Annotated in this window: 104 protein-coding genes, 5 tRNA genes, 2 rRNA genes and 3 pseudogenes (2 of these 114 running past the window's edge); 62 read left to right on the forward strand and 52 right to left on the reverse strand. The window is 63.8% G+C overall.

Annotated features, from left to right (window positions below):
- The 5 genes from AAHK21_RS17810 to AAHK21_RS17830 form a co-directional block, all read left to right on the forward strand.
- Nucleotides 1-2,125: ribosomal RNA gene (locus AAHK21_RS17810) — 23S ribosomal RNA — on the forward strand; it begins 769 nt to the left of the window's first position.
- 137 nt (nucleotides 2,126-2,262) lie between these two features.
- Nucleotides 2,263-2,378, forward strand: a 5S ribosomal RNA gene (gene rrf, locus AAHK21_RS17815).
- Between the two features lie 206 nt (nucleotides 2,379-2,584).
- Nucleotides 2,585-3,244, forward strand: coding sequence for a paraquat-inducible protein A (locus AAHK21_RS17820; protein ID WP_046854155.1), 660 nt, complete (start codon nucleotides 2,585-2,587; stop codon nucleotides 3,242-3,244).
- Nucleotides 3,231-3,854 (forward strand): paraquat-inducible protein A, encoded by a 624-nt coding sequence (locus AAHK21_RS17825; RefSeq protein WP_217867264.1) that lies wholly within the window; start codon nucleotides 3,231-3,233, stop codon nucleotides 3,852-3,854. The genes AAHK21_RS17820 and AAHK21_RS17825 overlap by 14 nt, the downstream gene beginning before the upstream one ends.
- On the forward strand, nucleotides 3,847-6,147 hold the full coding sequence (locus AAHK21_RS17830; RefSeq protein WP_367857920.1) for an MlaD family protein: 2,301 nt from the start codon (nucleotides 3,847-3,849) through the stop codon (nucleotides 6,145-6,147). Before AAHK21_RS17825 ends, AAHK21_RS17830 begins: the two co-directional genes overlap by 8 nt.
- Before the next feature lie 161 nt (nucleotides 6,148-6,308).
- Here the strand turns inward: AAHK21_RS17830 and rpsT are convergent, their stop codons facing one another.
- A complete protein-coding gene (gene rpsT, locus AAHK21_RS17835; protein ID WP_023533220.1) occupies nucleotides 6,309-6,587 on the reverse strand; it encodes a 30S ribosomal protein S20 in 279 nt (92 codons plus the stop codon).
- Nucleotides 6,588-6,836: 249 nt separating this feature from the next.
- Here rpsT and murJ point away from each other — a divergent pair, with 249 nt between their 5' ends.
- The 6 genes from murJ (at nucleotide 6,837) to ispH (ending at nucleotide 14,172) form a co-directional block, all read left to right on the forward strand.
- Nucleotides 6,837-8,375 (forward strand): murein biosynthesis integral membrane protein MurJ, encoded by a 1,539-nt coding sequence (gene murJ / locus AAHK21_RS17840; protein WP_367857921.1) that lies wholly within the window; start codon nucleotides 6,837-6,839, stop codon nucleotides 8,373-8,375.
- Nucleotides 8,376-8,493: 118 nt separating this feature from the next.
- The gene (gene ribF, locus AAHK21_RS17845) at nucleotides 8,494-9,444 is read left to right on the forward strand and encodes a bifunctional riboflavin kinase/FAD synthetase (RefSeq protein WP_367857922.1); all 951 of its coding nucleotides are present in this window, start codon (nucleotides 8,494-8,496) and stop codon (nucleotides 9,442-9,444) included.
- A complete protein-coding gene (gene ileS / locus AAHK21_RS17850) occupies nucleotides 9,441-12,272 on the forward strand; it encodes an isoleucine--tRNA ligase (RefSeq protein WP_367857923.1) in 2,832 nt (943 codons plus the stop codon). Before ribF ends, ileS begins: the two co-directional genes overlap by 4 nt.
- Entirely contained in the window at nucleotides 12,265-12,780 is a 516-nt protein-coding gene (gene lspA / locus AAHK21_RS17855) for a signal peptidase II (RefSeq protein WP_367857924.1), read from the forward strand. The genes ileS and lspA overlap by 8 nt, the downstream gene beginning before the upstream one ends.
- Nucleotides 12,773-13,210 carry a peptidylprolyl isomerase gene (locus AAHK21_RS17860; protein ID WP_023629753.1) on the forward strand — a complete coding sequence of 146 codons (438 nt, stop codon included), beginning with the start codon at nucleotides 12,773-12,775 and terminating at the stop codon, nucleotides 13,208-13,210. Before lspA ends, AAHK21_RS17860 begins: the two co-directional genes overlap by 8 nt.
- Nucleotides 13,211-13,224: 14 nt before the next feature.
- Nucleotides 13,225-14,172: a 4-hydroxy-3-methylbut-2-enyl diphosphate reductase gene (gene ispH, locus AAHK21_RS17865; RefSeq protein ID WP_038706818.1), complete on the forward strand. Its 948-nt coding sequence runs from the start codon at nucleotides 13,225-13,227 to the stop codon at nucleotides 14,170-14,172.
- 1 nt (nucleotide 14,173) lies between these two features.
- On the opposite strand, the gene AAHK21_RS17870 is transcribed toward ispH, so the two are convergent.
- Entirely contained in the window at nucleotides 14,174-14,653 is a 480-nt protein-coding gene (locus tag AAHK21_RS17870; protein WP_367857925.1) for a GspH/FimT family pseudopilin, read from the reverse strand.
- Between the two features lie 108 nt (nucleotides 14,654-14,761).
- Between AAHK21_RS17870 and pilV the strand changes: the two genes are divergently transcribed.
- From pilV to thiO, 5 genes are read left to right on the forward strand one after another with little or no spacing between them, the layout of a single operon-like run.
- Entirely contained in the window at nucleotides 14,762-15,121 is a 360-nt protein-coding gene (gene pilV / locus AAHK21_RS17875) for a type IV pilus modification protein PilV (RefSeq protein ID WP_367857926.1), read from the forward strand.
- Nucleotides 15,118-15,753, forward strand: a complete 636-nt coding sequence (locus AAHK21_RS17880) for a PilW family protein (RefSeq protein ID WP_110604842.1) — start codon at nucleotides 15,118-15,120, stop codon at nucleotides 15,751-15,753. Before pilV ends, AAHK21_RS17880 begins: the two co-directional genes overlap by 4 nt.
- Nucleotides 15,750-16,220, forward strand: a complete 471-nt coding sequence (locus tag AAHK21_RS17885) for a hypothetical protein (protein ID WP_046854163.1) — start codon at nucleotides 15,750-15,752, stop codon at nucleotides 16,218-16,220. Before AAHK21_RS17880 ends, AAHK21_RS17885 begins: the two co-directional genes overlap by 4 nt.
- Nucleotide 16,221: 1 nt before the next feature.
- A complete protein-coding gene (locus AAHK21_RS17890; protein WP_046854164.1) occupies nucleotides 16,222-16,620 on the forward strand; it encodes a type IV pilin protein in 399 nt (132 codons plus the stop codon).
- Nucleotides 16,621-16,673: 53 nt separating this feature from the next.
- The gene (gene thiO, locus AAHK21_RS17895) at nucleotides 16,674-17,771 is read left to right on the forward strand and encodes a glycine oxidase ThiO (protein ID WP_367857927.1); all 1,098 of its coding nucleotides are present in this window, start codon (nucleotides 16,674-16,676) and stop codon (nucleotides 17,769-17,771) included.
- 107 nt (nucleotides 17,772-17,878) lie between these two features.
- Here thiO and AAHK21_RS17900 read toward each other — a convergent pair whose 3' ends face one another.
- A complete protein-coding gene (locus tag AAHK21_RS17900) occupies nucleotides 17,879-18,109 on the reverse strand; it encodes a PP0621 family protein (RefSeq protein ID WP_023632576.1) in 231 nt (76 codons plus the stop codon).
- Nucleotides 18,110-18,203: 94 nt separating this feature from the next.
- On the reverse strand, nucleotides 18,204-19,223 hold the full coding sequence (locus AAHK21_RS17905) for an outer membrane protein assembly factor BamD (RefSeq protein ID WP_046854166.1): 1,020 nt from the start codon (nucleotides 19,221-19,223) through the stop codon (nucleotides 18,204-18,206).
- Nucleotides 19,224-19,372: 149 nt separating this feature from the next.
- Between AAHK21_RS17905 and rluD the strand changes: the two genes are divergently transcribed.
- From rluD to AAHK21_RS17940, 7 genes are all read left to right on the forward strand, one after another.
- Nucleotides 19,373-20,335 (forward strand): 23S rRNA pseudouridine(1911/1915/1917) synthase RluD, encoded by a 963-nt coding sequence (gene rluD / locus AAHK21_RS17910; RefSeq protein WP_038706814.1) that lies wholly within the window; start codon nucleotides 19,373-19,375, stop codon nucleotides 20,333-20,335.
- Nucleotides 20,332-21,072, forward strand: coding sequence for a peptidoglycan editing factor PgeF (gene pgeF / locus AAHK21_RS17915; protein WP_367857928.1), 741 nt, complete (start codon nucleotides 20,332-20,334; stop codon nucleotides 21,070-21,072). The genes rluD and pgeF overlap by 4 nt, the downstream gene beginning before the upstream one ends.
- Before the next feature lie 267 nt (nucleotides 21,073-21,339).
- Complete coding sequence (gene clpB, locus AAHK21_RS17920) at nucleotides 21,340-23,904, forward strand: ATP-dependent chaperone ClpB (RefSeq protein WP_023631670.1); 2,565 nt, start codon at nucleotides 21,340-21,342, stop codon at nucleotides 23,902-23,904.
- 456 nt (nucleotides 23,905-24,360) lie between these two features.
- A tRNA-Asn gene (locus tag AAHK21_RS17925) sits at nucleotides 24,361-24,436 on the forward strand.
- A gap of 4 nt (nucleotides 24,437-24,440) precedes the next feature.
- Nucleotides 24,441-24,517 (forward strand) — tRNA-Pro (locus AAHK21_RS17930).
- A gap of 6 nt (nucleotides 24,518-24,523) precedes the next feature.
- Nucleotides 24,524-24,599, forward strand: a tRNA-Lys gene (locus AAHK21_RS17935).
- Nucleotides 24,600-24,702: 103 nt separating this feature from the next.
- A complete protein-coding gene (locus AAHK21_RS17940) occupies nucleotides 24,703-25,239 on the forward strand; it encodes a dihydrofolate reductase family protein (protein ID WP_367857929.1) in 537 nt (178 codons plus the stop codon).
- A 115-nt stretch (nucleotides 25,240-25,354) separates the two neighbouring features.
- On the opposite strand, the gene AAHK21_RS17945 is transcribed toward AAHK21_RS17940, so the two are convergent.
- The 4 genes from AAHK21_RS17945 to AAHK21_RS17960 form a co-directional block, all read right to left on the reverse strand.
- Nucleotides 25,355-26,650: an NAD(P)/FAD-dependent oxidoreductase gene (locus tag AAHK21_RS17945; RefSeq protein WP_046854169.1), complete on the reverse strand. Its 1,296-nt coding sequence runs from the start codon at nucleotides 26,648-26,650 to the stop codon at nucleotides 25,355-25,357.
- 84 nt (nucleotides 26,651-26,734) lie between these two features.
- Nucleotides 26,735-26,908 carry a DUF3094 family protein gene (locus AAHK21_RS17950; protein WP_023631877.1) on the reverse strand — a complete coding sequence of 58 codons (174 nt, stop codon included), beginning with the start codon at nucleotides 26,906-26,908 and terminating at the stop codon, nucleotides 26,735-26,737.
- A 132-nt stretch (nucleotides 26,909-27,040) separates the two neighbouring features.
- Nucleotides 27,041-27,670, reverse strand: a complete 630-nt coding sequence (locus AAHK21_RS17955; protein ID WP_038706811.1) for a DUF1780 domain-containing protein — start codon at nucleotides 27,668-27,670, stop codon at nucleotides 27,041-27,043.
- A gap of 55 nt (nucleotides 27,671-27,725) precedes the next feature.
- Nucleotides 27,726-28,157, reverse strand: a complete 432-nt coding sequence (locus AAHK21_RS17960) for a hypothetical protein (protein WP_367857930.1) — start codon at nucleotides 28,155-28,157, stop codon at nucleotides 27,726-27,728.
- 86 nt (nucleotides 28,158-28,243) lie between these two features.
- On the opposite strand from AAHK21_RS17960, the gene AAHK21_RS17965 reads away from it, so the two are divergent.
- Nucleotides 28,244-28,951 (forward strand): energy-coupling factor ABC transporter permease, encoded by a 708-nt coding sequence (locus AAHK21_RS17965; RefSeq protein WP_217867249.1) that lies wholly within the window; start codon nucleotides 28,244-28,246, stop codon nucleotides 28,949-28,951.
- Between the two features lie 169 nt (nucleotides 28,952-29,120).
- Here the strand turns inward: AAHK21_RS17965 and yacG are convergent, their stop codons facing one another.
- From yacG to AAHK21_RS17985, 4 genes are read right to left on the reverse strand one after another with little or no spacing between them, the layout of a single operon-like run.
- On the reverse strand, nucleotides 29,121-29,321 hold the full coding sequence (gene yacG, locus AAHK21_RS17970; RefSeq protein WP_046854173.1) for a DNA gyrase inhibitor YacG: 201 nt from the start codon (nucleotides 29,319-29,321) through the stop codon (nucleotides 29,121-29,123).
- Nucleotides 29,318-29,941, reverse strand: a complete 624-nt coding sequence (gene coaE / locus AAHK21_RS17975; protein ID WP_038706809.1) for a dephospho-CoA kinase — start codon at nucleotides 29,939-29,941, stop codon at nucleotides 29,318-29,320. Before coaE ends, yacG begins: the two co-directional genes overlap by 4 nt.
- Nucleotides 29,941-30,807 (reverse strand): A24 family peptidase, encoded by an 867-nt coding sequence (locus tag AAHK21_RS17980; protein WP_367857931.1) that lies wholly within the window; start codon nucleotides 30,805-30,807, stop codon nucleotides 29,941-29,943. The genes coaE and AAHK21_RS17980 overlap by 1 nt, the downstream gene beginning before the upstream one ends.
- 2 nt (nucleotides 30,808-30,809) lie before the next feature.
- Nucleotides 30,810-32,018, reverse strand: a complete 1,209-nt coding sequence (locus tag AAHK21_RS17985) for a type II secretion system F family protein (protein WP_367857932.1) — start codon at nucleotides 32,016-32,018, stop codon at nucleotides 30,810-30,812.
- A 226-nt stretch (nucleotides 32,019-32,244) separates the two neighbouring features.
- Between AAHK21_RS17985 and AAHK21_RS17990 the strand changes: the two genes are divergently transcribed.
- Together AAHK21_RS17990 and AAHK21_RS17995 are read left to right on the forward strand one after the other, a co-directional pair.
- Nucleotides 32,245-32,655 carry a pilin gene (locus tag AAHK21_RS17990; RefSeq protein WP_110700043.1) on the forward strand — a complete coding sequence of 137 codons (411 nt, stop codon included), beginning with the start codon at nucleotides 32,245-32,247 and terminating at the stop codon, nucleotides 32,653-32,655.
- A gap of 58 nt (nucleotides 32,656-32,713) precedes the next feature.
- Nucleotides 32,714-32,789 (forward strand) — tRNA-Thr (locus tag AAHK21_RS17995).
- A gap of 153 nt (nucleotides 32,790-32,942) precedes the next feature.
- On the opposite strand, the pseudogene AAHK21_RS18000 reads toward AAHK21_RS17995, so the two are convergent.
- A pseudogene (locus tag AAHK21_RS18000) lies at nucleotides 32,943-33,538 on the reverse strand (recombinase family protein).
- 308 nt (nucleotides 33,539-33,846) lie between these two features.
- Here AAHK21_RS18000 and AAHK21_RS18005 point away from each other — a divergent pair.
- The 5 genes from AAHK21_RS18005 to AAHK21_RS18025 all read left to right on the forward strand — a co-directional run bounded on the left by AAHK21_RS18005 (nucleotide 33,847) and on the right by AAHK21_RS18025 (nucleotide 38,318).
- Nucleotides 33,847-34,749, forward strand: coding sequence for a DNA adenine methylase (locus tag AAHK21_RS18005; RefSeq protein ID WP_367857933.1), 903 nt, complete (start codon nucleotides 33,847-33,849; stop codon nucleotides 34,747-34,749).
- Nucleotides 34,746-35,852, forward strand: coding sequence for a ParB N-terminal domain-containing protein (locus tag AAHK21_RS18010; protein WP_367857934.1), 1,107 nt, complete (start codon nucleotides 34,746-34,748; stop codon nucleotides 35,850-35,852). The genes AAHK21_RS18005 and AAHK21_RS18010 overlap by 4 nt, the downstream gene beginning before the upstream one ends.
- A 1-nt stretch (nucleotide 35,853) precedes the next feature.
- Nucleotides 35,854-36,780, forward strand: a complete 927-nt coding sequence (locus AAHK21_RS18015; RefSeq protein ID WP_367857935.1) for a hypothetical protein — start codon at nucleotides 35,854-35,856, stop codon at nucleotides 36,778-36,780.
- A gap of 1,174 nt (nucleotides 36,781-37,954) precedes the next feature.
- Entirely contained in the window at nucleotides 37,955-38,095 is a 141-nt protein-coding gene (locus AAHK21_RS18020; RefSeq protein WP_367857936.1) for a hypothetical protein, read from the forward strand.
- Nucleotides 38,088-38,318: a hypothetical protein gene (locus AAHK21_RS18025; RefSeq protein ID WP_046854186.1), complete on the forward strand. Its 231-nt coding sequence runs from the start codon at nucleotides 38,088-38,090 to the stop codon at nucleotides 38,316-38,318. The genes AAHK21_RS18020 and AAHK21_RS18025 overlap by 8 nt, the downstream gene beginning before the upstream one ends.
- A 144-nt stretch (nucleotides 38,319-38,462) precedes the next feature.
- Here AAHK21_RS18025 and AAHK21_RS18030 read toward each other — a convergent pair whose 3' ends face one another.
- Both AAHK21_RS18030 and AAHK21_RS18035 read right to left on the reverse strand, forming a co-directional pair.
- Nucleotides 38,463-39,059: a lipoprotein gene (locus AAHK21_RS18030; RefSeq protein ID WP_046854187.1), complete on the reverse strand. Its 597-nt coding sequence runs from the start codon at nucleotides 39,057-39,059 to the stop codon at nucleotides 38,463-38,465.
- Nucleotides 39,060-39,179: 120 nt separating this feature from the next.
- Nucleotides 39,180-39,737, reverse strand: coding sequence for a serine/threonine protein phosphatase (locus AAHK21_RS18035; RefSeq protein WP_367857937.1), 558 nt, complete (start codon nucleotides 39,735-39,737; stop codon nucleotides 39,180-39,182).
- Between the two features lie 691 nt (nucleotides 39,738-40,428).
- On the opposite strand from AAHK21_RS18035, the gene AAHK21_RS18040 reads away from it, so the two are divergent.
- Together AAHK21_RS18040 and AAHK21_RS18045 are read left to right on the forward strand one after the other, a co-directional pair.
- Complete coding sequence (locus AAHK21_RS18040; RefSeq protein ID WP_367857938.1) at nucleotides 40,429-41,241, forward strand: alpha/beta fold hydrolase; 813 nt, start codon at nucleotides 40,429-40,431, stop codon at nucleotides 41,239-41,241.
- Nucleotides 41,234-42,442, forward strand: coding sequence for an ATP-binding protein (locus AAHK21_RS18045; protein ID WP_367857939.1), 1,209 nt, complete (start codon nucleotides 41,234-41,236; stop codon nucleotides 42,440-42,442). Before AAHK21_RS18040 ends, AAHK21_RS18045 begins: the two co-directional genes overlap by 8 nt.
- A gap of 30 nt (nucleotides 42,443-42,472) precedes the next feature.
- Here the strand turns inward: AAHK21_RS18045 and AAHK21_RS18050 are convergent, their stop codons facing one another.
- The 5 genes from AAHK21_RS18050 to AAHK21_RS18070 form a co-directional block, all read right to left on the reverse strand.
- Nucleotides 42,473-42,757 (reverse strand): type II toxin-antitoxin system RelE/ParE family toxin, encoded by a 285-nt coding sequence (locus tag AAHK21_RS18050; protein WP_367857940.1) that lies wholly within the window; start codon nucleotides 42,755-42,757, stop codon nucleotides 42,473-42,475.
- 6 nt (nucleotides 42,758-42,763) lie between these two features.
- Nucleotides 42,764-42,997 (reverse strand): type II toxin-antitoxin system Phd/YefM family antitoxin, encoded by a 234-nt coding sequence (locus AAHK21_RS18055; protein WP_367859002.1) that lies wholly within the window; start codon nucleotides 42,995-42,997, stop codon nucleotides 42,764-42,766.
- A 283-nt stretch (nucleotides 42,998-43,280) separates the two neighbouring features.
- Nucleotides 43,281-43,571, reverse strand: coding sequence for a type II toxin-antitoxin system RelE/ParE family toxin (locus AAHK21_RS18060; protein WP_023629498.1), 291 nt, complete (start codon nucleotides 43,569-43,571; stop codon nucleotides 43,281-43,283).
- On the reverse strand, nucleotides 43,561-43,800 hold the full coding sequence (locus AAHK21_RS18065) for a type II toxin-antitoxin system RelB/DinJ family antitoxin (protein WP_023629499.1): 240 nt from the start codon (nucleotides 43,798-43,800) through the stop codon (nucleotides 43,561-43,563). The genes AAHK21_RS18060 and AAHK21_RS18065 overlap by 11 nt, the downstream gene beginning before the upstream one ends.
- 91 nt (nucleotides 43,801-43,891) lie before the next feature.
- Nucleotides 43,892-45,379, reverse strand: coding sequence for a methylenetetrahydrofolate reductase C-terminal domain-containing protein (locus AAHK21_RS18070; protein WP_367857941.1), 1,488 nt, complete (start codon nucleotides 45,377-45,379; stop codon nucleotides 43,892-43,894).
- Between the two features lie 237 nt (nucleotides 45,380-45,616).
- Here AAHK21_RS18070 and metE point away from each other — a divergent pair, with 237 nt between their 5' ends.
- Both metE and AAHK21_RS18080 read left to right on the forward strand, forming a co-directional pair.
- Nucleotides 45,617-47,920 (forward strand): 5-methyltetrahydropteroyltriglutamate--homocysteine S-methyltransferase, encoded by a 2,304-nt coding sequence (metE, locus tag AAHK21_RS18075; RefSeq protein WP_367857942.1) that lies wholly within the window; start codon nucleotides 45,617-45,619, stop codon nucleotides 47,918-47,920.
- 77 nt (nucleotides 47,921-47,997) lie between these two features.
- A pseudogene (locus AAHK21_RS18080) lies at nucleotides 47,998-48,513 on the forward strand (histidine phosphatase family protein); the annotation flags it as partial.
- Here AAHK21_RS18080 and AAHK21_RS18085 read toward each other — a convergent pair.
- A complete protein-coding gene (locus tag AAHK21_RS18085) occupies nucleotides 48,513-49,469 on the reverse strand; it encodes an arsenic resistance protein (RefSeq protein WP_367857943.1) in 957 nt (318 codons plus the stop codon). The pseudogene AAHK21_RS18080 and the gene AAHK21_RS18085 overlap by 1 nt on opposite strands.
- A 76-nt stretch (nucleotides 49,470-49,545) precedes the next feature.
- Here AAHK21_RS18085 and AAHK21_RS18090 point away from each other — a divergent pair, with 76 nt between their 5' ends.
- The gene (locus AAHK21_RS18090) at nucleotides 49,546-50,253 is read left to right on the forward strand and encodes an SDR family oxidoreductase (protein ID WP_367857944.1); all 708 of its coding nucleotides are present in this window, start codon (nucleotides 49,546-49,548) and stop codon (nucleotides 50,251-50,253) included.
- Nucleotides 50,254-50,322: 69 nt separating this feature from the next.
- Here AAHK21_RS18090 and AAHK21_RS18095 read toward each other — a convergent pair whose 3' ends face one another.
- Nucleotides 50,323-51,501, reverse strand: a complete 1,179-nt coding sequence (locus tag AAHK21_RS18095) for an acetyl-CoA C-acetyltransferase (RefSeq protein WP_367857945.1) — start codon at nucleotides 51,499-51,501, stop codon at nucleotides 50,323-50,325.
- A gap of 193 nt (nucleotides 51,502-51,694) precedes the next feature.
- On the opposite strand from AAHK21_RS18095, the gene AAHK21_RS18100 reads away from it, so the two are divergent.
- Nucleotides 51,695-51,964, forward strand: a complete 270-nt coding sequence (locus AAHK21_RS18100; protein WP_046854198.1) for a PepSY domain-containing protein — start codon at nucleotides 51,695-51,697, stop codon at nucleotides 51,962-51,964.
- The gene (locus AAHK21_RS18105; RefSeq protein ID WP_367857946.1) at nucleotides 51,961-52,491 is read left to right on the forward strand and encodes a cytochrome b/b6 domain-containing protein; all 531 of its coding nucleotides are present in this window, start codon (nucleotides 51,961-51,963) and stop codon (nucleotides 52,489-52,491) included. The genes AAHK21_RS18100 and AAHK21_RS18105 overlap by 4 nt, the downstream gene beginning before the upstream one ends.
- A 33-nt stretch (nucleotides 52,492-52,524) precedes the next feature.
- Here AAHK21_RS18105 and pta read toward each other — a convergent pair whose 3' ends face one another.
- The gene (gene pta / locus AAHK21_RS18110; protein WP_367857947.1) at nucleotides 52,525-54,615 is read right to left on the reverse strand and encodes a phosphate acetyltransferase; all 2,091 of its coding nucleotides are present in this window, start codon (nucleotides 54,613-54,615) and stop codon (nucleotides 52,525-52,527) included.
- A gap of 32 nt (nucleotides 54,616-54,647) precedes the next feature.
- Nucleotides 54,648-54,950: a DUF3565 domain-containing protein gene (locus AAHK21_RS18115; protein ID WP_094011780.1), complete on the reverse strand. Its 303-nt coding sequence runs from the start codon at nucleotides 54,948-54,950 to the stop codon at nucleotides 54,648-54,650.
- Here AAHK21_RS18115 and AAHK21_RS18120 point away from each other — a divergent pair.
- Both AAHK21_RS18120 and AAHK21_RS18125 read left to right on the forward strand, forming a co-directional pair.
- Entirely contained in the window at nucleotides 54,949-55,434 is a 486-nt protein-coding gene (locus tag AAHK21_RS18120; RefSeq protein ID WP_046854201.1) for a peptidylprolyl isomerase, read from the forward strand. The genes AAHK21_RS18115 and AAHK21_RS18120 overlap by 2 nt on opposite strands.
- Nucleotides 55,435-55,579: 145 nt before the next feature.
- A complete protein-coding gene (locus AAHK21_RS18125; RefSeq protein WP_046854202.1) occupies nucleotides 55,580-56,062 on the forward strand; it encodes a glutathione peroxidase in 483 nt (160 codons plus the stop codon).
- Between the two features lie 55 nt (nucleotides 56,063-56,117).
- Here the strand turns inward: AAHK21_RS18125 and fecA are convergent.
- The 3 genes and pseudogenes from fecA to AAHK21_RS18140 form a co-directional block, all read right to left on the reverse strand.
- Nucleotides 56,118-58,371: pseudogene (fecA, locus tag AAHK21_RS18130) on the reverse strand (TonB-dependent Fe(3+) dicitrate receptor FecA); the annotation flags it as partial.
- A gap of 210 nt (nucleotides 58,372-58,581) precedes the next feature.
- Nucleotides 58,582-59,508 carry a FecR domain-containing protein gene (locus AAHK21_RS18135; RefSeq protein WP_367857948.1) on the reverse strand — a complete coding sequence of 309 codons (927 nt, stop codon included), beginning with the start codon at nucleotides 59,506-59,508 and terminating at the stop codon, nucleotides 58,582-58,584.
- Nucleotides 59,505-59,999 (reverse strand): sigma-70 family RNA polymerase sigma factor, encoded by a 495-nt coding sequence (locus AAHK21_RS18140; protein WP_367857949.1) that lies wholly within the window; start codon nucleotides 59,997-59,999, stop codon nucleotides 59,505-59,507. The genes AAHK21_RS18135 and AAHK21_RS18140 overlap by 4 nt, the downstream gene beginning before the upstream one ends.
- A 178-nt stretch (nucleotides 60,000-60,177) precedes the next feature.
- On the opposite strand from AAHK21_RS18140, the gene AAHK21_RS18145 reads away from it, so the two are divergent.
- The 6 genes from AAHK21_RS18145 to AAHK21_RS18170 all read left to right on the forward strand — a co-directional run bounded on the left by AAHK21_RS18145 (nucleotide 60,178) and on the right by AAHK21_RS18170 (nucleotide 66,426).
- Entirely contained in the window at nucleotides 60,178-60,483 is a 306-nt protein-coding gene (locus AAHK21_RS18145; RefSeq protein ID WP_094011745.1) for a DUF3649 domain-containing protein, read from the forward strand.
- Entirely contained in the window at nucleotides 60,480-62,042 is a 1,563-nt protein-coding gene (locus tag AAHK21_RS18150) for a PepSY-associated TM helix domain-containing protein (RefSeq protein WP_367857950.1), read from the forward strand. Before AAHK21_RS18145 ends, AAHK21_RS18150 begins: the two co-directional genes overlap by 4 nt.
- Nucleotides 62,042-62,368: a DUF3325 domain-containing protein gene (locus AAHK21_RS18155; RefSeq protein ID WP_046854208.1), complete on the forward strand. Its 327-nt coding sequence runs from the start codon at nucleotides 62,042-62,044 to the stop codon at nucleotides 62,366-62,368. Before AAHK21_RS18150 ends, AAHK21_RS18155 begins: the two co-directional genes overlap by 1 nt.
- 4 nt (nucleotides 62,369-62,372) lie before the next feature.
- Nucleotides 62,373-62,924, forward strand: a complete 552-nt coding sequence (locus AAHK21_RS18160; RefSeq protein WP_367857951.1) for an RNA polymerase sigma factor — start codon at nucleotides 62,373-62,375, stop codon at nucleotides 62,922-62,924.
- Nucleotides 62,921-63,892 (forward strand): FecR domain-containing protein, encoded by a 972-nt coding sequence (locus AAHK21_RS18165; protein WP_367857952.1) that lies wholly within the window; start codon nucleotides 62,921-62,923, stop codon nucleotides 63,890-63,892. The genes AAHK21_RS18160 and AAHK21_RS18165 overlap by 4 nt, the downstream gene beginning before the upstream one ends.
- 131 nt (nucleotides 63,893-64,023) lie before the next feature.
- A complete protein-coding gene (locus tag AAHK21_RS18170) occupies nucleotides 64,024-66,426 on the forward strand; it encodes a TonB-dependent siderophore receptor (protein WP_367857953.1) in 2,403 nt (800 codons plus the stop codon).
- Nucleotides 66,427-66,550: 124 nt separating this feature from the next.
- On the opposite strand, the gene AAHK21_RS18175 is transcribed toward AAHK21_RS18170, so the two are convergent.
- Entirely contained in the window at nucleotides 66,551-67,426 is an 876-nt protein-coding gene (locus AAHK21_RS18175) for a helix-turn-helix domain-containing protein (RefSeq protein ID WP_367857954.1), read from the reverse strand.
- Between the two features lie 251 nt (nucleotides 67,427-67,677).
- Here AAHK21_RS18175 and AAHK21_RS18180 point away from each other — a divergent pair, with 251 nt between their 5' ends.
- The 4 genes from AAHK21_RS18180 (at nucleotide 67,678) to AAHK21_RS18195 (ending at nucleotide 71,465) form a co-directional block, all read left to right on the forward strand.
- A complete protein-coding gene (locus AAHK21_RS18180) occupies nucleotides 67,678-68,574 on the forward strand; it encodes a DMT family transporter (protein WP_367857955.1) in 897 nt (298 codons plus the stop codon).
- Nucleotides 68,575-68,662: 88 nt separating this feature from the next.
- On the forward strand, nucleotides 68,663-70,162 hold the full coding sequence (locus AAHK21_RS18185; RefSeq protein WP_367857956.1) for a glucosyltransferase domain-containing protein: 1,500 nt from the start codon (nucleotides 68,663-68,665) through the stop codon (nucleotides 70,160-70,162).
- Nucleotides 70,159-70,530 (forward strand): GtrA family protein, encoded by a 372-nt coding sequence (locus AAHK21_RS18190; RefSeq protein WP_367857957.1) that lies wholly within the window; start codon nucleotides 70,159-70,161, stop codon nucleotides 70,528-70,530. The genes AAHK21_RS18185 and AAHK21_RS18190 overlap by 4 nt, the downstream gene beginning before the upstream one ends.
- Complete coding sequence (locus AAHK21_RS18195) at nucleotides 70,527-71,465, forward strand: glycosyltransferase family 2 protein (RefSeq protein ID WP_367857958.1); 939 nt, start codon at nucleotides 70,527-70,529, stop codon at nucleotides 71,463-71,465. The genes AAHK21_RS18190 and AAHK21_RS18195 overlap by 4 nt, the downstream gene beginning before the upstream one ends.
- A 48-nt stretch (nucleotides 71,466-71,513) precedes the next feature.
- Here the strand turns inward: AAHK21_RS18195 and AAHK21_RS18200 are convergent, their stop codons facing one another.
- The gene (locus AAHK21_RS18200; protein ID WP_367857959.1) at nucleotides 71,514-72,488 is read right to left on the reverse strand and encodes a 2-hydroxyacid dehydrogenase; all 975 of its coding nucleotides are present in this window, start codon (nucleotides 72,486-72,488) and stop codon (nucleotides 71,514-71,516) included.
- Nucleotides 72,489-72,573: 85 nt separating this feature from the next.
- The gene (locus AAHK21_RS18205; protein WP_046854215.1) at nucleotides 72,574-73,521 is read right to left on the reverse strand and encodes a LysR family transcriptional regulator; all 948 of its coding nucleotides are present in this window, start codon (nucleotides 73,519-73,521) and stop codon (nucleotides 72,574-72,576) included.
- 180 nt (nucleotides 73,522-73,701) lie between these two features.
- On the opposite strand from AAHK21_RS18205, the gene AAHK21_RS18210 reads away from it, so the two are divergent.
- From AAHK21_RS18210 to AAHK21_RS18225, 4 genes are read left to right on the forward strand one after another with little or no spacing between them, the layout of a single operon-like run.
- Nucleotides 73,702-75,228 carry an efflux transporter outer membrane subunit gene (locus tag AAHK21_RS18210; RefSeq protein ID WP_367857960.1) on the forward strand — a complete coding sequence of 509 codons (1,527 nt, stop codon included), beginning with the start codon at nucleotides 73,702-73,704 and terminating at the stop codon, nucleotides 75,226-75,228.
- Nucleotides 75,225-77,402: an FUSC family protein gene (locus AAHK21_RS18215; protein WP_367857961.1), complete on the forward strand. Its 2,178-nt coding sequence runs from the start codon at nucleotides 75,225-75,227 to the stop codon at nucleotides 77,400-77,402. Before AAHK21_RS18210 ends, AAHK21_RS18215 begins: the two co-directional genes overlap by 4 nt.
- Nucleotides 77,403-77,406: 4 nt before the next feature.
- Entirely contained in the window at nucleotides 77,407-77,607 is a 201-nt protein-coding gene (locus AAHK21_RS18220; RefSeq protein WP_008097766.1) for a DUF1656 domain-containing protein, read from the forward strand.
- 10 nt (nucleotides 77,608-77,617) lie between these two features.
- Complete coding sequence (locus AAHK21_RS18225; RefSeq protein ID WP_367857962.1) at nucleotides 77,618-78,478, forward strand: efflux RND transporter periplasmic adaptor subunit; 861 nt, start codon at nucleotides 77,618-77,620, stop codon at nucleotides 78,476-78,478.
- A gap of 44 nt (nucleotides 78,479-78,522) precedes the next feature.
- On the opposite strand, the gene AAHK21_RS18230 is transcribed toward AAHK21_RS18225, so the two are convergent.
- From AAHK21_RS18230 to AAHK21_RS18240, 3 genes are all read right to left on the reverse strand, one after another.
- On the reverse strand, nucleotides 78,523-79,020 hold the full coding sequence (locus AAHK21_RS18230) for a type II toxin-antitoxin system YhaV family toxin (RefSeq protein ID WP_367857963.1): 498 nt from the start codon (nucleotides 79,018-79,020) through the stop codon (nucleotides 78,523-78,525).
- Nucleotides 79,017-79,343 carry a type II toxin-antitoxin system PrlF family antitoxin gene (locus AAHK21_RS18235; RefSeq protein WP_102682108.1) on the reverse strand — a complete coding sequence of 109 codons (327 nt, stop codon included), beginning with the start codon at nucleotides 79,341-79,343 and terminating at the stop codon, nucleotides 79,017-79,019. Before AAHK21_RS18235 ends, AAHK21_RS18230 begins: the two co-directional genes overlap by 4 nt.
- A gap of 109 nt (nucleotides 79,344-79,452) precedes the next feature.
- Nucleotides 79,453-79,899, reverse strand: coding sequence for a universal stress protein (locus AAHK21_RS18240; RefSeq protein ID WP_367857964.1), 447 nt, complete (start codon nucleotides 79,897-79,899; stop codon nucleotides 79,453-79,455).
- 260 nt (nucleotides 79,900-80,159) lie between these two features.
- Here AAHK21_RS18240 and AAHK21_RS18245 point away from each other — a divergent pair, with 260 nt between their 5' ends.
- The 4 genes from AAHK21_RS18245 (at nucleotide 80,160) to AAHK21_RS18260 (ending at nucleotide 85,398) form a co-directional block, all read left to right on the forward strand.
- Nucleotides 80,160-81,065, forward strand: coding sequence for a LysR family transcriptional regulator (locus AAHK21_RS18245; protein WP_102682106.1), 906 nt, complete (start codon nucleotides 80,160-80,162; stop codon nucleotides 81,063-81,065).
- Between the two features lie 278 nt (nucleotides 81,066-81,343).
- A complete protein-coding gene (locus tag AAHK21_RS18250; protein WP_367857965.1) occupies nucleotides 81,344-82,885 on the forward strand; it encodes an MFS transporter in 1,542 nt (513 codons plus the stop codon).
- A 27-nt stretch (nucleotides 82,886-82,912) separates the two neighbouring features.
- Nucleotides 82,913-83,974, forward strand: a complete 1,062-nt coding sequence (locus AAHK21_RS18255; RefSeq protein ID WP_102682104.1) for an HlyD family secretion protein — start codon at nucleotides 82,913-82,915, stop codon at nucleotides 83,972-83,974.
- Nucleotides 83,971-85,398, forward strand: a complete 1,428-nt coding sequence (locus tag AAHK21_RS18260) for an efflux transporter outer membrane subunit (protein WP_367857966.1) — start codon at nucleotides 83,971-83,973, stop codon at nucleotides 85,396-85,398. The genes AAHK21_RS18255 and AAHK21_RS18260 overlap by 4 nt, the downstream gene beginning before the upstream one ends.
- A gap of 43 nt (nucleotides 85,399-85,441) precedes the next feature.
- Here AAHK21_RS18260 and AAHK21_RS18265 read toward each other — a convergent pair whose 3' ends face one another.
- The 15 genes from AAHK21_RS18265 to yaaA all read right to left on the reverse strand — a co-directional run bounded on the left by AAHK21_RS18265 (nucleotide 85,442) and on the right by yaaA (nucleotide 104,738).
- A complete protein-coding gene (locus AAHK21_RS18265) occupies nucleotides 85,442-86,266 on the reverse strand; it encodes an SDR family oxidoreductase (protein ID WP_046854226.1) in 825 nt (274 codons plus the stop codon).
- Between the two features lie 133 nt (nucleotides 86,267-86,399).
- A complete protein-coding gene (locus AAHK21_RS18270) occupies nucleotides 86,400-86,864 on the reverse strand; it encodes a multidrug transporter (protein ID WP_367857967.1) in 465 nt (154 codons plus the stop codon).
- 184 nt (nucleotides 86,865-87,048) lie between these two features.
- Nucleotides 87,049-88,503, reverse strand: coding sequence for a mannose-1-phosphate guanylyltransferase/mannose-6-phosphate isomerase (locus AAHK21_RS18275; RefSeq protein ID WP_367859003.1), 1,455 nt, complete (start codon nucleotides 88,501-88,503; stop codon nucleotides 87,049-87,051).
- A 35-nt stretch (nucleotides 88,504-88,538) separates the two neighbouring features.
- On the reverse strand, nucleotides 88,539-89,186 hold the full coding sequence (locus tag AAHK21_RS18280) for an alginate O-acetyltransferase AlgF (protein WP_367857968.1): 648 nt from the start codon (nucleotides 89,184-89,186) through the stop codon (nucleotides 88,539-88,541).
- Between the two features lie 20 nt (nucleotides 89,187-89,206).
- A complete protein-coding gene (locus AAHK21_RS18285; RefSeq protein ID WP_367857969.1) occupies nucleotides 89,207-90,367 on the reverse strand; it encodes an alginate O-acetyltransferase in 1,161 nt (386 codons plus the stop codon).
- Between the two features lie 10 nt (nucleotides 90,368-90,377).
- Nucleotides 90,378-91,835, reverse strand: a complete 1,458-nt coding sequence (locus AAHK21_RS18290) for an MBOAT family protein (protein ID WP_102682099.1) — start codon at nucleotides 91,833-91,835, stop codon at nucleotides 90,378-90,380.
- Between the two features lie 189 nt (nucleotides 91,836-92,024).
- The gene (locus AAHK21_RS18295) at nucleotides 92,025-93,128 is read right to left on the reverse strand and encodes a mannuronate-specific alginate lyase (protein WP_367857970.1); all 1,104 of its coding nucleotides are present in this window, start codon (nucleotides 93,126-93,128) and stop codon (nucleotides 92,025-92,027) included.
- A 7-nt stretch (nucleotides 93,129-93,135) separates the two neighbouring features.
- Entirely contained in the window at nucleotides 93,136-94,578 is a 1,443-nt protein-coding gene (locus tag AAHK21_RS18300; protein ID WP_367857971.1) for an alginate O-acetyltransferase, read from the reverse strand.
- A 13-nt stretch (nucleotides 94,579-94,591) separates the two neighbouring features.
- Nucleotides 94,592-96,148 carry a mannuronan 5-epimerase AlgG gene (gene algG / locus AAHK21_RS18305; RefSeq protein WP_367857972.1) on the reverse strand — a complete coding sequence of 519 codons (1,557 nt, stop codon included), beginning with the start codon at nucleotides 96,146-96,148 and terminating at the stop codon, nucleotides 94,592-94,594.
- 18 nt (nucleotides 96,149-96,166) lie between these two features.
- Nucleotides 96,167-97,645: an alginate export family protein gene (locus tag AAHK21_RS18310; protein ID WP_198743594.1), complete on the reverse strand. Its 1,479-nt coding sequence runs from the start codon at nucleotides 97,643-97,645 to the stop codon at nucleotides 96,167-96,169.
- On the reverse strand, nucleotides 97,642-99,084 hold the full coding sequence (algK, locus tag AAHK21_RS18315) for an alginate biosynthesis TPR repeat lipoprotein AlgK (RefSeq protein ID WP_367857973.1): 1,443 nt from the start codon (nucleotides 99,082-99,084) through the stop codon (nucleotides 97,642-97,644). The genes AAHK21_RS18310 and algK overlap by 4 nt, the downstream gene beginning before the upstream one ends.
- Before the next feature lie 13 nt (nucleotides 99,085-99,097).
- Complete coding sequence (locus AAHK21_RS18320) at nucleotides 99,098-100,264, reverse strand: alginate biosynthesis protein Alg44 (protein WP_046854236.1); 1,167 nt, start codon at nucleotides 100,262-100,264, stop codon at nucleotides 99,098-99,100.
- Between the two features lie 34 nt (nucleotides 100,265-100,298).
- Nucleotides 100,299-101,780 carry a glycosyltransferase family 2 protein gene (locus AAHK21_RS18325; protein WP_172670871.1) on the reverse strand — a complete coding sequence of 494 codons (1,482 nt, stop codon included), beginning with the start codon at nucleotides 101,778-101,780 and terminating at the stop codon, nucleotides 100,299-100,301.
- Nucleotides 101,781-101,851: 71 nt separating this feature from the next.
- Nucleotides 101,852-103,168, reverse strand: a complete 1,317-nt coding sequence (locus tag AAHK21_RS18330) for a nucleotide sugar dehydrogenase (protein WP_046854238.1) — start codon at nucleotides 103,166-103,168, stop codon at nucleotides 101,852-101,854.
- A 790-nt stretch (nucleotides 103,169-103,958) separates the two neighbouring features.
- Entirely contained in the window at nucleotides 103,959-104,738 is a 780-nt protein-coding gene (gene yaaA / locus AAHK21_RS18335) for a peroxide stress protein YaaA (RefSeq protein ID WP_367857974.1), read from the reverse strand.
- A gap of 149 nt (nucleotides 104,739-104,887) precedes the next feature.
- Between yaaA and AAHK21_RS18340 the strand changes: the two genes are divergently transcribed.
- On the forward strand, nucleotides 104,888-106,006 hold the full coding sequence (locus tag AAHK21_RS18340) for a polysaccharide deacetylase family protein (RefSeq protein WP_367857975.1): 1,119 nt from the start codon (nucleotides 104,888-104,890) through the stop codon (nucleotides 106,004-106,006).
- Nucleotides 106,007-106,022: 16 nt separating this feature from the next.
- Here AAHK21_RS18340 and AAHK21_RS18345 read toward each other — a convergent pair whose 3' ends face one another.
- The gene (locus AAHK21_RS18345; RefSeq protein WP_367857976.1) at nucleotides 106,023-106,913 is read right to left on the reverse strand and encodes a bestrophin family protein; all 891 of its coding nucleotides are present in this window, start codon (nucleotides 106,911-106,913) and stop codon (nucleotides 106,023-106,025) included.
- Between the two features lie 233 nt (nucleotides 106,914-107,146).
- Between AAHK21_RS18345 and AAHK21_RS18350 the strand changes: the two genes are divergently transcribed.
- Nucleotides 107,147-107,443, forward strand: a complete 297-nt coding sequence (locus AAHK21_RS18350) for a type II toxin-antitoxin system RelE/ParE family toxin (protein WP_367857977.1) — start codon at nucleotides 107,147-107,149, stop codon at nucleotides 107,441-107,443.
- Nucleotides 107,440-107,736 (forward strand): addiction module antidote protein, encoded by a 297-nt coding sequence (locus tag AAHK21_RS18355; RefSeq protein WP_367857978.1) that lies wholly within the window; start codon nucleotides 107,440-107,442, stop codon nucleotides 107,734-107,736. Before AAHK21_RS18350 ends, AAHK21_RS18355 begins: the two co-directional genes overlap by 4 nt.
- Nucleotides 107,737-107,751: 15 nt before the next feature.
- Here the strand turns inward: AAHK21_RS18355 and AAHK21_RS18360 are convergent, their stop codons facing one another.
- From AAHK21_RS18360 to AAHK21_RS18370, 3 genes are all read right to left on the reverse strand, one after another.
- Nucleotides 107,752-108,231, reverse strand: coding sequence for an N-acetyltransferase family protein (locus AAHK21_RS18360; RefSeq protein ID WP_367857979.1), 480 nt, complete (start codon nucleotides 108,229-108,231; stop codon nucleotides 107,752-107,754).
- Between the two features lie 72 nt (nucleotides 108,232-108,303).
- Nucleotides 108,304-108,762: a hypothetical protein gene (locus tag AAHK21_RS18365; protein ID WP_367857980.1), complete on the reverse strand. Its 459-nt coding sequence runs from the start codon at nucleotides 108,760-108,762 to the stop codon at nucleotides 108,304-108,306.
- A 114-nt stretch (nucleotides 108,763-108,876) separates the two neighbouring features.
- Nucleotides 108,877-108,961 (reverse strand) — tRNA-Leu (locus AAHK21_RS18370).
- A gap of 109 nt (nucleotides 108,962-109,070) precedes the next feature.
- Between AAHK21_RS18370 and queA the strand changes: the two genes are divergently transcribed.
- Nucleotides 109,071-110,085, forward strand: the 5' portion of a protein-coding gene (queA, locus tag AAHK21_RS18375; protein WP_046854244.1) for a tRNA preQ1(34) S-adenosylmethionine ribosyltransferase-isomerase QueA. The gene runs 35 nt beyond the window's last position; the window shows 1,015 of its 1,050 coding nt (coding positions 1-1,015); its start codon is at nucleotides 109,071-109,073; the stop codon falls past the right edge of the window.

Genomic DNA, 110,085 nt, shown 5'->3' on the forward strand with positions numbered 1-110,085 from the left:
GTGAAAGGCTAATCAAGCTCGGAGATAGCTGGTTCTCCTCGAAAGCTATTTAGGTAGCGCCTCATGTATCACTGTAGGGGGTAGAGCACTGTTTCGGCTAGGGGGTCATCCCGACTTACCAAACCGATGCAAACTCCGAATACCTACAAGTGCCGAGCATGGGAGACACACGGCGGGTGCTAACGTCCGTCGTGAAAAGGGAAACAACCCAGACCGTCAGCTAAGGTCCCAAAGTCATGGTTAAGTGGGAAACGATGTGGGAAGGCTTAGACAGCTAGGAGGTTGGCTTAGAAGCAGCCACCCTTTAAAGAAAGCGTAATAGCTCACTAGTCGAGTCGGCCTGCGCGGAAGATGTAACGGGGCTCAAACCATGCACCGAAGCTACGGGTATCATCTTATGATGATGCGGTAGAGGAGCGTTCTGTAAGCCTGTGAAGGTGAGTTGAGAAGCTTGCTGGAGGTATCAGAAGTGCGAATGCTGACATGAGTAACGACAATGCGAGTGAAAAACTCGCACGCCGAAAGACCAAGGTTTCCTGCGCAACGTTAATCGACGCAGGGTTAGTCGGTCCCTAAGGCGAGGCTGAAAAGCGTAGTCGATGGAAAACAGGTTAATATTCCTGTACTTCCAGTTATTGCGATGGAGGGACGGAGAAGGCTAGGCCAGCTTGGCGTTGGTTGTCCAAGTTTAAGGTGGTAGGCTGAGATCTTAGGCAAATCCGGGATCTTAAGGCCGAGAGCTGATGACGAGTGCTCACTAGAGCGCGAAGTGGTTGATGCCATGCTTCCAAGAAAAGCTCCTAAGCTTCAGATAACTGGGAACCGTACCCCAAACCGACACAGGTGGTTAGGTAGAGAATACCAAGGCGCTTGAGAGAACTCGGGTGAAGGAACTAGGCAAAATGGCACCGTAACTTCGGGAGAAGGTGCGCCGGTGAGGGTGAAGCACTTGCTGCGTAAGCCCACGCCGGTCGAAGATACCAGGCCGCTGCGACTGTTTATTAAAAACACAGCACTCTGCAAACACGAAAGTGGACGTATAGGGTGTGACGCCTGCCCGGTGCCGGAAGGTTAATTGATGGGGTTAGCGCAAGCGAAGCTCTTGATCGAAGCCCCGGTAAACGGCGGCCGTAACTATAACGGTCCTAAGGTAGCGAAATTCCTTGTCGGGTAAGTTCCGACCTGCACGAATGGCGTAACGATGGCGGCGCTGTCTCCACCCGAGACTCAGTGAAATTGAAATCGCTGTGAAGATGCAGTGTATCCGCGGCTAGACGGAAAGACCCCGTGAACCTTTACTATAGCTTTGCACTGGACTTTGAGCTTGCTTGTGTAGGATAGGTGGGAGGCTTTGAAGTGGGGACGCCAGTTCTCATGGAGCCATCCTTGAAATACCACCCTGGCAACCTTGAGGTTCTAACTCAGGTCCGTTATCCGGATCGAGGACAGTGTATGGTGGGTAGTTTGACTGGGGCGGTCTCCTCCCAAAGAGTAACGGAGGAGTACGAAGGTGCGCTCAGACCGGTCGGAAATCGGTCGTAGAGTATAAAGGCAAAAGCGCGCTTGACTGCGAGACACACACGTCGAGCAGGTACGAAAGTAGGTCTTAGTGATCCGGTGGTTCTGTATGGAAGGGCCATCGCTCAACGGATAAAAGGTACTCCGGGGATAACAGGCTGATACCGCCCAAGAGTTCATATCGACGGCGGTGTTTGGCACCTCGATGTCGGCTCATCACATCCTGGGGCTGAAGCCGGTCCCAAGGGTATGGCTGTTCGCCATTTAAAGTGGTACGCGAGCTGGGTTTAGAACGTCGTGAGACAGTTCGGTCCCTATCTGCCGTGGACGTTTGAGATTTGAGAGGGGCTGCTCCTAGTACGAGAGGACCGGAGTGGACGAACCTCTGGTGTTCCGGTTGTCACGCCAGTGGCATTGCCGGGTAGCTATGTTCGGAAGAGATAACCGCTGAAAGCATCTAAGCGGGAAACTTGCCTCAAGATGAGATCTCACTGGAGCCTTGAGCTCCCTGAAGGGCCGTCGAAGACTACGACGTTGATAGGTTGGGTGTGTAAGCGCTGTGAGGCGTTGAGCTAACCAATACTAATTGCCCGTGAGGCTTGACCATATAACACCCAAGCAATTTGCGCCGAGGCCAAATTGTGGTGGTGAAGACGAAACGAACCGAAAGTTCGCGACGAACCACAAATATCGCATATCCGAATTGGCTGGCATGTCTGCAAGGACGTACTGGCAACCGAATTTCTTGACGACCATAGAGCATTGGAACCACCTGATCCCATCCCGAACTCAGCAGTGAAACGATGCATCGCCGATGGTAGTGTGGGGTTTCCCCATGTGAGAGTAGGTCATCGTCAAGATTCATTTCGCAAAACCCCTATCTGCGCGAGCAGGTAGGGGTTTTGTCTTTGTGCCTGGAAAAAGCTGTAGGGCTGGCTTGCCGGCGATGTGCCGTGCTCACGGAAAATGTGACTCGAACACCGATACAGTTCCTCATACTGGCCATCTCCCACAATTCGAGTCGGAACACTAGAATAGAGCCGACGCATCCATTCAGAACCCCTTTATGCCTAACCCTGTCGAACCCGAAGCGCTCGCGCAGCTGCCGCTGGATGAACTGGTGGCCTGCCACGAGTGCGACCTGCTGATGCGCAAAGTCTCGCTACAGACTGACGAAAAGGCGCAATGCCCACGTTGTGGCTACGAGCTGTATGCCCACCGCCACAACCTGGTCAACCGCAGCCTCGCCCTGGTGCTGACGGCCCTGCTGCTGTACGTGCCGGCCAACTTCCTGCCGATCATGCAGTTGCACCTGCTCGGCCAGACTTCCGACGACACGGTCTGGAGCGGTGTGCTCGGCCTGTACAATTCAGGGATGCGCGGCATCGCCGTGGTCGTGTTCCTGTGCAGCATGGCCATTCCCCTGCTCAAGCTGCTGTGCCAGCTGGCGGTGTTGCTGAGCATCCGTCTCGACTTCGGCCGCAGCTATGGCCTGCTGATCTATCGTATCTACCACCACCTGCGTGAGTGGGGGATGCTCGAGGTCTACTTCATGGGCGTGCTGGTGGCCATCGTCAAGCTGGTCGACCTGGCCGAGCTGAGCATCGGCCTGGGCCTGTTCTGCTTCATCAGCCTGCTGCTGGTACAGGTCTGGCTCGAGGTGGTCATGTCGCCGCACCAGATCTGGGTGGCCTTGTCGGGGGAGGACGTCCATGCGGGCGATTGATGCAGGCATCCTGGTCTGCAATGAATGTCATGAGCTGAACCGCCATGAGCCTGGCAGCACCTCGCAGACCTGCACCCGCTGCGGGGCGGTGGTGCACGCTCGGCGGCCCAACAGCATCGTGCGCACCTGGGCGCTGCTGATCACGTCGATGATCCTCTATATCCCGGCCAACGTGCTGCCGATCATGACCGTCAGCGCCTTGGGGCAGGGCAGCCCGGACACCATCATGTCTGGCGTCATCACCCTGATGAAGCACGGCATGTTGCCGATCGCTGCTGTGGTGTTCATCGCCAGCATCCTGGTGCCCACCTTCAAGCTGGTGGGTATCGCCCTGCTGCTCTATTCGGTGCAACGCCACCAGCCGCTGTCGGCGCGGCAGCGCATCCTGATGTACCGCTTCATCGAGTTCATCGGCCGCTGGTCGATGCTGGACATCTTCGTCATCGCCATCCTCGTGGCCGTGGTGAATTTCGGCCGCATCGCCAGTGTCGAAGCCAACCTGGGCGCCGTCGCCTTCGCCTCCGTGGTGATCCTGACGATGCTCGCTGCTTTAACTTTCGATCCCCGACTGATCTGGGACAACACGGAGTCGGATGACGACCATGAGTGACTTGCCTACGGCTAAAACCCGCCCAGCTTCGAACTGGTCGGCCATCTGGATCCTGCCGCTGATTGCCTTGGCGATCGGGGGCTGGCTGGCCTGGCAAGCCTACAAGGATGCCGGCATCGAGGTACAGGTGCGCTTCGAGAGTGGTGAAGGCATCGTCGCCAACAAGACCGAGGTCATCTACAAAGGCATGTCGGTGGGCAAGGTGGTTGCCCTGGTGCTGGATGACAAAGGGGACAACCGTGGCGTCGTCGCCACCATCGAGATGCGCAAGGAAGCAGGCCCGCACCTGACCAAGGGCACGCGCTTCTGGCTGGTCAAGCCGAGCGTCAGTCTGGCAGGTATCTCGGGCCTGGAGACGCTGGTTTCGGGTAACTACATCGCCGTCGACCCCGGGGAGGGTGAGCCGACCAAGCGCTTTACCGCGCTCAAGGAAGCGCCACCACTGTCCGATGCCGAGCCCGGCTTGCACCTGACACTCAAGGCCGAGCGACTGGGCTCGCTCAACCGCGACAGCCCGATCTTCTACAAGCAGATCCAGGTCGGTCGGGTGAAGAGCTATCGCCTGTCCGAGGATCAGGGCACGGTGGAGATCAAGGTGTTCATCGCGCCGGCCTATGCCAGCCTGGTGCGCAAGCACACGCGTTTCTGGAACGCCAGCGGCGTCAGCATCGATGCCGACCTGTCCGGGGTGAAGGTGCGCACTGAATCGCTGTCGAGCATCGTGGCCGGGGGCATCGCCTTTGCAACGCCGGAGAACCGCAAGGACAGCCCGCCCACCGATCCAAGCCTGCCGTTCCGCTTGTACGAGGACTTCGACGCGGCCCAGGCCGGCATTCGCGTCAAGGTCAAGCTCAGTGACTTCGAAGGCTTGCAGAAGGGCCGTACGCCGGTGCTGTACAAGGGCATCCAGGTGGGCACGCTCAAGGACCTCAAGGTCGAAGGTGACCTTACCAGCGCAACGGCCGAGCTGACCCTGGACCCACTGGCCGAGGACTACCTGGTCGAAGGCACGCAGTTCTGGGTGGTCAAGCCATCGATCTCGCTTGCCGGGATCACCGGCCTCGAGGCATTGGTGAAGGGTAACTACATTGCGGTGCGCCCGGGCGAGCCGGGCGCCAAGCCCCTGCGCGAGTTCGAGGCGCGCCCGAAGGCGCCGCCACTGGACCTGAAGGCGCCCGGCCTGCACATGGTGCTGTTCGCCGACACCCTGGGCTCGCTGGAAGTGGGCAGCCCGGTGATGTACCGCCAGGTGCGCGTGGGCAGCGTGCAGAGCTACCAGTTCGCCCGCAACAGCAAGCGCATCCTGATCGGTGTGCACATCGAGAAGGAATACGCCAACCTGGTCAACGGTTCCACGCGCTTCTGGAATGCCAGTGGCATCACCCTGACCGGTGGCCTGTCGGGTATCCAGGTCAAGAGTGAGTCGCTGCAGACGCTCATGGCCGGTGGTATCGCCTTCGACACGCCGAAGCCGGATGTACCGCTCAAGCGTCGCATCCCGCGTTTCCGCCTGCATGAAAGCCAGGACGCGGCCAACCGGGCCGGTACCCTGATCACCATTCGCGTGGACCGCGCCGATGGCCTGAAGCCGGGCACGCCGATCCGTTTCCGCGGGCTGGACGTAGGCAGCATCGAGAGCGTCGACCTGACCGGCGACCTGCAGGCGGTCCTGCTCCGTGCGCGGATTACCCAGGCGGCCGAGCGTATCGCCCGCACCGGTACGCAGTTCTGGGTGGTCAAGCCTGCCTTGGGGCTGGTGCGTACCCAGAACCTCGACACGCTGATCGGCGGCCAATACCTGGAGGTGCTGCCAGCGCTCAAGGACAAGGGGCCGCAGCGAGACTTCATCGCCCTGAGCGATGCCCCCGAGGTGAAAGGCGAGGAGGTCGGCCTGCCGCTGACCTTGAGCGCGGCGCGCCGTGGCTCGATCAAGCCGGGCGTGCCGGTCACCTACCGTGAGATCGCAGTGGGCAAGGTCACCGGCTTCGAGCTGGGCCAGACCGCCGACCGGGTACTTATCCACATTCTTATCGAGCCTCGCTATGCCGGGCTGGTGCGTGGCGGCAGCCGCTTCTGGAACAGCAGCGGGTTCGGTTTCGACTGGGGCTTGTTCAAGGGCGCCACGGTGCGTACCGAGTCGGTTGAGACCTTGATCGAGGGTGGGATTGCCTTCGCCACGCCCGATGGCGAGCAGATGGGCAACCCGGCACGCCCGCAGCAGACCTTTGCGCTGTTCGACAAGCCGGAGGATGAGTGGATGCAGTGGGCACCGAAGATCCAGATCGGCAAGTGACATAGTGATCGTGGGGGCGGCGCACCGCCGCTCCCACGTTACTTGTGCTGGACCCAATGAGGGTGGATGCCCGCAATACCAAGCCAGGAACTGCTGTCAGGCTCGAATCACAGGCATAAAAAAACCGACCCTAGGGTCGGTTTTTTCGACAAGAACGTCGCTTAGGCAGCTGCAGCTTCTTTCAGTGCCTTGATGTGGCCATTCAGACGGCCTTTGTGGCGAGCAGCTTTGTTCTTGTGGATGATACCCTTGTCGGCCATACGGTCGATTACAGGTACAGCCAGAACGTAAGCGGCTTGCGCTTTTTCGGCGTCTTTTGCGTCGATGGCCTTGACTACATTCTTGATGTAGGTACGGACCATGGAACGCAGGCTGGCGTTGTGGCTGCGACGCTTCTCAGCCTGTTTTGCACGTTTCTTGGCGGAAGGTGAGTTGGCCACCGTCGAGCTCCTCGAAAGACTTTAGGTAAATAGCAAACAAAATAGGCCGCGAATCATGCCGATGAGTCGATCGGATGTCAAGGCCACCTGCAAGGTTCCGCCGAGTGGTGAGCCAACAGGAGGGAAATATTCCTTTCTGTCGCACGACCTGTAAACTCGGGAATTTTTGGCTCCCCTGCGAAGGCGCGGGAGTATCGCACATTCGGACGCTGTCTGCAGCGTCCTCTGCCCCTGGCGTGAAACTTTTCGATGAACCTGCTCAAATCCCTGGCCGCGGTCAGCTCCATCACCATGATTTCCCGGGTGCTCGGCTTCGTGCGCGATACCATCCTGGCGCGGGTGTTCGGCGCCGGCATCGCCACCGACGCCTTTTTCATCGCCTTCAAGCTGCCCAACCTGCTGCGGCGGATCTTCGCCGAAGGCGCCTTCTCCCAGGCCTTCGTGCCGATCCTCGCCGAGTACAAGACCCAGCAGGGCGAGGAGGCCACCCGCACCTTCGTCGCCTATGTCAGTGGCCTGCTGACCCTGATCCTGGCGCTGGTCACCGCCATCGGCATCCTCGCCGCGCCCTGGGTGGTCTGGGCCACGGCACCGGGCTTCGTCGACAGCGCGGAGAAGTATGAGCTGACCACTTCGCTGTTGCGGGTGACCTTTCCTTATATATTGCTGATCTCGCTGTCGTCGCTGGTCGGCGCGATCCTCAATACCTGGAATCGCTTCAGCGTGCCGGCGTTCACCCCCACGCTGCTCAACGTGGCGATGATTGCCTTCGCCGTGCTGCTCACGCCCTACTTCGACCCGCCGATCATGGCCCTGGCCTGGGGCGTGCTGGCCGGTGGCCTGGCGCAACTGCTGTACCAGCTGCCGGCGCTGAAGAAGATCGGCATGCTCGTGCTGCCGCGCCTGAACCTGCGCGATACCGGCGTGTGGCGGGTGCTCAAGCAGATGCTGCCGGCGATCCTCGGGGTATCAGTGAGCCAGATCTCGCTGATCATCAACACCATCTTCGCCTCCTTCCTGGTAGCCGGCTCGGTATCGTGGATGTACTACGCCGACCGCCTCATGGAGCTGCCTTCCGGCGTGCTCGGCGTGGCCCTGGGCACCATCCTGCTGCCGACCCTGGCCAAGACCTACGCCAACCAGGACCGTGAGGAGTATTCGCGGATCCTCGACTGGGGCCTGCGCCTGTGCTTCCTGCTGGTGCTGCCCTGCACCCTGGCCTTGGGCATCCTCGCCGAACCGCTGACCGTGGCGCTGTTCCAGTACGGTAAGTTCAGCGCCTTCGACGCGGCGATGACCCAGCGCGCGCTGGTCGCGTATTCGGTGGGGTTGATGGCGATCATCCTGGTCAAGGTGCTGGCACCTGGCTTCTATGCGCAGCAGAATATCCGCACACCGGTGAAGATCGCGGTGTTCACCCTGATATGCACGCAATTGCTCAACCTGGCCCTGGTCGGCCCGCTGGCCCATGCCGGGCTGGCCCTGGCGATCAGCCTGGGCGCCTGCCTGAACGCCGGCCTGCTGTACTGGAAGCTGCGCAGCCAGCAACTGTTCCAGCCGCAACCGGGCTGGACGATGTTCCTGCTCAAGCTGGTGCTGGCGGTGGCGTTGATGTCAGGTGTGCTGTTGCTGGGCATGCACTACATGCCGGCCTGGGAGCAGGGCAATATGCTCGAGCGCTTCGTGCGCCTGGGTGCCCTGATCATCGCCGGCGTGGTGACCTATTTCGGTTGCCTGTACCTGTGTGGTTTCCGCCCACGGCACTTCGCCCGCAAGGCGTTGCACTGAGGCGCGAAAAGAGTCAGGCGTCGGTTTTTCGCATTCCACACTCCAGGGTGGCGCTGCTGCCTGTCACCAGCGCCCGGGTGTGGTTATAATCGGCCACTTTATGAGCAAGAAGCGCGTTATGCAGCTGGTTCGAGGTCTTCACAACCTGCGCCCCGAGCACCGGGGCTGTGTCGCCACCATTGGCAACTTCGACGGGGTCCACCGCGGCCACCAGGCGATCCTCGCACGCCTGCGCGAACGTGGCCAGGAACTCGGCCTGCCCACCTGCGTGGTGATCTTCGAGCCACAGCCTCGCGAATATTTCGCCCCGGACACCGCGCCGGCCCGCCTGGCGCGCCTGCGTGACAAGGTCGAGCTGCTGGCCGGCGAGGGCATCGACCGGGTGCTGTGCCTGTCGTTCAACCAGCGCCTGAGCCAACTCAGCGCCGAGCAGTTCGTCAAGGCGGTGCTGGTCGATGGCCTGGGCGTGCGCCACCTCGAAGTGGGCGACGACTTCCGCTTCGGCTGCGACCGCGCCGGTGATTTCGCCTTCCTCACCGAAGCCGGCAAGCGCCATGGCTTCAGTGTCGAGGCGGCCAACACCGTCATCCAGGATGGCCTGCGGGTCAGCAGCACCGAAGTGCGCAAGGCCCTGGCCGAGGGCAACTTCGAGCTGGCCGAACACCTGCTGGGCCGCCCGTACCGCATTACCGGCCGCGTGCTGCATGGCCAGAAGCTGGCCCGCCAGCTCGGCACACCTACCGCCAACATCCAGCTCAAGCGCCGTCGCGTGCCGCTGTCCGGGGTCTACCTGGCCAGCATCGAGATCGACGGCCAGCAGTGGCCGGGTGTCGGCAATATCGGAGTACGCCCCACCGTCGCCGGTGACGGGCGTCCTCACCTGGAGATTCATCTCCTGGACTACGCCGGTGACCTCTATGGCCGGCGCCTGACGGTGGAATTCCACCACAAGCTGCGTGAAGAGCAGCGTTTCGCCTCCCTGGAGGCGCTGAAGTCGGCGATCGACGCGGACATCGCCGCCGCACGTGCCCACTGGCACGCTCAACCGCTAACGAAGAGCCTGAAATGACCGACTACAAAGCCACGCTTAACCTTCCGGACACCGCCTTCCCCATGAAGGCCGGCCTGCCTCAGCGCGAACCGCAGATCCTGCAGCGCTGGGACAGCATTGGCCTGTACCAGAAGCTGCGCGAAATTGGCAAGGATCGTCCGAAGTTCGTCCTGCACGACGGCCCGCCCTATGCCAACGGCAAGATCCATATCGGTCATGCGCTGAACAAGATTCTCAAGGACATGATTGTCCGTTCGAAGACCCTGTCGGGCTTCGACGCCCCGTACGTACCGGGCTGGGACTGCCACGGCCTGCCGATCGAGCACAAGGTCGAGGTCACCCACGGCAAGCACCTGACCGCCGACCGCACCCGCGAGCTGTGCCGCGAGTACGCCGCCGAGCAGATCGAGGGGCAGAAGACCGAGTTCATCCGCCTGGGCGTGCTGGGTGACTGGGACAACCCGTACAAGACCATGAACTTCGCCAACGAGGCCGGCGAGATCCGCGCCCTTGCCGAGATGGTCAAGCAAGGCTTCGTGTTCAAGGGCCTGAAGCCGGTTAACTGGTGCTTCGATTGCGGTTCGGCCCTGGCCGAAGCCGAAGTCGAGTACGCCGACAAGAAATCCCAGACCATCGACGTCGCCTTCCCGGTCGCCGACGAGGCCAAGCTGGCCGCTGCCTTCGGCCTGGCCGCGCTGGCCAAGCCCGCCGCCATCGTGATCTGGACCACCACCCCGTGGACCATCCCGGCCAACCAGGCGCTGAACATCCACCCGGACTTCACCTACGCCCTGGTCGATACCGGCGAGCGCCTGCTGGTGCTCGCCGAGGAGCTGGTCGAGGCGTGCCTGAAGCGCTATGCGCTGGAAGGTTCGGTCATCGCCACCGCCCCGGGTTCGGCCCTCGAGCTGATCAACTTCCGTCACCCGTTCTACGATCGCCTGTCGCCGATCTACCTGGCCGAATACGTCGAGCTGGGCGCCGGTACCGGTGTGGTTCACTCCTCGCCCGCCTATGGTGAAGACGACTTCGTCACCTGCAAGCGCTACGGCATGGTCAACGACGACATCCTCACCCCGGTGCAGAGCAACGGCGTGTACGTCGAGTCGCTGCCGTTCTTCGGCGGCCAGTTCATCTGGAAGGCCAACCCGGCCATCGTCGACAAGCTCAGCGAAGTCGGCGCGCTGATGCACACCGAGACCATCAGCCACAGCTACATGCACTGCTGGCGCCACAAGACCCCGCTGATCTACCGCGCCACCGCGCAGTGGTTCGTCGGCATGGACAAGCAGCCCACCAGCGGCGACAACCTGCGCGAGCGCTCGCTCAAGGCCATCGAAGAGACCAAGTTCGTTCCGGCCTGGGGCCAGGCGCGCCTGCACTCGATGATCGCCAACCGCCCGGACTGGTGCATCTCGCGTCAGCGCAACTGGGGCGTGCCGATCCCGTTCTTCCTGGACAAGCAGACCGGTGAGCTGCACCCGCGTACCGTCGAGCTGATGGAGGAAGTGGCCAAGCGCGTCGAACAGCAAGGTATCGAGGCCTGGTTCAAGCTGGATGCCGCCGAGCTGCTCGGTGACGAGGCCGGCCAGTACGACAAGATCACCGACACCCTCGATGTCTGGTTCGACTCCGGTACCACCCACTGGCACGTGCTGCGCGGCTCCCACGACATCGGTCACGCCACCGGCCCGCGCGCCGACCTGTACCTGGAAGGCTCCGACCAGCACCGCGGCTGGTTCCACTCTTCCTTGCTGACCGGCTGCGCCATCGACAACCACGCGCCGTACCGCGAGCTGCTGACCCACGGCTTCACCGTGGACGAGAACGGCCGCAAGATGTCCAAGTCGCTGGGCAACACCATCGAGCCGGAAAAGGTCAACAACACCCTGGGTGCCGACATCCTGCGCCTGTGGGTGTCCGCCACCGACTACTCCGGTGAGATGGCCGTTTCCGAGCAGATCCTGCAGCGCAGCGCCGACGCCTACCGCCGCATCCGCAACACCGCGCGCTTCCTGCTCTCCAACCTGTCCGGCTTCGACCCGGCCCGCGACCTGCTGCCGGCCGAGGACATGCTGGCCCTGGACCGTTGGGCGGTCGACCGCACCCTGCTGCTGCAGCGCGAGCTGGAAGAGCACTACGGCGAGTACCGGTTCTGGAACGTCTACTCGAAGATCCACAACTTCTGCGTGCAGGAGCTCGGTGGCTTCTACCTCGACATCATCAAGGACCGCCAGTACACCACCGGCGCCAACAGTGTCGCCCGCCGCTCCTGCCAGACCGCGCTGTACCACATCAGCGAGGCGCTGGTGCGCTGGATCGCGCCGATCCTGGCGTTCACCGCCGACGAGATCTGGCAGTACCTGCCGGGCGAGCGCAACGAGTCGGTGATGCTCAACACCTGGTACCAGGGCCTGACGGAACTGCCGGCCGACGCCGAGCTGGACCGCGCCTACTGGGACCGCGTGATGGCAGTCAAGGCCGCGGTCAACAAGGAGCTGGAGAACCAGCGTACCGCCAAGGTCATCGGCGGCAACCTGCAGGCCGAGGTCACCCTGTTCGCCGAAGAGGGCCTGACCGCCGACCTGAACAAGCTCGGCGACGAGCTGCGCTTCGTGCTGATCACCTCGGCTGCGAGCGTGGTGCCGTTCGTCCAGGCGCCGGCCGATGCCGTGACAACCGAAGTCGAAGGCCTCAAGCTGAAAGTGGTCAAGTCCGGCCATGCCAAGTGCGGTCGTTGCTGGCACTTCCGCGCCGATGTGGGCAGCCACCCGGAGCATCCGGAAATCTGCGCCCGTTGCGTCGACAACCTGAGCGGTTCCGGTGAGGTGCGCCACTATGCCTAACGCTTCCGCGGGGCGCTTCGGGCGCCTTGCCTGGCTCTGGCTGAGCCTGGTGGTACTGGTCCTCGACCAGGCCACCAAGGTCTACTTCGAGGGCGCGCTGAGCCTGTACCAGCAGATCGTGGTCATCCCCGACTACTTCAGCTGGACCTTGGCCTACAACACCGGCGCGGCGTTCAGCTTCCTGGCCGACAGCTCCGGCTGGCAGCGCTGGCTGTTCGCGCTGATCGCCGTGGTGGTCAGCGCCGTGCTGGTGGTCTGGCTCAAGCGCCTGGGGCGCAACGAGACCTGGCTGGCCGTGGCCCTGGCGCTGGTGCTGGGCGGTGCATTGGGCAACCTGTACGACCGCGTGGTGCTTGGCCATGTGGTCGACTTCATCCTGGTGCACTGGCAGAACCGCCACTACTTCCCGGCCTTCAACCTGGCCGACAGCGCCATTAGCGTGGGCGCGGTGATGCTGGCGCTGGATATGTTCAAGAGCAAGAAGTCCGAGGAAGCCGTCCATGACTGAGACCCGTATCGGCCAGAACACCGAAGTCACCCTGCACTTCGCGCTGCACCTGGAAAACGGCGACACCGTCGACAGCACCTTCGACAAGGCCCCGGCCACGTTCAAGGTCGGCGACGGCAACCTGCTGCCGGGTTTCGAGAACGCCCTGTTCGGCTTCAAGGCCGGTGACCAGCGCAAGCTGAGCATCGCCCCGGAGAACGCCTTCGGCCAGCACAACCCGCAGAACGTGCAGGTGATGCCGCGCTCGCAGTTCGAAGGCATGGAGCTGTCCGAAGGGCTGCTGGTGATCTTCAACGATGCCGCCAACACCGAGCTGCCGGGTGTGGTCAAAGCGTTCGACGACAACCAGGTGACCATCGATTTCAACCATCCACTGGCTGGCAAGACCCTGAACTTCGAGGTGCAGATCCTCGACGTGAAGGCCGTGTGAGCCTGGAGCCGAGCATGCAAATCAAACTCGCCAACCCGCGCGGCTTCTGCGCCGGGGTCGACCGGGCGATCGAGATCGTCAACCGCGCCCTGGAAGTCTTCGGCCCGCCGATCTACGTGCGCCACGAAGTGGTGCACAACAAGTTCGTGGTCGAAGACCTGCGCAACCGTGGCGCGGTGTTCGTCGAAGAGCTGGACCAGGTGCCGGACGACGTCATCGTCATTTTCAGCGCCCATGGTGTCTCCCAGGCCGTGCGCCAGGAAGCCGCCGGCCGTGGCCTGAAAGTGTTCGACGCCACCTGCCCGCTGGTGACCAAGGTGCATATCGAGGTGGCCAAGTACAGCCGTGATGGCCGTGAGACCATTCTCATCGGCCACGAAGGGCACCCGGAAGTCGAAGGCACCATGGGCCAGTACGACGCCAGCAACGGCGGCGCCATCTACCTTGTCGAAGACGAGGACGATGTTGCCCAGTTGCAGGTGAACGACCCTGACCACCTGGCCTTCGTCACCCAGACCACCCTGTCGATGGACGACACCAGCCGGGTGATCGACGCCCTGCGCGCGCGCTTCCCGAACATCGGCGGCCCGCGCAAGGACGACATCTGCTACGCCACGCAAAACCGCCAGGACGCCGTCAAGCAACTGGCCGACGAGTGTGACGTGGTACTGGTGGTCGGCAGCCCCAACAGCTCCAACTCCAACCGCCTGCGCGAGTTGGCCGAGCGCATGAGCACCCCGGCCTACCTGATCGACGGTGCCGAGGACCTGCAACGCAGCTGGTTCGACGGTGCCGAGCGCATCGGTATCACCGCCGGTGCCTCGGCGCCCGAGGTGCTGGTGCGTGGCGTGATCGAGCAGCTCAAGGCCTGGGGCGCCACCGGCGCCGAAGAGCTCGACGGCCGCGAAGAGAACATCACCTTCTCGATGCCCAAGGAACTGCGGGTTCGCTCGCTGATCTGACTCAGTCACCTGCACAGCGGCGGCCCTCGTCGCTGCGCAGGCTGACCCGGCCACTGGGGCTCAGCACCACCTGATGCTGGCTGCCAGGCCCGCTGCGCTGGCAGATCTCCAGCGTGATGCCGACAAAGCCTTCCCCTATTGGTGCGCCCCGCCTGCTGAAGCGCACCTCCCGCGCAGAACTGGCCACTACCTTTACGGGCTTGGCCAGGCGATGTTCGCGCAATACCTGGCCGTCGTGCTCCTGCGACACACGCCAACCCTTGCCCCAGTCACCTTCCAATGGATGAACCTTCAGCGCCAGCTGTTGCAGCGCGGCCTGGTTGCGCGCAGCGCGCAGTGCCTGCGCCAGTTCTCGGGCTGCGGCGGCCAGTTGCAGGGTTTCGCCGAGCCTGGCGTAGGCCGTTATCCCCAGGTGTGTCAGCAGGCTGCCAATTGTCAGTGCGCACATCATTTGTAGCAGTGTTACGCCTTGTTGCCTCACCGTGCATTCCTCCCTGGAAGTGCTTCGCTGTAGCTTCCGGCCTGGCCGCGCGAGGCGCCAGTCAGCCGGTTCGGGCAGACGGCGAGGAAAGATCCCAGGAGGGTGACGATGTGGGCGAAGGAAGGCGGGATGACGCTGCTGGAGGTGCTGCTGGCGATGACGGTGCTGGCGCTTGGCGTGTTCGCCGCAGCGGCCTTGCAGGTGCGTGGCATGCAGGCCGCCGAGAGCGTCCGGCGTGACGGTCAGGCGTTGCAGCTGGCCCAGGGCATGCTCGAGCGGGTGAGGGCCAGCGGCACGCTCGAGGCGGGGGAGGAAAGTGCCTGGCGTTCGCGGGTCACCCAGGTGCTCGGCACCTCGGCGCAAGGGCGAATCAGGCGCCACGCCGGCATGCTGGAGCTGCAGGTGAGCTGGCCGGCCCAGACTGAGGGGCGCCCGCCCTTGCAGTTGCAGGGCAGGGTGCTGCCATGAAACGCGGGCAAGCAGGCGCCGGGCTGGTCGAGGTGTTGCTGGCCGTGGCCCTGGGGGCGTTGTTGCTGGTGACGGCGAGCCAGTTGTTCGGCCAGGCCTATCAGGCCTGGCGGCTGCAAGGCGCGGCAGCGAGGCTGCAGGATGATGCGCGCCTGGTCCTGCAGCGCCTGGCCGAGGACATCCGCATGGCAGGCATGTTCGGCTGCCTGCGCCTGGAAGCGGCAGACTTCACCGATCCGCAGGCTGCGCTCGCCTTCGCCAGGCCGATCGAGGCCAACGCTGACAGCCTCACGCTGGTAGGCGCCGAGCTGCCGGGATTGCTCGGCGCGCCGGACTGGACCGTGCTCACCGACTGTCGCAGTTGGGCGCAGGTCCTGCGTGGCCAGCATGTGCCTGGCGATGCCCTGCTGGCCTTGCCGGTGCGCCGGGTTACCTACCGCGTGCGCAATGGCAGCCTGATGTTCACCAGCAACGCCCAGCATGCCAGCCTGGTCGACAATGTCCGGGCCCTGCGGGTGCGTCATGGCGACGGTCGCGTCGATATCGAGTTGCTCATGCAGGACCGCGAGCATCGGCTGGAGCAACGCCATGCCCTGAGCGTGGCCGTGCGCAATCCTGGGGATGACGCATGAGCCGCCAGCGTGGCGTGGTGCTGTTGCTGGCCCTGAGCCTCAGCCTGCTGCTTGGCCTGCTGACCGCGCTGGGCATGCGCGAAGCCTTGCTGCAGGCGCGGCAGGTCGGTGAACAATGGCGCAGGGCGCAGGCTTTCGAACAGGCCGAAGCCAGCTTGGTGGAAGGGGGCGCGTTGCTGCAAGGCGGCTTGCCTGCGCTGTGCCTCGATTGCCTGCCGCCTGAGCTGCCGACGGCCTCGCCTGCCGCGCCGTGGCGAACCACCGACAGTGGCTATGTCCTGCTCCAGCACCTGGGGCAGACACGCCGTGCCGTCGGCCTGCCGCCGGACGAGCGGGTCGACCTCGTGCGGATCACGGCGCTGAGCCGCCAGGTGCGGGGCCGGCAGTTCCTGGAAGCAGTCTATGCCGTGGACGGGCAGGGCAATATCGGGCGCATCAGCTGGCGTCAGCGCCTGGAGGAGGGCTGACATGCAGCGGGGTCTTGGTCTGATCGAATTATTGATTGTCGTGGCGCTGATCGGCATGCTGGCAGCCATTGCCTACCCCAGTTACAGCGACCAGCTCCGCCGTGCCGCGCGCAGCGAGGTGGTCGGGCTGCTGCAGGACGCGGCGTTGCGCCTGGAACAGCATCGCGCGTATGTCGGCGGCTATGCCGACAGCGAGCAGCTCGTCACGGTATTGCCGGCTGGCAGCCGCTACTACCGCCTGCAGGCACAGCGCGACGAAGACGCTTTCACACTGCTTGCCCGCCGTGTGACGGAGACGTTCATGGCCGACGACCGCTGTGGCGACTTCCGCCTCGATCACGCTGGCGTGCGTGACAATCCGGGCGGCAGCGCAGACGAGCAGACGTGCTGGGGAAGCTGAAGATCAAAAGGTGCCCGCGCACCGTGGAATTACTTCAGGTGTTGGATCGAACGATGAGCAAGCAAGTAGTGATTGTCGGCGGTGGCGTCATCGGCCTGCTGACGGCGTTGAACCTGGCGGCGGATGTCGACCGGGTGGTGGTGTGCGACCAGGGCGAGGTAGGGCGTGAGTCGTCCTGGGCCGGTGGCGGCATCGTCTCGCCGTTGTACCCCTGGCGCTATAGCCCGGCGGTAACGGCGCTGGCGCATTGGTCGCAGGATTTCTATCCACAGCTGGGCGAGCGTCTGTTCGCCAGCACCGGCATCGACCCAGAGGTGCACACCACCGGGCTGTACTGGCTGGACCTGGACGACGAAGCCGAGGCCCTGGCCTGGGCGGCCCGTGAGCAGCGGCCGCTCAGCGCCGTGGATATCTCGGCTGCCTACGACGCAGTGCCGGTGCTCGGGCCAGGCTATCGCCATGCCATCTACATGGCGGGCGTGGCCAACGTCCGCAACCCGCGCCTGGTGAAGTCGCTCAAGGCCGCGCTGCTGGCGCTGCCCAACGTGACCCTGCGCGAGCATTGCCAGATCAGCGGTTTCGTCCATGAAGGCGGGCGTGTCGCCGGGGTGCGTACCGAGCAGGGCGTGCTGGCTGCCGACGAGGTGGTGCTCAGTGCCGGTGCCTGGAGCGGCGATCTGCTGCAGACATTGGGCCTGAGCCTGCCGGTGGAGCCGGTGAAAGGGCAGATGATCTTGTTCAAGTGCGCCGAGGACTTCCTGCCGAGCATGGTCCTGGCCAAGGGCCGCTACGCGATCCCGCGCCGCGACGGGCATATCCTGGTCGGCAGCACCCTGGAGCATGCCGGCTACGACAAGACCCCGACCGGTGATGCGCTCGAGAGTCTGAAGGCTTCGGCGGTGGAACTGCTGCCGGCGCTGGCGGATGCCGAGGTGGTGGGGCACTGGGCTGGCCTGCGCCCTGGGTCGCCGGAAGGCATCCCTTACATTGGCGCGGTGCCGGGGCATGCGGGGTTGTGGCTGAACTGCGGCCATTACCGCAACGGGCTGGTGCTGGCGCCGGCGTCTTGCCAGCTGTTCAGCGACCTGCTGCTGGGGCGTGCGCCGATCATCGATCCGGCGCCGTATGCGCCGCAAGGGCGTTTGGCTTAAGTTCGTCGGGCCCGCTATGCGGGCCTTTCGCCGGCAAGCCGGCTCCCACAAGGTTCGAAGCCAGTGCAGTCCGGCTTGCCGGCGAAAGGCCGCAGGGCGGCCCTCGCTCAGCGCTGTTGCCCCGGCCCTTGCTCCAGATGCTGCTGGCTGCAATACCACTCCTTGCCCAGCTGCAGCGCCCGGTCATTAGGCAGGTGCACGCCGCAATGGGCGCAGCGCACCATCTGCAGCGGGTCCTGCAGGCGCGGTTCGGCAGGTGATTGCTGACTGGTCTTGAACTTGCGCCACAGCCAGAACGCGGCGGCGATCAGGGCGATCCAGAAAAGTAGGCGAACCATGGTGTCCAGCTTGTCGAATGAAGAAGGCGACAGTCTAGGACGCGGCCAATAAAAAAGGGAGGCCTCGGGCCTCCCTTTCTGCGCATGCGACGTATCAGTCGAACAGACCGAAGGTCATGTAGCTGAACCAGCTGCGGTCCTTCTCGGCTTCCTTCGGACCTTCCGGCAGGATCGGGTCGCCGTTCTCGTCCTTGGGCAGCAGCTCCTCGGGCATCTCGGAGCGGGCGTCCTGGAACTGCTTGACCACGTCCTGGTTGGCGCGGGTCTCGCCCGGCGGCAGCGGGGTCTTGGTTTCGATCAGGCCCAGGGTGGCCTTGGACAGCCACGAGCGGTTGCCGTTTTCGTCGACCTTGGTGACGAACTGGCCGTCGACCAGGCTCGGGTGGTCCGGGTAGTTGAGCTTGAGGGTCTCGAGGCTGGTGGCGGCCAGCTCGTCCAGGTGCATGCGCTGGTACGACTCGACCATCACCGCCAGGCCGTCACCCACCGATGGGGTTTCCTGGAAGTTCTCCACCACGTAGCGGCCACGGTTGGCGGCGGCTACATAGGCCTCGCGGCTCAGGTAGTAGTTGGCCACGTGGATTTCGTAGGAGGCCAGCAGGTTGCGCAGGTAGATCATGCGCTGCTTGGCGTCCGGGGCGTAGCGGCTGTTGGGGAAGCGGCTGGTCAGCTGGGCGAACTCGTTGTACGAGTCGCGGGCGGCGCCCGGGTCACGCTTGGTCATGTCCAGCGGCAGGAAGCGCGCCAGCAGGCCACGGTCCTGGTCGAACGAGGTCAGGCCCTTGAGGTAGTAGGCGTAGTCGACGTTCGGGTGCTGCGGGTGCAGGCGGATGAAGCGCTCGGCAGCCGACTTGGCGGCCTCGGGCTCGGAGTTCTTGTAGTTGGCGTAGATCAGCTCGAGCTGGGCCTGGTCGGCGTAGCGGCCGAACGGGTAGCGCGACTCCAGGGCCTTGAGCTTGTTCACGGCGCTGGTATAGCTGGAGTTGTCCAGGTCGGCCTGCGCCTGCTGGTACAGCTCGGCCTCGCTGAGGTTCTCGTCAATGACTTCCTTGTTCGAGGAACAGGCAGCGGTGAGCCCGAGGATGGCGATCAGCAGCAGGTGTTTCACTTGCATGGCGGCTTGCGTCCCTTTGACGGCCGCTGTCTTGGGCGGTGCCGTCCTGTTATGATGAGCGCCCCCGGCCAAACCCCGGGGCAAAAGAAGCCGTATTTAACCACAAGCGCGCAGCCGAAACCAAAGGCTGAACGCCCGTCGATTCGAGCATGTCCGAGATCATTCAACTTAGCGCAGAGGTCCCGTCCGAACTGGGCGGCCAACGCCTCGACCAGGTCGCCGCCCAATTGTTCGCCGAGTACTCGCGTTCGCGCCTGTCCTCGTGGATCAAAGATGGCCGCCTGACCGTCGATGGCGCGGTGCTGCGGCCGCGCGACACCGTCCACACCGGCTCCATCCTGGCCCTCGAGGCCGAGCAGGAGGCCCAGGGCGAATGGGTGGCTCAGGACATCGAGCTGGATATCGTCTATGAAGATGACCAGATCCTGGTGATCAACAAGCCGGCCGGGCTGGTAGTCCACCCGGCGGCGGGCCACCCCGACGGCACCCTGCTCAACGCCCTGCTGCACCATGTGCCAGACATCATCAACGTACCGCGCGCCGGTATCGTGCACCGCCTGGACAAGGACACCACGGGCCTGATGGTGGTGGCCAAGACCCTGCAGGCGCAGACCAACCTGGTCGACCAGCTGCAGAAGCGCTCGGTCAGCCGCATCTACGAGTGCATCGTGGTCGGCGTGGTGATCGCCGGTGGCAAGATCGACGCCCCGATCGGCCGCCACGGCGGCGAGCGCCAGCGCATGGCGGTCACCGACGGCGGCAAGCCGGCGGTCAGCCACTATCGCGTGCTCAAGCGCTTCCGCTCGCACACCCATGTGCGGGTCAAGCTGGAAACCGGCCGTACCCACCAGATCCGCGTGCACATGGCGCATGTCGGTTATCCGCTGGTCGGCGACCAGACCTACGGCGTGCGCTTCCGCATTCCGCCGGCCGCCAGCGTGGCCATGGTCGAGGCGGTGAAGAACTTCCCGCGCCAGGCCCTGCACGCCCGCTTCCTGGCCCTGGATCACCCGACCACCGGTGAGCGCATGGAATGGGCCTCGCCGCTGCCGGACGACTTCCTCTGGCTGCTGTCGCTGCTCAACGACGACCGCGAGAGCTTTATCGGATGAGTGGCCTGACGCAGGCGCTGATCATTCCCGACTGGCCGGCCCCGGCCTCGGTACGTGCCTGTGTCACCACCCGCGAGGGCGGCGTCAGCCTGCCGCCCTATGAATCCTTCAATCTTGGCGACCATGTGGGCGATGACCCCGCTGCGGTTGCCGAGAACCGTCGTCGCCTCAGCGAAGAGTTCGCCATCCAGCCCGCCTGGCTCAAGCAGGTGCACGGGCTGGTGGTGGCCGATGCCGAGCCCGCCGTGGTCGCCGAGGCCGATGCCAGCTGGACCGACCAGCCGGGCATTGCCTGCACCGTGATGACCGCCGATTGCCTGCCCGCGCTGTTCTGCGACCGCGCCGGTACTCGCGTGGCCGCCGCCCATGCCGGCTGGCGCGGGCTGGCCGGTGGCGTGCTGGAAGCCACCCTTGATCGCCTGGCCCTGCCACCCGAAGAAGTGCTGGTATGGCTGGGCCCGGCCATCGGGCCGCAGGCGTTCGAGGTGGGCATGGAAGTGCGCGATGCCTTTACCGCCGTGCATCCCGAGGCAGCCGCGGCGTTCGTCGACGGCGAGCGGCCGGGCAAGCTGATGGCCGATATCTACCAGTTGGCGCGGATTCGCCTGGCGGCGCGTGGGGTGACTGCCGTTTATGGCGGAGGGCTCTGCACGGTCAGCGATCCACGCTTCTTCTCTTATCGCCGCACCCCTCAGGGTGGGCGGTTTGCTTCACTGGTGTGGCTCAGCCCTCGCTAAGCCTGGGGCCGCTTCGCGGCCCAATCGCTGGCAAGCCAGCTCCCACATGCCAAAGTCTGTACTGCCCCTGTGGGAGCCGGCTTGCCGGCGATTGGGCTGCGCAGCAGCCCCGGCAATATCAATCCCATCACCACCCTGCTGACCTCCGTCAACCCCGCTACGCTTGAATCTTCCAGAATCACCCATATCTATTGGTCATCTCAGGCAGGTTCATCATTACAGGTGCTGTCCATCGCTCCGCCTGCCCTTTAAAGGAAGGTATCCCCCATGCGAATAGACCGACTGACCAGCAAGCTGCAACTCGCGTTATCCGATTCCCAATCCCTGGCCGTGGGCATGGACCACCCGGCCATCGAGCCCCTGCACCTGCTGCAGGCGCTGATCGACCAGCAGGGCGGCTCGATCAAGCCGCTGCTGATGCAGGTCGGCTTCGACGTCAACAGCCTGCGCAAGGCGCTGACCAAAGAGCTCGACCAGTTGCCGAAAATCCAGAACCCCACCGGCGACGTGAACATGTCCCAGGACCTGGCGCGCCTGCTCAACCAGGCCGACCGCCTGGCCCAGCAGAAGGGCGACCAGTTCATCTCCAGCGAGCTGGTGCTGCTTGCCGCCATGGACGAGAACAGCAAGGTGGGCAAGCTGCTGCTCGGCCAGGGCGTGAGCAAGAAGGCCCTGGAAAACGCCATCAACAACCTGCGCGGCGGCGCGGCGGTGAACGACGCCAACGCCGAGGAATCGCGCCAGGCCCTGGACAAGTACACCGTCGACCTCACCAAGCGCGCCGAGGAAGGCAAGCTCGACCCGGTGATCGGCCGTGACGACGAGATCCGCCGCACCATCCAGGTGCTGCAACGCCGCACCAAGAACAACCCGGTATTGATCGGCGAGCCCGGCGTGGGCAAGACCGCCATCGCCGAGGGCTTGGCCCAACGCATCATCAACGGTGAAGTGCCCGACGGCCTCAAGGGCAAGCGCCTGCTGGCGCTGGACATGGGCGCGCTGATCGCCGGCGCCAAGTACCGCGGCGAGTTCGAAGAGCGCCTCAAAGGCCTGCTCAACGAACTGAGCAAGCAGGAAGGCCAGATCATCCTGTTCATCGACGAGCTGCACACCATGGTCGGCGCCGGTAAAGGCGAGGGCGCCATGGACGCCGGCAACATGCTCAAGCCGGCCCTGGCCCGTGGCGAGCTGCACTGCGTCGGCGCCACCACGCTCAACGAGTACCGCCAGTTCATCGAGAAGGACGCCGCATTGGAGCGCCGCTTCCAGAAGGTGCTGGTCGAAGAGCCGAGCGAGGAAGACACCATCGCCATCCTGCGCGGCCTGAAAGAGCGCTATGAAGTGCACCACAAGGTGGCTATCACCGACGGCGCGATCATTGCCGCGGCCAAGCTCAGCCACCGCTACATCACCGACCGCCAGCTGCCGGACAAGGCCATCGACCTGATCGACGAAGCCGCCAGCCGCATCCGCATGGAGATCGACTCCAAGCCGGAGGTGCTCGACCGCCTCGACCGCCGCCTGATCCAGTTGAAGGTGGAATCCCAGGCGCTGAAGAAGGAAGAAGACGAAGCGGCGAAGAAACGCCTGGAAAAACTGACCGAGGAAATCGAGCGCCTGGAGCGCGAGTACTCCGACCTCGAAGAGATCTGGGCCTCGGAAAAGGCCGAGGTGCAAGGTTCGGCGCAGATCCAGCAGAAGATCGAGCAGGCCCGCCAGGAACTGGAAGCCGCGCGCCGCAAGGGCGACCTCAGCCGCATGGCCGAGCTGCAGTACGGGGTGATCCCGGACCTGGAGCGCAGCCTGCAGATGGTCGACCAGCACGGCAAGACCGACAACCAGCTGCTGCGCAACAAGGTCACCGAGGAAGAGATTGCCGAAGTGGTGTCCAAGTGGACCGGCATCCCGGTGGCGAAGATGCTCGAAGGCGAGCGTGAGAAGCTGCTGAAGATGGAAAGCCTGCTGCACGAACGGGTGATCGGCCAGGACGAGGCGGTGACCGCCGTGGCCAACGCCGTGCGCCGTTCCCGCGCCGGGCTGTCCGACCCTAACCGCCCGAGTGGCTCGTTCCTGTTCCTTGGGCCCACCGGGGTGGGCAAGACCGAACTGTGCAAGGCGCTGGCCGAGTTCCTCTTCGATACCGAAGAGGCCATGGTGCGCATCGACATGTCCGAGTTCATGGAGAAACACTCCGTGGCGCGTCTGATCGGTGCCCCGCCAGGGTATGTGGGCTATGAAGAGGGCGGCTACCTGACCGAGGCCGTGCGTCGCAAGCCGTACTCGGTGGTGCTGCTCGACGAGGTGGAGAAAGCCCACCCGGATGTGTTCAACGTGCTGCTGCAGGTGCTTGAAGATGGTCGCCTGACCGACAGCCACGGCCGCACCGTGGACTTCCGCAACACCGTGATCGTGATGACCTCCAACCTGGGCTCGGCGCAGATCCAGGAACTGGCCGGGGACCGCGAGGCGCAGCGTGCGGCGGTGATGGATGCGGTGGGTGCGCACTTCCGTCCGGAGTTCATCAACCGTATCGACGAAGTGGTGGTGTTCGAGCCGCTGGGCCGCGAGCAGATCGCCGGTATCACCGAGATCCAGCTTGGCCGCCTGCGTGGTCGCCTGGCCGAGCGCGAGCTGTCGCTGAGCCTGAGCCCGGAGGCGTTGGACAAGCTGATCGCCGTCGGTTACGACCCGGTGTATGGCGCACGGCCTTTGAAGCGTGCGATCCAGCGCTGGATCGAGAACCCGCTGGCGCAGCTGATCCTGGCGGGCGAGTTCCTGCCGGGTGCGGCGATCACCGCGAAGGTCGAGGGCGACGAGATCGTCTTTGGCTGACCTGCAGTAAACGAAGAGCCCCGCGTAAGCGGGGCTTTTTTATGTGTGCTGTCCGGCCTTATCGCGGGGCAAAGCCCGGTCCCACGCCAATCTGCGCCAGAAGGTAGCCAATGCGTGGGAGCGGGCTTGCCCCGCGATAAGGCCAGTACAGGCAGCGCAAACCCCTGATTTTCCGGCTTCCAAGCTAACTTGCTGAAAATTTTGAAAAAAGTGCTTGCACAAAAATCAGAGTGCCCCTAATATTCGCCCCGCTGTCAGGCACTGAGCAGATCGCCAGCAACACCGACGATCTGAAAATAACTTACAAATCAGTAAGTTGAACGAAAAAAAGTGGTTGACAAGCAAAACGAAGAATGTAGAATAGCCGGCCTCAGCAGCGACAACGCGAAAGCGGATAGCCAAAGAGATCGAAGCTAACACAGGCTTCGAAGCAGTAAAGATGTACCGAAGTTCAGTTCCGCGATAGCTCAGTCGGTAGAGCAAATGACTGTTAATCATTGGGTCCCTGGTTCGAGTCCAGGTCGCGGAGCCAATCTCGGGGTGTAGCGCAGTCCGGTAGCGCGCCTGCTTTGGGAGCAGGATGTCAGGAGTTCGAATCCCCTCACCCCGACCATTTTCCGGGTCGTTAGCTCAGTTGGTAGAGCAGTTGGCTTTTAACCAATTGGTCGTAGGTTCGAATCCTACACGACCCACCATGTAAAAAGGGCATCTCGATTGAGATGCCCTTTTTCTTTTGTCCGCGATTTATATCCCCGCCCTTTGCTACCCTGTGGCCTTTGCCCGCAGGAGCGCCCGCGCATGCCACTCAAAGCCAGTGTTTTCATCGCCACCAGCCTGGATGGTTACATCGCCCGTGAAGATGGCGGCCTTGATTGGTTGATGGGCGCCACCCAGTCCGCTGACGACCATGGTTATGCCGGGTTCATGGCGGGCGTCGATACGTTGGTGATGGGGCGCGGTACCTTCGACAAGGTCATGACCTTTGGCGAGTGGCCCTATCCGGATACGCGAGTGGTAGTGGTCAGCAGCACCCTCGAGGCGCTGCCCAGGGGCGTATCAGAGCGCGTCGAGCTGCACCCCGGGCCGATCCCGGCGTTGCTCGAGCACCTGCAGGCCACGGGCGCAAAGAGCCTGTACCTGGATGGCGGCAAGCTGATTCAGGGGTTCTTGCGCGAGGGGCTGGTGGATGAACTGACCATCACCCGCATCCCCGTGCTGCTGGGGCAGGGGATACCGTTGTTCGGCGAGTTGGCGAAGGATGTGCTGTTGCAGCACATGAGAACGACCAGTTACGAGAGTGGGTTCGTGCAGAGCACGTATCGCGTGGTCAGATAAATCGCGTCAAGGCCATCGCCGGCAAGCCGGCTCCCACAGGAGCGCGCCCTGAATTGATTGTGGGAGCCGGCTTGCCGGCGAAAGGGCTGCGCAGCAGCCCCAGGATCTTGAATCCTTAGTGCAGCTTCAGGCGAGGCTCAGTCCCGCGCCCAATCTTGCTCCCCAACATCAGCATCAAGGTGCGGAAGGTCCCATACAACGCCATCTGGTGCATGCGATACAGCGACACATAGAACATCCGCGCCAGCCAGCCTTCCAGCTTGACGCTGCCCATCAGGTTACCCATCAGGTTGCCCACCGCCGAGAAGCGCGACAGCGACACCAGCGAGCCATAGTCCTTGTACTCGTAGGTCGGCAGCGCCTTGTTCTCCAGGCGCAGCTTGAGGCTCTTGGCCAGCAGCGAGGCCTGCTGGTGCGCGGCCTGGGCCCGTGGCGGCACGTTGCGGTCGGTGCCCGGTTGCGGGCAAGCGGCGCAGTCGCCGAAGGCGAAGATGTTGTCGTCCAGGGTGGTCTGCAGGGTCGGGCGCACCACCAGCTGGTTGATGCGGTTGGTCTCCAGGCCGTCGATATCCTTGAGGAAGCCCGGCGCGCGAATGCCCGCCGCCCAGACCTTCAAGCTCGCCTGGATCACTTCGCCCGAGGCGGTCTTCAGGCCATCGGCGGTCACTTCGCTGACCGCGGCGTTGGTCATCACCGTCACCCCGAGTTTTTCCAGGGTCTTGTGCACCGGCACGCTGATCCGCTCCGGCAGCGCCGGCAACACCCGTGGGCCGGCTTCGATGATGGTGATGTGCATGTCTTTGGGCTGGATCTTGTCCAGGCCATAGGCCGCCAGCTCGTGGGCGGCGTTGTGCAGCTCGGCCGCCAGCTCCACGCCGGTGGCGCCGGCGCCGACGATGGCCACGCTGATCTGCTCGCTGGCCACATCACCGGCGTGGGCACGCAGATAGTGGTTGAGCAGTTGCTGGTGGAAGCGCTCGGCCTGCTTGCGGCTGTCGAGGAACAGGCAGTGCTGCGCCGCGCCCAGGGTGCCGAAGTCGTTGGTGTTGCTGCCCACGGCGATCACCAGGGTATCGTAGCCGATGGTGCGCGCAGGCAGCAGCTCACGCCCCTCGTCGTCGAGGGTCGCGGCCAGCTGGATCAGTTTGCTTTCGCGGTCCAGGCCGCTCATGCGCCCCATCTGGAAGTTGAAGTGGTTCCACTTGGCCTGGGCCACGTAGTTCAGTTCGTCTTCCGAGGAGTTCAGCGAGCCGGCCGCCACTTCGTGCAGCAGTGGCTTCCAGATGTGCGTCAGGTTGGCATCAACCAGGGTGATCTCGGCCTGTTTGCGCTTGCCCAGGCTTTTACCCAGGCGGGTCGCCAGTTCCAGGCCGCCGGCGCCGCCGCCGACAATCACGATGCGATGAGTCATGGGGATATCTCACAAGTTTTACGGAATTCGTGGACACAAGGTCCGGCCGCATCCGGCATGAGGGGCGGGCGAGCGCAAGGCAGCTCATAGCACCAGTCCACTCAGCAGGCGGCTCAACAGGCCCAGACCGATGGTCACGGCCACCACCAGCAGCAGGAGCAGCCACGGCCGGAAGGGCCGGCGCTCGACTTGATGCTGGGGGGCGCTCAGATACTCATCGACGCGACGCTGATCTTCAGGATTCAGGCGGCTGGTCATGGTGGGCCTCGTCAGATAGACGTTCGTGACTGCGTGTACGCCACAGCGTTCACGCAAACGCATGGGTCGAATGATAATGCTTTCTATCCCTGGCGCCGAGTGTACGTGATCGCAAAGACACCCGGCACTGGATCAAAGACTGATGCCTACGTCGAACACGATGCTGCGCCCCAGGTTGCCGCGCAGGAAATCCGGCGCGTCCGGGTGGGCGAACAGCACCCGGGCGAAGGTCGGCCCCACCAGCGACAGCGACCGCCAGCCCTGGCGCAGGTACTCGGTGGGCGGCGGGAAATGGCTGTTGAGGTCGAGCACCTCGCGCTTGAGGCTGGCGAAGGCGATGATGTCCAGCTCGCTCAGGTCCAGCCCGCGCTCGCGGTAGTTGTGCGACTTCTTGCGCAGGGTCGGCGCCAGGCGCGCCAGCAGCTCCTGGGCACTGATGCGCCGGGGCCGCTGCTCGCGGCGCACCAGCTGGGCCAGGGAGAAGGCGCTGCGCCGCCGTTGCAGCTCCTCGCGCCATTCGTCGTTGAGCCGGCGGCCCTCGTCGAGCACGAAGAACACCTCGAACGCAGCGTCGCGGAACAGCACGTCCGGCGGCTCTTGCCCGGCCGGGGTGAAGTCCTCGCTGCGGTAGGGGATGTTCAGCCCTTGCAGCAGGCGCTGGCAGACCCAACGCTCGCGCTCCCATTTGCGGGCATTGGACAGGAACGCATTGGCTTGCTCGGCCTGGATGGTAAGCAGGCGGAGGTAGTCTGAGTCATCCATGGGGACAAGCTTAGTCGCTAATTGATGACGGTAAGATGCTGTTTGTGCGTAGGAATCAGCCCAGCACCAGCCATTGCTGCACCACCCCCAGCAGATGTAACAGCCCACCGCCCAGGCAAATGGCCGAACTGACCGCGATAAACCGCCGACTGCGCCCGGTGCCGGCCAGCACCAGCGGCCCCAGCAGGCCCCGCGCCAGGTACACCAGGGTGATCAGGCAGATTACCGGCAACAGCAAGGGCAACGGGCGCATCAGCCCAGCCGCTGACAAGGCATAGGCCGACCAAACGAGCAGCACCGTCGCGATCACCGCGGTGACCAGGGCCGGGTAGACGCGCCCTTGCTCCGCCGCCCTGGCCATGCGTTCTCCGGCGCCGAACAAGCGGTACCAACGCGGGCCAGCGGCGATCACCGCCAGGTGCAGCACGCCGGCGATGGCGCTGAACGCCGCGCCGAGCAGCAGCGGCAGGTTAAGTCCTTCAGGCATGGCGGACGCGTCCTGCATCGAGAGGAGGTGCCAGCCTATAGCAACCGGTGGCAAGGGAGAATGGGTGTAGACTCAGGCTTGTCCACATGGCCGACAGGGATATTGTTCAGGTGATCAGCGCACAAGTCTTGTCCAGCACCAGCCTTACCCTTGGCTGGATAGGTTACGTGCCCCTGCTGATCTGGGCCGCCAGCCGCACCCGCTGGGTCGAGCTGTTCACCGACACCCGCCGCCAGCACCTGCTGTTCGGCACAGTGTTCTGCCTGTTCATACTCTGGCTGGTGCGCCGCGACTTCGATACCGGGGTGTCGTACCACTTCATCGGCATGACCGCCGTCACCTTGCTGCTGGATTGGCCATTGGCCGTGCTCGGCGGTTTTCTCGCCCAGCTCGGCCTGTTGTTGATGGGCCGGCAGGACCTTGCCGCCATCGGCGTCAACGGCTTGCTGATCGTCGGCCTGCCGGTGCTGGTCACCGAGGTGTGCGCGATCCTGGTCGAGCGCGCCCAGCCGCGTAACCTGTTCGTTTATATCTTCTGTTGCGGGTTCTTCCCTGCGGCGTTGACGGTGTTGCTGTGCCTGATGGCAGGGCTGGGGTTGCTGTGGATGGACGAGCGTTTCGCCATGCCGGAATGGCTCAGCGACTTCGTTGGCTATCTATGGCTGATGATGTTTCCCGAGGCGTTCATCAATGGCACGGTGATCAGTGCGCTGGTGGTGTTCTGCCCGGAGTGGCTGGAGACCTTCAACCGCAGCCGCTATCTGCAGGCGCCGTGGAAGGATGAAGAGCGCTAAAGCGTTATCGAGTGGCCTGTACCGGCCTCTCGCCGGCAAGCCGGCTCCCACACCGACCGCGTAAACCTAAAGCCAAGCGCCGTCTCTGTGGGAGCTGGCTTGCCAGCGATGGGCCGCAACGCGGCCCCAGGAATCAAGCAGCAGCTGTTGTCAAGGCTGCGCGATCCGTTTAGTGCCGCGGCTCCAGATCCCCCGAATACAACTCATCCTCGGACTCCTCCGCCCCGGCGATCTTGTGCTCCTCGGCCGCCCAGGCGCCCAGGTCGATCAACTTGCAGCGGTCCGAGCAGAACGGCCGGAACGGGCTCTGCTCACCCCATTCCACGGGCGCCCCGCAGGTCGGGCAATCAACGGTCATCGGCTGGCTCATGGCTGGCCTCCTCGTAAAGTCAGGTAAAAGTGGTGCAGGCGGTCGATCTCGTCGTGCAGCGATTGCAGGTCACGATCGTTGACCACCACGTCATCGGCATGGCGCAGGCGCTCTTCCCGGGCCAGCTGGGCCTTGAGAATCGCCTGCACCTGTTCCGCGCTGGTGTTGTCGCGGGCCAAGGTGCGTTGCACCTGCAACTCGGTCGGCGCGTCGATCACCAGGATGCGCTGGGTCTTCTGGTGCTGCCCCGACTCGATCAACAGCGGCGAAACGTACACCGCATAGGGTGTCTCGGCCTTGGCCAGGTAGCTGAAGATCTCCTGGCCGATCAGCGGGTGCAGCAGTTGTTCCAGCCATTGCCGCTGGCTCGGATCGGCGAAGATCAGCTGGCGCAGGGCGCCACGGTCGAGCTGGCCGTCCGCCTGCAGCACGCCTGCGCCAAAGCGCTCGACGATGCTGGCCAGGGCAGGGCGCCCCGGCTCGACGACCCAGCGCGCGGCCTGGTCGGCATCGACCAGGTGCACGCCCAGTTCGACGAAACGCTCGGCGGCGGCGCTCTTGCCGCTGCCGATGCCACCGGTAAGGCCAAGAATCCAGGGTGTGAAGGGCGCTGTGCTCATCAGGTTCCAAGCAGTTGCAGGTATGAGGCGACTATTTCATCACCCCAGAGCAATGCGATCCACCCCGCAATGGCCAGATAAGGCCCGAAAGGCAATGCCGCGCCCATTTGCGTGCGCTTGAAACGCACCAGCGTCAGCCCGATCAGCGCCCCGACCAAGGAGGCCAGCATCAAGGTCAGCGGCAGGATCTGCCAACCGCCCCAGGCACCGAGCATGGCCAGCAGCTTGAAGTCGCCGAAGCCCATGCCCTCCTTGCCGGTGATCAGCTTGAAGGCCCAGTACACCGACCACAAACTAAGGTAACCCGCCACCGCGCCCCACAGCGCATCGCTCAGCGGCACCAGCAGCCCGAAGGCGTTGACGATCAACCCCAGCCACAACAGCGGCAGCACCAGCACATCCGGCAGCAACTGGTGCTCGGCATCGATCAGGCTCAAGGCGATCAGCCCCCAGGTCAGCAGCATCACCCCCAACGCCTCGCCCCCCGGCCCGAAATGCCAGGCCACCAACAGCGAGAGCAGGGCGCTGCCCAGCTCCACCAGGGGATAACGCACGCTGATCCGCGCCTTGCACCCCGCGCACCGCCCGCGCAGGGCCAGGTAACTCAGCAGCGGAATGTTTTCCCACGCGCGGATCTGGCGCTGGCAGTGCGGGCAACGCGAAGCCGGCAGGCACAGGTCGAAGCGCTCGTGCTCGGCCTGCGGCAGCCCCAGCACCTCCTGCGCCTCCCGCTGCCATTGGCGCTCGAGCATGATCGGCAGGCGGTACGCCAGCACATTGAGAAAACTGCCCACCAGCAACCCCAGGACCGCGGCCAAGGTATAGAAGAAAGGCGGATGTTCAACGATTACGGTCCAGGCATTCATGTTCAGATCAAGCTACCCAACTGGAAGATCGGCAAATACATCGCCACGACGAGGCTCCCCACCAGCAGCCCGAGGATCAGCACGATGGCCGGCTCAAGCAGCGTGGTCAACTGCTCCAGCGCCTGGCTCACCTGTTCTTCGTAATGCAGCGCAGCCTTGTCCAGCATCCGGTCGAGGGTGCCGCTGGCTTCGCCCACCGCCACCAGCTGGCGCAACAGCGGCGGGAACAGCGCATCCGCCTCCATCGCCTGCTGCAGCCCCATGCCGCTGGCCACGTCCTGGCGCAACTTGAGGATCGCCCGCTCGTGCAGGCTGTCGCCACTTACCGGCGCCACCGTGGCCAGCGCATCCAGCAACGCCACCCCGGCGGCATACGAGGTCGCCAGGCTACGTGCAAAGCGCGCCAACGCCGCCTGCCCGAGCAAGGTGCCCACCACCGGCACCCGCAACACCCCGCGCAATATCCACAGGCGCGCCGGCAGGTGCCGTTGGTACAACGCCCGCACGCCAAACCCCAGTGCAGTTATCAACAGCACTAACCACCCGACGTGATTGCCCAGCCCTGTGGATAAATCGATCACCCACTGGGTGAACGCCGGCAGCGCCTTGTCGAAACTGGCGAACAACCCCTGGAACCGCGGCACCACCTCCAGCAGCAACAACGCCGCCACACCCAACCCCGTGAGCAGCAACAGCGCCGGATACAGCATCGCCTTGCGCACCTTCTGCCGCAGCGCCTGTCGTTTCTCCAGCATGGTCGCCATCTGCTCCAGCTGCCGGTCCAGCGTGCCCGACTGCTCGCCCACCCGCACCAGGTTGCAGTACAGCGCATCGAACCACCCCGGATGGCGCTGCAACGCATCCGCCAAGCCCAACCCCGCTGCCACATCCTGTTGCAACCGTGCCAGCAACGCCGCCATGGCGCTGTTCACCGTGCTGCGCGCCATCACCTCGAACGCCTGCAACAGCGGCACCCCCGCCGTGAGCAAGGTCGCCAGCTGGCGGCTGAACCCCGGCGCATCCGCCTTCCCCGCCCGTTGCGGCCAGCGCCAGCGCAGCCCACCCGCCAGCCGCACCCGCGTCGCGCGAATCCCCTGCTGGCGCAACCACGCCTGCACGAACGCCGGGCTGCGCCCAATGTGCTGGCCCTGTTGCGGCGCGCCGCTGGCATCGACGCCTTCCCAGGCGTACAGACGGGTGGAAGCAGGCATGGCGAGAGTCCTTTTGCGCGGGGGCGAAAAGCCCGGTAACAGCTTGCCCGGCCTGCTGCCGGGCGCGTTTCCCTGTGGCTCACTAGAGTAGTCCAGCGAAGATGACGCCCCGCCGCGCAGGGGTGACAAAAGGTGTCGGTTCAGGCCTACTGCGCGCCTGCCGGCCGGGGCGCGCCACGATGAAAGCGCCCGCCGCGCCTCCACGTATCACGAAGGAAGACCGTTCATGAAAGGGCAACGAGGTATCACCCTGATCGAACTGATGATCGTTGTCGCGATCATCGGCATCCTGGCGACCATCGCCATCCCCATGTACACCAACCACCAGGCCCGCGCCAAGGCTACCGCCGCGCTGCTGGAAATCTCCGCACTGAAGACGCCGATGGACGTGCGCCTGAACGACGGCAAGGACGTGCCCGACGTCGCCAGCCTCGGCGGCCAGCCCGCCACCGCCCATTGCGCGATCACCGCCAGCGGCAAGGCCGCCGACGGCACCGCCAGCATCGCCTGCACCCTGGCCGACGCACCGGCCAATGTGCTGGGCAAGACCGTGACCCTGGCACGTACCCAGGCAGGCTGGACCTGCGTGACCACGGTGGAAGAAGACCTCGCGCCGAATGGCTGCAAGGCGCAGTGAAAGTGAGGTGAAACAGGGGTTTGCGTAACCGACACGGCAGTGGTACGTTGCGCAACACGCCGGTGTAGCTCAGTCGGTAGAGCAGCGCACTCGTAACGCGAAGGTCGCAGGTTCGATTCCTGTCTCCGGCACCAGTAAAATCAAGGCTTGCAGCGATTTTTGTGTGACAGCACAAGTGGCTGTGACAGCAAGGTGACAGCAAAAGGCCCCGCCAGAACGATCTGAGCGGGGCCTTTTTCTGCGCGCCACAAAATGGCGAAGTCGGCTTTCGTGGCGCGGGATATTGATTAGGCTGCAGAGTCTCGAATGCGCAGCACGGTAGTGGTGGAGCAGTTGGCGTGCCTGGTCGTGGCCCGGATGCTCAGACCGGCGCCCAGCAGCTCCTTGACCCGCTTGTATAGCTCCTCGTCCACCGGCCGGCCTTGGTACTTGCCTGCTGCTTTGGCCTTCTGGATGCCTGGGCCTGGCGCTCGCGGCGCTGCTCGTAATCCTTCCGGGCGATCGCGGCCATCATCTCCACCAGCATCGAGTTGATCGCGGCAAGCATCCGGCCGGTGAACTCGTCGCCTTGCGTGTCACGCATCCTCTGGTGGCTGGTGGGCAGATCGAGCGCGACGATGCGCAGGCCCTTGGCGTCGATCGCGCTCTTGAGCTTGGCCCAGTCATCGGCGGGGAGGCGGGACAGGCGGTCGATGGATTCAACCAGCAGCACGTCGCCCTTACGGGCATCCTTGAGCAGGCGCAGCAGCTCCGGCCGATCTGCGGCGGCACCGCTGGCGTTCTCCAGGTACTCACAGGCGATGACCTTGTTATGGTCGCTGGCGAACTTCTCCAGGGAGGCCCGGGCGCGGCCGGCGTCTTGCTCGTCGGTGGAGGCCCGGATACTTAAGAATAGCTACGGGTATGCTGACTTCGACCTCGTTGTAGCTCTGTCGGGGCGCAGGAATGGTTAAGACTAGCAGCGGGCTCTGGTGCTAGGTGGCTATATGCTAGCGTTACGATTGCCCCACGATGAAGGGGGAGCGATCATCGTCAGGAGTCATGGGGGAAAATTCGTCATGTGTTTTGAAGGCCTTAAGTGTCTATGATTTCTACAGGCCAATGGATGGGATGACTGTAAAAAGCAGCTACCTCTTGCTATCATGGCCAATTTTGTGTATCGACACGGTGCCACTCGCATGGATTTCTCAATTGAAGATCGCTAGCCCATTGCGCTATCCAGGCGGTAAAGCCAGTTTGACTGCGTTTCTGACCGACGTCATCGAGCTTAATGACCTGCGCGGTCGCTCGTACTATGAGCCTTATGCGGGAGGAGCAGGTGCAGCCCTGAGCCTTCTGCGAAACAATGTCGTTTCCAATATATACATAAATGATGCCGATCAAAGAGTATATGCTTTTTGGAATGCGGCATTGAAGGAAAGTGCTCGGTTTGTTGATGCTATTTTTGATGTGCCGCTGACTATCAGTGAGTGGCATAATCAGAAAGAAATTTGTAACTCACCGGGTGCCTATGATCAATTTTCAGTTGGCTTTGCAGCATTCTACATGAATAGATGCAATCGCTCTGGCGTGTTGACTGGGGCGGGGCCTATAGGTGGTTATGAACAGTCTGGTAAATGGACTTTGGATGTTAGATTCAATCGGGAGACTTTAGCTGAGCGCATACTCGCAATGGCAAAAGTAAACGATCGAATTATGTTGACTAACATGGATGCGATAGATTTCCTTAAAGAGAAGCTGCCTAGAGGGAAGTTTAGGAGTAAGGTTTTTGTATATTTTGACCCCCCATATGTTAACAAGGGGCAGCGACTTTACTTGAACTCGTATCTGAGTCGTGATCATAAGGCGGTATCTAAATATATTGCTTCGCAGAAAGCGCTTAACTGGCTTCTATCGTATGATGATACGGATCTGGTTAGAGAGCTTTATTCTGGGTTCAATCTATTTAATCTGCCGGTGCGTTATTCGCTTCAACAGAAAAAGCTTATGCAAGAGCTTATCATTGCACCTAACCATTTAAAATTGCCAACAATGGCAACGGTAAGTGGTGCTGAATCGATGATTTCGAGATGTGATCTTGAGGCAAATGTATGAATGAAGCGGCTGAAACAAAATATCTGCCAGTTGCTGAACTGCACTTTGATAGAAGCAACCCCAGGCTGGCTGAATACGGCATAAGTTCTGACACACCTGAGTCGGAAATTCTGCAAATTCTTTGGGATGCAATGGATGTTAGGGAGCTAGTTCAGTCAATTTCTGCTAGCGGATTTTTTCCGCACGAAGCAGTTATTGTTGCTCAAGAAGGTGGGTTGAATGTTGTCATCGAAGGTAACAGGCGACTAGCTGCTACTAAAGTATTGTTATCCCCCAATGTAGCAGATGAAAACGGATGGCCGGTGCCACCACTATCACCTGAGGCTAGAGCAGCTCTTGAAAGCATACCTGTTATTATTTCTGATCGCGAAAGTTCCTGGCGTTATTTAGGCTTCAAACATGTAAACGGTCCGGCGAAATGGAGTAGTTATGCTAAAGCTGCTTATATCGCGGAGATACATAAAAAATATAAAGTATCCCTAGCGGATATCGCTAATCAAATTGGTGATAGGCATAATACTGTTCAGCGTCTCTTTAGAGGGCTGATGGTGTTAGAGCAGGCAGAAAAAACAAAGGTATATGATAGATCTGATAGATTTCGTCAGCGTTTGTCGTTTTCACATCTATATACCGGCTTAGATTATGAAGGGATTGGTACCTTCCTTAATATCGCACCTAAGGAGCAGGAAACGGAGGACCCAGTTCCCGCAGATAGGTTGCAGGAGTTGGGTGAGCTTTGTATATGGCTATACGGGAGCAAGAAAAATAAGCAACCTCCAGTTGTAGAGTCACAAAACCCTGACTTGCGACGTCTTAATGCTGTAGTAAGCAATAGGGAAGCTGTTGCTGCTTTGCGCGCGGGAACTGAGCTTTCAAAAGCATTTGAAATCAGCAGGCCTCCTTCTGCGGTATTTGAGGAAGCTTTACTAGCGGCAAAGAGAGAGCTAACTACTGCGCGAGCCACCTTGACTACTGGGTATGATAAATCTGAAGCATTGCTTCGCATAGCTGGAAGTATTGCAAATATTGCAGATGATATATATCAAGAAATGGAGCGCAAACAAGCGCCTCAGCAGAAAAAAACACGTCTGACGGACAGCTAAAATGTTCAAGTTGCCAAATCAGCCGTCTCCTAAGGCAGATGTAAATGAGCTTGCGGATTTTGCTGAGTTACTAGCTTTATGTAAAGGTACAGTCTCCGCACGTGAAATTATTGCATATCTGGGGCGTGAGGACGATAACGACAATAATATAGGGTGCGACGATAACGATGACGAAAACGCCGTAGAGCTAGATGAAACTATGAACGAGCTTGAGCGCCGCAGTCAAGCTTGTAATGAGGGTTATCCGTTCGCTCTGGAGCTCGAAGGTACTGTGCTCCGATACCAGTTTGATCAAAAAAACCAAAGGCAAGCTGTATATATCTACCTTCTACTCAGTACTCGGTTAAATATGCTGAAAGCTAAGAATCATGCCGGCATAGATGGGACTACGATCCTTGAAGAACTATCCGCACAGATCCTAAAATGCTATTTAGGAAGAGATCGTGCAAAGTCGCTAGTTTTCGGTACTGCGATTGGTAATAAGTTTGAAGATAAAGTAAATCATCTTTGCCAAGAAATCAAAGAGGGCGGCTGTTTTAAAAACTGGGATACAGCAGCCGTTAGTGCGAACGATGATCGTTTGGATTCCGTTGCCTGGGTGCCGTTTTCTGACGGAACTGCTAATCAGCTTATCGTTTTTGCTCAATGTAAGACCGGTACAACTTGGGAAGGTCAAAGCACTCAGCTTCAACCAGACGCTTTTCTCAAGCGCTGGACAAGTGAGCGTGTATTTTCCTTTATGCCCATGCGTGCGTTCTGTGTATCAGAAGCTGCAGATCGCTCTAGGTGGTGTGGTCTAACTGCATATGCAGGCTTACTATTTGATAGGTGCAGGTTGGTAGATTTTTGCGAGCATATCGAGGCCGCGACGATGGCCAAATTGATCGCTTGGAATCAGGCTGCAAAAGGTACACTTACCTTCAGCTAGATCGGGATTTGTAATTGATCCGGTTGAAATTACTTCCAGTGATTAGGAAGTGAGAGTCCATATTTGCGAGATACTATTTCTAGTCCGAGGATTATAGAGTTGTGCTGCTTTATCTCTTGTTCTCCCCATGCGGGCCGACTGGATAGCAGTACTTGAAGTTTTGGAAGGTCATACATTTTTAAGCTGTAGAGATTTTTCCAAGTCGCCTCGCCGAATAAATTATATATGGTAGCAGTGTCGTCACGCTCACTTGCGACTCGTGTTGACCCATTCAGCAGAATGGCGGCTTCTTCAGCTTCGTCTTTAGTTTCATAAGTATTTAGCAGGTGCATGTTTTGTGATGCCTCAAAATTTCCATTTTATATAGGTGGTATTGAGATATCAATAGCGAGTAAGGTCCCAGTTAATGGAGGCACTCCCGAGTCAGGGCAAGTCATCCTTTTCTGAGGTCTTTATGATTAATTCTACAGCTCTTTCACTCGCTCTGTGAGTAAGCTCATAGGATATAGTGTTCTGAGTTCTGGGGAATTACTTTTTTTTGGAGCTTATAACGTCTTCCCGGTCGGGGACATCGAAAGGTAGCCATCTCAGCAGGCCCGATCAATGACCAGATGTAGCTAACCTGCACGCGTCTGCTGTGAAATGGCTGCTGTATGCAGAAGACCATCTGGTCTGCCGGGTTATCTTTTCCTCGGTTCGCCAATCTGTGTACAGCTGCCACCCTCTCCACACGTAGGGCTGTCCATATCGGGCACGTTTCCATCATGGCGACAGCACGTGGGACACCTCCGGTGTGCCGGTTCCTTTCGTCCCGGTCGGCCAACCCACGTACTGTTGCCACCCAGTCCCTCCGTGCAAGCCATTTCCTACGCTTTCCATTGCCATTTCCCATCCCCAAGAACCTTGCACTAGAAGCCCCCAAGGAATAAATTCCCTACCAGTCGCGGCAAATTCCGCGACCGGGTTTGGCGACCCGGATAAACTTGGCGCAGCAGCGCCCCACACGATTGCAGGCGCTTTTTTTGTGCCCGCAGCCTCGTGCCATGGCGGCTGTGCGCGGGAGACCTTCGGGTCTGCCGGGTTCCAAGTTCCCGGTTCGCCAACCTGCGTACAGCTGCCACCCATTGTTTGGCGACAGTGCGTGGTGGTTCCAACCTAACTTGGAGTCTCATGCATGACCATCAAACGTCTGTACAGGATCCTCGCATCCGCTCTCCGCCGCCCAGTCCGTGCGGCCACCCCATCCCCAACCTTCTACCCGATCGACAGCCAGTCCCTCGCCGACCGCGCCAACCGCGAGGTGCGCCATGACTGACCACGAACGCATGTCTACCCTGCAAAGCTACGTCTGGACCCTCGAACTGCTAGGCGAGGCGCTGGTCCAGCATGACGAGGTGCTCGAGTGCGAACACAACCCGCAACTGAGCTTCCGCAACACGGCGGGCATTCACCAGGCGATCCGGATCATCAGCCGCTTGGCCAGCGAGCAGTTCGGCAAGCTGGAGGTGATGAAAGAAGAGGGTGTTTCTACAGGCTGATGCTGCGCATCATCGGGGCCGCTTTGAGGCCCTATTGCGGGGTGTGTCCTGGGCGGACTCCACTTGAACCATCGCGTCTTGCAAGAGCGTGCCCCGTCGGCAACGCATCGCTCGCCCGGTGTTCCATCACGACCGTATCAGCGCCTACCAGAACCACCCACCCCGAGCCAGTTCCTGCTCACAACTCCGATACTGCGCCCCAAACACCGAAGCCCGCGCCTGAACCTTTTGCGACACGTTCTTCAGCCACGGCTTGGCGTCGTAACTGCGGTTGCGGTAGCCGCCCCAGCCTTCGTGGTAATTCAGGTACTGGCCATAGGCGTCCCACTTGGACACGCCATTCACCCGCTGGCTCTTCTGCATGTACCAGCCCATGAAGTCGAGGGCGTCGGCGAAGTCGTCGCGGGCGGCGCCCCAGCCGCCGGCTTCGCGTTTGTAGTCGGCCCAGGTCTCGTCCTTGGCCTGGGCGTAGCCGTAGGCGGTGCTGACCCGGCCCCAGGGGATGAAGCCGAGGAAGTAATAGCGCGGCGGCAGGGCGTCGTGCTTGAACGACGACTCCTGGTACATCATCGCCATCGGCACCTGCACCGGGGCGCCCCAGCGCGCCTGCATCTTCAGCGCCGCCTCGTGCCACTTCGGCTTCTCGCGGAAGATCTCGCAGAGGTTCTCGGGGTTGGCGGGGGGCTTGGTGGCACAGCCGGCTACAGCCAGGAGCAGGGCCGGCATGGTGAGCCGAAGCATGGAGGGGTTTCCTTGTGCGGACGTCGGGGTCGCAGGGCGCTGACGCTTTATACATTCTTTTGAGACGCAGATGAATCAGCGGGCGATCACTCGATGCCTGGAACGTGGCTGGCATCAACGTTAAACCCAGACGTCTACCCAAGTTACGTCATCATCCATTTCAACAGTTTCTAAGGCCGTTGAATTGAGTGCCGAGCCCTGCCGCTCTGCCTCGAGATCCGCCCAGAACCCATCAGTCGCGAAGACCAATCGTTCCCCCGCTTCGACCTTTAGAGAAACAAAATCTGGTCGTGGTGCGGTCCTGGCCTTGTAGCAGCGTGTGACAATGTTTCGAGTGGGATCTTCGGCGAGCTCCCCGTGGCTTTTGTCTCGCTGCCAGTTTGCCCAGCAGTGAGGTGGCGTAAGCCATTTGATCACAGTCCCTGCAGAGACAATGCCGCAGGAGCAATCCCCTTCGTACGCCACGGTCAGGTAGCCGTTCGATATCACCCCGACCAGATAGCAGCATGTCCCTGTGTGGTCACGAAACAGGGGGCCATGGATTTCAGAAAGCACTTTTCCTAATAGCGCCTGTGCGGCGGCAGGGGAGGCATCAGTGTCGCCGGCGGATAGCCACTTTTGATAGGTATCGATGACGCAGGTGACGAAGCTTTTGGCAAGCTGATCGATCCACCTCACGGGAGAACGTCTTGTAGAGAGGTTCTATCAGTAGGTCGTCCTGGGCCGCCAGTAGGTCGTTCCAGGCTTAGAGGGGATGTTGCTGCTCAATGCGGGAGCGGCGAAGCGGGTCGGTAGTCCACGACCTAAAGCGCCTGGTCGAGCTGCTCTGTGTCGATGAGCAAATTCTCTTCCTGAGCGTAGAGGCTCGCCATCTTGAACAGGAGCAAAATATCTTGACTCTTCATTCGAGTAAAAATCCCGTCTGTCCACATTCCATGAAACGTGGACACTTTAGGCTTCATTCGCTTGCAGATGTCAAGACTAGATGGCTTGTCATAGGTCGGATGTGTTCAAAAAAGGCAGGTTGGTTGTGGATTATCCACTCCTGGTCAGATGCTCACTTGGCTAAGGGGCCTATTCGTCCCAATCCTTTCAATTGAGGGATGATTCCCACGCGCCTCCACTCAAAAGCCGGCGATGTCCCGCAAAATCCGCCCTCTTTCCACCCATATCGCGTATGGTGTCCACCAGTTCAACCCTGATCCACCCGGTGCGCCCGTGACGTCGAGCCCCACGCACTGCTAATTCATTGGCCGCCCCAACCCGCCGGCCAATCCAAGCCACCCGCCCCACGCCTCGACTATTCTCACCAGCAGCATGGACCGCTCGGCACTGCTCAGCACAACGTTGCACGACATCGGGATAGGTAATGACCCTGCAAAAGCGTAACAACGTGCATGTCGCTGGCAACGGCAGTGCCACCTTGATCCTGTCTCACGGCTTCGGCTGCGATCAGTCGATGTGGCGCTGCCTGCTGCCCCATCTGGTCACGCGCTTTCGCGTGGTCACTTACGACCTGGTCGGTGCCGGTCAGTCAGACATTGCGGCCTACACGGCGGAAAAATATGCGTCGCTCTGGGGCTATGCCACGGATCTCAACGAGCTGATCGACGCTTATGCCGAGGGGCCGGTGATCGTGGTCGGACACTCGGTGAGCGCGATGATCGGCGTGCTGGCCGAGCGTCAGCGGTCCGGGCGGATTGCCGGGCTGGTGATGATCGGCGGCTCGCCCTGCTACATCGATTCGGCGGGGTACACCGGTGGCTTTGCGCCGGAGGAGATCCAGGCGCTGCTCACCACCCTCGATGACAACTACCTCGGCTGGTCCAGTTCCATGGCCCCGACGCTGATGGGCACGCCGGGGCAACCGTTGCTGCAAGCGGAGCTGACCAGCAGTTTCTGCCGCACCGACGCGCAGATCGCCCGGCACTTTGCCCGGGTCATCTTCCTCTCCGACCACCGCCAGGAGGTCAGCGACCTGCCGGTGCCGACGTTGATCGTGCAGTGCACGGGCGACCCGGTGGTGCCGGTGGCCGTGGGCGAGTACCTGCACCGCGTGCTCCCCGACAGCCAGCTAAGCCTTATCGACAACATGGGCCATTACCCGCAGCTGAGCGCCCCGGGGGCCTGCGCGGCGGCGATGGATGCGTTCTTCGCTGGGCATGGATTCGGCCATGGATGACGCCGCCTTGTTGTTCGATGAGTCGCTGTTCGAGCATGCGCCGTGCGGGCTGGTCGTCATGGCCGCGGATGGCACCGTGCTGCGCTGCAACCAGACGTTCAGCCAGTGGCTGGGGCATGACCCGGCGGCTTTGCAGGCGCGCAGTTTCGATCAGTTGCTGACGGCTGCGGGGCGGGCCTTCCAGCTCACGCACTGGGGGCCGTTGATGAACCTGCAGGGCTCGGTATCGGAGGTGAAGCTCGAGCTGCGCCATCGCGATGGGCACCTGCTGGCGATGCTGCTCAACGGGGTGCGGCGCGAAACCGCCGAGGGGGTGCGCTACCACCTGGCGCTGCTCGGCACCCGCGAGCGGGACCGCAACGAGCGGGCGGCGCTCGTGGCCATGCAGCGCGCCGAAGAGCTGCTGGCGCAGAAGGTCAGCGCCGAGGCCGCCCTGCAACGGGCCCAGGCCGAACTTGCCGCGGCTTATGAAAACGCCGAGCGCCGCGCCATCCTCGCCGAGCAGATGGTCGCGGTCGCCAGCCATGACCTGAAGAACCCGATGACGGCCATCAAGATGGCGACCGAACTGCTCGAACGTGACGCCGACAGCGACCGGGCCCGGCGCTTGCTGGGCAGCATCGGCAGTGCCGCCGAGCGGGCGCAGCGGATGATCGTCGACCTGCTGGACTTCGCCTCGGTCAGGCTAGGGCAGGGCATCCGCGTAACGCGTCAGCAGGTCGATTTGCGCCAAGCGGTGGACCAGTGCGTGAGCGAGCTCAGGGTGGCGTTCGTCCAGGCCGGTATTCGTCATTATTCGCGCGGGTATGGCACCTTCGAAGTGGACCAGGACCGCTTGCAGCAGATGCTCGGCAACCTGGTCGCCAACAGCGTGGCTTATGGCGACCCGGGCTTGCCGATCACCGTGACCACCGACCTGACGGACGAGGGCGCGGCCTTGAGCGTTCACAATCACGGGCCGGCCATTGCTGAAGCGGTGATCCCGACGCTGTTCGAGCCGATGACGCGAGGCAGCGAGCGCGAGGATCCGCTGCGCTCGGTGGGCTTGGGCTTGTTCATTGTCAAGCAGATTGCCGAGGCGCATGGCGGCAGGATCGGCATGCGTTCGGATGCGATCTATGGCACTACGTTCACCGTGTGGTTGCCGGCCAGGGGAGCTTTGCCTGGCACTGTTGCTGCCATTGACGGGCAGGAACAGTAATCTGCCCTGTACTTCCTACCCTTGCAGGGCTCATATACGGCGATTGGCAGCGTCATACACCTCGTCATCGCGCCTGGCGCCATTACAGAGCACCAGCACAACTTCTGTACCGTTGATGCGATAGACGATACGTATATCCCCTGTCCGTATTCGTCGGCATCCTGCAAGCGTACCCCTTAGTGGTTTGCCGAGCTTATCGGGTTCACCTTGAGCGATGCGCTCGCGTACGACTTTAAGGACCCGCTGAGCTTCGGCGCGGCCAAGCTGCAGGAGATCGTCTTCTACCTCGGGATGAAACCTGACAGTCCAGACCATGTGCTTCTACCTGAAGCGAGCCTCCATGTCCTCCAGGCTCACGGTATGTTCTTCATTGAGGCTGCGCAGGCGCTCGGTGGCGAGACGTTCGGCACGCAGGTCGGATAGCTCGTCCAGCATGGCCTGGTAGGCTTGCACGCCCATCAGGACCGCAGCGGGTTCGTTGTCCTTGAATATGACCAGATGAGTGGCGTCTGTGCTGGTCACTTGTTTCAAGCGTGCGCCAAACTCCCGGGCCATGGTGGTGGTGGACACTGCCTGTTCAGCTCGGGTCAGTAGGCCGGTCATTTGGAGTTCCTCGGCGTCACATACGGTCAATTTGCGTATATCAATGCGCATATCTGTACGTATGACAAATAGCTGGTACGGATGGTGAAGACAGCTATGTGGACTTGCAGACTATTGTCCCGGTTTGGGCAGTGCTTGGCCTCATCGGGACGTTTGCGAGATGTATCTCGCGCCCTCATAGCACCCTCATCGTGCCCTTGAGAGCGCCAGGGCTTTCGCCTTTGAAAGGCTTGATTTACTCGGTCAATCGTTCGGCCGCCTTGCGGTAAACCTGATCTCGCTCACGTTTGTCCACGGCGACCACAAACACCACGATTTGATGATCGATGACCTGATAGACCAATCGATATCCGCTGCTGCGCAGCTTGATCTTGTAGCAGTCCGGGAAGCCGTGCAGACGGTTCGCTTCGACCCTCGGGTTGAGCAACACGGTTGCCAGCTTCTTCTTTAGCTGTTGGCGAATGGTGTCGCCGAGCTTCTGCCATTCCTTGAGTGCGCGCGCATCGAAATCGAGGTTATAGGTCATCCAGCGTTACCCTCACCCTCTGCGGCGAGGCCAGGCGTTCGCGTACCGTGGCGAGCAGTGCTTCGTCCTCTTCGGTCAGTAACACTGGTTTAAAAGGCAGTTGCCCGCGCTCAGCAACATATTGCAGCGCTTGGCGCATCAGCTCGGAGGGGGTTACACCCAGCTTTTCCAGCTCACGGTAGGCGCGCACCTTGAGGTCGTCGTCGATACGTACATTGATGGACGCCATGTTTGCAGTCTCTTTGTAATGACATTGGTCTGTACAATGAGGCAAAGCAGTTTGTTGGGCAAGGGTAGTAACGAGATTACCGACAAGCGTATTACTCGTTGAACTCCGGAGCGACGTCAGGCTGCAGGGAGGGCGATCTCGAGGTGCCCCCTTCGAACCACCCAGGCCACGAACTGCGCTGCCGGTTCTCCACCTGCACACAGGGAATCAGCCGCTCACGCAACACCTCGGTCCTGCCCACGCTCACCGCCAGCCGGTACTTGGCGCTGTGCACGCATTCCCGATCACCGAATTCGCAACGATCCAGGCTGGTGCCGCCGCACGGCCCGTTTGCCAGCCCCTTGGGGCAGGTCTCGGGGCAGATATACAGCGTGTCCTCCAGCCGGCAACTGCCACAGGTATCGCAGCCCACCATCGGGCGTTTGATACGCCGTTCCAGCTGGTGCAGCCACTGCGCTGCCGTGGGGCTGGCCCATAGCGGCCGGGTCACGGCCCAGCCGAAGGCCTTGCTCAAGGCGGTGGTGCGGCTGAACAACTGGTGGTGCATCGCCGACAGCAGGTGATAGCGAACCTTTTCCTTGTTGGACGCGGTGATCTGCCGCTGCCCGAGGCGCCAGGCGTGCCCGGGTGGATGGAAGGTGACCGGCGTCAGGCCAGGTGCCTGCCAGGCCGCTTCCCAGGCCGGGGTCCAGTCCTGCAGTGAGCTGAACTGCGGTTGCAGCATCTCGATGGCCTGCTCCAGTGCCTCGAACTGCGCCACCTCGTGGATGCCGGACAAGTGCACCCCGGCATAGCCCATCAATTTCAGGCCGATCACCTGCAAGGCCAGGCGCTGGTTGGCGCGTTCCTTGGCGTAGGTCTTGGAAACCGCTGCCTCGGCGGCCAGCAGTGCGCGCATCGATGGCGTGACGGTCACCCCGGCGACATGCTCGAGCATCCCGGCACGGCCCTCGGTCAGCGCCATGATGCAGGCCATCAGTGGCTTGGGGCGGGGCTGGCGCTGCATCCAGTCGAAGGCTTCCTGGTGTTTGTCGATATCGAAACCGAGTTGCAGGATGAACAGGTCGGCTCCGGCGGCGAGTTTCTTTTCAGCCTTGCTGTACTGCGCGCCGCCTTCGGCCTCCTGGTACTTGAACGGGTTGAGCGCGGCGGCCAGCAGCCAGTGCGGGCGGGCCTGGCGGACGATCTGCAGGGCGGCGACTGATTCGAGGTAGCGCACCGGGCGCTCGCCCGGGACGTGGCCGGGCAGGCGGTCGCCGGTGAGCAGCAGCAGTTGGTCGAGGCCGGCGGCGTCCATGCGTTGCAGTTGCGCCAGCAGCTCGCAGCGTTCGCGGTCCTTGCCTGAGAAGTGCAGCAGGGTGGGAACGGGCTCGGCCAGGCTGTTGAAGGCGTCCAGCGGCGACATGTCCAGGGCGCTGCCGACGCGGTCGCCGATGGCCACGGTCAGCGGCCAGCCGCACAGCTGGGTGCGGGCCATGAGGGTGTCGAGGGTGGCGAAACGCTCGGCGCTGGGCTTGGGCACGAACTCCAGGATGCAGGCGAAGGCGTTGGCGTCCAGGGTCGTTTTCAACAGGCTCATGGGGTGTGGGCTACCGGGTTGGGGCAGGGTGGCAGTGTGCGACAGGTGGGCGGCTGGGGCATGTCTGATTGCGCGGGGGAGTATGTTGATTGAGACATTTGCGATGCCTGGGCCGACGGCATGGCTAAGGCACTATGAACAAATCTTGAGTTCATCTCAAATTTAATGAGTTTGTCTCACATTAAGCCTCAGCCCAGAATCTCCCTCATTCATTTAAAAAGATCGAGGGACCACGACATGGCACTGGCACACAACCTGGGTTTCCCACGCATCGGCCGCGACCGTGAGTTGAAGAAAGCCCAGGAAGCGTTCTGGAAGGGCGAGCTGAACGAAGCCGGCCTGCGCGCTGTGGGCCGTGAGCTGCGTACCGCCCATTGGCAGGTGCAGAAGGACGCCGGCATCGACCTGCTGCCGGTCGGCGACTTCGCCTGGTACGACCAGGTGCTGACCCACTCGCTGACCTTTGGCGTGATCCCCGAACGCTTCCGTGCCAAGGACGCTGCCAAGCCGACCCTGCAGACCCTGTTCGCCATGGCCCGAGGCGCCGTGGCGACGGACCGAAGCGATAGCTGCTGCGGTGGTGCCCACGCCCAGGAGATGACCAAGTGGTTCGACACCAACTACCACTACCTGGTCCCCGAGTTCAGCGCCGACCAGCAATTTGCCCTGAGCTGGGAGCAGTTGTTCGAAGAGGTGGAGGAGGCCAGGGCCCTGGGCCATGCGGTCAAGCCGGTGGTGATCGGCCCGTTGACCTATTTGTGGCTGGGCAAGGCCAAGGGCGCCGACTTCGACAAGCTCGACTTGCTCGACCGCCTGCTGCCGCTGTATGACCAGATCTTCAACCGCCTGGCGGTGCAGGGCGTGGAGTGGGTGCAGATCGACGAGCCGATCCTCGCCCTCGACCTGCCGCAGGACTGGAAGAACGCCTACGAGCGGGTCTACAACATCCTCCAGCGCGCCCCGCTGAAAAAACTGATCGCCACCTACTTCGGCGGCCTCGAAGACAACCTCGGCCTGGCCGCCAATCTGCCGGTCGATGGCTTGCACATCGACCTGGTGCGGGCCCCGGACCAGTACCCGACCATCCTCGACCGCCTGCCGGCCTACAAAGTTTTGTCGTTGGGCGTGGTCAACGGCCGCAACGTCTGGCGCTGCGACCTGGACAAGGCGCTGGAGGTGCTGCGCCATGCCCATGAGCGCCTGGGTGATCGCCTGTGGGTGGCGCCGTCGTGCTCGCTGCTGCACAGCCCGGTGGACCTGGCCCGTGAAGACCAGCTCGATGACGAACTGAAAAGCTGGCTGGCGTTCGCCGTGCAGAAGTGCCAGGAAGTGGCGGTGCTGGCCAAGGCACTGAACCAGCCCGAGGGCGACGAGGTGCTGGCGGCGCTGGCGCAGAGCCGCGCCGTGCAGCACAGCCGCGCCACCTCGCCACGGATTCACAAGCCGGCGGTGCAGGCCCGCGTCGCCGCGATCAAGCCAACCGACAGCCAGCGCGCCACCGCTTTCGAGCAGCGCATCGCCAAGCAGCGCGCCGGGCTGAACCTGCCGGCGTTTCCGACCACCACCATCGGTTCGTTCCCGCAGACCGCGGCCATCCGTCTGGCGCGCCAGGCGTTCAAGCAGGGCACGCTGACCGAGGCCGACTATATCGAGGCCATGCACAGCGAGATTCGCCATGCGGTTGAGATCCAGGAAAACCTCGGCCTGGACGTGCTGGTGCATGGCGAGGCCGAGCGCAACGACATGGTCGAGTACTTCGCTGAACAGTTGGACGGCTACGTGTTCACCCGTTTCGGCTGGGTGCAGAGCTACGGTTCGCGCTGCGTGAAGCCGGCGGTGATCTTCGGTGACCTGAGCCGCCCGAAGGCGATGACCGTGGCCTGGATCACATACGCCCAGGGCCTGACCCGCAAGGTGATGAAGGGCATGCTGACGGGCCCGGTGACCATGCTGATGTGGTCGTTCCCACGCGAGGACGTGAGCCGCGAAGTGCAGGCACAGCAGCTGGCGCTGGCGCTGCGTGACGAGGTGTTGGACCTGGAGGCCGCCGGCATCAAGATCGTGCAGATCGACGAAGCCGCTTTCCGCGAGGGCCTGCCGCTGCGCCGCAGTGCCTGGCCGCGCTACCTGGAGTGGGCCACCGAGGCGTTTCGCCTGTGTGCCTCGGGGGTGCGGGACGAGACGCAGATCCACACCCACATGTGCTACAGCGAGTTCAACGATGTGATCGAGTCGATCGCGGCGATGGATGCGGATGTGATCACCATCGAGACCTCGCGTTCGGACATGGAACTGCTGGAGGCGTTCGAGCAGTTCGCTTACCCGAACGAGATCGGCCCGGGCGTGTACGACATCCACTCCCCGCGGGTGCCCGCCAGGGAAGAGATGGTCAAGCTACTGCGCAAGGCCGCCCAGCGGATCCCGGCCGAGCGGTTGTGGGTGAACCCGGATTGCGGCTTGAAGACCCGGGGATGGCCGGAGACCGAGGCGGCGTTGGTGAACATGGTCGCCGCTGCCCGCGAGTTGCGCGCTTCGGCCTGATAGTGGGGTTGGCAGGGCTTGCGCATGTTCCCCGGACTTCGGCTAGAGTGCCCGGACATTCCTGCCGAAGCCCTGCCATGAAGCCCATCCACCTCACTCTGATCTGCCACGCCCGCACCGAGGCGCAAAGGGTGGGGCGCTTCGCCCAGGATGGCGAGCCTTTGCTGGAATTGCCCTCGCTTGTGTCTGAACCGGCGGTCCGCTACCTCAGCGCACCTGAGCTGCGTGCCCGGCAAACAGCCGAGGGCCTGAGGGCGACGGTTGATGAGGAGCTGCGCGATTGCGACCTGGGCACCTGGAAAGGTCAGCCGCTCAAGCATCTGGATGAAGGCGCGTTGCAGGCGTGGCTGAGTGACCCCCATGCCACGCCTCACGGCGGCGAATCGCTGGCCGCGCTGTGCGAGCGTGTTGCCCATTGGATGGACAGCGTCCTGGGCGAGGGCGAATGGATCGCCGTCACCCACCCCTTCGTCATCCGCGCCGCAATGCTGCATGCGCTGGGTGCACCTCTGCAATCCTTCCACCGCATCGATGTGCAGCCCCTGGCCAATGTGTGTTTCAGCCATTACGGTCAGTGGCGGGTGCGACTGGCCTAGCGGCGCACCAACGCCGGCACGACGCGAACGTAGACCAGCTCGCTGACCAGCTCCACCAGCGTCTGGGTAATCACCGCCGCCGCTGCCAATGCCCGGATCGACTCAGGCAGTGCCAACGCCAACGGCAGCACCACCAGCGAATTACGCGTGGCGGCGCTGAAGGTCACCGCCCGCGCCTCGCCTGTGGACAACCTGAACAGCCGCGCCACAAACCACCCAAGCAGCGGCGCCAGCAAAGCGAAGCCGACATACACCGGCACCACCGGCAACAGGTCGTCCAACCGGCTGGCGACCACGCCGATCTGCGAGCCGATCACCGCGACTAGCACCAGGGCCATGGCCGGCACCGGCAGCCAGGCCCAGGCGTCGTTCCACTTCGAAACCACTGCAGAGCGCCGTGCCCCGGCACTGGTGGCGACGGCCAGCAGCAGTGGCAGCGCGATCAGCAACACGAAGGCCTCGACAAATGGCGCCACGGAAATCTCCACATGGCCGGCGCCGCCGAGCATCAACGCCAGGTACAGCGGCAGCAGCGCCAGTTGCACCAGCAACAGCACGGGCGTGGCGGCCAGGGTCAGGCGCGCGTCGCCCTTGCCGAGGTGGGTGAACACCACCACATAGTCGATGCACGGCGTCAGCAGCACCAGCAGGGCGCCGACCAGTACGGCGGGGTGCTCGACCAGCCCGCGGGTTCCAGCCCATACCAGCAGCGGCACCAGCACGAAGTTGGCCAGCAATAGCGCGCCCATGAAGCGCCGGTTGCCAAGTCCTGCGCGCAGGTCGAGGAAGGGGATCTGCAGGAACATCGCGTACATCAGCACGGCGATGGCCGGAGTCACCAGCGCTTCGAGCGCGCCGGCGGTGCTGGGTACGAGCAGGCCGAGCACGGCGGCCAGCACCACGGCGATGAAGTACAGGGGGATCTGGTTTTGCTCGAGTTGCTCTCTGTTCACGGGCGGCCTGGCATTTCCGACTGGATTACTGGGGCAGGCAGGGTACTATCCGGCGCAGTCCATAGGGAGTGATTCGATGCGAATTCTAGTGGTCGGTGCAAGCAAGGGATTGGGCCAGGCGCTGGTGCAGGGCTTGGGTGGGCATGGCGATACGCTGATTGGTGTGTCGCGTAGCAGGCCGGTGGCGTTGCCGGGCGCGGCGCAGTGGATCGAGGCCGACCTCGGCCAGCCGCGCCAGGCAGCGGCGATCATCCATGAGGCGGTGGCCGACGGTGGGCTGGACGTGCTGGTGTACAACGTCGGCATCTGGGAGGCGCGGGCCTTCGACGAAGGCTACAGCTTCCTCGATGATGACGAGGCGCAGATCGAGCGCATGGTCGATACCAACATCACCGCGCCGCTGCTGCTGATCAAGCGCCTGCTGCCGCTGCTGCTGCAGAGTGCCCGGCCACGGATCGTCCTCACCGGCTCCACCTCCGGCCTGCCGGGCAGTGGTCGCCCGGAGGTGACCTTCGGTGCCAGCAAGTTCGGCTTGCGCGGCATCGCCGAAAGCCTGCGCGAAGGCTTTCGCGAGCAAGGCCTGGGGGTGAGTTGCCTGAACCTGGGCTACCTGAACACCGAGGATGGCCTGGACGTGCCGCTGGCCGAGGCCGAACGGCGGGGCGAGGGGACGCTGATCCCGCTGCACGATGTGGTGCAGGTGTGCCGGATGATGCTGAACCTGTCGTCGGCCAGCTATGTGCGCGACATCACCTTGCCGGCGCTGCGCGACGAGCGCTTCTGAAAGGGTAGGGGCAAGCCCGCTCCCACGAAGGTAATCCTTGTGGGAGCGGTCCCGCGATAGGCCTTCAGCTCAACGCTCGATCGCCAGTGCCACGCCCTGGCCGCCGCCGATGCACAGGGTCGCCAGCCCTTTCTTGGCATCGCGCTTGATCATCTCGTGCAGCAGGGTCACCAGCACCCGGCAGCCCGACGCGCCGATCGGGTGGCCCAGGGCAATGGCGCCGCCATTGACGTTGACCTTCGCCGCATCCCATTCCAGCTGCTTGCCCACCGCCAGCGCCTGGGCGGCGAAGGCTTCGTTGGCTTCGATCAGGTCCAGGTCGGCGAGCTGCCAGCCGGCCTTGTCCAGGCAGCGCTGGGTTGCCGACACAGGGCCGATGCCCATGATCGCAGGGTCCACGCCGGCGCTGGCGTAGGCCGCGATCTTCGCCAATACCGGCAGGCCCAGAGCCTTGGCCTTGGCGCCGCTCATCAGCAGCACCGCGGCGGCGCCGTCGTTGAGGCTGGAGGCGTTGCCGGCGGTGACGCTGCCGTCTTTCTTGAACGCGGCGCGCAGTTTGCCCAGGGACTCGGCGGTGGTGCCGGGGCGTGGCTGCTCGTCGGTGTCGAACACCAGCGGCTCGCCTTTTTTCTGCGGGATGTGGATCGGGGTGATCTCGTCCTTGAAGCGGCCGGCCTCGATGGCGGCCACGGCCTTGCGCTGCGACTCGGCGGCGAAGGCGTCCTGCTGCTCGCGGGTCAGGCTGTACTTGTCCACCAGGTTCTCGGCGGTGATGCCCATGTGGTAATCGTTGAAAGCGTCCCACAGGCCGTCGCTGATCATGCTGTCGACCAGCTGGCCGTGGCCCATGCGCTGGCCGGTGCGTGCCGAGGGCATTACATAGGGCGCCAGGCTCATGCTCTCCTGGCCACCGGCGATCACCACCTCGGCGTCGCCGCAGCGGATGGCTTGGGCGGCCAGGTGCAGGGCCTTGAGGCCCGAGCCGCAGACCTTGTTCAGGGTCAGGGCGGGCACTTCGTAGGGCAGGCCGGCCTTGACGGCGGCCTGGCGGGCGGGGTTCTGCCCGGCGCCGGCGGTGAGCACCTGGCCGAGGATCACTTCGTCGACCTGGGCCGGGTCCAGCTGGGTCTGGGCCAGCAGCTGGCGGATCACCGCAGCGCCCAGTTCCACGGCGGACACGTTGGCCAGGCCCCCCTGGAAGCTGCCGATGGCAGTGCGGGTGGCGGCGACGATGACGACTTCGTTCATTGTTGTTCTCCAGGATACGAGCGTGATCGTCACAGCATCCGCGCCCGGGGCTTATTTGAGAAGTTTGTTTTTCTTTGCCATTGATCCGAAATTCAAATGAATGATCGTGGCGGCGCGGTGCCTTCATTCGCGCAGAACTAAGCTTGGCCGGTCACAGTGCGGTTTCCAGTCAACCTGAACGGAGTTGCCGACCATGCGCCATTCAGTGATCGCCCTCACCCTGCTGCTGGCCAGTGCCGGTGCGTTCGCCAGGACCGAATGCACCAGCGCCGACCGCAGCACTTGGCAAGATGCCGACAAGTTCCAGGCCCAGCTCAAGGAGCAGGGCTACAAGATCAACAAGTTCCAGGTCACCAAAGGCAATTGCTACGAGATCTACGGCTTCGACAAGGATGGGCGCAAGGTCGAGATCTACCACGACCCGGTGACGGGCAAGGCGGTCAAGACCGAGATCCACAAGTGACGGCAAGCGTGCGGCTATGGGATCCGTTGCTGCGCGTGAGTCACTGGTCGCTGGCGCTGGTGTTCTTCGCCAACTACTGCTTCAACGAGGCCGGTGACGACTGGCATCAGTGGCTGGGCTACTACGCTTGCGGCTGCCTGTTGGTGCGGCTGGTGTGGGGCTTTGTCGGGCCGCGCAGCGCGCGCTGGGCCGACTTCTGGCCCACCCCGTCGCGGTTGCGGGCGCATGCCCGGGCGTTGTGGCGCGGCGAGCGTTACCACCGCATGGGGCACACGCCGATCGGCGCGCTGGTGATGGTGTGGATGATGCTCGGCATCGCCAGCCTGGGGCTGAGCGGCTGGATGATGCTCGAGGTGGATGCCTTCTGGGGCGCCGAGTGGCTGGAAACATTGCACAGCCTGCTGGCCGATGGCTTGCTGGCGCTGGTCTGCGTGCACCTGCTGGCGGCGCTGGTGGAGAGCGTGCGCCTGCGCGAGAACCTGCCGTGGTCGATGGTGACCGGGCGGCGGCGCTCGCCGGAGGATTGATGAGCGTGGGGCCGCATGGCGGCCCTTTACCGTTCAGCGCACGGTGCTGGCCTGGATCGCGGTCAAGGCGATGGTGTGCACGATATCGTCCACCTGCGCTCCGCGCGGCAGGTCGTTGACCGGCTTGCGCAGCCCTTGCAGCATCGGCCCGAGGCTGACGCAGTCGGCGCTGCGCTGTACCGCCTTGTGCGTGGTGTTGCCGGTGTTCAGGTCAGGGAACACGAACACCGTGGCGCGCCCGGCTACCGGGCTCGATGGCGCCAGCTGTCGGGCGATCTCGGGGTTGGCGGCGGCGTCGTACTGCAACGGGCCGTCGATCAGCAGGTCGTGTTCGGCCTGCTGCGCCAGGCGCGTGGCCTCGCGGACCTTCTCCACTTCCTCGTCGCTGCCCGCCGAGTCGCTGGAGTAGCTGAGCATCGCCACCCGTGGCGCGATGCCGAACGATTCGGCTGACTCGGCACTCTGCCGGGCGATCTCGGCCAGCTCGGCGGCGCTGGGGTGCGGGTTCATCACGCAGTCGCCATAGACCAGCACCTGGTCGGGGAACAGCATGAAGAACACCGAGGACACCAGGCTGCTGCCCGGCGCGGTCTTGATCAGTTGCAAGGCTGGCCGGATGGTGTTGGCGGTGGAGTGCACCAGGCCCGAGACCAGGCCGTCGACTTCACCGAGTGCCAGCATCATGGTGCCGATCACCACCGGGTCTTCCAGTTGCTGCTCGGCCATCGGCGCGTTGAGGTTCTTGCTCTTGCGCAGGTTCACCATGGGTTCGACGTAGCGGCCACGGATCACCTCGGGGTCGAGCACCTCCAGGTCCGGCGGCAGGCTGATGCCCTGGGCGCGGGCCACGGCCTGCACTTCCTCGGGCTTGGCCAGCAGCACGCAACGGGCGATGCCCCGGGCCTGGCACAAGGCTGCGGCCTGTACCAGCAAGGGCTCGGCGCCCTCGGGCAAAACGATGCGCTTGTTGGCCTGCTGGGCGCGTTGGATCAACTGGTAGCGGAACACCGCCGGTGACAGGCGCAGCTCGCGTGGCGTGCCGCAGCGCTGGTGCAGCCAGGCGGCGTCCAGGTGGCTGGCGACGAAGTCGGTGATGAATTCGGCGCGCTCGCGGTCGTCCACCGGGATCTCGCGGTTCAGCGAGTTGAGCTGGTTGGCGGTGTCGTAGGAGCCGGTGCTCACCGACAGGATCGGCAGGCCGGCCTGCAGGGCGCCGCGGCACAGCTCGAGGATGCGCGGGTCGGGCTTGCTGTCGCTGGTCAGCAGCAGGCCGGCCAGGGGCACGCCGTTGATCGCCGCCATGCACACGGCGAGGATGATGTCGTCGCGGTCGCCCGGCGTCACCACCAGGGTGCCGGAGGTCAGCAGCGGCACGGTGTTGGCCACGGTGCGGGCGCAGATGATGATCTTGCTCATGCGCCGCTGGTCATAGTCGCCGGGGTTGAGCACCTGGGCGCCGAGCAGCTCGGCCACGTCGCGGGTGCGCGGGGCGTTGAGCTCGGCCTGGTAAGGGATGCAGCCGAGCAGGCGGAAGTCGTTGCCGCGCAGCAGCGGCGAGTGCTCGCGCAGGCGCGTGGCGAAATCGGCCATGCTTTCGTCGGTGCGCACCTTGTTGAGGATCACCCCCAGCACCTTCGGGTCGCGCGGGCCGCCGAACAGCTGGGCCTGCAGTTCGACACGGCCGGACAGCTCGCTGAGCACTTCGTTTTCCGGCGCCGACACCAGGATCACCTCGGCGTCCAGGCTCTTGGCCAGGTGCAGGTTGACCCGGGCGGCATAGCTGGCGTGACGGGTCGGCACCATGCCCTCGACCACCACCACGTCCTTGCCGACGCAGGCCTGCTGGTACAGGCGGATGATCTGCTCGAGCAGTTCGTCGAGCTGGCCGTCACCAAGCATGCGCTCGACATGGCCCAGGCTCAGGGGCGTCGGCGGCTTGATGCCATGGGTGCGGGCGACCAGTTCGCTGGAGCGCTCCGGGCCGGTGTCGCCGGGGTGCGGCTGGGCAATCGGCTTGAAGAAGCCGACCTTGAGCCCGGCGCGCTCCAGAGTGCGCACCAGGCCCAGGCTGATGGAAGTCAGGCCGACACCGAAGTCGGTCGGCGCGATGAAAAATGTCTGCATGCGTGCTTCTCGGAATAAGCGGTGCAAGGAGTTCAGCGGCCAAGGGTAGCGCTAACGGCACCCTGAGCGCACCAGCCGCAGGGGAATACCTGGCCGATGCGCCGGGCGCGTTCGTCGGCATCGAGCACCCAAGGCCGGGCCTGCCAGGGCGGCTGGTGGCGCAGATGCTGGGTGTGGCCGCAGGACAGCTCGACCACCCAGTGCCGCTCTTCGTCGAGGTGGAAGCCGGTGATCCGACTGATGGGCTGCTGTTGGTCCGCGCCGGGTTCGCAATCGGCTGATGCGTTGGTTACACTTGTTCGTTCTATATTCTTTTGCAAAAGGTCTTGCCCCATGCTGATCGCCGCCAACAAGGCTGTCTCCATCGACTATACCCTCACCAACGACGCTGGTGAGGTCATCGACAGCTCCGCCGGTGGTGCGCCGCTGGTCTACCTGCACGGTGCCGGCAACATCATCCCGGGCCTGGAAAAAGCCCTGGAAGGCAAGCAGGCCGGTGAGGAACTGACCGTTGCCATCGAACCCGAAGAAGCCTACGGCGAATACTCCGCCGAGCTGGTCAGCACCCTGAGCAGCAAGATGTTCGAAGGCGTCGACCAACTGGAAGTCGGCATGCAGTTCCACGCCTCGGCGCCGGACGGCCAGATGCAGATCGTCACCATCCGCGACATCGACGGCGACGACGTGACCGTCGACGGCAACCACCCGCTGGCTGGCCAGCGCCTGAACTTCAAGGTCAAGGTTGTCGACGTGCGTGACGCCAGCGAAGAAGAAATCGCTCACCGTCACATCCACGGTGAAGGTGGCCATCACCACTGATTTTCTGCGCTAAGCTCAGAGAGTCGCCAGGCGCTCGGGCAAGCCGGACTTGCCCTCCTCGGGAGGGTGGACGGTTTGGCCGCGCGCCTTTTTCGTGGGCGGGATTCGCCCCTGCGGCAATCGGAACCTGAGAGGGGATTTCATCATGAGTGCATTTCACGACCTGACGTTGAAGGCGCTGAACGGCGAGGACCTGCCCCTTGCACCGTTCAAGGGCCAGGTGGTGCTGGTGGTCAATGTCGCCTCCAAGTGCGGCCTGACGCCGCAATACGCTTCGCTGGAAAAGCTGCACCAGCAGTACAAGGGCCAGGGCTTCAATGTGCTCGGCCTGCCGTGCAACCAGTTCGCAGGCCAGGAGCCTGGCAGCGAGAAGGAAATCCAGGACTTCTGCAGCCTCAACTACGGCGTGAGCTTCCCGCTGGGGGCCAAGCTCGAGGTCAACGGCGCGCAACGTCATTCGCTGTATCGCCTGCTGGCGGGCGAAGGCGCCGAGTTCCCCGGCGACATCACCTGGAACTTCGAGAAGTTCCTGGTCGGCAAGGATGGCCGGGTGCTGGCACGCTTCGCCCCGCGTACCGCGCCAGACGACCCGACCGTGGTGCAGGCGATCGAGAAAGCGCTGGCCTGATCACGGGTTGCCCAGCGCCGGCTCGCCGGCGCTGGGCAACACAGCCGCGGGCAAACTAGAACGCCACGGACGTCTGCACGTAAAGCGTGCGCGGCTCACCCACGTACTTGCCCTTGTTGTTGTCGTCGAACGAGCGGGTGTAGTACTCGCGGTTGAACAGGTTCTTCACCCCCACCGCTACCTTCAGGTTCGAAAGCGCAGGCCCGAAGTCATAGCCGGCGCGGGTGCTGACCAGCATGTAGCCGGGGATGCGCCCGGTGCTGCCGTCGGCACTCTCGCTGCCGGTGTTGGCGTTGTCGGCGTACTGGCTGCTCTGGAAGCTGCTGTCCAGGTTCAACTGCCATGGGCCTTCGGTATAGCCGATGCCCAGCGTGCCCTTGTGGCGCGACGAGAACGGCACCTGGTTGCCCTTGTTCGGGCCGTCTTCACGAATGGTGGCGTCGACGAAGGCGTAGCCGGCATGCACATCGAAACCGGCCAGGGCCGGGCTCAGGCCGTCGAGGGCATAGCGCACGCTGGTCTCGATGCCCTGGTGGCGGGTTTCGCCGCGGGCGATCACCGAGTCGTTGGTCTGGTTGCTTTCGTACTGGTTGTCGAAATTGATCAGGAACGCGCCGATCTCTGCCTGCAGGTCGCCATTGTCGTAGCGGGTACCGACTTCCCAGGTGCGCGCCTTCTCCGGTTTCACCTCGCCACTGCTGACTCGGTTGGGCATCTGGCTGTACTGCACGCTGCCGAACGAACCTTCGGTGTTGGCGTACAGGTTCCAGTTGTCGGTGAGGTGGTACATCACGTTCAGTGCGGGCAAGGCGGTGTTGTAGCTGCCCTGGTACTGCTGACCGTTGAGCTTGTTGCTCTGCCGTGAGTCGATCATCTCGTAGCGGATACCCGGGGGTGATGGTCCAGCGGCCGATGTCGATACGGTCGTCCAGGTAGATCGCGTGGGCTTCGGTGCTGCCACGGGTGTCACGGTCGTTGCGGCTGGCGGTGGTCGGCAGGGCGCCGTTGACCGGCTCACGGTAACGCAGTTCATGGCCGGCTTCGTTGACGTAGCGGTAGCCGACGCCCAGTTCGTGCCAGCTGTCGCCCAGGGCCAGGCCCTGCGAGAAACGCGTTTCGATGCCGCGCACCCAGTACTCGCGCGGCGACAGCGAGACGAAGCTGCCCTGGTCGAGGTAGCCGCTGCGCAGGGTCTTGGTGAAGAAGCTGTTGACGCTGAACTGGCGGTCATCCTGCTTGTAGTCGTAACCGAAGTTGAACAGGGTGCGACGGCCCCAGAACTTGTCCTTCAGGCGCGTGGACTGGTACGGATCGGCGTCGAAGTCCGCCGTGCTGAGGCCGCCGGGCATCTCGGCCTCGCCCTCGTAGTACTGGGCCATGGCGTGCAGGCTGTTGGCGTCGTCCAGTTGCAGCTTGCCCTTGAGCATCAGGTCGTCGATCTGGGTGTCGCTGTGCTCGCGCCAGTCACTGCCACGGGTGCCGGAGTAGAGCAGGGCGCCGCCCAGGCCGTTGGCGTTGGTGCCGCCGATCAGCAGGTTGGCGCTGTTCTTCAGGCCATCCTGGCTGGACGACGGGCTGAGCTGGTTCTGCATCGCCGCCTTGAAGGTGGCCTCTTCAGGAATGGCGCGGGTGACGAAGTTGACGATGCCGCCGACGTTCTGCGGCCCGTAGCGTACCGCGCCGCCGCCGCGCACCACGTCCACGGCGTCCATGTTGCCCAGGCTGATCGGCGCCAGCGACAGCTGCGGCTGGCCGTAGGGGGCGAAGGGCACCGGGATGCCGTCCATCAGCACGGTGGAGCGTGAGGCCAGGCGCGGATTGAGGCCGCGGATGCCGAAGTTCAGCGCCAGGTCGTGGCTGCCGGTGCCGTTGTTTTCCGGGGCGTTGACGCCGGGGATGCGGTTGAGCACTTCGCGGGCACTGCTGGCGCCGCTGCGTTCGAATTCATCGCGACGCACCACGTCGCGGGCACCTGGGTGCTCGAAGACGTTGTCCTGGCGGGCCTCGGCCAGCCAATCGCCGACCACGGTCGAGGCCCCCAGTTCGACCGGTGCATTGCCGCCCGTGGCCGGCAGCGGTTGCAGGCTGTAGGCGTTGTCGACCTCCTGACGCGCCTGCAGGCCACTGCCGCGCAGCAGGGCGTCCAGGCCCTGGCCGACCTCGTACTGGCCTTCCAGGCCGGGGCTGTTCAGGCCTTGGGTGAGGCCGGGGCTGAACGAGATCAGCGCGCCGCTTTCGCGACCGAACTGGTTCAGGGCCTGTTCCAGTGTGCCGGGCGCGATATGGTAGTCGCGGGGCTCGCCGGCCAGGGCGAACGGGGCGGCGAGGATCAGGGCGTAGGCGAGGGGGCTGAGGCGCAGGGGCATGTGACGGAGGTCCTGTGACAAGGGGTTCTGCCTTCTCTGTCACGCGAGGTTCGGGAAATGGCTCAACGGATATGAAATAAATGTGCGCTGGCACCGCTCTTCGTGGGAGCGGGCTTGCCCGGCGATGGCCATGTATTGCCGCTCGCTTGCCTCTCAGCCGGTTGACGCGGCCTCCAGCGACACCCAGTACCGGGTGAACCGTCGCACCTTCACCGGGAGTGTCACCTCCAGCATTTCCAGGATGCGTTCACTGTCGGCCAGTGGATACGACCCGGAAATCCGCAGGTCGGCGACGCTTTCGCTGCAACCCAGCTGGCCGAGTCGATAACGCCCAAGCTCGGCGAGAAAGTCGCCCAGGCGCATCTGCGACACCACCAGCATGCCGTCTACCCAGGCCGCGCGGTTGGGGTCGAGCGGCGCGATCGCCTGCCAGCCGCCCATGGCAAACCGTGCCTGGTGGCCGGCCAGCAACGGTGTGCCGGCTACGCTGGCGCTGCCGCTGAACACCGAGACCAGGCTGAAACCATCGAACTGGCGCACATCGAAGCGCCCGCTTTCCAGGCGCAGCTCGCCCTGGGCCGTGGCCAGGCGCAGTGGCCGGGGATCGTCTTGCACTTCGAGCAACAACTCGCCCTCCTGCAACCGCACCCGGCGCTGCTGGCCGTCGAAACGCACATCGGCGGCGCTGCGGGTGTTCAGGTGCAGCTGGCTGCCGTCGTCGAGGGTCAGGCGGCGGCGCTGGCCGACCGGGCTGCGGTAGTCGGCCATCAGCCCGGGCAGCGGATTGTGCTGCTGCAGGCCCAGCCCGGCGGCACTGGCCACGCCGGCCAGCAGCAAGACCTTGAGGGCGCGGCGTCGGGCGGGCGAGGGTGGTGCCTGCAGGGTGGCGTGGACCACTGGCGCGGTCACGCCGCGCAGGCGCTGGTTGACCTGCTGGATATGCGCCCAGGCACGCTGGTGCTCGCTGTCTGCCTGTAGCCAGCGCTGCAGGGCCTGGTGCTGGTCGAAATCGGCACTCTGCGATTCGATCAGCCAGTGCACCGCCTGTTCGGCGATCTGCGCCGAGAACGTGCCGTTCACAGGGCGAAGTAGCAGCGCAAGGCTGCCTTGTGCAGGTAGCGCTTGACCGTGGCCAGGGAGATGCCCAGCTCGAGGGCTATCTCGCCCTGGCCCAGGCCATCGACCTGGGCCAGCAGGAAGGCGCGCTTGACCAGCGCCGGCAGGCCGTCCAGCAGGCGGTCAAGCTCCAGCAGGGTATCGAAGATGAGGGCTTTGTCTTCCTCGCTCGGTGCCACCTGTTCGGGCACCTGGGCCAGGGCCTCGAGGTAGGCGCGCTCCAGTTCCTGGCGGCGGAAGTGGTTGCACAGCACACGCTTGGCCACGGTGGTGAGGAAGGCGCGGGGCTCGATCAGTTGCGGCGCTTCACGGGCCTGGAGCAAGCGCACGTAGGTGTCCTGTGCCAGATCGGCGGCGCTCTGCGGGCAGCCCAGGCGTCGTCGCAGCCAACCGGTCAGCCAGCTGTGGTGGGCAATGTAGAGGCCTTCGACGGTGGAAGAGAGGGCGCTGGGCACCGATGCGACTCCGGCGCCGGAAAGCGCAACTGGAAGTAAGAATTGTTCGCATTGTATTCATGCCGCTGGTGTTCGGCAATCGCTGCCGACGCAAGGCATGCGACCGCTCGCGCCGCCATGCTTTGCTTATGAGAATTGAAATCATTAGTATTGCAGCCCCAATTCCCGGACCCTCGCCATGAAGAGCAAAGCCGCCGGCCTTCCCCTGAGCTACCGCCTGGCCGTGACCTCACGCAGCTTGGCCGCGCTGCTGGGTGGCTACCTGCTGGCGTCGATGGCCAGTGTCTGTATCACCCTGCTTGCGCCGATGACCCAGGCCGACGCGACGATGACCGGGATGATGCTGTCATTCGTCTTCTACCTGATCGCCTTCATCTGGTGCTTCGCCTGCCGCAGCGCCTGGCGCGCCTGGCTGGGCATGCTGCTGCCAAGCCTGGTGCTGGGGCTGATCAACGCACTGGCCTACTGGATGAACCTGCCATGAAAGAAGGCTTCCGCCAGGCCATGGCCTGGCTGCACACCTGGACCGGCCTGATCTTCGGCTGGCTGCTGTTCGCCATCTTCCTCACCGGGACGCTGTCGTACTTCAAGGACGAGATCAGCCACTGGACCCAGCCCGAGGTGCAGAGCCATCCGCTCGACCCGGTGACCAGTCTCGGCCTGGCCCAGCGTTACCTCGAAAGCAATGCCGGCCACGCCAGCACCTGGTTCATCCGCCTGCCCAGCGAGCGCGAGGCGGCGTTGAGCGTCAGCTGGCGCGACCCGAACGGTGGTGGGCGGCGTGGTTTCACCGACAAGGAGCTCGACGCGCGCACCGGCGAGGCGGTCGAGGCCCGCGACAGCCGTGGCGGCGAGTTCTTCTACCGCTTCCACTTCCAACTGCAGATGCCCCACCCTTGGGGGCGCTGGCTGTCGACCTTCTGCGCCTTCATCATGCTATTGGGGCTGGTCACCGGGATCATCACCCACAAGAAGATCTTCAAGGAGTTCTTCACCTTCCGCCCGGGCAAGGGCCAGCGGTCCTGGCTCGACGGCCACAACGCCATCGGTGTGCTGGTGCTGCCGTTCCATCTGATGATCAGCTACAGCAGCCTGGTGATCTTCATGTACATGGTCATGCCGGCCAGCATCCTGGCCAGCTACGGCGACAGCAGCGGCTACTTCAACGATGTGTTCGGCCGCGACGAGGTGCCCGAGGCGGTTGCCCAGGCCGCGCCGCTGGCGCCGTTGACCGAACTGTATGCCAAGGTCCAGGAACAGGCGCCGGGGGCGCGCATGGGCTACATCCAGGTGCACAACCCGGGTGACCGCAACGCCCGGGTCACCTTCACCCGCGCCTCGGCCGACAGTGTCGCCTACCAGCGCAGCGCCATCTGGACCTTCGATGGCGTCAGTGGCGAGCTGCTGCGCCGCGGCGCGCCGGAAAGCGCGGCGATGACCACCTCGTTCACCTTCGTCGGCCTGCACATGGGCAACTTCGCCGGGCCTTGGCTGCGCTGGCTGTACTTTGCCTTCGGCGTGGCCGGCACCGCGGTGATCGGCACCGGGCTGGTGATGTGGCTGGGCAAGCGCCAGCTCAAGCATGCCAAGAGTGCGCGCATGCCCGGCGAGCTGCGCCTGGTCGAAGTGCTGAACATCGCCAGCATGAGCGGCCTGTTGCTGGGCGTGGCGGCGTTCTTCTGGGCCAATCGCCTGCTGCCGGCAACGCTGGAAGGGCGGGCTGACTGGGAGATCAACGGCTTCTTCCTGGCCTGGGGCGCGTCATTGCTCCACGCCATGCTGAGGAGCGGGCGCCGCGCCTGGGGCGAACAACTGACGCTGGGCGCGCTGGCGTTCGCCTTGCTGCCGTTGCTCAACGCGCTGACCTCCGACAAGGGGCTGGATCACTCCATCGCCGCCGGTGACTGGGCCATGGCCGGTTTCGACCTGACGGCCCTGGCCACCGGCCTGTTCCTGGCCTGGGCCGCCGGCAAGATGCTGCGCGCGCCCAAGCCGGCCGCCAAGCGTGCGCCACGCGCCGCCAAGACCGTGGAGGCGAGCTGATGCTGGGAGTTGCGCTGATGGGCTTCGCCGGTTTCGCCGGCCTGTGCCTGGCTATGGAAAAGCACTTCAACGACCTGCTCGGGCGCAAGCCCACGGGGCGGCAGCTGCGAGCCTTGAAAATCACGGGCTGGGCGTTGCTGCTGCTGTCGTTGATCCTCGCCGTGCATGGGCGCGGCTGGGCCCTGGGCCTGGTGGAGTGGATCGCCGTGCTGATGGCCGGGGTGACCCTGTGGGTGTTCGGCCTGCCCTACCAGCCGCGGCTGTTGCTCGGCGCGGCGCTTGCCAGCCTGGTGCTCGGGCCGCTGCTGGCCGTGCTGGCGGTCTAGGCCCTTGAGCGACTCCGAGGCCGGCGGCGGGCGGGCACGCTTCCTCCAGGTGTTCCTCGCCCAGCGTGCGCGCATGGAGGCGCTGGTCAGCCGCCGCGTCGGCTGCCGCGCCACGGCGTCGGACCTGGTGCAGGACCTGTTCCTGCGCTTCTGGCGGCGCCCCGAGGTGAAGGTCGAGGCGCTCGATACCTATCTGCTGCGCAGCGCCAGCAACCTGGCCATTGACTACCTGCGCAGCGAAGGCAGCCGCGACCGCGCCGCCGAGGGCTTGCACGAACCTGATGAAGCGCATTGCGCCCAGGCGCCCGAGCAGGCCCTGGAGGTCGATCACGACCTGCAGCGCATCGAGGCTGCCTTGCGGGCATTGCCCGAACGCACCCGGCAGATCTTCCTGCTCAGCCGCATCCATGGCTGCACCTACGGCGAGATCGCCAAGGCCATGCAGTTGTCCCAGAGCGCAGTGGAAAAGCATATGATGCGCGCCCTCGAAGCGTGCAAGGCGAGTGTCGCCGAACCCGCGTCCCCACTGCGCCGGCCAGGGAGCGCCCGTCGATGAGTGTTGAACAGCCGATCACTGCCGCCCAGTCCCAGGCCGCCCTGCGCTGGCTGGGGCGCATCCAGCAGCAGCCGGCGCAGGCCGAGGGCGCAGCGTTCAAGCGCTGGTTGCTGGAGAGCCCCGCCCATCGCCAGGCCTATGCCGAGGCCCAGGCGCTCTGGCGCCTGAGCGAGGCGCCGGCGGCGCGGCTGGCGGCCGAGGAACACCAAGGTCTGCAAACATACCTGGAGGCCATGCGCCGGCCCGAGCGCAAGCGACCGTGGCGCGGCCTGGCGGTGGCGGCGAGCCTGGTCCTGGCGCTGGGATTCGCGACAGGCTGGCAGCCGCAGTTCTGGCTGCAGGACCTGCGCGCCGACTACACCAGCGGCGCGCAGGTACGCCAGGTGACACTGGCCGATCGTTCGCAACTGACCCTGGATGCCGGCACCGCCGTGGCAGTGGATTTCGCCCAGGGCGAGCGGCGTGTGCGGTTGCTGCGCGGCGCCGCGTTCTTCGAGGTGACCCATACCGGCGAGCCGTTCCTGGTGGATGCCCAGGGCGGCGAAGTGCGGGTGCTGGGGACCCAGTTCGAGGTGCGCGGGCAGGGTGACGGCGCGCAGGTCACGGTGCGCAGCGGGCGGGTGGCGGTGACGGCGGCCGAAGGGCAACCGGCCCGCGAACTGACAGCCAACCAGCAGCTGGCCTATGCCGGTGGTGTGGCCGGTGGGGTCGAGGCGGTGGACAGCGACAGCCGCCTGGCCTGGCGCCAAGGCTGGCTGAACTACTACCAGGTGCCGTTGGCGCAGGTGATCGAGGACCTGGGGCGTTACTACCCCGGGCGGATCCTGCTGCTCGACGGTGAGCTGGCGCAGCGCAGGGTCAGTGGCAGTTTCCCGGTGGCGGAACCGCTGGCGGCGCTGGATTCGCTGGGCAAGGTGATGGGGTTCGAGCGGCAGACGCTGCTGGGGCGGTTGACCGTTTTGCGTTGACCTACGCCGACGTCATCGCGGAACAGCAAAATATTTCCATCAGGTGATGAGGTACCCCACGCCGGCATCCGTGTAGTGAGTAGAAGTGCGATTCATTCGCATACGATCATCCCGCCCACAGGTCCGCGTCCATGAAGTTCACCCCGCGTTGCGTCTCGCTCTGGTTCGGCCTCTGCAGCTTGTCCGCCATGGCCGTCGCGCCCCATGCCGTGGCCGCCCAGCAGAGCCAGGTCTATGCCTTCGCCCAGCCCAGCCAGCCGCTGGCCCAGGCACTCAACGCCTTCAGCCGTACCACCGGGCAGAGCGTGGTCTATACCCTGACGCTACCGGACCTGCGGGCCCCGGCGCTGAACGGCACCTTCGACGCCGAGCAGGCGCTGCAGCAGTTGCTCGGCAACTCGGGCCTGGCCTGGCGCCGCCTCGACGCCCGCACCCTGACCCTGGAGCCGGTCGACACCTCCGGCGCGCTGAACCTGCAGGCCACCACCATCAACTCGCAACTGGACGACTACAGCTACCAGCCGCCGGCCAGCGCCTCGATCATGCGCGGCCAGGGCGCGACCCTGAATATCCCACAGGCCGTGAACGTGGTCCCGGCCCAGGTGATCCGCGACCAGGCGCCGCGCAACCTGGACGATGCCCTGTACAACGTCAGCGGCATCACCCAGGGCAACAACTTCGGCGGTACCGCCGACACGGTGATGAAGCGTGGCTTCGGCGACAACCGCGACGGCTCGATCATGCGCGACGGCATGCCGATCGTGCAGGGCCGCGCGCTCAACGCCAGCACCGAACGGGTCGAAGTGCTCAAGGGCCCGGCCTCGCTGCTCTACGGCATCCAGGACCCGGGCGGGGTGATCAACGTGGTCAGCAAGCGCCCGCAACTTACCCAGTACAACGCCCTGACCCTGCGCGGCTCGACCTACGGCAGTGGCAAGAACGGCAGCGGCGGCGGCCTGGACAGCACCGGTGCGCTGGGGGAGAGCAACCTGGCCTATCGCCTGATCGTCGATCACGAGGATGAAGACTACTGGCGCAACTTCGGCGTGCACCGCGAATCGCTGGTGGCGCCGTCGCTGGCCTGGTACGGCGAGGACACCCAGGTGGTGCTGGCCTATGAGCACCGCGAGTTTCGCTATCCGTTCGACCGCGGGACCGCCTTCGGCAGCGACGGCCACCCGTTGAACATACCCGCCACCCGCCGCCTGGACGAGCCGTTCAACGACATGGAGGGCCGCTCCGACCTATACCGCCTGGAAATCGACCATCAGCTGGACGACGCGTGGAAGCTGCACGTCGGCTACAGCTTCAACCGCGAGACCTACGATGCCAGCCAGGTGCGCGTGACCGGCGTGGATGAAAGCAAGGGCACGCTGTCGCGCAGTATCGACGGCACCCGGGGCGCACTGAGCCGCGACCAGTTTGCCACCTTCAGCCTCAACGGCAGCGTCGAGCTGGCCGGCATGCGCCACGACCTGGTGCTGGGTGCCGATCACGAGGACCGCAAGGTCTATCGCGCCGACCTGATCCGCCAGAACAGCCGCTCGACCTTCAGCTACCTGAACCCGGTCTATGGCCGCGAAGTGGAAGGCACCAACGTGCGCGCCACCGACAGCGACCAGACCGACAAGCTGCGCACCGATTCGCTGTTCCTGCAGGACGCCTGGCACCTGGACGAGCACTGGATCCTGGTGGCCGGCGGGCGTTTCCAGCAGTACGACCAGTACGCCGGCCGCGGCCGACCGTTCAACGTCAACACCGACACCAGCGACCAGACCTGGGTGCCCCATGCGGGCGTGGTCTACAAGGTCGATGAGCAGCTGTCGTTCTATGGCAGCTACAGCGAGTCGTTCAAACCCAACTCGACCATCGCCCCGCTGAGCATCGGCGGTGGCCGCACCCTGACCCTGGACTCTGGGATCGCGCCGGAGGAGGGCAAGTCCTGGGAACTGGGGGCCAAGCTCGACGTGCCGGGCGCGGTGACCGGTACCCTGGCGCTGTTCGACATCACCAAGCGCAACGTGCTGGTGGCCGATGGCGACACCCAGCCGGGGACCATTCTCTACAGCAACGCGGGGGAAGTCCGTTCACGGGGCGTCGAGCTGGACCTGACCGGCCAACTCAGCGAGCGCTGGAGCCTGATCGGCGCCTATGCCTTCACCGACGCCGAGGTCACCAAGGACCCGCAGCTCAAGGGCAATCGCCTGCAGAACGTCGCTCGTCACAGTGGTTCGCTGTCGGCGGTATACGACTACGGCAGCCTGTTCGGCGGTGATCGCCTGCGCCTGGGAGCCGGTGCGCGCTACGTGGGTGAGCGTGCGGGCAACGCGACAAACGACTTCGACCTGCCGGCCTATACCGTGGCCGATGCCTTCGCCAGCTACGAAACCAAGCTGGACGAGCACAAGGTGCGCCTGCAGTTGAACGTGAAGAACCTGTTCGACAAGGTGTACTACAGCTCGGCGGTGAATCGTTACTTCGTCGCGGTGGGGGATGCGCGGCAGGTCAGTCTGTCGAGCACTCTGGAGTTCTGATCAGCGGGACCGCTGCGCGGTCCATCGCCGGCAAGCCGGCTCCCACAGGAGATCGTGTGACTTTATGGGAGCCGGCTTGTCGTGGCGACGAACCACGGCGATGGGCCGCAATGCGGCCCCAGAATCAATTGGCAAACGCCGCCCGATATTCCCCCGGCGTCGCTCCCAACGCCTGGCGAAACCGGTTGCTGAAGTGACTGGCACTGGCAAACCCGCACAGCAGCGCCACTTCGCCCAGGGGCAGTGTGCCCATGCGCAGCAGGCGACACGCCCTTTGCAGTCGCCGGGCCAGCAGGTACTGATGCGGCGGCAGGCCGAAGCTTGTCCGGAACATCCGTGCAAAGTGGTATTCGGACAGGTTACAACGTAGTGCCAGCTCGCCAAGCGTCAGCGCCTGGTCGAGGTGGGCCTCGATATAGTCCACCAGTTGCCGTCGCTGGTGCGGCGCCAAGCCGCCCTTGAGTTTGAGCCCCTGGCGCAGGCCGGCCTGATTGAGCACGGCGTGGTCGATGATGTCATGGGCCAGGCTGCTGGCCAGCAGGCGCTCGCCGGGCTCGGCCCAGTCCAGGCCGATCAGCTGGCGAAAGCGTGCGGCCTGTTGCAGGTCGTCGAGGAAGGTCGCCTCGTGCAGCTGCATTTCACGCGGCTCGCGGTCCAGCAGGCGGGTGCAGCCAAGGGCGAATTGCTGTTCGCTGATGTACAGGTGGGCCAGGCGGATCGTGCCGTTGACCACCCAGTTGGACTCATGGCCGGCCGGCATGATGCACAGCTTGCCCGGCGCGCCCTTGTCGGCCGGGCGCTGGCGGCGGAAGGTACCGGTGCCGTCGGCGATGTAGCAGGACAATGTGTGGTGGCTGGGCGCCTGGTAGTCGCGGGCGTCATCGCGGTTGCTCCACAACGCCGCCGCCAGCCCGTCGCCCAGGTGCGCGCTCAGCTCCAGCCGGGCGTGGGGCGAGGCATGCATGGCATTGAAGACTTGCAGGTGGTCGAGTGCGGGCATCGGAGACTCCTCTGAAGGCCATCGTACTGCGGCGTGGGCGGGAAGGCAGCTGGCCGAAGAGGAAAAGCGCAAGTTTATGCAAGCGCCGGACTCAGGGCGCGGTAAAGACTCGTAGTCCTGGCGAGGGCGGCGCCCTCGATCGCTGGCAAGCCAGCTCCCACAAGGTGAAGGCATGTGCTGTTCCTGTGGGAGCTGGCTTGCCAGCGATGGGCCGCGAAGCGGCCCCAAGTCGACTGTCTGGAGGAATGCCCGTGAACCTGTCGCTCTACCTGCTCACCGTCCTGATCTGGGGCACCACCTGGATCGCCCTGAAGCTGCAACTGGGGGTGGTCGCCATCCCGGTGTCGATCGTCTACCGCTTCGCCCTGGCCGGGTTGATCCTGTTCGCCTTGCTGCTGCTCACCCGCCGCCTGCAGCCGATGAACCGGCGTGGCCACCTGGTGTGCCTGGCCCAGGGCCTGTGCCTGTTCTGCGTCAACTTCATGTGCTTCCTCACCGCCAGCCAGTGGGTCGCCAGCGGCCTGATCGCCGTGGTGTTCTCCACCGCCACCCTGTGGAACGCGATCAATGCACGGATCTTCTTCGGCCAGAGGATCGCCGCCAATGTGCTTGGCGGCGGGGCCATGGGGCTGCTGGGCTTGGGGCTGCTGTTCTGGCCGGAGCTTTCCCATCATGCCGCCAGCCGCGAAACCCTTTATGGCCTGGGCTTGGCGCTGCTTGGCACGTTGTGTTTCTCCGCAGGCAACATGCTCTCCAGCGTGCAGCAGAAGGCCGGGCTCAAGCCCATGACCACCAATGCCTGGGGCATGGTCTATGGCGCGTCGATGCTGGCGGTGTACTGCCTGGTCAGCGGCATCCCGTTCGAGATGGAGTGGAATACGCGCTATATCGGCTCGCTGCTGTACCTGGTGATCCCGGGCTCGGTGATCGGCTTTACCGCCTACCTCACCCTGGTCGGGCGCATGGGGCCGGAGCGGGCCGCCTACTGCACCGTGCTGTTCCCGCTGGTGGCGTTGAATGTGTCGGCGTTCGCCGAGGGCTATCAGTGGACCGCGCCGGCGTTGTTGGGGTTGGTGGCGGTGATGGCGGGGAATGTGCTGGTGTTTCGCAAGCCGAGGGGAAAGGTGCAAATCGCCTTGGCCAGGTGACCTTCGGGCTGTACCTGTCATTTTTGCCAGGTGCAGACGGACACCGAATGGCTAGACTTTGCCGGGCACAATGGCCTGGGGAATAGGGATGTCCAGCACGGCGACATGGAGTCGAGTACTTACGCGACAACAGGTTTGGTACTTCTGTCTGTTTGCGTTGATCATTCACATACTGCCATTGATCCTGGCTGACTTTCCGTACATTGATGATTCTTGGCGCGCCCAGCTCGCGGGTAATGACTGGGTAGATCAGGGGCGTCCCTTGACTGCCGCGTTGCTGGCAGTACTTGGTTTTACGGCGGGAGCGCCCAATCTGTTTCCACTGCCATTGTTGCTGGCCGTGTTCATCAGCGCCCATGCGCTCACTCGGTTGGTATTTTACTGGTTTGCTGCTCCCACTCTTGGCGCTGTGCTAGTGGTATTGCCACTCTGGTACAACCCGCTCTTTCTGCAGAACCTTTCCTATCAATACGATGGTGCAGCCATGGCGTTGGCGCTGTGTACCTGCATTTGGGCGATCACACAAGGTGCAGGTTCTTTCAAGGCATGGTGGCGAGGCGCTGTGCTCGTTGCGCTTGCGGCGGGCTTCTACCAGGCCAGCGTGAATCTGTTTGCCGGATTGTGTGCTCTGGAGGTAATGCGCCAGGTGCTGGAAGGCGTCAGCCTGCGTGAAGCTTGGCAGCAAGTAGTAGGTCGGGTCTTCCAGTTGATTGGTGGTTGTGCGCTGTATTACCTGACCTGTGCGTGGTTGATCACGGTACCGAGGACTGCGCTGCTGAAGTTTGATAGCGAATGGGGCGCAAACATGGCCAGTCGTCTGGGGGTAGCCGGTCAGGACATTGCATTGTTGCTAACGCCGGGCACCTCTTGGTTTGTCTATGGGATGCTGATCCTTGCGCTAGTCGCATTGAGCCAAGCCACGGTGCAACTATGCAGGCGACGAGTGAGTTGGTTGCAGCGGTTGGCCTTGTGGTGCTTGCTCTGTGCGCCGCTTCCGCTGATGTACATCTCGATTCCGGGCATAGCGTTGCTCTTCGCCCACTTTGACCACAACGCCCGTCTATTGATGGGATTTGGCGCAGTACTGGTGACGATGGCCTATCTTGCGCACCGGGCGTTGACGAACTTGGACGCGCGATGGGGGGGGCTGCTGGCAGTACCCTTGCTGTTCATGCTTTCCTTCTCCTACGCCCATGGGCGTGTACTGGTGGCACAGAAAGAGTTGCAGCAGGCTGTTGTTTCCTATCTGGCACACGACATCATGTCAAAGCCGGAACTGGCGTCGGCGCGGCGCTACTTTGTGCAGGACATCTGGTTGAGCAGGCGATGGTTGCCAGCAGCGAATGGATCGATACAGGCCATGCCAGCGCTCGGGTATGTGCTGAATGTCTGGTACCTGGTATTGCCAGAGCTGATGCCTCGGGAGGGACTTGCCAATTTCTTCGCGCGCCCCCCGATTGATCGCGAGCAGGTACTGGCGCGAAGTCCGTCCCCCATTGTCGGCAATAAGTTCTACAGCATCCACCTGGTCGGCGACACAGCGTATGTGTTGATGAAGTCTCCTCCTGAAACGGAGGTATACCAGTGATAAGCCTGCGTCGTTTCGGTCGCTATGGCCTGGTTGGCATTGGCAATACGCTGGCGCACTGGTTGGTATTCCTGGCGCTGCACCAGGTTGCTGGAGTGAGCCAAGCCATAAGCAATCTGGTGGCTTTCTCGATGGCAGCCAGCTTGTCCTACTACATGAATGCTAACTATACCTTCGCCGTTCGCCCCAGCAAGCGGCGCTACGGACTGTTCCTGGCCGGCATGGGCTGCCTCAGCCTTGTCGTCGGCGCGCTGTCCGATCATATCCACCTGTCGCCCTGGTTGACCTTGATGAGCTTCTCGGTAGTCAGTCTGATGGTGGGCTACGCCTATTCACACGCCGTGGTGTTCAGACGGAGGGACCCATGAACATTACTTTGGTGGTGCCGCTGTACAACGAGCAGGAGACCTTGGAGCGCTTCTATCACACCGTGCGCAGCGAGCCTTCGTTACGGGAAGCGACGGTGGAAATCGTTTTCGTCAATGACGGCAGCACCGACGACACCGAAGCCATTTGCGCCGATCTGGCGGCCAGGGACGAATGGGTCACGGCGATCAATTTCTCCCGTAACTTCGGCAAGGAGTCAGCGCTGTTCGCGGGTCTCGAGCATGCCGAGGGCGACGCAGTGGTACCGATCGATGTCGACCTGCAAGACCCGATCGAAGTGGTGGCGCAGATGATCGAGCGCTGGAAGGCCGGGGCTGACGTGGTGCTGGCCAAGCGTCGCAGCCGGGTCGCCGATACGCGCTTCAAGCGTTGGACGGCGGGGCTCTACTATCGTCTGCACAACGCCATCGCCGCGTTGCCCATCGAGGAGAACGTCGGCGATTTCCGCCTGCTCGATCGCAAGGTGGTCGCTGCCATCCGGCAGATGCCGGAGCAGCAGTTGTTCATGAAGGGCGTGCTATCGTGGGTAGGGTTTCGTACCGAGATCATCGAGTACGACCGCCAGGAGCGGGCGGCGGGCAATAGCAAGTTTGGCTTCTGGCGCCTGTGGAACCTGGCACTGGACGGTATTACCTCGTTCAGCACGGTGCCGCTGCGGCTATGGACCTACATCGGTGGCGGTGTGTCGTTGTTCGCCCTGCTGTACGCGGCATTTCTGGTACTGGACAAGCTGCTGTTTGGCAACGACTTGCCGGGGTATCCGTCACTGATGACGGCGATTCTGTTCCTTGGCGGGGTGCAGTTGATCGGGATTGGCATCCTGGGCGAGTACATCGGGCGTATCTACCAGGAAACCAAGCACCGGCCCCGCTATGTGGTACGCAAGGTAATGGGGCGGCGAAGCCAACCCCAGTAAGCACTATCGCGGGGCAAGCCCGCTCCCACAAACCTTGTGATGGGGCCTTCAGCTTTTCCATACCTGCGGATTGACCAGATCCCGTGGCCGCTCGCCCAGCAGCGCCGCACGCAGGTTGTCCATCGCCCGGTTGGCCATGGCCTCGCGGGTCTCGGCGGTGGCAGAGCCGATGTGCGGAAGGGTCAGGGCGTTGGGCAGTTTGAACAGCGGCGAATCGCCGAGCGGTTCTTTCTCGTACACGTCCAGGCCGGCGCCGCGAATGGTGCCTTCCTGCAGTGCCTCGACCAGTGCCGCTTCGTCCACCACCGGGCCACGGGATATGTTGACCAGGAACGCGCTAGGCTTCATCAGCTTCAGCTCGCGGGCGCCGATCAGCTTGCGGGTGGCGTCGGACAGCGGCACTACCAGGCAGACGAAATCGGCTTCTGCCAACAGCTCATCCAGGCTGCGCAATTGCGCGCCCAACTCCTGTTCCAGCGCCGCCTTGCGGCTGTTGCCGGTGTACAGCACCTGCATGTTGAAACCGAAACGGCCACGCCGGGCGATGGCCGCGCCGATGTTGCCCAGGCCGACGATGCCCAGTTTCTTGCCGTGCACATCACTGCCGAACTGCGCCGGGCCGACGGTGGCCTGCCAGTGGCCGGCCTTGGTCCAGGCGTCCAGCTCGGCGGTGCGCCGGGCGCAACCCATGATCAGGGCGAAGCCCAGGTCGGCGGTGCTTTCGGTGAGCACGTCGGGGGTGTTGGTCAGGGCGATGCCGCGCTCGTTGAAGTAGTCCAGGTCGTAGTTGTCGTAGCCGACCGAGACGCTGGACACCACCTCCAGCTTGCCCGCGCCTTCGAGCTGCGCCCGGCCCAGCTTGCGGCCGACGCCGATCAGGCCGTGGGCCTCGGGCAGCGCTTCGTTGAACTGGGCGGCGATGTCGCCCAGCTTGGGGTTGGGCACGATCACGTTGAAGTCGTGTTGCAGGCGCTCGGCCATGGCCGGGGTGATGCGGCTGAAGGCCAGGACGGTCTTTTTCATCGGGCTGCTTCTCTGCAAGGCGGGTAGGGGCGGTGTCGTTGCTTAGCAACCTACCATTGTCCCCCGCCCGAATGCACCGGCTTTTTCAGTTGGCGATCAGCAGCTCGTGGGTTTTCAGGTCGGCCTCGTGGGCGGCGAGAATCTCCGGCAGCGAGTTGCGCAGGTATTCGACCCAGGTCTTGATCTTCGCATCCAGGTACTGGCGCGACGGGTAGATCGCATACAGGTTCAGCTCCTGCAGGCGGTACTGCGGCAGGATCCGTACCAGGCTGCCGTCGCGCAGGCCATCGATGGCGGTGTAGATCGGCAGCACGCCCACGCCCATGCCGCTGCGGATCGCGGTCTTCATCGCATCGGCGGAGTTCACCTGGAACGGCGAGGTGGTGATGTTGACCACCTCCTGCCCCTCGGGGCCGTCGAACAGCCATTTCTCCAGCGGGATCACCGGGCTGACCATGCGCAGGCAGGCATGCTTGAGCAGGTCGGCGGGCTTGTGCGCGAAGCCGTGGCGCGCCACGTAGTCGGGCGCGGCGCAGACGATGCTGTAGGTGATACCCAGGCGCTGGGAGACGAACCCCGAGTCCGGCAGCTCGCTGGCCAGCACGATCGACACGTCATAGCCTTCGTCGAGCAGGTCGGGCACGCGGTTGGCCATGGTCAGGTCGAAGGTCACGTCCGGGTGCGATTCGCGGTAGCGGGCGATGGCGTCGACCACGAAGTGCTGGCCGACGCCGGTCATCGAATGCACCTTCAGCTGCCCGGCGGGGCGGGCATGGGCATCGCTGGCCTCGGCCTCGGCTTCTTCGACGTAGGTAAGAATCTGTTCGCAGCGCATCAGGTAGCGCTTGCCGGCCTCGGTCAGCGCGATGCGCCGGGTGGTGCGGTTGAGCAGGCGGGTTTGCAGATGGGCTTCCAGGTTGGAGACCGCCCGCGACACGTTCGCGGTGGTCGTATCCAGTTGCGCCGCGGCAGCGGTGAAGCTGCCGAGCTGGGCCACGCAACTGAAAGCACGCATGTTTTGCAGGGTGTCCATGGGTCACTCTCGGTTTAGAGGACAAAATTGTGACATGAAGTAACGCTGTTTCGCTTCCGACTAAAGCCGGATTATCGCTGTTTTGGTAACAAAGATTCGCAGGAATATACGCTTATCGCCAATGAAACCCGCCCCTAGAATTGCCCGGCCCCTTCACCTCTTCCTCGGGAAATCGCAGCTGTGCCGCGTCGCAACATCAGAGCGCTTAGCGCGCTCAGTGCCTGTGCCCTTTGTCTCACCTTGAGCGGCTGTATCGGAACCTGGGGCATCGCCCCGCAGAGCAAGACCCTCCAAGCCAACCAACTGACCACCGACGATGCCATCCGTGAGGCTGCGCGCGACGCCCACTGGCCGGCCCAGCAATGGTGGCGCGCCTATGGCGACGCGCAGTTGAACGACTGGGTCGCACTGGCATTGGCCGGCAGTCCGAGCATGGTCATGGCCGCCGCGCGGGTGCGTGAAGCCAAGGCCATGGCGGGCGTGGTCGAGTCGGCGGAAAAGCTGCAGGCCAACGGCAACGCCACCCTCAAGCGCCACAACTGGCCGGAGGATCAGTTCTACGGCCCCGGCGCGCTGTCCGGCGCCAACACCTGGGACAACAACGCCGCCATCGGCTTGAGCTACGCCCTGGACCTGTGGGGCCGCGAGCGCAATGCCAGCGAGCAGGCCGTGGACCAGGCGCACATGAGCGCCGCCGAGGCGCGCCAGGCCCAGCTGGAGCTGGAGAACAACGTGGTACGCGCCTACATCCAGCTCAGCCTGCATTACGCCCGGCGCGATATCGTGCTGGCCGAGCTTGCGCAGCAGGAGCAGATCGTCGCCCTGGCCAAGCGTCGCCTCGACGGTGGCATCGGTACCCATTTCGAAGTCAGCCAGGCCGAGGCGCCGCTGCCGGAAACCCATCGCGAGATCGACAGCCTCGACGAAGAGATCGCCCTGACTCGCAACCAGCTGGCGGCCCTGGCCGGCAAGGGGCCGGGGGAGGGCGCGAAACTGCAACGCCCGACCCTGACCCTCGCTGCGCCGCTGAAACTGCCCTCGAACCTGCCCGCCGAACTGGTCGGCCAGCGTCCCGACGTGGTCGCCAGCCGCTGGCAGGTGGCGGCCCAGGCCCGTGGTATCGACGTGGCCCACGCCGGGTTCTTCCCCAATGTCGACCTGGTCGGCGGCCTCGGCTTCATGGCCACTGGGGGCGGCCCGCTGGAGTTCCTCACCGGGCGCAAGTTCAACTACAACGTCGGGCCGGCCATCAGCCTGCCGATCTTCGATGGTGGCCGCCTGCGCTCGCAACTGGGCGTGGCCTCGGCGGGCTATGACGTGGCCGTGGCGCGCTACAACCAGACGGTGATCGGCGCGTTGAAGAACATCTCCGACCAACTGATCCGCCGCGAGTCGATGAAGGAGCAGGCGCACTTCGCCGCCGAATCCGTGGCCGCCGCGCAGAAGACCTACGACATCGCCACCGTCGCCTTCCAGCGCGGGCTCACCGATTACCTCAACGTGCTGAACGCCCAGACCCTGCTGTTCCGTCAGCAGCAAGTGCAGCAGCAAGTGCAGGCCGCGCGGCTGGTGGCCCATGCCGAACTGGTCACTGCCCTGGGCGGCGGCCTGGAGGCGGGCAAGGATGTGCCCGCTCAAGAGCGCCAGGCCGCACCGAAAACACCCGCCACCCTGGCCATCTTCGACACGGCGGACCACGCCGAATGAGCACATCGAGCTTGCCCTTGCGCTGGCTGCAGAGCCTGGAGTGGCGCCGGGGGTTCTTTGCCTGGGCGCGTACCGACGGCGTCACCTGGGTCTATATCTTCAAAGTCCTGGCCGCCGCCTTCATCACCCTGTGGCTGGCCATGCGCCTGGAGCTGCCGCAGCCGCGCACGGCGATGATCACCGTGTTCATCGTCATGCAGCCGCAGAGCGGCCATGTGTTCGCCAAGAGTTTCTACCGGGTGCTCGGCACCCTGGCCGGCTCGGCGATGATGGTCGCGCTGATCGCGATCTTCCCGCAGAACACCGAGCTGTTCCTGCCCAGCCTGGCCCTGTGGGTCGGCCTGTGCTCGGCGGGCGCCATGCGCTATCGGACCTTCCGTGCCTATGGTTTCGTGCTGGCCGGTTACACCGCGGCGATGATCGGCCTGCCGGTGCTGCAGCACCCCGACCAGGCGTTCATGGCGGCGGTGTGGCGGGTGCTGGAGATCGCCCTGGGGATTCTCGTTTCGACCTTCGTCAGCGCCGCGATCCTGCCGCAGTCGGCCAGTGCCGCCATGCGCAACGCACTGTACCAGCGCTTTGGCGTGTTCGCCGGGGTGGTGGTCGAGGCCCTGCGCGGCGACAGCCAGCGCGACCGTTTCGAGACCAGCAATGTGCGCTTCGTTGCCGAGGCGGTGGGCCTTGAGAGCCTGCGCAACGTCACCGCCTTCGAAGACCCGCACATGCGCCGCCGCTCAGGCAGGCTGGTGCGGATGAACAGCGAATTCATGGCCATCACCACGCGTTTCAACGCCCTGCACCGGTTGCTTGAGCGCCTGCGCGCCCGTGGTCCGCTGCAGATCGTCGGCGCCATCGAACCCGGCCTGCAAACCCTGGCCGAGCTGCTGCAGCCCTATGTCGGCAGGGCACTGACCGACGCCGACGCCTTGCGCCTGGCCCTGGAGCTGGGCACCTACAAGGAAGGCCTGCAGGCCCAGGTGCGTGGTCTGCGCGCCGAGTATCTGCAGACCAACCCCAGCGAGGCTGACCTGCTCGACTTCCATACTGCCTTCGAGCTGCTGTACCGCTTCGTCGACGAGATGTACAGCTACGCCGAGACCCACGCCTCGCTGGCCGTGCACAAGCACGAACGCGAACAGTGGGATGAACCTTATGTGGCCCAGACCAGCTGGCTGGTATCGCTCGCCGCTGGGGTGCGCGCCTCGGCGGTGCTGTTGCTGCTGGGCAGCTACTGGCTGCTCAGCGACTGGCCCAGTGGCGGCATGATGACCCTGATCGCCACGGTCACCGTGGGCCTGTCGGCGGCATCGCCGAACCCCAAGCGCATGGCGTTCCAGATGGCCTGCGGCACGGCGGTCGGCGCCTTTGTCGGCTTCTTCGAAACCTTCTTCGTGTTCCCCTGGATCGACGGCTTCGCGCTGTTGTGCATGGTCCTGGCGCCGGTGTTCGTGCTCGGTGCGTTCCTCGCCTCGCGCCCGGCCTATGCCGGTTACGGCCTGGGCCTGCTGGTGTTCTTTGCCATCGGCTCGGTGCCGAACAACCTGACGGTCTACGACCCCTATACCTTCATCAACGACTACATCGGCATGGTCATCGGCATGTTCGTCTGTGCCGCGGCCGGGGCGATCATCCTGCCGCCCAACAGCCGCTGGCTGTGGAGCCGGCTGGAGCAGGAGCTGCGCGAGCAGGTGCTGTTCGCCATAGGCGGGCGCCTGCGCGGCCTGGGCTCGGCCTTCGAAAGCCGTACCCGCGACCTGCTGCACCAGGCCTACGGCCTGGCCGCCGGCAAACCGCAGGTACAGAGCCAGCTGATGGGCTGGATGTTCACCGTGCTGGAGATCGGCCACGCCATCATCGAGCTGCGCAAGGAGCAGGCCCGCGCCCCGGTGCACCCGGCCTACGCCGAGTCGCAGCCGTGGCGCCAGGCCATCCGCGTGATGGGCCGGGCCCTGGCGCGGTTGTTCCTGCAACCCAGCGCCAGCAACCACGAACGCGCCCTGGTGGCGGTGGACCATGCCATCAGCCGCGTGCAGGCCACCGACGAACCTTTCGCCCGGCACTTCGACACCTCGGTGCTGCGCCGGGCGCAGAGCTACCTGCACTTCATCCGTTCTTCCCTGCTCGACCCACAGTCGCCTCTGGCTCCGGCGAAAGGACCGCACGATGCTCCGTGAAACCATGCCCCGCGAGATCGCCTTCCATGGCGTGTACATGCCCACCATGACCTTGATGTTCCTGTTCGCCCTGGGCCTGGCCTGGGGCCTGGACCGGTTCATCGCCAGCCATGATGGCTATCGCTTCTTCTGGCACCCGGCGCTGCTGCGCCTGAGCCTGTTCGTCTGCCTGTTCGGCGCCCTGGCGCTGTCGCTCTACTGGTGAGAATCCTGCAATGAAAAAGTTCTTCAGCCTGATCGCCACCCTGCTGGTGCTGACCGCTGCCGTGGTGATCGGCCGCCAGTTGTGGCTGCACTACATGACCACGCCGTGGACCCGCGACGGCCGGGTGCGCGCCGATATCATCAACGTTGCCGCCGACGTGCCGGGCTATGTGGTGGAAGTGCCGGTGAAGGATAACCAGCGGGTGAAGAAGGGCGACGTGCTGATCCGCATCGACCCGGAGCACTACCAGTTGGCGGTGGAGCAGGCCAAGGCGCTGGTTGCCTCGCGCAAGGCCACCTGGGAAATGCGCAAGGTCAACGCCAGGCGCCGCGCCGACATGGACAACCTGGTGATCTCGAAAGAGAACCGCGACGACGCCAGCAATATCGCCAGCTCCGCCCTGGCCGACTACCAGCATGCCCAGGTCCAGCTGGCCGCCGCCGAACTGAACCTCAGGCGCACGCAGATCGTTGCCACCGTCGATGGCTACGTGACCAACCTGAACATCCACAAGGGCGATTACGCCCGCACCGGCGAGGCAGTGATGGCGGTGGTGGATGAGCAGTCGTTCTGGGTGTACGGCTTCTTCGAGGAAACCAAGCTGCCCCACGTCAAGGTAGGGGATGTGGCCGAGCTGCAGATGATGAGCGGCGAGCGCATCAAAGGGCATGTGGAGAGCATCGCCCGGGGGATCTACGACCGCGACAACCCGCAGAGCCGCGAGCTGATCGCCGATGTGAACCCGACCTTCAACTGGGTGCGCCTGGCGCAGCGGGTGCCGGTGCGGATCCATATCGATGAAGTGCCGGAAGGGTTCCTGCTGGCGGCGGGGACCACCTGTACCGTGGTGGTCAAGCCGAGCGAGGGCTGATCCAGTCCTCGCGCTGACGCCATCGATGCATTGGCAGGCAGGTGTCAGCGCTTGAGGGTGGCGTTGAATCGGGCTGTTGCCGCAGTTGCTTCCTGTAACAGCTGACTCCAGTCGTCAGGCGGGTATCCGGTGCCCAGCATGCGACGGAACACTTTGTAGGCATTGTCACTGCTTTCGTAAGCGCGTTTGCTGTCGTCATCGTTTACCCAAACCAGGACGATTATCTTGCTCGACGCGTGATAACGGAAAAACAAACGATATTGCTGGAAGAACTTCGCCCGGAACCAGTGCCGGTGGGCATCTCCCAGGGTGTTGCCCTGGCGATACTCGGTTTTGGTTGGATCCTGCGCGATGCCATCAAAAGCCAGGCGAATAATTGCAGTCAGCCGTTTCCAGGCATTCTTCCTGGTGTAGCCATCGGGGGCCTTGCGCTTCAGGACCTCCAGTTCGTTTTTCAGCTGGTCCAGCTTATCGAGGAACATGGGGTGTGCGAACACCGTCCAGCCAGTTGAAGAAACGGGGGGGAGGTCAGCATCTGTCATTCATCATCCGCCGAAAGAGGTTGATCCAGATCGAGTTCTTCATCGCCAACCAGTGCCTTCAGGCGAGCGACAAACTCTGCATCGACAACCTTCAAACGTTGCGGGTTCGTGGCGATATCCCGTTCCAGGAATTCGAGGAACTGCCCCACGGCAGGGTCTTCCTCGGCTGTCTCTGCGCGGGTCAGTATCACTGCTCCGTCAGGGCGGATCGAGTAGTGAATCTTGTCACGCTTTTTCAGGCCCAATGCGCGGCGAACGGTTTCGGGGACCGTTGTCTGGTAGCGCTCGGTCAGGGTCGATTCCGCTTCGAAGGTAGTAGCCATTGTCGTCAGTCCGCGAGGGGTAATATCGGCCACGGTAATGCGAGTGCATTACCTGGTCAATGCAGTTGCATTACCTCGTGTGTACTGGCTGATCAACGGTTTTCCTGGCTCAAGCTGCCCCGACCAGCACGGGCACCTTCACCCGGTCGATCACCTTGGCGCTGATCGACGGATCGAGCAGCCTGCCTAGCCGTGACAGGTGGCGGTGGCCGATGATGACCAGTTCGCACTCCAGCTCTCGGGCCTTGGCGACGATCGCCTCCACCGGCTGGCCGGCGACCATGCAGCCCAGGCTGTCGAACCCGGCGTCGCGCAGCATTACCACGGCGCTGTTCACCGCGTGCTCGGCCTGTTGCTGTTCGTCGCAGGCGGCGGGGTATTCCTCCAACTCATCTTCGGTGTAGGCCGTGCGGTGGTCGTGCACGGCGAAGGTCGAGTCGATGGCCAGCAGCACATGCAGGGTGTGCTCGCCGGGGCGGCAGTAGCGCTGGGCGAGGGTGAGCAGGCTGGCGGCTGCCGGGGAGGCGTCGATGGCGATCAGAACCGGATGGGGCATGGGCAATCCTTTGGAGAATGGATGGCAGTGCTGCGTTCATCGCCGGCAAGTCACAACGGCGAACCGCCGCGCCCACAGGGAGATGCGCTGCCTGCAGGCGCTGCGGTTCGCCGCCGCGGCTTGCCAACGGTGAGGCCACACCATTGTCGGTTCATTGACCTCTACGGATAAATGGTCCCTCACGCACGGCGCCATTGCGTCAGACGCAATCGGCCAACCTGTTACCATCGCGTTTCCCACAGCTGTAACGGAAAACGGCCATGCAACTCCCGGACATGAACCTGCTCGTCGCCCTCGACGTGCTGCTCGACGAAGGCAGCGTGGTCGGTGCCGCCCAGCGCATGAACCTGAGCCCGGCGGCAATGAGCCGGACCCTCGGGCGAATCCGCGAGGCCATGGGCGATCCGATCCTGGTGCGTGCCGGCCGTGGCCTGGTGCCGACACCGCGAGCGTTGGCCCTGCGCGAGCAGGTGCATGGGCTGGTGGAGCAGGCTGGCCTGGTGTTTCGCAGCCGCGATGCCGTCGACCTGGTCAACCTCGACCGCGCTTTCAACATCCGCACCAACGACCTGTTCATTGCCCTGTATGGCGCACAGTTGCTGCGCATGATGTTGGCCCAGGCGCCGCGCACGGTGCTGCGTTTCGTGCCCGAGGGCAGTGGCGATGACGATGCGGTGCTGCGCAACGGGCAGATCGACCTGATCATCAGCTCGGCCATCGAGCTGGGGCCGGAGATCAAGGTGCAGAGCCTGTTCAATACCTACTTCGTCGGCCTGGCCCGTGAGGATCACCCGATCTTCGATGCCGTGATCACCCCCGAGCGTTTTGCCGCCTACCCGCAGATCAGCGTGTCCCGGCGTGGCCGGGCCAACGGCCCGATCGACGTGTCGCTGGCCAACTGCAAGGTGGAGCGGCGAGTGGCGCTGATCACCACCAGCTTCCATTCGGCGATGTTCTCGCTGCCGGATTCGGACCTGATCCTGCCGATACCGGCCAACATCCTCAACAGTGTGCAGCGCTTGAAGCTGCCGTTGCGTTCGTTCGAGATCCCGGTGCCGCTGGAGAAGGTCAACGTGATGCAGGCCTGGCATCCGCGCTTCGACAATGACCCGGCGCACCGCTGGTTGCGGCAGACGTTGAAGGCTTGCGGCAGCATCGATCCTTGATGAGGACCGCTGCGCGGTCCATCGCCGGCAAGCCGGCTCCCACCCCGACCGCGCCGCCCTCAGGCCAAGCGCGATCCTTGTGGGAGCTGGCTTGCCAGCGATGAGGCCATTAAAAGCAACACAAGACAGTTGCTCCCAAAGGAGGAGATGCTAGCTTGCAGCATTTAGCCTGGATTGCGTCTGGCGCAACATAAAGCTGCCAACAAGTCAGTTTTCGTCAGCATTCGACCTTCTTAGACTTCACCCAGCCCTTAAAATGTTGCTGGAGATGTCTATCCATGAGTTCCCTGACCGCGCCTTCCGCCGCGCTGGCCGCCGCCCCTGCGCCGGCCGCCCCCGCGCAGACGGCGTTCGGCCTGCGGGTGGTGGTCGGGCTGTTCGGCGTGTTGCTGGCGGTGCTGTGCGCCGGGCTCAACGAGGCGGTGACCAAGATTTCCCTGAGCGACATCCGTGGCGCCATGGGTATCGGCGCCGACGAAGGCGCCTGGCTGCTGGCGGTGTACAGCGCCGCTTCGGTCTCGGCCATGGCCTTCGCGCCGTGGCTGGCCACCACCTTCTCGCTGCGCCGCTTCACCATGACCGCCGTCGGCCTGTTTGCCGTGCTCGGCCTGATCCAACCCTTCGCCCCCAACCTGCACAGCCTGATGTTGCTGCGTGTGCTGCAGGGCTTCGCCTCGGGCGCCTTGCCGCCGATGCTGATGAGCGTGGCGCTGCGCTTCCTGCCACCGGGCATCAAGGTCTATGGCCTGGCCTGCTATGCCCTGACCGCCACCTTCGGGCCGAACCTCGGCACGCCGCTGGCTGGCCTGTGGACCGAGTACGTCGGCTGGCAGTGGGCGTTCTGGCAGATCATCCTGCCGTCGCTGCTGGCGATCGCCTGTGTCGGCTGGGGCCTGCCCCAGGACCCGTTGCGCCTCGAGCGCTTCAGGCAACTGGACTGGCGCGGGGTGTTGCTTGGCCTGCCGGCGATCAGTTGCATCGTCCTTGGCCTGTCGCTGGGCGACCGCTGGGGCTGGTTCGATTCGCCGCTGATCTGCTGGCTGCTCGGTGGCGGTGTGCTGTTGCTGGTGCTGTTCATGTACAACGAGTGGTCCGAGCCATTGCCGTTCTTCCAGTTGCGCATGCTCTCGCGGCGCAACCTGAGCTTCGCCCTGGTGACCCTGGCCGGTGTACTGGTGGTGTTGTCCGGGGTGGGCAGCATTCCGTCGGCGTACCTGGCGCAGATCCAGGGCTATCGCCCGGCGCAGACCAGCCCGCTGATGATGCTGGTGGCCATGCCGCAACTGCTCGCCCTGCCGCTCACCGCGGCGCTGTGCAACATCCGTGCGGTGGACTGCCGTTGGGTGCTGGCGGCGGGCCTGGCGATGCTGGCGGCGTCCTGTGTGGGGAGCAGCCTGCTGACTTCGCAGTGGATTCGCGGCGACTTCTACCCCTTCTACCTGCTGCAGGTTTTCGGCCAGCCGATGGCCGTGCTGCCCCTGCTGATGCTCTCCACCAATGGCATGACCCCGCAGGAAGGTCCGTTCGCCTCCGCCTGGTTCAACACGGTCAAAGGGCTCTCGGCGGTGATCGCCGGCGGCCTGCTCGACGCCCTTGGCACCCTGCGCCGGCATTTTCATTCCAACCACCTGGTCGACAGCCTGGGCAACGCGCCGCTGATCGACGACAACGCCGCTGGCCTGGCCAAGCGCATCCATGAACAGGCCCTGGTGCTGACCTCGGCCGACCTGTACCTGGTGATGGCGGGTATCGCCGTCGCCATGATCTGCCTGATCCCCTTCGTGCCTACCCGGATCTTCCCGCCGCGTGCGGTGGCCTGAAGCCGGGGCTGAATTCGAGATAGAAAGATGACCAACAACCGCAAGACGCTCTTCATCGGCTCGGCACTCGCCGTGGCCGTGCTCGCCGCCCTGGTCGGCCCCTGGATGTTCGGCAGTGATCACCGCCAGCGCACCAACGACGCCTACGTGACCGCCGACTACACCGTGGTGGCGCCGAAGGTGGCGGGCTTCATCAAGGAGGTGCTGGTGGAGGACAACCAGCAGGTGAGTGCCGGCCAGTTGCTGGCGACCATCGATCCACGCGACTACCAGGCCGCGCTCGACGCCGCCCAGGCGCAACTGTTGGTGGCCAGGGCGCAGAGCCTGGATGCCCGCGCCACCCTTGAACGCCAGGCCTCGTTGATCGCCCAGGCCGAGGCGGCGGTGAAGGCAGCCCAGGCCGAGGCGGCCTTCGCCGACCATGAGGTGACCCGCTACAGCCGCCTGGCCGAGCAGGGCGCCGGCACCGTGCAGAACGCCCAGCAGGCGCGCAGCGGCGTCGACCAGGCCCGTGCGCGGCTGGCCAACAGCCAGGCGGCGTTGCTGGCCACGCGCAAGCAGGTGGATATCCTCAGCGCCCAGGTGGCCAGCGCCGATGGCCAGCTCAAGCGTGCCGAAGCCGGGCTGGAAAAAGCCCGGCTGGACCTGTCCTACACCCGCATCACTGCGCCGGTCGACGGCATGGTCGGCGAGCGCGCCCTGCGCATCGGGGCTTACGTCAATCCGGGGGCGCGGCTGCTGTCGGTGGTGCCGCTGGAGCGCGCCTATATCGTCGGCAACTTCCAGGAGACCCAACTGACCCATGTGCAACCGGGGCAACCGGTGAGTATCAGTGTCGATACCTTCTCCGGCGAACAACTCCACGGCCGTGTCGAGAGCATTGCCCCGGCCACCGGGGTGACCTTCGCCGCCGTGAAGCCGGACAACGCCACCGGCAACTTCACCAAGGTGGTGCAGCGTATTCCGGTGAAGATCGTCTTCGATGACGGCCAGCCGCTGTTGGCGCGCCTGCGCGTGGGCATGTCGGTGGAAGCGACCATCGATACCCACGGCGACACGCTGGCCGGCAAAGAGGTGACTGCGCGATGAGACGCCTGAGCCCTCTGTTGCTGGCCATGCTGCTGGCCGGCTGCACCCTCGGCCCGGACTTCCACCGCCCGGACAGCGAGGCGCCCAAGGACTGGGCCGAGCTGCAAGGCGCTGCCGCGGCCAGCCAGCCGGTGGCCGAACCGCTGGAACTGCGTTGGTGGGACAGTTTCCATGACCCGCGCCTGAGTGCGCTGATCCAGAAGGTCACCGAGCGCAACCTCGACCTGCGCATGGCCAGTGCCCGCCTGCTGCAAAGCCGCGCCCTGCGCAGTAGCGTGGCGGCGGACGAGCTGCCGGCGGTGGATGTGAACGCCGGGTACAGCCGTGCGCGCAACAGCGCCGAGGGGCTGAACGACCCGTCCGGCGAGTCTGGCAAGTCGGCGTACAGCCTCTGGCAAGGCGATCTGGTGGCCGGCTGGGAACTGGACCTGTGGAGGCGTGTGCGCCGCCAGGTCGAGGCCGCCGACGCGAGCGTGGCGGTGGCGGAGAACGACCGCCGGGGCGTGCTGCTGGCCTTGCTTGCGGAAACCGCCGGCAACTACATCCAGTTACGTGCCGTGCAGCACACCCTGGACATTACCCAGGACAACCTCAAGGTCGCCCGCCACAGCCTGAAGTTGTCCGAAGGCCGCCAGGCGGAAGGGGTCGCCACCCGCCTCGACGTAGCCCAGGCCAGCGCCCAGGTCGCTTCGATCGAGGCGCGCCTGCCGACCCTGGAAGCCCGTCGCGACGACCTGATCAACGCCCTCGGCCTGCTCGCTGCCGAACCGCCACGCAGCCTGCAGCGTGAGCTGCTGCAAGGTGGCGAGCTGCCCGCGCCGCAGCAGCGCTTCGCCATCGGCGTGCCTTCGGAGCTGGCCGAGCGCCGGCCGGACATTCGCCAGGCCGAGGCCCGCCTGCATGCCGCCACCGCCAGCATCGGCGTGGCCAAGGCGGACTTCTACCCGAGCATCCGCTTGTCCGGGAGTGTCGGTTTCCAGGCCATGCAATTGTCCGATTTCGGTGGTTGGGATTCGCGCCGGTTCGCCTTCGGCCCGCAGCTGTCGCTGCCGATCTTCGAGGGCGGGCGGCTCAAGGGCACCCTGGAGCTGCGCGAGGCCCAGCAGCAGGAGGCGGCGCTGAACTACCGCAAGGTGGTGCTCGGGGCCTGGCACGAGATCGACGACGTGCTGCGCCTGTACAACGCCAGCCAGCTGCGCCGTGATCACCTGGCCGAGGCAGTGCGGCAGAACCGCATCGCCCTGGAGACCGCGCAGCGCCAGTATGTGGAAGGGGCGGTGGACTTTCTCAACGTGCTGACGGTGCAGGGTGCGCTGCTGGCCAGCGAGGAGCAGTGGATCGACAGTTCGGCGGCGGTGTCGCAGGCGTTGGTCGGGTTATACAAGGCGCTGGGCGGCGGCTGGCAGGCGTTCGATCAGGTTTGAAAGGCATCGCGGGGCAAGCCCGCTCCCACGATGCCTTGTGACGTCAGAGCGGTCGCAGCAGCCCGAAACGCTTGCGCAATACCCAATCCAGCAACCTCTGTGGCAGCACCCGGGCCATCAACGGCAGCGCCGTGCTGCCATTGCCGATACGCACCAGCGCCGGCACTGGCGACTTGCGCGTGGCGGCCAGCAGGCGTTGGGCAAACACCGCCGCCGAGGTCGGCCGGTCCTGCGACGCCCGCGCCCGGGCCTGTACCTGTTCGCGCAACGGCCACCATGGGGAATCGCTAGCCAGTACCTGCTCGGCCTGTTGCTGGGCATTGCTGGCGAACTGCGAGGCGATCGCCCCCGGCTGCACTTCCATCACCCGAATGCCGAACGGCGCCAGTTCCAGGCGCAAGGCAGCGGTCAGCCCGTGCACGGCGGCCTTCGACGCGCAGTAAGCGCCGGCGAACGGGGTGACCAGCACGCCCGAGACGCTGCCGATGTTCACCACCAGCCCACGCGAGCGGCGCAGCAGCGGGAACAGCGCGCGGGTTACGCCGACCAGGGCGAAGACATTGGTTTCGAACTGTTGGCGCATGGCCTCGACACCGCCGTCGAGCAGCGGGCCCATGGCGCCGTAGCCGGCGTTGTTGATGAGGATATCGAGGCCGCCGTGGCGGTCTTCCAGCTCGTCGGCAAGGCGGGTCAGTGCCTCGCCGTCATTCACATCCAGTTGCCGTGCCGCAAAGCCGGCGGCGAGCAGGGCGTCGACGTCGTCGGGCTTGCGGGCGGTGGCCCAGACTTCGTGGCCGGCATCGCGGAAGGCGTCGGCCAGGGCGCGGCCGATGCCGCTGGAACAACCGGTGATGAGGACGGTGGGCATGGGGTAGGCCTTAGGTCTGGGAGGGTCGTAATACCTGCCCCGGCCCTATCGCTGGCAAGCCAGCTCCCACAGGGATCACCGAAGCCCCTGTGGGAGCTGGCTTGCCGGCGATAGGGCCGGTACAGGCAATGAATCAATTGGCGAATGTACCTTGCAGATGCTCGGCACGAAACTCCAGGGTCTGCGGCCGATACCCCGAGCGCAGCGGCGGCACCGGCAGGCAATCGCTCCACTCGACGCCCGGCTGCAATTCGCCGGGACCACGGTAGCGGGGTGCTGCATAGGTATTCTCGGCCAGGTTCACGGTATCGCCGGGAGCATAGGCGGCCACGCGCCAGCGCAGCTCGGTCAGCGGCGCCTTGTTGCCGTTCTTCATGCGAACCTGCAGGGCACGGTCGGCGGGGCATTGGTCGGGGGCGTAGGCCAGGCGAATGTCCAGGCGGGCCAACTGCGAGGCCTCGCGGGTGTCCTGCCAGACCACACCTAGCGCCACCAAGCCCAGGCCGCACACGGCGGCCAGGGAGATCGGCAAGGCCTTGGCCGGGTAGCGCAGCAGCAGGACCAGCCAGGTGAGGATGAGCAGGGCGCCGATGATCATGGTGGGGCAGGCCTTGGTGGCGGGGGTTTGATCATCGTAGCGGGAAATGGGTATTGGCTCAAAAGCGGGAGGGCCTCGCCCTCCTTTCGCCGCTGCCCATCGCCGGCAAGCCGGCTCCCACAGGAATGTACAAAGCCTGTGGGAGCCGGCTTGCCGGCGATGGGCCGCAAAGCGGCCCCGGGGCTTACTGCGCGATGGTCTTCACCGAAACCCCACGCTCCACCGGCGTGGAAGTTCGCCCATACACATCCTCGAAGCGCTCGATATCATCCTCGCCCAGGTAGCTGCCGGACTGCACCTCGATGATCTCCAGCGGGATCTTGCCCGGGTTGCGCAGGCGGTGCACCGAGGCGATGGGAATGTAGGTGGACTGGTTCTCGGTGAGCAGGAACACGTTCTCGTCGCAGGTCACCTCGGCGGTGCCGGACACCACGATCCAGTGCTCGGCGCGGTGGTGGTGCATCTGCAGCGACAGGCTGGCGCCCGGCTTGACGGTGATGTGCTTGACCTGGAAGCGCCCACCCATGTCCACCGAGTCGTACGAGCCCCACGGGCGGTAGACCTCGAGGTGATTCTGGGTCTCGGTCCGGCCTTGGGCGTCGAGGGTGTTGACCAGCTGCTTGACGCCTTGGACCTTGTCCTTGTGGGCGATCATCATGGCGTCCTTGGTCTCGACCACCACGATGTTCTCGAGGCCGATCACCGACACCAGCTTGCCATTGCCATGGATCATGCAGTTGTGGCTGTCCTGCACCACCACGTCGCCCTTGGTGACGTTGCCGTTGTCGTCCTTCTCATGCACGTCCCACAGCGACGACCAGCAGCCCACGTCGCTCCAGCCGGCCGACAGCGGCACCACGCAGGCGCGCTGGGTCTTCTCCATCACCGCGTAGTCGATGGAGTTGTCCGGGCAGCAGGCGAAGGTGGCTTCGTCGATGCTCAGCACATCGGCCTCTTCGTCGCTGCGCTCCAGGGCCAGCAGGCAGGTGTCGTAGATGTCCGCATCGTGCTTTTTCAGCTCTTCCAGGAAGCGGCTGGCGCGGAACAGGAACATGCCGCTGTTCCAGAAGTAGCCGCCGGCGCGGACGAACTCGTTGGCGCGTTTCTCGTCGGGTTTCTCGACGAACTGCGCGACCCGCGCCACGCCCTCGGGCAGCAGCGAATCCTGGCTGGAACGGATGTAGCCGTAGCCGGTCTCGGGCTTGGTCGCCGGCACCCCGAACAGCACCATCTCGCCGCGCTCGGCGGCCACGGTGGCCAGGGCCAGGGCGCGCTGCAGGGCCTTCTGGTCCTCGATCACGTGGTCGGCCGGGAGCACCAGCATCAGCTCGTCACGGCCTTCATTGACCAGCTTCATCGCGGTGATGGCCACCGCCGGCGCGGTGTTGCGGCCGAACGGCTCCATGAGGATCGCCTGGGTTTCCAGCTTCAGCGCGCCCAGCTGCTCCTGGACGATGAACTTGTGGTCCTTGTTGCAGACCACGATGGGGGTGTCCATGCCATCGAACACCAGGCGTTCGATGGTCTGCTGGAACAGGGTGTGTTCGCCGGTCAGGGCCAGGAACTGCTTGGGGAACTGCTTGCGCGACAGAGGCCACAGACGCGAACCGCTACCACCAGAAAGAATTACCGGGATCATCATGTTTCTCCAATAGTCGTTTAGAGGCAGGGGGATCAGTTGCTAGCCACGGGGCGAGTTACCCACACCGGCGACAGGCTGTTGCCGGAACCGGTGACATACAGCACGGCCGCTTCGCCGCGCTCCAGGGCGACGGGCTTGACGTCGCCGACTTTCTTGTCGCCTGCATACAGGGCAAGGTTGACCTTGACCGGGTTGATTTCACGTTCGCCACGGCCCTTGGCGGCCACCGGCTTGACCACTTCGGTCTTGCCGTCGGCGGTCTTCAGGGTCAGTTGCTGGTCGCTGAGGTTCTGCACCCGCACCAGGGCCTTCTGCTTGTTCTTGAACGGTGGCTCTTCGATCAGCTGCGGGTTGCCGCCGTTGTTGTTGACCAGGGTGTAGTACTTGTCGGCGGCCAGCTTGACCGGCACGCTCTTGCCGCCGACTTGGGCGGTGTAGTCGCCGCCGGGCAGGAAGCTGAAGTCGCTGCTGGCCTGGGCGCCGACCTGCTTGATCTGGTTGTTGCCGACGCTGGCGGCGGTGGGGCTGCTGGCGGCGTTGTACAGGCGCACGAAGGTCGAGCCCTTCGGCGCGCTCGGGCCATAGAGGGCGGCATCGGCGCCGGCGAAGGCCTGCATCGAGGCCAGGGACAGGCCGGCGGCGAGGGTGAGGGCTTTGGCAATGGAAGTCTTGGTGGTCATGTGCGTGTTCCTCTCTATCTTCAGTGGTCCGTCCGGTTGGACGACAGGGCCAGGTTTTCTTCGGATTTGCGGGAGTTCTTCAGCTGTGCGATCCACTGCGGATCGAAGGCGCTGAGGTCGTTCTTCATGGGCAGATACCGTTCAGGGAATTCCCACACCACGACTTGTGGCGGGGCATTTTTGAAAGCGTCGCTTTGCAGGTACTTGAGCATCGGCAGCAACGGGCCGTGGCCGTCTTCGGCGTAGTTGGCGACGTCGCTGCGCAGGGCCTGCTGCAGGGCGCCGAGGAAGTTCCAGTGCGGGTTGGCGCTGTAGCTGGTGCCCACCAGCGCCACCGGGATGCGGCTGTCGTCGAACAGCGCGTCGCCACCCTCGGCGCCATCGGCCTGTACCGGGTGGGTCTTGCGTTGTTGCAGGGTGTCGGGGGTGGGCAGCAGGTTGCTGAACAGCGGATCCAGCGGCAGGAAGTTGGTCAGGTCGCCCTTGTACGGCGCGCTGGCGCCGGCCTCGGTGATGTACGCCTGTGGCTCGCCGGTGAGCAACTGCTGGCGGTCGACGGCTTCGGCCAGCGATTGCGCAACCACTTCGGCGCCCATCGGCGTCCAGTGGGTGTCGGTGCGCAGGAACACCTGGCCGCGGGCCTTGGCCTGCTCCAGCGGCGCTAGCAGGTCGGGGGCGAACACGTTGGCCTGGCGCGCCTGGGCGTGGAACTGGTTGAACAGGTCGTCGTGCAGGCTGGCCGGCGTCTCTTTGCCGATGTATTCGGAATAGAGCCGGGCCTTGGCCGGGACGATCGCCAGCACCAGCTGCACGCCCTGGCGTTGCAGTGTGTCACGCACCCCGCGCACCAGTGCCAGGTTGTCCTGCATCTGTTGCTGCGCGCCGGCGGTGGGGTTGAATTCCTCGTCGGTGAACAGCCACTGGTCGCGACCCAGCACCACGCCGGGGCGGCCTTCGTTGAACAGCTTGAAGTCCAGCGCCGCCCACAGGTTGGTGCCGACGCGCTTGATCGGGAATTGCTCGTCGTAGTGGGTTTCGGCGGCCTTGGCCAGCTTGCCGTCGAGCAGGGTCATCTGCCCGGTGCGGTTGAAGCTTTCCAGCCCGCCGACCGACCATGCGCCCAGCCCGACCAGCAGGCCCATGAACGACAGCGAATAGGTGATGCGAAGTGTCCGGTTCATGATTCAGGCCTCAGAACTGGAAGTACAGGAACGGGGAGTAGCTCTGCGCCGAGAGCTTGAGCACCGAGGCGACGAACAGCAGCAGGACCAGGGCGCGGGTCATGATCCGCGTCCAGTCCAGCCCCACCGAGCCGTCGGCGTTGATCTGCACCGGCGTGGCCTTTGGCGTTGGCTTGGCGTTGCGGTAGAAGTCGCGCAGGCCGAAGAACGCCAGGCTCAGGTAGGCGACGACCAGCGTGGCCACCTGCAGGCCGGTAAGCTGGGCGCTGTTGATTTCCGACAGCTGCCAGTCGCCGAAGCTGAACATGGCGCCGTACATGCGCGCCGCCACGTGCAGGTTCTCGGCGCGGAAGATCACCCAGCCGACCACCACCAGCAGGAAGGTGAAGGCCCATTTCACCGGGTTGAAACGCTGCGGATTGGTGTCCAGCCCGAGCGCGCGCTCGATGGCCAGCCACAGGCCGTGCCAGGCGCCCCAGATGATGTAGGTGAAGTTGGCGCCGTGCCACAGCCCGCCCAGCAGCATGGTCAGGAACAGGTTGCGGTAGGTGTTGAAGGTGCCTTTGCGGTTGCCGCCCAGGGTGATGTACAGGTAGTCGCGCAGCCAGGTCGACAGGCTGATGTGCCAGCGCCGCCAGAACTCGGTGATCGACTGGCTGATGTAGGGCTGCTTGAAGTTCTCCATGAAGCGGAAGCCCATCATCAGGCCCAGGCCGATGGCCATGTCGCTGTAGCCGGAGAAGTCGAAGTACAGCTGCGCGGTGTAGGCCAGGGCGCCGAGCCAGGCATCACCGGTGGTAGGGTTCTGCAGGGCGAAGCAGTGGTCGGCGACCACCGCCAGGGTGTCGGCGATGAACACCTTCTTGATGAAGCCCTGCATGAAGCGGGTGCAGCCTTCGGAGAACTTGTCCAGGGTGTGGGTGCGGTTGTTGAACTGGTCGACCAGGTCCTTGAAGCGCAGCACGGGGCCGGCGATCAGGTGCGGGAAGATCGCCACGAAGGCCGCGAAGTCGATCAGGTTGCGCGTGGCCGGGGTGTCGCCGCGGTACACGTCGATGATGTAGCTGATCGACTCGAAGATGTAGAACGAGATACCGATCGGCAGCAGCACATGGGTGAGGATGAACGGCTCCAGCCCCATCGAGGTCATGATCGCGTTGAGGCTGTCCACCCCGAAATTGGCGTACTTGAAGTAGCCGAGGATGCACAGGTCGACCCCCACGCCGAGCAGCAGCCAGCGCTGCGCGGGCTTGGTGCGCACGCCGGCGGCGCCGACCTTCAGGCCGATCCAGTAGTTCCACAGGGTGACCCCGGCGAACAGGGCGAGGAAGTCCACCCTCCACCAGGCGTAGAAGATGTAGCTGGCAACCAGCAGCAGCAGGTTGCGATAGCGATTCCCGCTCACGTAGTACAAGCCGAGGAAAACCGGCAGGAACAGGAACAGGAACACGTTGGACGAGAAGACCATCCCGGTTCTCCTAGTTATGCACAGCACCTGGGGCACAGCGCCCCCCAAACCCCCCAACAAAAAGCTGGAAGGCAACCTAGTCCCCTGTAGGAGCCGGCTTGCCGGCGATGGGCCGCATGGCGGCCCCGGCCATCGCAGGGCAAGGCTTTGCCTTGCATCGCCGGCAAGCCGGCTCCCACAGGGATCGCGTTACTTTTTCTGTTCCGCGCTCGGGTCATAGACCCGCGTCACATCGCCACCCAGCCGGAAACTGTTGAACGGCTGCATGTCATGCTTGCGCTCGAGGGTGTCGCCGACGCACTGGTACAGCGCGCACCATGGCTCGAGCCAGGCGTACTTGCTGTCGATCTTCAGGTCCTTGAGGTCCTGCTTCACGCCGGCGCGGGTGTTGAAATGAACAGGGTCGCGGGCACCGGCCAGCACGCCTTCGCCAAGCCGTTGCAGGGCGAAGTTGTTCTCCTTGCGCAGGTCCACGCCGTTGGCCTGGGCGAAGCTGGCGATCATCGCCAGCGGCGGCAGGGCATAGTTGTGGTAGGCCAGGGCGCGTTGCTTGCGCTTGACCTCGTTGGGCAGGAAGCCCTGCTCGTCGACCTGGTTGACGCCGACCTTGTATTCCTTCACCGCCCAGTCGAACAGCTCCCGCTGGTCGGTGGCCACCGCGGTGGCCATCACCGACCAGGCCGCCCAGTAGCTGTGGTTGTTGATCTTCTCCAGCGGCAGGTCGCTCCAGTCGCGCACGGTCTGGCGTGCCAGGCGCACGAACCACTTCTCGATCTGCTCGGCCTCGGAGCGGTGCGCCGCCAGTGGCTGCGAGTTGGAGAACTTCAGGCGCAGCCACGAGCCGCTCATGCTGCCCAGGGCCCATTTGCGCATGGACTTGCCGGTATGGTTGTAATCGGTGGACATCAACGCATCGGCGCGTGCCCAGGTGTCGAGCCAGGTCAGGGCGCAGTCCAGTTGCGCCGGGCGGCCATCGCGCATGTACTGGCCGACCATCTTGCTGACGCCTTTCTCGAGGGTGGTGATGTCCTCGGTGGATTTGCGGAAGGCTTTTTCCGAGGCGACATTGAGCGTCGCCCGGGCCTTGTCCGAACCTTCGTACTTGCTGCGGAACTGCAGCGCGCCGGTATAGGGCTTGGGCGCGGCTTCGCAGCGGAAATTGCCGTCGCCGGTCTTGAGCTTGTCGATGCCCTCGTAGTAACCCTGGGGCGGCACCAGCGCGGCCTGCGCCGCGCCGCCGAACAGGGCGAGGGCGAGCAGGGCGGGTGCGGTCTTGCTGCTTATGGTGGTCATGGTCGCCTCACTGGCCAGCTTGCGCGGTGTGCTGCGCGGGGCTGGCGAAGTTGTTGCGTTTGCAGAGTTTGGCTTCGACTTTCTGCGTACCGCTTTCTGGCCCTTGTACCTCCAGGGCGAGCAGGTTCTGGCCTGCCCAGTCTTCGTCCTCGCGCATCTGGAAGACGAAGCGCCCGTCGGTGTCGGAGGTCTCGGGCTTCTCGATCTTGATGTCCTCGTGGCGGCCGTTGAGGTACCACAGGGTGGCCTGCAGCACCTTCACCGAGCTGTCCTCGAACTTGATGTCGAACTGGTGGTTGCGGTTGACCAGGTCCTTGATCACGCCGTTCTTGCCGTTGACCATCAGCTCGTTCTTGCCGGGCTTGAGGGTGGCGCTGGCGCTCATCTGTGCCGGGCGGTCGTCACAGCCGTCGTCGAGCAGGCCGAGGATCTGCCGCCAGATGGTTTCCTGGTCGAGGCGGTACAGCGGCGAGAACTCCCACACCAGGATTTTCGGCGGGTTGTTCTGGAATTCCTCGCTGCCCAGGTACTGGATCATCGAGCCTTCCAGGCCGCCGCCGGGGAAGGCGACATTGAGCACATCGGCGCCGATGTACTGCTCGAGGAAGCCCGAGAAGTTGTAGTTCTTGCCGCTGTGGCTGGTGCCCACCAGGGTGATCTGCGCGTTGCCCGAGTCACCGAACAGGTCGTCACCGCCGGCGGCGCCCTTCGGTTCGGTGGCGAACTGGTCCATGTACTGCACCGCATAGCTGGTGCCGCACAGCTGGCCGGCGACGTTGTGCAGGGTGCCGGTCTTGCCCATGCGCCCGGATTTTTTGGTCTCGAACTCCTTGCGCGGGATGCCTTCGAAGGCCGGCATCTTGTGCACGGTGTCGGCCACGATCTTCGCCGCGCGTTCGGCGCCATAGGGCGTCCAGTGCTGGTCGCCGCGGAAGTAGAAGTCCTTGCCCTGGTCGGCGGCGGCCAGTTGCTCGTTGGTCAGCGGCGACAGGTCGGGCACGTTGTAGCCCATTTTGCTGAAGCGCTGGAGCATGGCCTGGTAGTTGCGCAGGGCCTTCTGGTAGTCGAAGGCGGCCTTCTCTTCGGGGTTGAGCATGTTGCGGTTCACCAGGCCACGGGTCGGCTGGTACACCACCACCAGCTCGACGCCACGCTTCTTGAACGCGTCGTGCACCTGCTGCAGGCGCTTGTAGCCGCCCGGGGTGGTGTCGAACTCGGTGCGCAGGTCCTCACGGGTACGGAACAGCCAGTCGCCCTGGGCTTGCACCAGGGTGGTGAAGTTCTGCTGGTAGCGCGTGGTGTAGCGGCTGGCGTCGTGGGCCTCGGGGCACAGCTGGCAGCACGGTTCGGCGCTGAAGGTCGGCGCCTTGACGTCTTCGGCGCGCACGCCCTGGCTGATGGCCAGGAGGGCGGCGGACAGGCCCAGCAGTTTCATCAGGTGTGGAGTCATGGTCTGGGCTTCCTTAGTCGATCATTTCGGTCTGGCGTTCGACCGGGTCGATCAGCACGGCCTTCTGCTGGCGCACCAGCAGGTCGAGGATTTCGTCCTGGCGTTCGCCGAGCACGCCGTTGAAGCTGATGCCGTTGGCCTTGCGCGGCATCAGCATCGACACCTTGTACAACTCCACCGACAGCGGCGAATCGATAGACAGCGGGCCTGAACCGTTGGCCGCCAGCTCGCCGCCGACCACGATCAGCGACACCTTGGTATCGAACGGGTCGAGGGCGATGTCGCGGTCGGTGTCGGACAGGTCCTTGATGTGGCCGTACACGCCCACCAGGCCGTTGGCCATGGCGACGTTCTCGTACAGGCGGATGTTCACGCTGTTGCGCACGCGGATGCCGTGGCGGCGGTTGTTGATCAGCTTGTTGCCCCAGATCAGGTTGTCGCCGCTCTCGTACAAAGTGATGCCGTCGGTGTGGTTGCGGTAGATCTCGTTGTAGGCAATCAGGTTGTTGACGCTGTTACGGTCGATCACCACGCCCGAGAGCTTGTTGTCGTAGCTCTTGTTGTTGATGATCCAGCTGTCGTTGACCTCACGCGAGACGATGATCCCGTGCTTCTTCTTGGTGCCGTACACGGTGTTGCCGGCGATGATCAGGCGGTGCGAGCGGTCGTGGGGGTCGATGCCGTAGACGATGTTGTCGCGGTAGGTGCTGTCCTTGACCACGAAGTCGCTGGTCTCGTAGCAGTAGAAGCCGTACCACATGTCGCTGAACTCGGAGCCGATGATCCAGCCGGTGGGTTCCGGGCGGCCCATCTGCTTGGCCATGTTCGGCGTGTACTGTGAGATGCTCACGCCATAGGACTTGGATTTGGCGTAGCCGAAGCTGGCCATCTTGCTGTTGACGATATAGGTCTCGGTGCCGCCCCAGCTAAGCAGGAACGGGCGGAATTCGTCGGGCTTGCGGAAGGTCGCCGGGCCATTGGCCTGCTCGCGCCATCCGGTGACCCGGGTGTCGCTGACGAACAGCTTGCCGTCGTTGACGATGAACGAACCGCCTTCCTCGGACAGGCGCAGTTCCTTGACCTTGCCGTCGATCTCCAGCACGCCCTTGTGCCCGACCACGATCGGCAGGCGCGCCAGGTACACGCCCGGCGCGGTTTCACGCAGGTACTGGCTGGGGACTTTCTTGCTCAGCTCCACCAGATCGACGTGGCCGTCATCGACGAAGATCGCCTGGGGGATGCCGTGCTGACGGCGGACCCACTCGGCGCCCTTGTTGTCGCCGCCGATGAATTCCTTGAGGGTGTCCTCCTGGAGCATGCGGCGCACGCTGACCTTGCCCTTGTGCTGGCGGTCGATCTTCTGCTGCACTGCCTGGGCGGTGTAGCCGGACAGGTCGGGTAGCTTGGGCGGGTCCATCTTCAGTGGCTCGATCGGTGCGCTGGAGACGGTATAGGTCTTGGCCTGTTGCAGCCCTTTGGCCATTTCCGGCTCGGCGGCCTGGGCAAGGCCGCCGGCCAGCAGCAGGGCGCTGGCGAGCAGGCTGTGGCGAAGGTTCGGGTGCAGGTTCATGGCTATCCTCTCCCGGCCTCAGTAGCGCCAGATCACGTCGACGAAGGCGCGGTGCATGTACGAGTCGGCCTCTTTGCCGTAGGCGTCGCCCGGCTTGAACACACCGGCACGCAGGCGCACCAGGGCCGACGGTTCGTCGATCGACTGGCTGATCGAGGCCGGCAGCAGGCCCTGCTTGAAGTACTTGGTCACGACCACGTCCATTTCCTGGCCGAGGTCTTTCTCGCCCTGCACCAGCGGGCGGCTGATGCCGCCGTCGTCGACCACCGCGTTGATGCCGCTGGAGCCGATGTTCTGCTTGCCGTCGACGCGCCAGAACTTGTGGTAGATGAAGCTGGCGTCGTAGTCGTCGCGCAGCTGCCAGGAGGCGAACAGGGTGGCCGCCTGCAGGTTGCCCAGCTCGCCGCGGAAGGCTTCGCCGAAGCGGTGCACGCGCGAGCGGGTGCCGGTGAAGTTGGAGCGGTTGCTCTCAAGGCCGGTCTGCTCGAAATTGTTCGAGCCATCGCTGCCACCGCCGCCGCTGCCGCGGGCGTAGGCCGCGCCGACTTGCCACTGCGGGTCGAGGCGCAGGCGGATGCCGAGGTCGGTGGCCCAGGCGTTGACGTCGCCGCTCTGCTTGCCGGTGGCGACCTGGTCGTTGCCGACCGCCTGGCTGCTGAGGGTGTCGCGGTCGCCGGTCAGCCAGGTGACGCTGCCCCAGTAGTTGACGGTGTGGTCGTTGCGCCAGTTGTAGGCGTCGCTGTTGGCTTCCAGGCCCAGCCAGGTGAGGTCGCCGGTGCGGGTCTTGTCGAGGGCGTCGACGGTTTCGCCGGGGCTCTTCAGGCTGCCGCCGTCATGGCTGTGGTGGGCACGCAGGCCAACCCAGTGGCCGGGTGTCCATTGCGTGGCGACGTTGCCGTAGACATGGGTGCGGTCCTTGTCTTCGGGGGCCAGTTCGGTGAGGTCAGTGCGGTATTCGCTGAAGCGCTGGGCAACGCCAAGGTCGGCCTTGAGCAGGGTGGTGTCGAAGGTCCAGTTCAGCGCCTCGATGTTGGTGTCGCGCCACATGCCGTCGTCGCTGCGCAGGCGCTGGCGGCCGAAGCGCAGCTGCTCGCCGGGGTAGGGGGTCAGGCCGCTGTAGCCGATCCAGAATTCGCGCATGGCCAGGTAGCTCTTGTCCGGCTTGCGGCTGTCGTCGCCGTTGTCGCTGGTGGTGCCGTCGTCGTTCTGGCGCAGGGTGTCGGTTTCGATGATGTCGGTGGCGGCCACCGCCTGGCCCATGGCGAAGGCGCTCCAGTTGCCGCGCTCGCCGTACACCCAGGGGCGCAGGTCAAGGCCGAGGCCGTTGACATCGCCACCGGAGCGGGTGCCCAGGTCACGGTCGTCCTCGGACTGGCCGGTGATCTTCACGTCGAGGCCGAAGTTCTTCTGCGCGGTTTCCGCCGCCAGGGTCGGCATCGACCACAGCAGGGCAAAGCCCAGGCCGATGCCGGCTTTCACGAAGGGGTTGAGCGTCATAGCGAATCCTCGGCGTCTACTTCTTCTTTTTCGTCCTGCAGCGCTTCGATGGCCAGGGTGCTGTTGGCGCCTTGGGCCATGCTGCCGCGCGCCTGCTTTTCCTGCGCCAGCAGTTGCTGGGCCTGGTTGCGCTGGTCGGGCGTGAGCTGCTGGTCGAGCTGTTGCAGCAGCTCGCTTGACTGTGGGGTCGGGTTGACCTGGGAGAGTTGCGCGAACACCCAGGCATTGGTCGGCGCCGGGCGGATGCCGTGGCCTTCGCTGAACAGCTGGGCCAGGGCGTAGTCGGCGCTGTTCTGGCCACCACGGGCGGCGGCGAGCAGGTGGTCGACGGCCTTTTGCGGCTCGACCTGGCCCAGGTAGCCACGGCGGTACAGCTGGCCGAGGTAGTAGTCGGCGCTGACTTCGCCGGCGTCGGCGGCAGCCTGCAGGTGCTCCTGGGCCTTCTGCGCGTCGGCGGGCACGGTCTTGCCTTCGTAGTAGAGCCGGCCCAGCAGCAGTTCGGCGCGGGGCTGTTCTGCTTCGCGGCCTTTGTCGATATAGGCCATCAGCTGGTCGGTGTCGCCCAGTTCGGGGAAGTCGTAGAGCAGCTGCGCCAGGCTCACCCAGGATGCCGGGTTGGCCGGCGCGACCTGCTCTAGGAGGTCCTTGGCGGTCTTCTCGTCGGTCTGGCCGAGGCTGCGGTCGGCCAGCACGCGGGCGACGCTGTCGACCCGGGTGGCCGGCACGGTGCCGCGGGCATGGGCGGTCTTGAGCTGCTCGAGCAGGGCGGCCTGCTGGTCGGGCTGGGCGCGTTTCTGGTAGACGGTGGCCAGTTCCACGTAGCAGATATCGGTAGTGGACAGCGCGGCCTTGCAGATTTTCTCCACCTCGCCCAGGTGCTGGTCATAGGTGCCCTGGGTGCGGTACAGCAGCACCTGGGCCAGGCCGGCCTCGGGATTGCCGGCAGCGCGCCACTGGTCGATCTGCTGTTGGGCGTTGACCTTGGGGAAGCTCTGCGGGTACTGCAGGTAGAGCATCGCCAGCGGGATCAAGGTATTCGCTTCACCTTGTTGCGCCGCGAGCTTGAGCAGGGTCTCGGCCTCTTCGCGCTCGGCCTGGGTGCTGTCGGGTTTGGCCACCAGCAGGCGGCCGAGGCGCGCCTGGGCCCGGGGCGAGGTGGCGGCGGCGGCGCGGTAGGTGGCTTCGGCTTGCTTGAGCTTGGCCGGGTCGCGGGTGCCGACCTGGATGTCCGCCAGACCGACCTGGGCGTCGCTGTAGCCAAGGTCGGCGAGGGCCTTGTAGTTGCGCTCGGCGGTGGCGGTGTCGCCGCGCTTGAGCGCTTCGTTGGCCAGGCGCTGGTCGGGCAGGCCGGCGCAGCCGGCCAGGGTGATGGCGGCGGCCAGGGCGCATGCCCCCAGGCGCAAGCTGTCCCTGTGGGAGCCGGGGTGTCTGCTGGTCATCGGCATGATCCTCTTACAGCCCGCGGGCCACGGCCTTGTCGATCAGCCAGTTCAGCGACGGGCCACGGTCGCTGTTGACCGAGGCCGGGCGGCCGGCGAGTTCGGCCGGCAGGCCGCCGTCGGGCTTGATCTGCACGCGGATGTCGGAGGCCAGGTTGTCGGTGTCCAGGCTCGAGCTGCCGGTGATCCGGCCGCTGCGCACTTCATCCTCGCCGGCGATCTGGAAGTTGACCCGGGTGCCCGGCTTCACTTCATCGAACTGGCGATAGCTGAAGCGCGCCTCGATGGTCGGGGTGCTGGTACGCGGGATCAGCGCGAACACCGGCTGGCCCTTGCTGGCGTACTGGCCGTCATCCACCAACTGGCGCGAGACCACGCAGTCGCATGGGCTGGTGAGGGTGCCGGAGAGCTGCTTGCCGAACAGCTCCTCGACCTTGGCCGGCTCCAGTTGCGAGTCGTCCAGGTGGCCTTTGAGCAGGTCGAGCATGCTGGTGTTGAAGGTTGCCAGTGGCGCGCCCTTGGCCACGCTCGCCCCGTTTTCCACCAGGCTCTGCACGCTGCCGTCGCGGGGCATGGTGACGTTGGTGGTGGGCACCGCGACCACGCCGGCTTCGGCATGGCTGACGAAGTACAGGCCATACAGCGACTTGGCGACGAAACCGAACGCCACCAGGCCGACCACGAACACCCCGGCGGTGACGGTGACCGCACGCAGGCGGCCGAATGCGGACAGGCCCGAGCCTCCGTCCTTCTGCTTGCGCGCCTTGGTGAAGTTGTCGCGCTGCAGGGTGCTGAGCACGTCGCCGACGCTGATCAGCTCGCCGGACAGGTGGCTGGTGATGATATGGCGCAGGGTGGCGATGTCGCGCGGCTCCAGGTTCTGGAACTCGGTGCCGGTGCGGCCGGTGTCGCGGCTGCTGGTGCGTACCAGCAGCTCGACGTCCATCGACAGGCCTAGGTTGTCGACCACGAACTGCAGGCGGCCGCGCAGCACTTCGCCTTCGGCCAGGGGCTTCTTGGCATGGAAGGACAGGCCCCCGGCGGACAGGTCGTCAACCTTCACCTCGTGCGGCTCGCGATTGCCGTCCAGGTAGCGCAGCTTGGCGGGAATGCGCACCCGGGCATGCTGGCGCTGCGCTTCGGATTCATGCACGACGTTGACGTTCACGGCGGTATTCATGGCGATATTCGTTCCTGTTATCCGATCCGGGGGCTCACACGACCATGAACAGCACGGCGACGAAGATGCTCGCGGCCGAGAAGGTCATGGTCCGCGAGGACCAGGTGTTGAACCATTGTTGAAAACTTGCGAGGTCGCGCTTGAGGGCAGTGGGCTGGCGAGTCCAGGACTGCTTGTCGAGGCGGAAGAACACGTAGATCTTCATCACCGCGCCGACGATCTGGTTGTAATAGAGAATCAGCGGGTAGGCCGGGCCTACGTTGTGGCCCGAGCACAGCAGCATGATGGTGAGGATCAGGCGGGTGATGCCGATCCACAGCAGGTACACCAGCAGGAACTGCAGGCCGAACTTGAAGCTGGCGATCACCGCCACGGTCAGGCCCAGCAGGCTGGTCCACATCGACACGCGCTGGTCGAGCAGGACGATGCTGGTGAACAGCCCCAGGCGCTTGAGGCCCAGGCCCAGGGCGCGGGAGTTCTGCCGCAGGTTGTTGCCGTACCAGCGGTACATCAGCTTGCGGCTGGCCTTGACGAAGCTTTTCTCCGGCGGGTGCTCCACCGTGTTGATCGCCGCGTCAGGCACGTAGAAGGTGTCGTAGCCCAGGCGCATCAGGCTGAACCAGCTCGACTTGTCGTCGCCGGTGAGGAACTTGAAGCGGCCCAGGCGCCAGTGCATCAGCGAGTCGCTTTCGACGTCGGCGATGAACTCGGGGTTGGTCACCACGCTGGCGCGGAACATCGACATGCGCCCGGTCATGGTCAGCACGCGCTTGCTCAGGGCCATCGAGCACATGTTGATGTGGCGCTGGGCGAAGCGCAGCTTGTGCCACTCGCTCATGATGTAGCCGCCGCGCACTTCGCAGAACTCGTTGGTGGTCAGGCCGCCGACGTTGGGGTAGAGCTTGAACCACGGCACGGTCTTGCGCACCACGCCTTCGGCCAGCACGGTGTCGCCGTCGATCACCGCGACCACGGCGTTCTCGTCCGGGAGCATCCGCGAGATGGCGCGGAAGCCATAGGCCAGGCCGTCGCGCTTGCCGGTGCCGGCGATGCGCACGATGTCCAGGGTGACGTGTCCGGGCGGGTTGTACTTGGCCCACAGGCTCTTGACCAGCAACTCGTCGGACTTCTCCACCAGCGAGCAGACCACCGTGGTGGGGAAGCCACAGTCGATCGCCTCGCGGATCACCGAGCTATACACCTGGGCGGTGGTCAGCGCATCGATGCGGAAGCTGGTGACCATCAGGTACACATGCGACGGGTCGGCGGCCTTGCCGAGCTTCTGCACCTTGCGGCGCAGGTACGGGTAGACCAGGTACAGGAAGATCATGCCGCGGATGAAATGGGTGGCGCCCATGGAGTAGCGCCAGATGCCGACAGCGCCGACCAGGAAGATGAAGTGCTTCGACTGCGAATCGAAGATATCGCTGGGCAGGGCCAGGGCGATCAGCATGAGCAGGCTCATGTAGAGCAGCCAGCCGGCGCACTGCAACAGCACTGTCTGGAACCTTTGCATGTTCGGCATCCGTCGAGAATTCGGGGTGGGAAGGGCGGCGCGCTGGGGAGGGACGCGCCGCCCGACCGGGTTTACCAGCAGATGCCTTCGGTGCGGCTGGTGGTGCAGGTCGGCTTGCTCATGAAACCGACCAGGTCGATCACTTGCTTGCCGGCCGGCGCCTGTTGGGCCAGGGCGCGGAATTTCTCGTCACGGTTGCCCAGCACGATGATGTCGGCGTCGTTCACCACCTGCTCGAAGTTGGCATTGAGCAAGGAGGACACATGCGGAATCTTCGATTCGATGTATTCCTTGTTGGCGCCGTGCACCCGGGCGTACTCGACGTTCTGGTCGTAGATGTCCAGCTGGTAGCCCTTGCCGATCAGGCGCTCGGCCAGCTCCACCAGTGGGCTTTCGCGCAGGTCGTCGGTACCGGCCTTGAACGAAAGACCCAGCAAGGCGACCTTGCGCTTGTCGTGGCTCTCGATGATGTCGAAGGCGTTCTGCACCTGGGATTCGTTGCTGCGCATCAGCGAGTCGAGCAGCGGCGCCTTCACGTCCAGGCTCGAGGCGCGGTAGGTGAGGGCGCGCACGTCCTTGGGCAGGCACGAGCCACCGAAGGCGAAGCCGGGGCGCATGTAGTACTGCGACAGGTTGAGCACCTTGTCCTGGCAGACCACGTCCATCACGTCGCGGCCATCGACGCCGACCGCCTTGGCGATGTTGCCGATCTCGTTGGCGAAGGTGACCTTGGTCGCGTGCCACACGTTGCAGGTGTACTTGATCATCTCGGCCACTTCGATCGGCTTGCGGATCACCGGGGCATCGAGTTCTTCGTACAGGGCTTGCAGCACGTCGCCGCTGGCGCTGTCCAGTTCGCCGATGACGGTCATCGGTGGGTGGTCGTAGTCCTTGATCGCGGTGCTTTCGCGCAGGAACTCGGGGTTGACTGCCACGCCGAAATCGACACCGGCCTTCTTGCCCGAGCAGTCTTCGAGGATCGGGATCACCACGTTCTTGACGGTACCCGGCAACACGGTGCTGCGCACCACGATGGTGTGACGGCGGGTGGTGTCGCGCAGCACGTAGCCGATCTCGCGGCACACCGACTCGATGTATTCCAGGCCCAGGTCGCCGTTTTTCTTGCTCGGCGTGCCGACGCAGATCATCGACACGTCGCTGGCGCGGATGGCTTCGGCAAAGTCCGTGGTGCCGCGCAGACGGCCATTGGCGATGCCTTGCTGCAGCAACTCTTCCAGGCCCGGTTCGACGATGGGCGACTTGCCCTGGTTGATCAGGTCGATCTTGGTGCTGGACACGTCCACCCCAATCACGTCATGGCCTCGTGCCGACAGGCAACCGGCACAGACTGCACCCACATAACCCAAACCAAAGATGCTGATACGCATCGCATTCACCTCGTGTGTTTATCACGCCAGCCCTTCAGCGAAGAGCCGACCGGGTTGATTGACCAGCAGTTTTCGGGCGCACGGTTCCATGGCGAATTGACACTTCACCGAACGCAGGCATGAATAAATCCGGAGCGCAAAAAGTTATGCACTCAAAGTTGGCAGTCAAAGGCCAATATTTAAAAGGCGTGCCCTGAAATGCAGCCGTCTTTATTGCAAGTCGCTCTTCGCGAATTGCTGTGCTTGTTCTTTCAAGTGGATAAATCCTTTGAAATCAACCACTAGGACGAATTTTAGGGGCGCTTGTCTCCTGCATGGATTATGGCTTCAGGCACTTCCTGTACCGCCGTTGAAGTTTTCGGGCCGATTGTGAATGGCGGCCATTTGTCATCTGTAAGTCATTTCTCACGCTCAGCGCTTGAAACTCGTTACGGGTGCTATGAGCCATTGGGCGTAGCAGAAGTTCCTGGGGCGGTTCCGCCACGGTGAAAGATTTCTAAATATTTTTTCAGAGGGAAATACTTTCAATCTGATAGCACGGCGCAGTTTCGTCCCCGTATATAAAGGGCGAAAACGCAGCGGGATGGTTATATGCCAGCATGCGAAAATATTTTTCAAAAATCGTCAAAAAACTACGAACGGTCTTATGGCGTTTTGCGATAAGGATGTGACCGATGATTTATTGGCGCTGGAAATTTGGCTGATGGCGTTTTGCAGCGTGCCCCGTTGCAGGGCGGATGGGCTCATCGCGGGCTTGCCCCGCGATGAGCTGCAAAGCGGCGCTGAAAAATCAGCCCTCGGCGTGATCGCGCAGGAATACCAGGTGATCGGGTTTGGACTGCTCGGCGCTGTAGTAGTAGCCCTGCGCATCGAAGCGCTTGAGCTGCTCCGGGTCGTTGACCCGCTCCTGGATCACGAAGCGGCTCATCATCCCGCGGGCTTTCTTGGCATAGAAACTGATGATCTTGTACTGGCCGTTCTTCAGGTCCTTGAAGTCGACGTCGATCACCCGTGCCTTCAGGGCGCTTTTCTTCACCGCGCTGAAGTATTCGTTGCTGGCCAGGTTCAGCAGCACGTCGTCGTCCTGGTCGGCCAAGGCCTGGTTCAGCCACTCGCTGATGCGCGTGCCCCAGAAGGCGTACAGGTCCTTGCCGCGGGCGTTGGCCAGCTTTGTGCCCATTTCCAGGCGGTAGGGCTGCATCAGGTCCAGCGGGCGCAGCAGGCCGTACAGGCCCGAGAGCATGCGCAGGTGATCCTGGGCATAGCTGAAATCGTCCTCGCCCAGGCTTTCGGCATCGAGCCCGGTGTAGACGTCGCCCTTGAACGCCAGCAGCGCCTGCTTGGCGTTGGCCGGTGTGAAATCCGGGGTCCAACTACCGAAACGCGCGGCATTGAGGCCGGCGAGCTTGTCGGAGAGGTGCATCAGCTCGGCGATTTGCGCCGGCGACAGCTCGCGCAGTTGCACGATCAGCTCCTGGGAATCGTCCAGGTACTGGGGCAGGGTATGGCGTTGGGTCACCGGCGGGGTGTCGTAGTCGAGGGTCTTGGCGGGGGAAATCACCGTCAGCATCGGGTCGGCTCCTGGAATCGTCGGGCGAATTCTACGGGGCTGCCGGCGCAACGCCAAACTATGGCGACGATAGTCAGCGAACATCGCCACAGGCAACGCTCGGCTGTCGCGTTATAGTGCGCGCCATGCCTTCAAGGAGAATGCACATCGTGCGTATCGCGTTTGCCCTGTTCGCCGGGCTGCTGAGCCTGGGTGCCCAGGCGGCCCCGGCCGACTTCGTCAGTTTCGACCGTGAGCGCTGGCCGGAGCCGTTGAACAGCCCGGCGCTGTTCGACGTGGCGTCGCGGGCGGAGATCCTGTCGTTCGCCCGCGTGCTGCATGAAAGCGAGATGCTCGACGAGCCGGCGCTGAAGGCCCGGTTGGGCCTACGCCAGATCAACCTGACCGTGGTGCGGGCAGTGCGGGCGCGCTTGTGGCAGCGTCTGTGGACCAGCTATCAGCAGGCGCAGCGCAGTTGCGAACAGGACGCCTCATTCTGCTACCCGGTGGAATCCATGTCTGATTTGCGTACACAGGCCGCTGTGTTCGCCGAAGATGTCGGCTCGTTCTATGCTGAGTGGGTCGAGCCCAGTCATCAGTTCCATACCCGTTACCTGGATGAGCAACTGCGCAAGGCTGCGCTGTTTCCGCAGACCACCAGCGAGGTGGCCAAGCTCTCCGATCGTGAACGCAATGGCGAGGAACTCAATGACCGGATGTTCCTGCTGACCTTCGTCAGCGGCCCGGCCCCCCAGGGCGGTAGCACCGATGCGCTGGCTGACTACCTGCGCCGGCAGAAGCTCGACGGGATTTTCTTCGTGCTCGGCAATCGCCTGCAGCAACGGCGCGATGCCGGCCCGCTGGGCGAGCTGTACGCCGGCCAGTGCGTGGGTATCCAGGGCTGGGAATACCGCTCCCATGCCCAGTGGCAGGATTGGCAGGACTCGCTGCGGCGCAGCCAGGCGCGGGTGCAGGCCGACCTTGCCGGGCAGTATGTAGCGCTGTTCCGTCCGCCCTATGGCCAGCGCCGCGCCGATGGCGAAGCGTTCCTGGACAGCCAGCAACTGCGGGTTTCACTGTGGGACATCGACGCTCAGGATGACGGCCCGCTGAGCGCCGAGGCCTCGGCGCAGCGGGTGCTGACGCTGATGCTGTTGTGGCGCAAGGGGGTTATCCAGTTCCGTGACGGCTTGCCCAAGGCCCAGCCGGCGCTGGAGTGGTTGTTGCAGCACACGGCCCAGAGCGGGATCGGTTGGGAAGGGTGTCGGGAGTACGCACGGCTGGAGTAAGCAGGGGGCCGGGGGCTCAAGACACGCTGGCCGAACACTGTGCCTCACGCTGCATCGACTCCAGATTGCGCTCGATGGTCTCGCAGATCGTGTCCATCGGGATCTGATGCTCGCTGATGCGAAACGGGCTCTGCAGGTCCGTGCCGATCCGTTCGATCGCCAGCAGCATGAAACCGACAACCGTCGAAGCCAGCGGCGTGAACCAGCCCAGCGACTCCACCAGGCCCACCGGCACGATCAGGCAGAACAGCGTGATGAACAGCCGTGGGAAGTACACATAAGGGTAGGGCAGCGGCGTGTTGGCGATCCGCTCCATTCCGCCCTGGGCGTTGGACAGGTCCACCAGCGTCGACTCCAGGCGCGCCAGGCGGATGCTATCCAGCCGCCCGGCCTGGTATTCCTGGGCCAGCAGTGCCGCCGAACCGCTGAGGATGTCATTGGCGAAGTTGTTGGAGCGATTGCGCCGTTCGAACTCCCCGGGCGGTATGAAGGCCATCAGCTCGTCCGGGCATTTCTCGTTCTTGAGGTGGGCGGCCAGGCAGTTCACATAGGCGATATGCCGGCGCAGCAAGGTCGCCTTCACCGGGTTCGGCCCGTCAGCCGGGTCGTCGACCAGCGTCAGCACCTGTCGGGCGAAACTGCGTGAACTGTTCACCAACGCCCCCCACAACGTGCGCGCCTCCCACCAGCGGTTGTAGGCACTGCTGTTGCGAAAGCTCACCAGCACCACCAGCGCCGAGCCCAGCAGGGTGAGCGGGATCAGCGGCAGGCTGAACTTGCTGTTGAAGAACAGCATGAAGTCGATGGTGACCAGCACGTCCCAGATCAGCAGCCAGAACAACGACCAGCCGATGTAGCCGAAGGTCTTGACCACCAGGCGGTACTTGCGGGCGAGGAGGGCTTTCACGTTGCGGGAACCTCGAGGCGGGGGATGCAGGTTCCGACGCAGGATCGGGGAGCAAGGTTCCTGATTGGGGTATTGCAAGAATTTTCGGGGACATGGATGACGCGGACTTGGGAAGTCTCCCTGTATTGGATCTAGTGCCACTCCTGCATTGTCGAGGTTCGCAAGGTGCCCGACACGTGGTTGCCTTCAGTATTGATCGCTCGTATCTATTCGGATACAGTCTGGAGGGCTTGTTGATCTACGAAGTCGAACAAACGAAAAGCTTTGCCGTCTGGTTGGCCAATTTGCGCGATTTGCGTGCGCGAATCGCTATCGCTCGCAGGCTTGAGCGACTGTCACGGGGGAATCCTGGGGACTTCAAACCCGTTGGTGGCGGTATCAGTGAACTGCGCATTGATGTATCAGGTGGATACCGCGTCTATTTCACCAGCAGGCAGGGCAGGTTGATTTTGCTTCTGGTGGGTGGAGACAAGTCCTCTCAGGCCGGTGACATCCTCAAGGCAAAGGCACTGGCAAAGGAGCTGAAATGAACGAGAAACTCGTACCATTTGACATGGCTGATCTGTTGGATAGCGATGCTGCGATCAGTGAGTACCTGAGCCAAGTGCTCGCGGATGGTGACACTGACGAAATTCTTCGTGCGTTGGGTCATATTGCCAGGGCACGTGGTATGTCACAGGTCGCCAAGGAGACAGGCCTGGGTCGTGAGAGTCTTTACAAGGCGTTCGGTCCTGGAGCCAAACCGAGATTCGATACGGTACTCAAGGTTATTCGAGCATTGGGAATCGACTTGCAGGCTCAACCCCACGTCCTACCACGTTGAGTCGTGAGGCGACGGTCAGGCTGATGGCAGTTTCATCTGAACCAGAGCCACCCGGGATCCATCCGGCGCCCGCCGTTCCTCGATCCCGAACGGTACAAAACCCAGCTGTGGATAAAGCAGCAACCCTGCGGTGTTGTGATTGAAACACGACACCCAGACCTCCCGCGCGGCGAACTCTTCGCGGGCCAGGGCGATCATGCATTGCACCAGATAACGTGCCACGCCCTGACCCCGCGCAGCCGGCGCCACCACCACATTACCCAGCGCGCAGACGCCGCCGTGTTCGGCTTTGTAGAAATTGGCGAAGCCAACGATCACGCCATCGGCCTCGATCACTGTCGAACCGCAGCGCTGGGCAATGGCTTCGCTCAGTTGTATGGGGGTAAGCGGGTAGGTGGCTTTGGGGAACATGTAAAACAGTTCCTCGGCGTCATGGGCAAAGCGGCAAATTACCGGGACATCGGCCGGTGTCACCGGGCGGTGGCTCAAGGGCATGGTGGCGATCCATACTCGAATGGAGCTCCAGCATACGCCACGGCCTCACCATTGCACGCGCCCAGGGCGCGATTACCCGAGGCAGTAGAGCAGGGTGGAGCAGATGATCGTCTGATTGATCACCAGGCCAGTCGCAACCCAGGCGCCTGCCAGGGCAAGGGCGGCGAGTGGTGCTGCCCGCTTCGTCAAGCGCAGCGCCAGGCAGGCGCCGATCAGCGCCCCAGGCAAGCTGAACAGGTAGACGAACCAAGCCATGACGTCGCCTCTTCCGCCCGTGAAAAACCAGAGGTAGAAAAGCGCCAGGTAAAGTGCCATCGCCAATGCTGCACCGCCGATCACCGGTCTTGGCGCCCTGAGGATCAACAGAATGATCAGGATAGCGGCTTGCGGTCCCCAGATATCGACGACATTTCCCCAGAAGAACCTATCGAATGGCGAGATGCAGGTGGTCACCGCCATGCCGCCGAGCAAACCAGGCAGCACGGTCCAGAGGTTTGTTCGCGTTCCTGTGATCAATTGCGGTAATGACATGCCATGGACTTCCTGTCGTTATGGCGGTGAAGGTTGTTCGCCGATAGCGTGCATTTACTTCACCTGTTTTCAGACACAAAAAAACCGACCATAAGGTCGGTTTTTTCTGGATCTTGGTGCCCCGAGGGAGACTCGAACTCCCACTCCTTTCGAAAACGGATTTTGAATCCGCCGCGTCTACCAATTCCGCCATCAGGGCTTGTGGCGCCGCAGTATAGAGAGGTCGCCCAAGGCGGTCAATCGGCTTTCATGGTCAATTTTCACGCATTGGGCTAAACTTCCCGGCCCTGTCGAACCCGAACATCATCATGCGCGTCGCCGATTTTTCCTTCGAACTCCCCGATTCCCTGATCGCCCGCCATCCACTGGCCGAGCGTCATGGCAGCCGCCTGCTGGTGCTCGATGGCCCCAGCGGCGAGCTGGCCCACAAGCAGTTCACCGACCTGCTCGACTACCTGCGCCCCGGCGACCTGATGGTGTTCAACAACACCCGGGTGATCCCGGCGCGGCTGTTCGGCCAGAAAGCCTCCGGCGGCAAGCTGGAAGTGCTGGTCGAGCGCGTGCTCGACAGCCACCGCGTGCTGGCCCACGTGCGCGCCAGCAAGGCGCCTAAAGAAGGCGCGCAGATCCTCATCGACGGTGGCGGCGAGGCCGAGATGGTCGCCCGCCATGACACCTTGTTCGAGCTGCGTTTCAGCGAAGAGGTGCTGCCGCTGCTCGAGCGTGTCGGCCATATGCCGCTGCCGCCGTATATCGATCGCCCCGACGAGGGCGCCGACCGCGAGCGCTACCAAACCGTCTACGCTCAGCGCGCCGGCGCCGTGGCCGCGCCTACCGCCGGCCTGCACTTCGACGAGGCGCTGCTGGAAAAGATCGCCGCCAAGGGCGTCGAGCGCGCCTTCGTCACCCTGCACGTAGGGGCGGGCACCTTCCAGCCGGTGCGGGTCGACAAGATCGAAGACCACACCATGCATAAAGAGTGGCTCGAAGTGAGCCAGGATGTGGTCGATGCCGTGCAGGCCTGCCGCGCCCGTGGCGGGCGGGTGGTCGCCGTGGGCACCACCAGCGTGCGTTCGCTGGAGAGCGCGGCGCGCGATGGCGAGCTCAAGGCGTTCAGTGGCGACACCGACATCTTCATCTTCCCGGGCCGGCCGTTCCATGTGGTCGATTGCCTGGTCACCAACTTCCACCTGCCGGAGTCCACGCTGCTGATGCTGGTCTCGGCCTTCGCCGGTTACCCCGAGACCATGGCCGCCTATGCGGCGGCGGTCGCGAACGGTTACCGCTTCTTCAGTTACGGTGATGCCATGTTCATCACCCGCA

The sequence above is a fragment of the Pseudomonas sp. TE50-2 genome, assembly GCF_040813665.1.
Taxonomy (GTDB): Bacteria; Pseudomonadota; Gammaproteobacteria; order Pseudomonadales; family Pseudomonadaceae; genus Aquipseudomonas; species Aquipseudomonas soli.

Excerpts from the sequence above, each read along its gene's own strand:
- AAHK21_RS17820 (WP_046854155.1), top strand. The coding sequence starts at position 2,585 with ATGCCTAACCCTGTCGAACCCGAAGCGCTCGCGCAGCTGCCGCTGGAT.
- AAHK21_RS17825 (WP_217867264.1), top strand. The coding sequence starts at position 3,231 with ATGCGGGCGATTGATGCAGGCATCCTGGTCTGCAATGAATGTCATGAG.
- AAHK21_RS17830 (WP_367857920.1), top strand. The coding sequence starts at position 3,847 with ATGAGTGACTTGCCTACGGCTAAAACCCGCCCAGCTTCGAACTGGTCG.
- murJ (WP_367857921.1), top strand. The coding sequence starts at position 6,837 with ATGAACCTGCTCAAATCCCTGGCCGCGGTCAGCTCCATCACCATGATT.
- ribF (WP_367857922.1), top strand. The coding sequence starts at position 8,494 with ATGCAGCTGGTTCGAGGTCTTCACAACCTGCGCCCCGAGCACCGGGGC.
- ileS (WP_367857923.1), top strand. The coding sequence starts at position 9,441 with ATGACCGACTACAAAGCCACGCTTAACCTTCCGGACACCGCCTTCCCC.
- lspA (WP_367857924.1), top strand. The coding sequence starts at position 12,265 with ATGCCTAACGCTTCCGCGGGGCGCTTCGGGCGCCTTGCCTGGCTCTGG.
- AAHK21_RS17860 (WP_023629753.1), top strand. The coding sequence starts at position 12,773 with ATGACTGAGACCCGTATCGGCCAGAACACCGAAGTCACCCTGCACTTC.
- ispH (WP_038706818.1), top strand. The coding sequence starts at position 13,225 with ATGCAAATCAAACTCGCCAACCCGCGCGGCTTCTGCGCCGGGGTCGAC.
- pilV (WP_367857926.1), top strand. The coding sequence starts at position 14,762 with ATGTGGGCGAAGGAAGGCGGGATGACGCTGCTGGAGGTGCTGCTGGCG.
- AAHK21_RS17880 (WP_110604842.1), top strand. The coding sequence starts at position 15,118 with ATGAAACGCGGGCAAGCAGGCGCCGGGCTGGTCGAGGTGTTGCTGGCC.
- AAHK21_RS17885 (WP_046854163.1), top strand. The coding sequence starts at position 15,750 with ATGAGCCGCCAGCGTGGCGTGGTGCTGTTGCTGGCCCTGAGCCTCAGC.
- AAHK21_RS17890 (WP_046854164.1), top strand. The coding sequence starts at position 16,222 with ATGCAGCGGGGTCTTGGTCTGATCGAATTATTGATTGTCGTGGCGCTG.
- thiO (WP_367857927.1), top strand. The coding sequence starts at position 16,674 with ATGAGCAAGCAAGTAGTGATTGTCGGCGGTGGCGTCATCGGCCTGCTG.
- AAHK21_RS17900 (WP_023632576.1), bottom strand. The coding sequence starts at position 18,109 with ATGGTTCGCCTACTTTTCTGGATCGCCCTGATCGCCGCCGCGTTCTGG.
- AAHK21_RS17905 (WP_046854166.1), bottom strand. The coding sequence starts at position 19,223 with ATGCAAGTGAAACACCTGCTGCTGATCGCCATCCTCGGGCTCACCGCT.
- rluD (WP_038706814.1), top strand. The coding sequence starts at position 19,373 with ATGTCCGAGATCATTCAACTTAGCGCAGAGGTCCCGTCCGAACTGGGC.
- pgeF (WP_367857928.1), top strand. The coding sequence starts at position 20,332 with ATGAGTGGCCTGACGCAGGCGCTGATCATTCCCGACTGGCCGGCCCCG.
- clpB (WP_023631670.1), top strand. The coding sequence starts at position 21,340 with ATGCGAATAGACCGACTGACCAGCAAGCTGCAACTCGCGTTATCCGAT.
- AAHK21_RS17940 (WP_367857929.1), top strand. The coding sequence starts at position 24,703 with ATGCCACTCAAAGCCAGTGTTTTCATCGCCACCAGCCTGGATGGTTAC.
- AAHK21_RS17945 (WP_046854169.1), bottom strand. The coding sequence starts at position 26,650 with ATGACTCATCGCATCGTGATTGTCGGCGGCGGCGCCGGCGGCCTGGAA.
- AAHK21_RS17950 (WP_023631877.1), bottom strand. The coding sequence starts at position 26,908 with ATGACCAGCCGCCTGAATCCTGAAGATCAGCGTCGCGTCGATGAGTAT.
- AAHK21_RS17955 (WP_038706811.1), bottom strand. The coding sequence starts at position 27,670 with ATGGATGACTCAGACTACCTCCGCCTGCTTACCATCCAGGCCGAGCAA.
- AAHK21_RS17960 (WP_367857930.1), bottom strand. The coding sequence starts at position 28,157 with ATGCCTGAAGGACTTAACCTGCCGCTGCTGCTCGGCGCGGCGTTCAGC.
- AAHK21_RS17965 (WP_217867249.1), top strand. The coding sequence starts at position 28,244 with ATGGCCGACAGGGATATTGTTCAGGTGATCAGCGCACAAGTCTTGTCC.
- yacG (WP_046854173.1), bottom strand. The coding sequence starts at position 29,321 with ATGAGCCAGCCGATGACCGTTGATTGCCCGACCTGCGGGGCGCCCGTG.
- coaE (WP_038706809.1), bottom strand. The coding sequence starts at position 29,941 with ATGAGCACAGCGCCCTTCACACCCTGGATTCTTGGCCTTACCGGTGGC.
- AAHK21_RS17980 (WP_367857931.1), bottom strand. The coding sequence starts at position 30,807 with ATGAATGCCTGGACCGTAATCGTTGAACATCCGCCTTTCTTCTATACC.
- AAHK21_RS17985 (WP_367857932.1), bottom strand. The coding sequence starts at position 32,018 with ATGCCTGCTTCCACCCGTCTGTACGCCTGGGAAGGCGTCGATGCCAGC.
- AAHK21_RS17990 (WP_110700043.1), top strand. The coding sequence starts at position 32,245 with ATGAAAGGGCAACGAGGTATCACCCTGATCGAACTGATGATCGTTGTC.
- AAHK21_RS18010 (WP_367857934.1), top strand. The coding sequence starts at position 34,746 with ATGAATGAAGCGGCTGAAACAAAATATCTGCCAGTTGCTGAACTGCAC.
- AAHK21_RS18015 (WP_367857935.1), top strand. The coding sequence starts at position 35,854 with ATGTTCAAGTTGCCAAATCAGCCGTCTCCTAAGGCAGATGTAAATGAG.
- AAHK21_RS18020 (WP_367857936.1), top strand. The coding sequence starts at position 37,955 with ATGACCATCAAACGTCTGTACAGGATCCTCGCATCCGCTCTCCGCCGC.
- AAHK21_RS18025 (WP_046854186.1), top strand. The coding sequence starts at position 38,088 with ATGACTGACCACGAACGCATGTCTACCCTGCAAAGCTACGTCTGGACC.
- AAHK21_RS18030 (WP_046854187.1), bottom strand. The coding sequence starts at position 39,059 with ATGCTTCGGCTCACCATGCCGGCCCTGCTCCTGGCTGTAGCCGGCTGT.
- AAHK21_RS18040 (WP_367857938.1), top strand. The coding sequence starts at position 40,429 with ATGACCCTGCAAAAGCGTAACAACGTGCATGTCGCTGGCAACGGCAGT.
- AAHK21_RS18045 (WP_367857939.1), top strand. The coding sequence starts at position 41,234 with ATGGATGACGCCGCCTTGTTGTTCGATGAGTCGCTGTTCGAGCATGCG.
- AAHK21_RS18050 (WP_367857940.1), bottom strand. The coding sequence starts at position 42,757 with ATGGTCTGGACTGTCAGGTTTCATCCCGAGGTAGAAGACGATCTCCTG.
- AAHK21_RS18055 (WP_367859002.1), bottom strand. The coding sequence starts at position 42,997 with ATGGCCCGGGAGTTTGGCGCACGCTTGAAACAAGTGACCAGCACAGAC.
- AAHK21_RS18060 (WP_023629498.1), bottom strand. The coding sequence starts at position 43,571 with ATGACCTATAACCTCGATTTCGATGCGCGCGCACTCAAGGAATGGCAG.
- AAHK21_RS18065 (WP_023629499.1), bottom strand. The coding sequence starts at position 43,800 with ATGGCGTCCATCAATGTACGTATCGACGACGACCTCAAGGTGCGCGCC.
- AAHK21_RS18070 (WP_367857941.1), bottom strand. The coding sequence starts at position 45,379 with ATGAGCCTGTTGAAAACGACCCTGGACGCCAACGCCTTCGCCTGCATC.
- metE (WP_367857942.1), top strand. The coding sequence starts at position 45,617 with ATGGCACTGGCACACAACCTGGGTTTCCCACGCATCGGCCGCGACCGT.
- AAHK21_RS18090 (WP_367857944.1), top strand. The coding sequence starts at position 49,546 with ATGCGAATTCTAGTGGTCGGTGCAAGCAAGGGATTGGGCCAGGCGCTG.
- AAHK21_RS18095 (WP_367857945.1), bottom strand. The coding sequence starts at position 51,501 with ATGAACGAAGTCGTCATCGTCGCCGCCACCCGCACTGCCATCGGCAGC.
- AAHK21_RS18100 (WP_046854198.1), top strand. The coding sequence starts at position 51,695 with ATGCGCCATTCAGTGATCGCCCTCACCCTGCTGCTGGCCAGTGCCGGT.
- pta (WP_367857947.1), bottom strand. The coding sequence starts at position 54,615 with ATGCAGACATTTTTCATCGCGCCGACCGACTTCGGTGTCGGCCTGACT.
- AAHK21_RS18120 (WP_046854201.1), top strand. The coding sequence starts at position 54,949 with ATGCTGATCGCCGCCAACAAGGCTGTCTCCATCGACTATACCCTCACC.
- AAHK21_RS18115 (WP_094011780.1), bottom strand. The coding sequence starts at position 54,950 with ATGGGGCAAGACCTTTTGCAAAAGAATATAGAACGAACAAGTGTAACC.
- AAHK21_RS18125 (WP_046854202.1), top strand. The coding sequence starts at position 55,580 with ATGAGTGCATTTCACGACCTGACGTTGAAGGCGCTGAACGGCGAGGAC.
- AAHK21_RS18145 (WP_094011745.1), top strand. The coding sequence starts at position 60,178 with ATGAAGAGCAAAGCCGCCGGCCTTCCCCTGAGCTACCGCCTGGCCGTG.
- AAHK21_RS18150 (WP_367857950.1), top strand. The coding sequence starts at position 60,480 with ATGAAAGAAGGCTTCCGCCAGGCCATGGCCTGGCTGCACACCTGGACC.
- AAHK21_RS18155 (WP_046854208.1), top strand. The coding sequence starts at position 62,042 with ATGCTGGGAGTTGCGCTGATGGGCTTCGCCGGTTTCGCCGGCCTGTGC.
- AAHK21_RS18165 (WP_367857952.1), top strand. The coding sequence starts at position 62,921 with ATGAGTGTTGAACAGCCGATCACTGCCGCCCAGTCCCAGGCCGCCCTG.
- AAHK21_RS18170 (WP_367857953.1), top strand. The coding sequence starts at position 64,024 with ATGAAGTTCACCCCGCGTTGCGTCTCGCTCTGGTTCGGCCTCTGCAGC.
- AAHK21_RS18175 (WP_367857954.1), bottom strand. The coding sequence starts at position 67,426 with ATGCCCGCACTCGACCACCTGCAAGTCTTCAATGCCATGCATGCCTCG.
- AAHK21_RS18185 (WP_367857956.1), top strand. The coding sequence starts at position 68,663 with ATGTCCAGCACGGCGACATGGAGTCGAGTACTTACGCGACAACAGGTT.
- AAHK21_RS18195 (WP_367857958.1), top strand. The coding sequence starts at position 70,527 with ATGAACATTACTTTGGTGGTGCCGCTGTACAACGAGCAGGAGACCTTG.
- AAHK21_RS18200 (WP_367857959.1), bottom strand. The coding sequence starts at position 72,488 with ATGAAAAAGACCGTCCTGGCCTTCAGCCGCATCACCCCGGCCATGGCC.
- AAHK21_RS18205 (WP_046854215.1), bottom strand. The coding sequence starts at position 73,521 with ATGGACACCCTGCAAAACATGCGTGCTTTCAGTTGCGTGGCCCAGCTC.
- AAHK21_RS18215 (WP_367857961.1), top strand. The coding sequence starts at position 75,225 with ATGAGCACATCGAGCTTGCCCTTGCGCTGGCTGCAGAGCCTGGAGTGG.
- AAHK21_RS18220 (WP_008097766.1), top strand. The coding sequence starts at position 77,407 with ATGCCCCGCGAGATCGCCTTCCATGGCGTGTACATGCCCACCATGACC.
- AAHK21_RS18225 (WP_367857962.1), top strand. The coding sequence starts at position 77,618 with ATGAAAAAGTTCTTCAGCCTGATCGCCACCCTGCTGGTGCTGACCGCT.
- AAHK21_RS18230 (WP_367857963.1), bottom strand. The coding sequence starts at position 79,020 with ATGACAGATGCTGACCTCCCCCCCGTTTCTTCAACTGGCTGGACGGTG.
- AAHK21_RS18235 (WP_102682108.1), bottom strand. The coding sequence starts at position 79,343 with ATGGCTACTACCTTCGAAGCGGAATCGACCCTGACCGAGCGCTACCAG.
- AAHK21_RS18240 (WP_367857964.1), bottom strand. The coding sequence starts at position 79,899 with ATGCCCCATCCGGTTCTGATCGCCATCGACGCCTCCCCGGCAGCCGCC.
- AAHK21_RS18245 (WP_102682106.1), top strand. The coding sequence starts at position 80,160 with ATGCAACTCCCGGACATGAACCTGCTCGTCGCCCTCGACGTGCTGCTC.
- AAHK21_RS18250 (WP_367857965.1), top strand. The coding sequence starts at position 81,344 with ATGAGTTCCCTGACCGCGCCTTCCGCCGCGCTGGCCGCCGCCCCTGCG.
- AAHK21_RS18255 (WP_102682104.1), top strand. The coding sequence starts at position 82,913 with ATGACCAACAACCGCAAGACGCTCTTCATCGGCTCGGCACTCGCCGTG.
- AAHK21_RS18260 (WP_367857966.1), top strand. The coding sequence starts at position 83,971 with ATGAGACGCCTGAGCCCTCTGTTGCTGGCCATGCTGCTGGCCGGCTGC.
- AAHK21_RS18265 (WP_046854226.1), bottom strand. The coding sequence starts at position 86,266 with ATGCCCACCGTCCTCATCACCGGTTGTTCCAGCGGCATCGGCCGCGCC.
- AAHK21_RS18270 (WP_367857967.1), bottom strand. The coding sequence starts at position 86,864 with ATGATCATCGGCGCCCTGCTCATCCTCACCTGGCTGGTCCTGCTGCTG.
- AAHK21_RS18275 (WP_367859003.1), bottom strand. The coding sequence starts at position 88,503 with ATGATCCCGGTAATTCTTTCTGGTGGTAGCGGTTCGCGTCTGTGGCCT.
- AAHK21_RS18280 (WP_367857968.1), bottom strand. The coding sequence starts at position 89,186 with ATGACCACCAAGACTTCCATTGCCAAAGCCCTCACCCTCGCCGCCGGC.
- AAHK21_RS18285 (WP_367857969.1), bottom strand. The coding sequence starts at position 90,367 with ATGAACCGGACACTTCGCATCACCTATTCGCTGTCGTTCATGGGCCTG.
- AAHK21_RS18290 (WP_102682099.1), bottom strand. The coding sequence starts at position 91,835 with ATGGTCTTCTCGTCCAACGTGTTCCTGTTCCTGTTCCTGCCGGTTTTC.
- AAHK21_RS18295 (WP_367857970.1), bottom strand. The coding sequence starts at position 93,128 with ATGACCACCATAAGCAGCAAGACCGCACCCGCCCTGCTCGCCCTCGCC.
- AAHK21_RS18300 (WP_367857971.1), bottom strand. The coding sequence starts at position 94,578 with ATGACTCCACACCTGATGAAACTGCTGGGCCTGTCCGCCGCCCTCCTG.
- algG (WP_367857972.1), bottom strand. The coding sequence starts at position 96,148 with ATGAACCTGCACCCGAACCTTCGCCACAGCCTGCTCGCCAGCGCCCTG.
- AAHK21_RS18310 (WP_198743594.1), bottom strand. The coding sequence starts at position 97,645 with ATGACGCTCAACCCCTTCGTGAAAGCCGGCATCGGCCTGGGCTTTGCC.
- algK (WP_367857973.1), bottom strand. The coding sequence starts at position 99,084 with ATGACCAGCAGACACCCCGGCTCCCACAGGGACAGCTTGCGCCTGGGG.
- AAHK21_RS18320 (WP_046854236.1), bottom strand. The coding sequence starts at position 100,264 with ATGAATACCGCCGTGAACGTCAACGTCGTGCATGAATCCGAAGCGCAG.
- AAHK21_RS18325 (WP_172670871.1), bottom strand. The coding sequence starts at position 101,780 with ATGCAAAGGTTCCAGACAGTGCTGTTGCAGTGCGCCGGCTGGCTGCTC.
- AAHK21_RS18330 (WP_046854238.1), bottom strand. The coding sequence starts at position 103,168 with ATGCGTATCAGCATCTTTGGTTTGGGTTATGTGGGTGCAGTCTGTGCC.
- yaaA (WP_367857974.1), bottom strand. The coding sequence starts at position 104,738 with ATGCTGACGGTGATTTCCCCCGCCAAGACCCTCGACTACGACACCCCG.
- AAHK21_RS18355 (WP_367857978.1), top strand. The coding sequence starts at position 107,440 with ATGAACGAGAAACTCGTACCATTTGACATGGCTGATCTGTTGGATAGC.
- AAHK21_RS18360 (WP_367857979.1), bottom strand. The coding sequence starts at position 108,231 with ATGCCCTTGAGCCACCGCCCGGTGACACCGGCCGATGTCCCGGTAATT.
- AAHK21_RS18365 (WP_367857980.1), bottom strand. The coding sequence starts at position 108,762 with ATGTCATTACCGCAATTGATCACAGGAACGCGAACAAACCTCTGGACC.